Here is a 113,161-nt window from a genome sequence, read left to right as displayed (position 1 = left end):
GAGCAACTGTGAATCGTAGGGGGCGATCGGCATCCTAATTGTCTGATGGACCTGGCATCTGTGGGGGCACTGTTCGGAGCCGATCCTAGATCGCCGTCGGCGCGTTGTGTCGTTCACACCCGGCAGCATCTTCGCGTTCGTCCGCTGGACCTCAAATGACTTTGGCACGGTCATCTCGCGGATCGACATCTTGCGGGCAGTCGCGGCCGGTCAGCGTTGCACCACGGTGCCCTATGTGAAACCCGGCGGCGAGATTCTGTTGCGGCTGTCGGGCTGGCCCAAGGTCGAGCGGGTGCTGCAACTGATCGATGCGATCGAAGCGCTCAGCATCGATCCCGCGAACGCTGCACCTGATTATTGGCATCACGTCCATAACCGCTTGTCCGTCAACGAAGCTCCACGGACCTACACTAAATCGCGTCACCAGGCCTGGCTTCACCGGCAGAGGATCGCACCATGAATGGCCGGTTCTCGGTGCTCGCAGTCATGTTTGTTGGGATCACCGTTCTCGTTGCCCCGGTCGTCGCGGAGCCGGTTCCCCTCTATGTGTGGAATGCTTCCGAAAGTGTGCCGCTTGGCCTCTATCGCTTGCAGCCTGCAGACAGACTGTTTGTCACCGAACTCGTCGCCATCAAGCCGCCTGAGCCGCTGGCGACCTTTCTTGACCTGAACGGCTATCTGCCGGTCGGCATTCCCATGCTGAAGCGCGTGCTGGCACTCCCGGGGCAAACGGTTTGCAGAAGCGGGCACACTATCTCGATCGATAAGATCGACATGGGTGAGGTGCGCGAGCGAGACAGCCACGGCCGACCGCTGCCGGTCTGGCACGGCTGTCGTGTTGTCGGCGAGGACGAACTCTTTCTCATGAACCGGCAGTCCAAGGACTCGCTGGACGGTCGGTATTTCGGGCCGATCGCGGCATCTGCCGTCATCGGCCGTGCACTCCCGGTGTGGACTGGGGAGAAGTGAGCGTGCGTATCTTCCTTGCTCGATCTGCCATTCCTCTGTTCGACCAAACGCTGCACCATTCCTCCGTCCCGACCAGAATTCGCAACGCCGGCGCGCGCAGCGGCGGTCCAGGGCGGCCGCAAGCCGTTTGGGGACGGTAGCTTGTACCGCCGTGATGGCGTTGTCGTTTGCGATTGTGCCGCTGAATGCCGCACAAACTGGCAGCGCATCAGCCAAGCATTCGGCGAGCGCACGGTCTGTCGGCTCGTTTGCGAACCTGATCGAAGAGGCCTCACGCCGCTACGCCGTACCGGTGCATTGGATACGCGCCGTGATGACCGTCGAAAGTGCCGGTGACGCGCGGGCAAGATCGCCAAAAGGCGCGATGGGGTTGATGCAGATTATGCCCGAGACCTGGGCAGACCTGCGCATACGTCATCGCATTGGCGACAATCCATACGATCCGCGCGACAACATTCTGGCAGGCGCAGCGTATCTCCACGAACTACACGACCGCTATGGCTCGCCCGGTTTCCTTGCGGCGTATAACGCGGGACCGGGCCGCTACGAACAGTATCTCGCGGGCCGTCCATTGCCGGCCGAGACCCGCGCTTATGCGGCAACGCTTGCTCCCCTGTTCGGTGGCGCCGAACTCGCCAGTCCGCTCTCCGTCGCAGTCGTTCACGCGAAGTCATGGACCGAGGCGCCACTGTTCATCGGGCAATCCGAACGCGCAACCGCTGTCGATCGTGTGTCGGCTGAACGGCGATCGGACCGCGTTCCGCCGAGCGATCCGACGCGCAATATCTCTGCGCTCGTGCCGCAAGCGCGCAGCTTGTTTGTTGCTCGATCCAGCGCGGGAGACCTGCAATGACAGGATGTGCAGTCTGGCGTGCCATGGCGTGCTCCGGGATAGAATGGCTGGGAAGGCGAGAGCAGTGGGGAGGCACGACAGCGGGACGGCGAGATAAAAGCGGCTCGCCGGCCGAACCGCAAGCCATTGGAATGGCTTGGGTTCGGCCGTGCCGGTCGGTCGGGGCGCGTGCCGCGCCTGATGCTTTCGCTAATGAATTCAAAAGTGTTTTCGGCACTGCTCCCCATTCCTTGCCCGTGGAGCGATTGCTGTGAGCGTAGGCGACAGCGATTTACGCATCCGGCCTGGCCGCATCCGCGGCACGCGAGCGGCAAAGCCCAAGAGCTTCATCAACCAGGTGCTGCGCGCGGCGAAGAAGTCCGGTCCCACCTCCAGTCTTGCGGCTGCGGGGAAGCGCTCCTCAAGCTACGGGCGCTCGACCTTCGGGCGCGGCCGGATCAGTTTTGGCCGCAACCGCCTGTTTAGCCCGGCGCGGCGCGTGGTGGTGAAGGCGCGCGTCGTCCGCCATCAGGGCCGTTCGTTTCGTTCCGCGCCGCTGACCGCTCATCTGTCCTATCTGAAGCGCGACGGCGTCACCCGTAACAGCGAGAAGGCGGTGATGTTCGATGCCGGTCATGACCGCACTGACGACGCGGCCTTTGCAGATCGCTGCAAGGACGACCGGCATCATTTCCGTTTCATCGTCTCGCCCGAGGACGCCGCTGAGATGACCGATCTCAAAGCTTTCACGCGCGATCTCGCCCGGCAAATGGAAGTCGATCTCGGCACCCGGCTCGCGCTCGGCCGGCTCGACTTCTTAGAATCCGCGCTGGCCTTCATGGCAGGTTCCGACATCAAAAGCTTCCTGATCGCGCAGTCGCTGAACCAGATCGAGAAAGCCTACGGGCCCAACAACGCGATCCTCGACAACTGCCATGTCCGCGTCAGCTTTGCCACCAACGACGAGCGCACGGCGAAGCGTGTCTCCGATGCGCTGAGGACAGCAACCGAGATGCGCGCCATGAAGAACTATGCTGGTCACAGGCTGAATCCGTGGCTTGGTCACCTCATGGTCTCGCGGCAGGAGACGGCAAGGCCGCTGCTCACGCCGGGCGAGGTGATGCAGCTCCCGCCCACTGACGAGATCGTCATGGTTGCCGGCACGCCCCCGATCCGGGCGAAGAAAGCTCGCTATTACGAGGATCACCGTTTCACCGAACGGGTGCTGACGCCGCCAGATCCGGCGAAGTCTGGCCGGTCGTCACGGACGGATGGGTGGTCAGCTCTAACGCCGCAGGCACCGGACGCCGTGTTGCTTGGTGAGATTCAGAAGGCGGAACAGGATGCCGCCAATAGCGGCTTGCGTCGCGAACCCGAGCTTCCCGACCATGTCGCCATTGCCAAGGAGGCGACTGATCCGAGGCCTGCGGAAGAGTTCGCCGCTGTGCTCGACGACGAGTCGGACGATGCAGCCCGTCAGGCTCGCATCCTGCACCAGCAGATGCGTGGCATCGCTCGCCAGGTCTCGCTCGACCCGAATGACGGTATGGAGTTGTGAGACCATGCGGGACCGGATGAATGTGTATTTCCCGCCGGACCTTCTGAAGCAGATCGCCGATCTTGCCGACCGCAAGAAGCTTTCCCGATCGGCGATCGTGGAAGCGGCGGTCACCTCGTTTCTGTCTCCGGATGGGGAGGATCGGCGCGAGGCGGCGTTCGCGCGCCGTCTCGACCGGCTGTCGAGCCAAGTCCAACGTCTCGAACGCGATCTTGGGGTTACCGCGGAAACGCTGACCCTGTTCGTCCGCTTCTGGCTGACGATCACGCCGCCCTTGCCGAACGATGCGCAGGCTGCCGCCCAGATCAAGGGCCGCGAGCGGTTTGGCGGCACCTGCTTTTAAAGAGTCTTTTTGTAGTAACGTTGCACAGATAGCGGCTGCCACGCCGAGACGATCTGACCAAAATAGCGGTTCCGTCTTCCGGAGGCATTCGTAACGGGGGACAGACACCGAAAGAACTCACGGCCCGCTTATATCTCGTCAATCGGAGAATTACATACACTTGGCGGCCGCTTCTGGCGCAAAGCGGACGTCTATTGGTCCCGCCAATACCGCCAAGGCGGCGGATCGGGTAGTTTCGTCTTCAGGAAGTCTAAGAAGACCCTGACACGGTTACTTACCAGTCGGCGGCTCTGATACACCGCATAGATGGGATGTTCCTCTGGGCACTGATGTTCCGGAAAGAGCTCGACCAAGCGGCCTTGGGCGAGATCGTCGGCGATTTGGACTTCGACCAATCGCACGATGCCGAGGCCAGCGCGCGCGAACTCGATAAGGATCGAAGCCTGGTTCGAGCGTACACGGCTCTTGACGGCGAGCGGTGTGGACAAGCCATCGGCACCGCGAACGGTCCATGTGCTGGCGGCAATGGACGAATGAAAATTGAGACAGGCGTGGTCCGCTAACTCGTTGGGATGTGACGGCGTGCCGTACTCGGCCAGATAGCTCGGCGACGCACAAATGATCCATCGCGTGCTCGTAAATCGCGTGGCCACGAGCGAGGAGTCATTGAGGTGCCCAACATGAATCGCAACGTCGGTTCCCTCGTCAAGTAGCGGCCCGGGATCGATCCGCAGCTGAAGTTCAACCTGAAGGTCGGGATGCTGCCGGCAGAACTCCGGGAGCTTCTTGGCGAGGATGACCTGTCCGAAGATCGGCATCGAGCGAATGCGCAGGGTTTCGCGACCGAGCTTGCCGCTGAAGATCGTCGCGTCAGCGGCCTCGACGGCTTCGATGGCTGCAAGCGCCGCCCGATAGAAGACCTCTCCCTCCGGAGTCATGACGATGTTGCGGTGCGCACGGCGGAATAACAGCGCGCCCAACCGTTCTTCCATCCGCGCAATCAGCTTGCTGACTGCGGACGGCGTGATGGCAAGGTTCCGGGCCGCTGCAGAGAAGCTGCCGTCTTCCGCGGCCCTGACGAAAACCTGCATCTCTGTGTAGCGGTTCACGTTTTTCTCTTGTGACGGAAATTCACATCAGGTTTGAACGATAGAGTATGGAAAGCCATCCGGCAAATCTCTAGCCTTCGAGGCAATAGCGCGGCCATGCGAAGCCGCTCATAAACGAACGGGGAGACGACCGTTGGCGAGCAAGGAGAGCACTGCTTTTGCAGTGAACGAACGATCGAGCCATGCCTGTGACGCGATCATTATCGGCGCCGGATTTTCAGGCCTCTACCAGTTGCACAAATTACGGGACGAACTCGGCCTCGACGTCGTTGTGCTTGAAAAGGGCGATGGCATCGGCGGGACCTGGTTCTGGAACCGCTATCCGGGCGCGCGCTGCGATTCCGAGAGCTATTACTATTGCTACTCCTTTAACAAGGAGATCGAGCAGGAGTGGAGCTGGAGCGAGCGCTATCCCGAACATCCTGAAATCCGGAAATACCTGAATTTCGTCGCCGACAAGCTCGATCTCAAGCGCGATATCCGGCTGAACACCGAGGTCACCTCGGCCGCGTTCGATGACGATGCCAATCTCTGGACGGTGCAGACGAAGAACGGACAGTTCTTCTCCGCGCCATTCCTGATTACGGCAGTGGGGTGTCTCTCGACAGCCAATGTGCCTGATATCAAGGGCCTCGATAGCTTCAAGGGCCAATGGTACCATACCGGCCTGTGGCCGCATGAGGGCGTCGATTTCAGCGGCAAGCGTGTGGGCCAGATCGGAACCGGATCGACCGGGATTCAGACCGCACCTGTTATTGCCGAGCAGGCAAAACATCTCACGGTTTTCCAGCGTACGGCAAATTACAGCATTCCGGCGCGTAACGGCCCGGTGACGGCGGACGACATCAAGCATACAAGGGACAATTACGACGAGATCTGGCGGCTGGCACGCGCCGGTACCAACGGACATCCGTTCACGATCTCGACGCGTTCCGCGCTGTCGGTGTCCGATGCGGAGCGGGAGGAGATCTATGAAAAGGCGTGGGAGCGCGGCGGATTGCGCTTCCGTGCATCGTTTTCCGATGTCCTGCAGAACGTCGAGGCAAACCTCACGGCCTCAGACTTCCTCCGCGACAAGATTAAGACCGTCGTCAGGAATCCGGTGGTCGCAGAGATGTTGACGCCACGCGATCATGGATTCGCGACCAAGCGTCCGCCGATCGACAGCGGCTATTTCGAAACGTTCAATCGGGACAATGTGCTGCTGGTGGATCTCAAGGCAGAACCGATCGTCGAGGTGACGGCGAACGGCATCCGCACGACGAAGCAGGACTACGCGCTCGACATCATCGTGTTCGCGACAGGCTTCGACGCACTGACGGGACCACTCGTCAATCTAAACATCAGCGGCAGCCAGGGTATCAAGCTGAAGGATGCCTGGGCGGCCGGCCCGCGCACTTACCTTGGCCTGCAGTCGCCGAAATTCCCGAATCTGTTCACCATCACCGGTCCTGGCAGCCCGTCGGTGTTGTGCAATATGCCGATTGCCATCGAGCAGCATGTAGACTGGATCACCAATTGCATCCGCGACATGCGCGCGAACGGCCAAAAGCGGATCGAGGCCAATACCGACTCGACCGAAAAGTGGGTCGCGCATGTCAACGAAGCCGCGGATGCGACGCTGCTGCCCATGGCAAGTTCGTCCTGGTATCTTGGCGCCAATGTACCGGGCAAGCCGCGTGTCTTCATGCCCTACGCCGGTGGATTGGCGCGCTACACCTCGATCTGTGACGACGTTGCGCAAAGCGGTTATCGCGGCTTCGCGCTGAGCTAACTGCCCATGCCGCGGCCGACGGAGCGAAAGCCGCGGGCAAGAGGAGTCGGCGCCGCAGCATTGATCCCCGACCTCGCTGCGGCGAATTTACGCGAGGCATTCGGAAAGTCCGTTGGACAGCGCGCCGTTCCTGCTGCACGATCTTCGTATTGCGCTGATCGACCAAAGGACCGAGTGAGGAGAGTAAGCCACCAAGACGACGCTGATCTGGAAATAATAAAATCTGTACCGGCAAAGCCGGACATCAAAATCAGGGAGGGTTCAATGACCAAGACGACCAAGGGCATTTCACGCCGACGCGTCCTCAAGGGCGCTGGCGCCATGGCAGGCCTTGCCGCATTCGGCGCGCCGCATATCGCCGGTGCACAGGCGAAAGTCATCAAGATCGGCCTGCCGACGATCCTGTCGGGACGCGTTGCAATCCTCGGCACGTCCAGTCGGTTTGCAGTCCAGCTCGCTTTCAATCAGATAAACGAAGCCGGCGGCATCAATGGCCGCAAATTCGAAGTGGTCGACCGCGACTCCAAGGGGCGTCCCGACGAAGCCGCCAAGGTCACGCGCGATCTCATCAATAATGACGGTTGCGATATCATCGTCGATGGCGAGGCGTCGTCAGGCAGCTTCGCGGTGCATGAGGTCGTGCGCGATCTCGGCATCCTTTGCCTCCATACCTGCAGCGAAACCTCGTCGCTGACGGCAGACCCCAAGCAGTTCAGCAAGAATGTGTTCAGATGCGCCCGACAGGGCATCCATGATGCCGTCGCAGGTGGTAGCTACGCAGCGAAGATTGCCAAGGAGAAGGGGCTCAAGAAGTGGGCGACCTGTTCGCCCGATTACGCCTATGGCCGCGACAACACCGCGGAATTTCTGCAATACGCCAAGGTGTTCGAGCCGTCGATCGAAGTGGTCGATCAGCTCTGGCCGAAACTGTTTGCGCCCGATTACACCGAGAGCATCACCAAGCTGATGCAGGTGAAGCCGCAGGCGGTCTATTCGGCGCTGTGGGGCGGCGATCTCGTCGCGTTTATCGAGCAGTCGAACCTGTATCGCCTGTTCCAGAACACCGCCTATTTCTCCGGTGGTCTTGGCGATCCGCCGATCCTGACGGCCATCAAGAACCTGCCGCAGGGACTCAACACGGCCTATCGGTATAACAACGGATTTCCGAGTTCACCCGAGAACACCGCCTTCTGCGATGCCTATGTCAAGGTGGCGTCGCACGAGCCGACCAACTGGGCGTGGCAGAACTACGCGGCGTCGCAATTCATTATCGAGGCGCTGCGTCGCACGAACGGCAATACCGACAGTTCTGCGCTGGCGAAGGAAATCTCCGGCATGACGGTGAAGAAGCCGTTTGGCGGTGCCGGCATCACCATGCGTGACAGCGATCATACGATCATCAATTACCCCGTCGCATGGGGCAAGACGGTCAGCAAGTCACCCTGGGTGGTCGATTACGTCGATACGGAATGGTCGAAGATCGTCGAGCTCGAGAAGGAGTGGAAGAAGGAAAAGGGTTACGCCTGATCTGTCTGCGGGCATCGTCGCTAGATGACGTGGCCCGTCGCATGGCGACGGGCTCGGCCGCTCCGTCGCACATCCGGCCTGCCGTTCGCGTCGGCCGGAACAGGCTCGTTCAGACCATCGAAGGTCAGACCATCAAAGGACTGCGCTGTGAACCTCGAAGCCCTTGCCTCCTGCCTGTCATCGTCAGCCTGCGCCGTGACGCAGATATCGACGGCGCTCATCATCGGCATGCTGCTGTTCATGGTGGCGTCCGGCCTGTCGCTGATCTTCGGCGTGCTCGGCGTCATCAATTTCGCCCATGGCGCGTTCTATATGGCTGGCGCCTATATCGCCTTCTTCACCTATCAGGCGACATCGAGCTTTTTACTGGCATTCCTGGCCGGCGCGCTCGGGGCAGGCCTGATCGGGGTCATCTTTGAGCGGTTCATCATCAGCAAGGTGTATGGCAAGGACATCCTGATGCAGTTGCTGGTTTGCTACGCCATCATCCTGATCTTCGACGATCTGGTGAAGATCATTGCCGGCCCGGAATACAAGATGATGGGCATGCCCGACGTGTTCGCGCTTCCGCCGCTTGAATTCGCCGGCGGCTTCGTTCCGGCCTATTACGTCTTCATGATCGTCGCGAGCCTGTCGATCGGCGCGATGCTCTGGCTCGCAATCGAGAAGACCCGGATCGGCAAGATCATCCGCGCCCTCGCCATCAATCCGCAGATGGTCGGCGCACTCGGGATCAACACGACGCTGCTCTACGCGGCCGTGTTTGGCGTCGGCAGCATGTTGGCGGGTATCGCCGGCTCCCTCGCGGCGCCGACACGCACATTGACGCCGGGTATGGGTCTATCGATCCTGATCGAAAGCTTCATCGTCACCGTGATCGGCGGGATGGGATCGATTGTCGGCGCGCTGATCGCAGCGTTGCTCATCGGCTTCACGCGGGCCTTCGGAGCGATCGGCTTCCCGCTCTTCGTTGACGGGATCATGTTCGGCATGATGGCCGTCGTTCTGATCGTCAAGCCCAGCGGTCTGCTCGGCCGGGAGATCGCGCGATGATGAAAGCGGGGTTCCTGCGCGATCTGTTCTTTGCGGCTGCCGTGCTGATCGTTTTGATTGTCGTACCGTTCATCTTCACCAAGCCATCGCTGCGCGACTTCCTCATCTATGTGATGGCCTATGGCCTGCTGGCGATGTCGCTGAATCTCCTCGTGGGGCTCACGGGGCTGGTCTCGTTCGGGCATGCGGCCTTCTTCGTGTCCGGCGCCTATATGTTCGGTCTGCTGATGCAGTCCGGCCGCGTGTCGATCCCCGTTGCAATTCTCGTCACGGTGCTCGGCACTGCGGTGCTTGCGCTGGTGATCGGTGCGATCTGCGTGCGGCTCAAGGAAATCTATTTCTCCTTCATCACGCTGGCCTTCCAGATGTTCATCCACTCGATCATCCTGACATGGGTCAGCTTGACCGGCGGGGATCAGGGCTTGCGCGGCGGCATTCCGCGGCCCCCGTTCTTCGGCATCGATCTCAGCAGCGGTGTGTCGCTTTATATCTTCTCGGCTTGCGTCTTCGTCGTCTGTATCCTGATCATGCGTCAGGTCTGGCAGTCGCCGTTCGGCTACACGCTGCGCTTGATCCGCGACAATCCGAACCGGGCCAATTACCTCGGCGTCGATATCGTTCGCATGAAGCTCGGCGTGTTCATCCTGGCCGGTGCGATGGCCAGCGTTGCCGGCATCCTGCTGTCGCTGTTCGTCTCCGGCGCCTATCCGGAATTCGGCTTCTGGACGACCTCGGGCGAGGCCATCTTCATGATCATGCTCGGCGGCTCGCAACTGTTCGTCGGGCCGATCATCGGCGCCATCCTGCTGCGCCTGCTCGAGCATTTCGTATCCATCTACACAGAATATCACGGCCTGGTGCTGGGCATCGTCATTCTGGCCATCGTGCTCGGTCTGCGGCAGGGCATCGCCGATTACATCGTCGAATTTCTGCAGCGACGCAAAGAGGCCAGGGTGGCTCCTGCCCAGGACGCTTCCGCCAAGGATGCCGCCTTCGCCAAGGAGAGGATTGCCTGATGCTCTCGGTGCAGAACCTCGACAAACGCTTCGGCGGTGTTCACGCCACGCGCAATGTCTCGATCGATTTTCCCGACGGCTCGCTCACGGCGATCATCGGACCGAATGGCGCAGGCAAGACCACCTTCTTCAACCTGATCTCGGGCGCGTTCCGGCCGAATTCGGGGAAGGTCATTTTCGACGGTCAGGATATCGTTGGTAAATCGAGCCTCGAGGTCGTGCGGCTCGGCATGACGCGGGCGTTCCAGGTCGCCGAGATCTTCCCCAGCCTGACCGTCACCGAGGCGATCATGGCGACGGTGATCTCTCATTTGCGCAAGTCATGGACCTTTCTGCGGCGGTTTCCTGTCGCGGAAGCCAAGGCGCGGACGGAAGAGATCATCGAACTGCTCGGGCTCGCGGACAAGGCGGGGACGCTCTCGCGCAATCTCTCCCATGGCGACCAGAAGCTGCTCGATATCGGCCTTGCGCTCGCCATGGAGCCAAAGGTGCTGCTGCTCGACGAGCCGACCGCGGGCATGGGGCCGGACGAGCGCTGGCGCATGATCGGCAAGGTGCAGCATCTGTGGCAGGTCAAGAAGATGACGGTGCTGTTCATCGAGCATGACATGGATATCGTCTTCAAGATCGCCCAGAAAATCCATGTGCTGAAATACGGCGCCGTGCTCGCGCAGGGCACGGCCAACGAGATCCGGCGCAATCAGGATGTCATCGACGCCTATCTCGGTGCCGATCACCATCTCTCCGCAGCAGTGGGAGAGGCATGATGACCGACCCGTTCCTCCATGTCGAAGCGGCAGACGTCTATTACGGTGCCAGCCAGATCCTGTTCGGCGTCGATCTCGCGGTCGAGCAGGGGCAAACCATGGCGCTGCTCGGCCGTAACGGCGCCGGCAAGTCGACGACGTTCAAGATGATCGCCGGCCTCGCGCCGCCACGCCGCGGCAAGGTTGCTCTTGCAGGTCAAGGGCTGGCCGGTCGACCGTCCTACAGGATCGCGCGCGCGGGGATCGGCTATGTTCCGGAGAACCGGCAGGTGTTCCCCGACCATACGGTCGATGACAATCTCATCGTCGCCGCCAAGAAGGGGCCGCGCGGCGACCATCACTGGAATCGCGAGCGCATCTATGAGGTGTTTCCGATCCTCGCCTCGATGAAGGACCGCCTGGCCGGCCGGCTGTCGGGTGGCGAGCAGCAGATGCTGACCATCGCCCGCACGCTGATGGGCAATCCCGATGTGTTGTTGCTCGACGAGCCCAGTGAGGGCCTCGCGCCGATCATCGTCCAGGCCATCGGCGAACTTATCAAGACGCTGCGCGGCATGGGCGTCACCATTCTGCTGGCCGAACAGAACATGCATTTCTGCCTGGGTATCGCGACCCATGCCACGGTGATCGACAAGGGACAGATCGTGTATCGCGCGACCATAGATGAACTCAGGCACAACGAGGACATCAAGCAACGCTATCTTGCGGTCTAGCGCCGTCGCCATCGTCAAACGCGCAGCTTTGCTGCGTGCAACAAGAAACGGACAACGGGAGTGCAGGATGAAACGAGACGAGGGGCGCGGCCGCATCGCCGTGGTGACGGGCGGAGCAAGCGGAATCGGCCTAGCCACAGCCGGTATCTTGATCGAGCGCGGATGGCGCGTCGTCATTTCGGATATCAATGCGAAGGCCAATCAGGAATCTGCAGCGAAGATCGGCGCGGACTCCGTGCCGTTCGACGTGACTGATGAACACGCGACCGAAACGGCTTTCGCGGATATCGAGGCGCGGCTGGGGCCGATCGAGGCGCTGTTCGCCAATGCCGGCGTGATCCAGTCCGGCGGCCGTGCAGAGAACCTGCCGCTCGCCGAATTCGACAGGGTAATCGCCGCCAATTTGCGCGGCGTTTACGTGTCCTGCCTCGCGGCCGGCAAGCGCATGACCAAGCGCGGACGCGGCGGCATCGTGATCACCGGCTCGGTCACGGCATCGCGCACAGCGCCGTTACACGCCTATGCGCCCTCGAAGGCTGCGGCGGTTCATATGGCGGCGTGCCTCGCGGCCGATTGGGGCCGTTCGGGTGTGCGGGTCAATGCGGTGTCGCCGGGCTATGTGGGAACCCCACCGGTGCTCGCCAACATCGAACGTGGGACGCGAGATCCGAAACTGCTGATCGAAGGCTCCGCGCTGGGACGCATGGTCGATCCGGAAGAAATCGGACGCGGCGTCGCGTTTCTGCTGTCCGACGACGCGTCGGCGGTTACCGGGATCAATCTTCCGATTGATGCTGGGTGGCTCGCGAGTTCGCATCTGACGACCTATGGCGGCGTGCCGCCGGCGCGCTGACCGTCGTCACGTCAACCGAATTGAACACCGTACTCTGCGTGGGTTTACAGAGGTGTGGTAACACAAGCGGGAATTATCGTCATGACGTCTTCTGAAAAATCCCCATTCGATCTCACCGGACAGCGCATTGTGATCGCGGGCGCGGCCGGCGGCATCGGCAGCGCTACGGCGAAGCTATGCGCACAGCAAGGCGCGACGCTTGTGCTGGTCGATATCGCAGGCAAGGATCGTATCCGCGAACGCGTCGGTGCCGAGGTTGCGGACCGCTCTGAAATTTACGGCCTCGACACCGGCTCGCGGCCCGACGTGACGGCGCTCGCGAGGCAGACTGGACCGGTCTATGGACTGATCGATACGGCGGCGATCGCACCGCATGACGACTGGATGGCCGAGGACTGGGAAGAGTCGCTTGATCGCGTCATTCGCGCCAATGTGAAGGGGCCGATCAATCTGACCCGCGCCTTCCTGCCCGGCATGATGGAGGCCGGCGAAGGCCGCATCGTGCTGTGCGGATCGGTGGCCGGGTGGATGGGCGGTCTGCGCACCGGGCCGCATTATGCCTTTGCCAAAGGCGGCATCCATTCCTTCGTGCGCTGGCTGGCGAGTAAGGCCGCACCGCGCAACGTCCTCGTGAACGGCATTGCGCCGGGGCCGGTAGAGACCGCGATGACCGAGGGCAAAGGCTATGACACATCGCTCTATCCGTTGAAGCGCATGGCCAAGCCGGAAGAGATCGCCGCCACCGCGGTGTTCTTATGCGGCGCTGGCAGTGGTTACGCCTCCGGTGCGATTTTCGATATCAACGGGGCCACCCACTTCCATTGACTGCTGCGGGCGCTGATCGCCTGCAGGACGCGGCGGATCTGCGCGCTGCGCCACCCACGATAACGCTGGGCCTGGCGTGTCACCGAGAAGATAGGGCGGCACGCATTGTTCGCCGCAATAGGTGCGGTCACATCCGCCGATCCGTCGGCTTGCGAGACAAAGGGATGTCACTTATTCGCTTGCAAGGTCTATGTCCGCTCCTGGCACAAAGCGGACTCCTGTGAAAAAGGTGCCGCAGGTTTCGTGGCGAAGTTGCGCAGCGGCTTGCAACTAATACCGAACTGATTGCGGTTCCTGCATTCCCGATGGTCACCTAGCTGAGAGTTTGAGGCTCATGCCGGCCAGAGCTGGCCGCCGCCGTCGACGCGAATGACCTGCCCCGATACGAACGCTCCCATAGGTCCGGCAAATAACTCAATGACGCGCGCAACCTCGTCTATGGTGGCAATCCGGTCGAGCGACCCTTCCTGGATCAGCCGCGCCGGATCGACGGTACGTGTTGCCATAAACCGCTCCGTGCGTGTGTCGCCTGGGGCGATCGTGTTGACGGTGACATCATAGATTCGCATCTGGTCGGCGAGACACCGGGTAAAATGCATCGCGCCGGCTTTCGCCGTTGCGTAGATCGATGCATTTGTGCGTCCTTTGAATGCTGCAACTGAGCCGATGTTGATAATACGCCCCCGGCGTCGGTCCATCATGCCTCGCGCCACCTGCTGGCAGACGAAGATTGTGCTAAGAAGATTACGGTCGATGACGGCCCGCACATCTTCGGCCTTGATATTTACGACATCATTTGGGTTTGGCTTTCCGCCTGCAGCCGCGATGTCACCGCCGGCATTATGCACGAGGATGTCGATGGGGCCGAGATTGGTCTCGGTGACTTGAACGACCCGCTCGATGTCTTCCGATATCGTAAGATCGCCGAGAACCTTGAAAGTGCGGACGCTGTGTTTGTCGGCTATCGATCGAGCGACATCCGTAAGCGTTTCGGTACCACCAAATTCGGCAGGGCCGTGCTCGCGCATGCCGTGAATAGCGATATGGCAACCGAGGGCTGCGAGCCGTTCGGCAAAGGCGCGGCCAAGCCCGCGACCTGCACCTGTGATAAGTGCGACCTGGCCTTCCAGCATACGAGCGGACATGACTTCATCCTGTCAGTTAAATGAGAGTTATCTTCAGTCGAGTGTAAGCGTGAGACCGACGGCCAGTGTCTGGGCGAGACACATGGGGGCGACCATCGTACGAAGTGCGGCTTCCGGCATATCCGGAATTTCGAAGACGACGCTGGCACCCTCGACAATGGGGCTGAGCAAGCTGTCGGTGATCGAGATGACGGGCAGGCGGCGGGCTACGAGTTCCGGAAACAGTCGCGCTGTGTCGGGATTGTAGACCCTGAAGCTGATGGCAACGAGCGCATCGGCGGGCGTCGCCGAAGCGGCCTGGTCGCCAAGCGCGCTGCCAAGTCCATCAAGGATAACAACGCGGCGCCCGAGTTTGCGCAAAACATAGGTCAGATGAGCTGCGACCGGGAAAGAGCCGCCAAGGCCCAGGACGTAGATCGTCTCTGCGGCGCCAAGCAGTTCGATCGCGCGCGCAAGATCTGCCTGCCTTACGCGGTCCTGCAGGCTTTCGAGCGAGACCATGCCTTCTGACGCGAAGCGGGTCAGAACCGCCTGAGGATTGTTCGCATCCTGAAAGCGGCCGTCGCGTCGCAGCCCGGTGATGCGCTCCTTGTAGCTCGGTGGCACGCTGGCGACGAGCCTTGAACGGAACACCTGTTGCAATTCCGTGAAGCCGCCATAGCCCAGTGCACGCGCAAATCTCACAATGGCGGACGGCTGAACCTTCGCACGCCGTGCGACTTCCGCGACGGTCCCGAGCGCCATCTCGGTGGGATGCTCAAGTGCAAACTCAGCGATCACCCGGAGGCGATCTGAAAAATCCGGATGTTGGCGTGCGATCTCATGACGGAGGTTTTCATAAGTGCCGTGCTGGGGGGCTCTGGCTTTAGTGGGCATGCGGTTGGCTCGTATTTGCGGTCATCGATTTCTCTGACTTGTATATTCTACTTTACATACTTCGTGGAATGTTTATTCTAAATCCATACAATGCGCGGACATCAATAAAAGAGCCGCCGATTCCAGGAGGAAACAATGAAGCGACGTAGCGATACGTCCGGGCTGTCCCGGCGTGCCCTCGTGAAGGGCGGCTTGCTGTCTGCCACAGCGACATTTTTCGGTCCATGGCAACACACACGTGTTCTGGCGCAGGGAGAAAAGAAGCCAATCAAGTTGGGGCTCACCTGTGATGCCAGCGGCCAATACGGCAATAGCGGGCAGGACGATATGCGTGGCATTCGCCTCGCAATTGATGAATTCAACGCAAAAGGCGGCGTGCTCGGTCGCAAGATTGAATGGACGACGGCCGACACCGAAACCAATGCGGCGACAGGTACACGCATCGCGGAGCGTTTCATTACGCAGGAGCAGTGCGGCTTTCTGATCGGCGCCGTGCATTCGGGCGTCGCCAATGCCATCACGCAAGTCGCGAATAAATACGGCACCGTCTATTTCAACACCAACTCGTCGGCACCGAGTGAGGCAGGTGAGAACTGCTCGCGCATCAAATTTGTCTGGGATGGGAACGGCACCAATTTTTCCAAGGCCGCCGTCCAGAACGCGGTTCAGAAGATAGGCAAGAAGTGGCTGTTGCTGACCAACGACTATGTGTGGGGGCACACGACATCGGCCGCGACCAAAGCCGAGGTCGAGAAAGCCGGCGGACAGATCATCGATAATCTGCTGATCCCGCAGAATACCCGCGATTTCACCTCCTATCTCCTCAAGGTGCAGCAGGCCAAGCCTGATGTGGTCGCCATGGCCGTTGGCGGCGATGATATGAAGGCGCTACGTCAGCAGATCGGTGCGTTGAAGCTGGAAGAGAAAACAGCCTGGATTAACAATCAGCAGGATTGGCCCGATATCTGGGGTGCGGAGGATACGCTGTTCGGCGTCTTTGGCACCAACTGGTATCATCTTTTGCCGCTACCCGGCGTTGCTGACTTCGTCAAGCGGTGGCAAACAACCTATCCGCAGTCGCCCATTCCGGTGCCGGGGAATGTCTCCTACAACGGCTACATCGCGACACGCGAATTGCTGCGCGCCATCGAGCGCGCCGGTACGACCAGCAATCATGCTGTGATCAAGCAGTTGGAAGGGCACAAGATGCTCGCTGCCGACCGCATGCAGCATTTCGATGCGTATATCGATCCTGTGACGCATCAAGTGCAGCAGACGATCTATCTTGCCCGCCGCAACGCAAAACCCGCCGACAAGACGGATCTGTATGAGGTCATCAGCTGGACCAAGCCCGAAACGGCGGTGGACGAAGCCTCACTGGAGAAATGCAAGATGAAGGCGCTCGCCGACGTTCCAGTCTTCGACACATAAAGCTTACGCATGAGCGCCCGGAACGTTCTCCGGGCGCTCATGCTCGCTCATTGGAATAGATGAACGCTTATGTCGCTGCTCAATCTCCTTCCGCATTTGCTGAACGGTATAGCGCTCGGCTTGCTTTTCTCCCTGATTGCACTTGGCTTTATGCTGATCCTCGGATTGATGGAGCAGATCAACCTTGCCCATGGCTCGTTGTTCGCTCTCGGGGCGTACTTTGCCTACGCTATTTGTGGGGCGAAACTGCCGTTGCCGCCGGATGTCCTGATCGCGTGGGCGGGGGTGCCGCTTGGCTTGCGGTTTGCCACAGCAGTTGTCGTAGCCCCGATCCTGGTTGCGCCCTTTGGCCTTGTGCTTGAACGATTGATGCGCCGCACCTATGGGCGCGATCCGCTGTATGGGCTTCTGCTCACCTTTGGTGTTGCCATGGTGCTGGAGGAGTTGATCCGCGTGGTTTGGGGCACGCGCGACTACATGATGCCGGTACCGCGTGACATGTCCGGCGGCTTTATCATGCTCGATCTGATCTGGTCGACCTATCGCTTCTGGGCTGCCGGCATGGCGATCGTGGCCATGGGAGCCGTCTGGTTCATCGTCGAACGCACGCGTTTCGGTGCGATGGTCAAGGCAGGCGCCCATGACAGCGAAATCGTCCAGGCGCTCGGCATCGATCTGACGCGATTGCGGGTTTGGGTGTTCGTCCTTGGCACGATGCTCGCGGCGTTCGCCGGTGTGATCATGGCGCCGCTTTGGGGAATCCGGCCGCATATGGGAGTCGATGCCGTTGTCCCGGCATTTCTCATCATCGTGCTCGGTGGTGTCGGGAGCTTCTGGGGGGCGGCGTTGGGCGGGCTCCTGGTCGGCATGGTGGTCGGGCTGTCCGGTGCCTATGCCTCCGAATGGTCGATGCTGTCCATGTATCTGTTGTTAATTGTCGTCGTGACGTTCCGCGCACGGGGCCTGTTCGGCAAGAAAAGCGTGTTGGAGGCTTGATATGGCAGCAGCCCGTACGGTTCCCAGCTTCACGCTTGCGATGCTCGTTACATGGATCCTGTTTGCAACCGTTCCCTTCTGGATCGAGCGGGTCGGCCTCTATCAATATCTCGGGGTCGAGATCCTGATCTTTGCGCTCTATGCGCTGGCCTACAATCTGGTTCTGGGCCATGCGGGATTGCCGTCGTTCGGGCATGGCGCATTTTTCGGGATCGGTGCCTACGCATTCGGTCTGGCGCAATCAAACATCGCGTCGAACCTGTGGGTCTGTCTTGCGGTTGCTGCATTTGCGGCCGCAATAGCGGGCGCTTTTGTGGCGCTCTTCATCTCGCACAGGCGAGGCATCTATTACGCATTGATGACCATCGCTTTCGGGCAGATCTTCTGGTTCATCGCGATCAAGGCGCACCGGATAACCGGCGGCGAAGATGGCTTGCTCAAGATTGAGAGGCTACCCGCCTCGCTTGGCATCACCACGTTCAACCTTGGCAGCAACATCGCGCTGTACTACTTCGTGCTGGCAGTCTTTGCTGTTGTCTCGTTCCTGCTGTGGCGGCTCGTGCATTCCCCCTTTGGGCGGGTGGTGAAGGCCATAAAGCAGAACGAAACACGTGCTCGTTTCGTCGGCTACGACGTCTGGCGCTACAAGGCGGCGGTCCTGGTTGTATCCACGACCTTATCGGGACTCGCGGGCGGATTGTTCGCGATGGCACAGACGTCCGCCTTCCCGGACGTGATGAGTCTGCACTATTCCGGCTACGTCGTCATGATGACATTGGTGGGTGGCGGGCTTGTCTCGTTCTGGGGCCCCGTCATTGGTGCCGTGGCCTTCTTCCTTGCACGCGACGTCATCGGATCATTCACCACCGGATGGATGCTATGGTTCGGCCTGTCGTTTGTTGTCTTGGTGCTTTTCAAGCCGGAGGGGATCGCCGGCATGTTTGCCGGCGTCATGAACGGACGAGACAAAATCGTTCCGCGCCCTGCCGCCGCTCCGCAATCGCAGGCGAGGTGAGCCATGCCCCTGTTTGAAGCCAAAGACCTGCATCTGCGATTCGGCGATCGCGTCGTGCTCGAGAGCGTCTCGCTTGCATTTGAAGCCGGCCAATTGTCCGGCATCATGGGGCCGAACGGCGCCGGCAAGACGACCTGTTTCAATGTGCTGACTGGCCGCTACAAGCCCAATCGCGGGCAGGTATTGTGGCAGGGAGACGATATCACCGGGAAAAGTCCCCAGGATATCGCACGCCTCGGCATCGCACGGTCGTTCCAGCTGATGAACCTGTTCGACGAGTTCACGGTATTCGAGAACATAGCCATTGCGCTTCCGGGCACGCGCCGGCGTGGGCATGACATGATTGCTCAGGCATATGCCGACACCGCGCTGGTCGACGAAGCTCACAGCATTCTCGAAAAGGTGGGTCTTGCAGGACGCGCCAACGATGAAGCCAAGTCGCTCTCCTATGGCGCACGCCGCGCGCTCGAAATCGGCGTCGCGCTGGCCTGTCGTCCAAAGCTGCTTTTTCTCGATGAACCGACTGCGGGTCTGGGTAGCGACGGGCGCGCGCGACTTACCGATCTCATCCTTCAGCTCAAAGGCGACCTGACCATCGTTGTCATCGAACATGACATGGAATTCCTCTTCTCGCTGGCCGATGAGATATCCGTCATTCATTGGGGGCAGGTGATCGCGCGCGGCGCGCCGGCCGCACTCAAGACGAACCCATGGGCCGAGGCTTCCAACCTGGGGCGGCTCAACTGATGCTCGATGTATCCAGTATCGATTCTTTCTACGGCGAGACGCAGGCGCTGTTTTCGGTCTCGTTGTCCGTACGCGCAGGCGAGGTGCTTGCCCTGCTCGGCGCTAACGGCGCTGGCAAAACCACGGTGCTCCGCTCCATCCTCGGTCTCACGCGCGCGCGCCGGGGTGACATCCGTTTTCAGGGAAAGTCGATCGCAGCAAGCGCGACGCATCATATAGCATGCGCCGGAATTGGCTGGGTGCCGGACGACCGTCGCCTCTGTCCGACACTCACCGTCGCGAAAAATCTGTCGTTAGGCGAAAAGCGCACGAACTTTCGAGGATGGTCTCTCGGAGAAGTCACCGAGATTTTCACACCGCTCAAATATCTGATGACGCGCGAGGCCGAGACTTTGTCCGGCGGCGAGATGCAGATGGTGGCCATTGCCCGCGCGTTGCTCGGTTCACCCGGCCTCGTGCTGTTCGACGAGCCAAGCCAGGGCCTTGCACCGAAAATCGTCGATGACGTGATGGCTGTCATCCGGCGCCTCAGGCAGGCGGGCATTGCCAGTATCGTGGTCGAACAGAATGCCGATGTCGCATTGAGCGTTGCCGATCGGGTTGTTGTGCTTTCGCAGGGGCATGTTGCCTGGGCGGGGGACGCGGCGGCACTGACTGCAGATCTCAGCCTCAAGCGCAAGCTTCTGGGAGGGCTGTCATGAGCGATACGCCGCTACTTGCGCTGGAAGGCGTGATCAAGATCTATCGCCGCGGCTTGCTCGACCGGGATCCCGCATTTCAACTGCACGTGGATCGTGCTTTCATGCAGCCCGAGATCGTGGGCGTCATGGGGCCAAACGGCGCCGGCAAGACGACGCTATTCGAGATGATCGCGGGATCGAACGTGCCGTCGGAAGGGCGCGTGATGGTTGCCGGTCAGGACATGCAGAGGGTTCGCTATCTTCAGCGTGATCGTCTGGCCATTCATTACCATCAATCCTATCAAGTCCGTCAGTTCAGAAAGACGAGACCGTCCTTCACGATGGAGCAGGCTGCAAGCGCCTATCCGCTCGTTCATCTGTTCGATGAACCGCAGTTCAATACCCAGGATGGCTATATCGGATTCATGCTGGATTTTTTCCGCAAGCTGCGCACTGAGAAGCGGCTCGTTTTCATCTGCCTGCATCCGACGGCGACGTTTCAGCTGACGATCCTCAAGGAGATCTGCGAGCGTTTCCTGTTCGTCAGCGGCGGAGCGGTCACTAACTATGCTCATTTTGATGACCTCACCAGCCAGCCCGATGTCCGCCAATATCTTGGTGTGCTGGCCCCCTGAATAGACTCGCAACTCAATTCACGACAAACCGAAATCTGGAACAGGATTCAATCCATGCAGCGACAATATCTCGATACGCTCCCGCACTATATCAATGGCGCATGGGTCCAACCAACTTCGGGCGATTACCAGGACGTGATGAATCCATCCACGAATACGCCCATCGGCAAACTCGGGCATGCGTCAAAGGCCGATCTCGACAAGGCGATCGCGGCTGCTCAATCCGGCTTCAATACCTGGCGACGCGTCTCCGCCTTCGAGCGCAGCAAGATCCTGCGCAAGGCTGCCGATCTGGTGCGCGCGCGGGTCGAGCAGATCGCCACCATTCTCACCTTTGAGCAAGGCAAGCTCCTGGCCGAGGCGAAGCTCGAAGTCATGGGCTCGGCCGACGTCATCGAATGGTTCGCCGAGGAAGGTCGCCGCGCCTATGGCCGCATCATTCCGGCGCGCGCCGACGGCGTCCGCAACATGGTGCTGATGGAGCCTGTCGGTCCGGTGGCGGGCTTCTCGCCCTGGAATTTTCCGGTGTTACAGGCTGCTCGGAAAATCTCCGGTGCGCTTGCCGCCGGTTGCTCGATCATCATCAAATGCCCCGAGGAAACGCCGGGTTCGCCAATCGAGTTCGTAAAATGCTTCGAAGAGGCCGGTGTGCCCGCCGGTGTGATCAATCTGGTTTACGGCGTTCCGGCCGTGATCTCGGAATATCTCATCAGCTCACCGGCGATCCGCAAGATATCGTTCACGGGATCTGTCCCGGTCGGCAAGCATCTGGCCTCGCTTGCCGGACAGCATATGAAGCGCTCGACCATGGAGCTTGGCGGCCACGCGCCCGTGCTAGTTTTTGACGATGTCGAGACCGATGGCATTGCTACACTTCTGGCCGGCATGAAATATCGCAACGCGGGCCAGGTCTGTGTTTCGCCAACGCGGTTCTTTGTTCAGGAGAGGTCCTACGACAAGTTTGTTGCCAAATTCACGGACCTTGCGCGCGGTATCGCAGTCGGAGACGGGTTTGATCCCAACAGCAAAATGGGACCGCTTGCCAATCCGCGGCGGGTCAATGCGATGGAAACCACTCTGCTCGATGCCCAGGAGAAGGGTGCTAAAGTCGAAACGGGTGGCAAGCGCATTGGCAATGCGGGCAACTTCTTCGAGCCGACTGTACTGACGAATGTCCCCGCTCATGCGCGAATTATGCACGAGGAGCCATTTGGCCCGATCGCGGTGATGCTACGTTTCAAGGATGCCGATGAAGTGCTGGAGCGCGCCAATAGTCTGCCGTTCGGTCTTGCGAGCTATGCCTTTACCAAGGATGCGAAGACTGCAACCAAGGTGTCCGATGGACTCGACCACGGAATGGTATCTATCAATCATTTTGGTATCGCGCTTCCGGAAACGCCATTTGGTGGCGTAAAAGAGTCAGGTTACGGGCACGAGGGAGGTATTGAGGGGCTTAATGCTTACTTGAGTACAAAATTCGTGAGCCATCTCGGTTGAGTTTGGCAGCTAGTCTCTCATGAAACCGTGGACGCAATTCTTCGTTCTGGATGCGGGTGTAGGGGAAAGTATCGACGCGTCGACAGTTCCCTTTGTAGATCGCTTTTGACCGCTTATGGCGCAAAGCGGACATTGATACGAGCCTGGGATGGATAGCTTGCTTACGGCGCATTATGAACGGACGGTTGAAGTCATTCTTCTCAAGATGAGCGGACATTCTCAGAGCTCACGGGAGTGGGCCGACGCAATCTTTGATAGTATCCGTTTGTAAAGGCGGATTGCAGGCGATGCGTGATCGCGAGGTAAAGTCTTACGTCTTTTTCGCGATCATGAAATCGAAGTCGCAGCCCTTATCGGCTTGCGTTACTGTCTGCTGAAACAGGCGAGCGTAGCCACGTTCAGGCAGGACTGCATGAACCTTTGACTGTGCTGCGCGGCGCCCGTCGAGTTCGGATTCATCGACCAGGAGGTTGATGGACCGCCCATCGACGTCAAGCCTGATCTGATCACCGTTGCGGACCAGTCCGAGCGGGCCGCCCACCGCGGATTCGGGCGTGATATGCAGCACGATTGTGCCGAATGCAGTGCCACTCATGCGGGCATCTGAAATGCGCACCATGTCCTTCACGCCTTGTCGGCCGAGCTTTTTGGGGATCGGTAGATAGCCCGCTTCCGGCATGCCGGGAGCGCCTTTGGGGCCGGTGTTCAGCAATACCAGAACGTCGTCGGCCGTTACGTCGAGATCGGGATCGTCGATCCGTAGTGCCATGTCCTCGACAGAAGTAAACACCACGGCGCGGCCGGTGTGCTGCAGCAGCCGGGGCGTCGCGGCCGAGCGCTTGATGATCGCGCCGCCTGGTGCGAGGTTGCCGTACAGCACGGCCATGGAGCCTTCGGCCTTGATCGGATTGCTGCGCGGCCGGATGACGTCCTGACCGGGGACGATCTCAGCTTCGGCCGCAATCTCGCCCAGCGTCTTGTCTGCGATGGTCGGCGCGCTGCCATCAATAAGGTCGCCAAGTTCTGCAAGCAACCTGGGCATGCCACCAGCGTGATGGAAATGTTCCATGTAGTGAGCGCCCGAGGGTTTCAGATCGATCAGCACAGGCGCAATGCGACCGATCTCGTCGAGCATGTCGAGATCGTAACCATAGGGCGTTCGGTTGGCGATCGCGGTGAGATGAATGATGCCGTTGGTGGAGCCGCCGATCGCTTGCATGACAACGGTGGCATTACGGAAAGCTGCAGGTGTCAGCAATTCCGAGGGACGTGGTCCGCCGCTTACCGCCATTTTGGCGGCGCGCTTGCCGCTTGCTTCGGCGAGACGGAAACGTTCGGCGTGCGGGGCAGGGATGGTCGCGCTCATCGGCAGCGACAGGCCCAGTACTTCCGTGACGCAGGCCATCGTGCTGGCGGTACCCATCACCATGCAGGTCCCGACGGATGGCGCGAGGCGTTCGTTGACTATCTCGATTTCCTCTGCGTCGATCTCGCCGGCGCGGTGCGCGCTCCAGAGGCGGCGACAATCGGTACAGGCGCCGAGCACCTCACCCTTGTGATGACCGACGACCATGGGGCCGACAGGGATCACCACCGTCGGCAGATTGACGGATGCCGCGGCCATGATCTGGGCCGGCAGCGTCTTGTCACAGCCGCCGATGACCACGATGGCGTCCATCGGCTGCGCGCGGATCATCTCCTCGGTGTCCATGGCCATCAGGTTGCGCAGGAACATCGAGGTGGGGTGCGCAAAACTTTCGTGGATCGAGATGGTCGGGAACACCATGGGCATCGCGCCGGCCAGCATCACGCCGCGCTTCACAGCCTCGATGATGGCAGGGACGTTACCGTGGCACGGATTGTAGTCGCTGTAGGTGTTGGTGATTCCAACGATCGGGCGCTCCAGCGCATCGTCGGAATAGCCCATCGCCTTGATGAACGCCTTGCGCAGAAATAGCGCAAATCCCGCGTCGCCATAGTTTGTCAGCCCTTTGCGAAGCCCTTTGGACATGTCGTTTCCCCTGCGGCCACCAAAGCCGATTTTCTTCGTTACATCGCCGGCGTCGTTGGAATTGTCAATAATCCTATTCGATACAGCGGATATAATCGCTAATACCGCGGAATTGGATATTTATTATTGACAATATACCTGGACCTGTTCCAGGGTCCGGCCCAATAAAAAACAGACATCCGGAGGAGATCACCATGACGGCACGGAGAATTGGACTGGCTGCGGTTGTCGCGGCGGCCACCATCGCGAGCGCTGCTCCCGCTTTTGCGCAGGCCACGCAGATCACGATGTGGAGCAACTGGCCCGACGAGCCCGCCAAGAAGGATTGGGTGACGACGCGGGTGAAGGACTTTGAGGCTGCGAACAAGCAGTGTTCGGTCAAGCTCAGCTTCATCCCGAAAGCGGATCTCTACACCCAGGCCAAATCAGCGGTGCGGACCGGGCAGGCGCCCGACATCTTCTACATGGAGCCGGATCAGCCGGAATTTCTCGCCGGAGGCTTCCTCGAACCGCTGGATAGCTATGTCGATCTGGCGCAATACGAGGACTGGTCGAAACCAGCCTGGACATCGAAGGGCAAAGTCTACGGCCTGCCGGTCGAGGCCTATACGGTCGAGCTCTACTACAATAAGGACGCGGTCAAGAAGGTCGGCGTGGATGTACCGGCGTCGTTCCAGCTAACGCAGGAGCAGTTCACCGATCTGGTGAAGAAGGGCGTTGCCGCCGGCATCACCCCGGTGTCGCAGGGCGTCGGCGATCGTCCGTTCCCGGGTGGCTTGCTTCTGTTCGAGTCGCTGCTGCGTAAGCTCGGTATCGAGGACTATGGCAAGCTGCTCAATGGTGGGCTGTCGTTCAAGGATCCGCGCGTCGTTGAAGTCATGACCTGGATGAAGGGGCTGGTCGATGCCGGTGCCTATCCGAAGAGTTTTTCCACGCTGAAGCTCGGTGAGTCCCACTTCTATTTCTACAACACGCCGGGCGCGCTGACCTTCCCGGATCCGAGCTGGTTCACGGGTCGCGCCTTTGCGCCACCGGAAGGTGGTGGCATGCCGGCCAATTTCCCGCTCGGCATCATGCAATTCCCGGCAATGGACAAGGGCGCTTGTCAGGACTGCAAGACGCTCGCCGTCGCCGGCAGCTTCGTGATGTATTCAAAGAGCAAGAACAAGGATTGCGCCGGTGCGCTGATGAAATCCATGGCCACCGTCGAGAATGGCACCAAGTGGATGGAGCAGGTCTCGCTGCAGACCGGTCTGAAATCCGACCCGGCCAAGATCAACAGCCCGCGCAAGGACTACTTTGCGGAGCTCAACGCACGCAACAAGAACGTCAAATACTTCTTCGGCACGCCTCTGCTGTATTACCGCGCCAAGTGTGCGGAGACCTACACCCAGGTCATGAACAACGCTTTTCCGGCTGGCCTTCTGAGCGTTCAGGAAGCCGCGGAGAAGATGGACAGCGCCTGCTTCAAGAGCTGAGTACTAACAATGACATCGATCAGCATTCCATCCGCTGCCGAGGAGGGGGCTCAGCACGCAGCCCCCTCGCTGGCCGATCCGCGCCGGGCGAGCTGGTGGGTGCTGGCCGTCTTTCTGGCGCCGGCTTTGGCGGTGTATATCGGACTGACCGCCTATCCGGCGTTTCGAACCTTCTATGACAGCTTCTTCACCATTGAAGGTCTCGATGCGACCTTCGTCGGCCTGGATAACTATCGCGCGCTGATGTCCGACGAGACGTTCTGGGTGTCGGTGCGGAACACATTCATCTGGTCGTTCATCGCGCCCGTGCTCGATGTTGTGACAGGCCTGCTGCTCGCACTGGCGCTATATGCGGGCGTTCCTGCCGCGCGCTTCCTGCGGGTCGCGTGGTTCACTCCGGTCCTTCTATCCTACGTCGTCGTCGCGATCCTCTGGATGTGGATATTCAACTACGACTGGGGAATCCTCAACGCCATGCTGCGCGCCGTCGGGCTTGGGGCACTGGCGTCGTCCTGGCTCGGTGATCCAAATTTAGCGCTCGGCGCACTCATCGTGACCCATGCCTGGAAATGGGCAGGCTTCAACATGGTGGTCTGTCTCGCGGCGATTCATTCGTTGCCGCGCGAGGTACTAGAAGCCTCCGAACTCGACAATTGCGGCTGGGGCGCCAAGCTGCGCTACGTCATTGTGCCGATGCTGCGGCCGACCTTGCTGAACCTTTATATTCTTGCCTTCATCGGCAAGATGAAGATCTTCGATCTGGTCTGGATCATGACCCAGGGCGGCCCGCTATGGGCGACCGAAACCGTATCTACCTACGTCTACAAGCGTGCTTTCAACTGGAACACCTTTGATCTCGGATATCCTTCCGCCATCGCGTCGGTGTGGTTCGTGGTGGTCTGCGCCGCTGTCATCATCCTCAATCGCCTTCTGGCGACCCGCGAACGTCTGGAGTACTGATCGTGGCTGCCATGCTTGCGGAACGCGCACCTTTGCCGCGTTTCTTCAGCCGCGGAGCGCTTGCTCTCGTGCTGGGCCTCTACACTATCTACACGCTGGGACCGTTCCTGTGGCTCGCCACGATGTCGGTGCGCACCACCGCCGAGATCAGCGCCGACCACTATGCGTGGCCCAAAGTGTTCCACTGGGAGCAGTTCCGGATCGCCTGGGTCGATTCCGATTTTGCGACCTATTTCTGGAATTCCACGATTGTCGTGGTGGGCGCCGTCGCCGTCGTGACGCTGCTTGGCGCCGCAGCAGCGCATGCGTTGGCGCGCTATCGTTTCCGCGGCAATCGGCTGGTCTACGGCATCCTGTTCTCGTCGATCATTTTCCCGCCGCAGATTACGTTGATCTCGCTGTATCAGATCCTGGTCGACTACAATCTTTACAACAGCCTGCTCGGGCTGACGCTGGTCTATGTGTCGCTGCAGCTGCCGCTGACAATCTATCTTCTGGAAGGGTTCTTTGCGCGCATTCCGCAGGATCTGTTCGACGCCGCCAAGATCGATGGCTACGGCGATCTCGAAATTTTCCGGCGCATCGTGCTGCCCATCGGCATGCCGGCGATTGCCACTACGCTGATCCTGAACTTTATCCAGCTCTGGAACGAGTTTCTGTTTGCCGTCGTGCTGATCACCGATCCTGATAAGCGCACGCTGCCGGTCGGCATTCGCGCCTTCATGGGCGATCATTTCCAGGACATCGGCATGATCGCCACCGGCGTCATGATCTCCGTCATTCCGGTGATCATCGTCTACGTTTTCTTCTCAGAGAAACTCATTCGCGGCATGACTGCCGGCGCAATCAAATAAGAGGCAGCCATGGCCGTTGTCACCCTCGACAAACTCTCCAAACAATATGGGCCGACAGGTCCGGTAGTCGTTGACAAGGTCGATCTTCATATCGGCGACGGCGAATTCATGGTTCTGCTCGGGCCCTCAGGCTGCGGCAAGTCGACGACACTGCGCATGATCGCGGGCCTGGAAGAGATCAGCTCCGGCAAGCTCTCGATTGGCGATCGCGTAGTCAATCAGGTGCCGGCCAAGGATCGCGACATCGCGATGGTGTTTCAGTCCTATGCGCTCTATCCGCATATGAGCGTTGCGGACAATCTCGCCTTCGGCCTGCGCCGGCGCAATTTCGCCGCTGCCGAGATCGAACGCCGGGTGCAGGATGCGGCGAATATTCTTGGTCTGACGCCGCTGCTGACGCGCAAGCCCAGCGCGCTGTCCGGCGGCCAGCGCCAGCGTGTCGCACTCGGGCGCGCCATGGTGCGCGAGCCGATGGTGTTCCTATTCGACGAACCGCTGTCCAACCTCGACGCTGCGTTACGCGTCAACACCCGCAGCGAGATCATCAAGCAGCACAAGCGGCTGGGATCGACGATGATCTATGTGACCCACGACCAGGTCGAGGCCATGACCATGGGAACGCGGATCTGCGTCATGAATGCCGGTCGCGTTGCTCAGATCGGCGCGCCGCTCGACGTCTATTGGGAGCCGGCGGACACGTTCGTCGCCCGATTCTTGGGATCGCCACCGATGAATCTGGCGACGGCGGTTGTCGCTTCGGCCAATGAAAGCTCTGTGGCACGAAGCCAGAGCCTTGAGACGGCGCTGACGCGCTGGTCGCCTCAGTTATTGGGAAAGCTGGTAGACCAAAAAGTGACAATCGGCGTGCGCGCCGAGGATTTGCATATCAACAAGGCGGCGTTGGGCAGCGAGCCCGCGGGCCATGTGCGGGGGCGTACGATCGCGGTGGAGCCGTTGGGCGCGGAAACCTTGCTGTTGGTCGAAATCGAACCCGACGTGGAGTGGACGGCGCGATTGCCGCGTCATGTGCCTGTCGCCATCGACGAGACCGTCGATCTGTATTTCCCGGTCAATGCGGTCTTCGTGTTTGACGCAACGACGGGCCGGGCCGTCATCGGCGAGAAGCGTCGGGATATCGGGCAATGAGCAAGCCGTTGCGGATCGGATTGATTGGTGCGGGGTGGGTCACGCAATATCATCTGCTGGCATGGCAGAAGCTCGCGGGGCGTGCCGCGGTCGTCGCGATCGCCGATCCCTCGTCGGAGAATGCTGCTGCGCGCGCCCGGCAGTTCGGTATCGGGCAATGCTTTTCGCGCGCGGAAGACATGCTGGCGGCATGTGAACTCGATGCGGTCGATATTGCTGCGCCGCGTGCCTTCCATGCGCCTTTGGTACGCCTCGTCGCCGATCGTGGTCTGCCGGTGCTTTGCCAGAAGCCGCTCGCCCCGACACTCGCAGAAGCCGAGGCGTTGGCGCGTGATGTCGAGGGTCGCATCCGGTTGATGGTGCATGAGAACTGGCGCTTTCGTGCATACTATCGCGATGCCGCATCCTGGATCAGGGACGGTCGTATCGGGGCGGTGACAGCTGCCCGTCTGACGCTGCTGACATCGGGCACGATTCCCGATGCAAACGGCCAATATCCTGCGATCGAGCGCCAGCCGTTCATGCGCGGCGAGTCCCGCATGCTGGTGGCTGAAGTGCTAATTCACCATCTCGATACTTTGCGCATGCTGCTAGGCCCGCTGGATGTGATCGCGGCGGCGCTGACCCAAACATGTCCGGATATTGCGGGTGAAGACGGTGCCGTGATCCAGATGCGATCCCGCGGCGGCGCCGGTGTGTCGTTGTTCGCGAGCTTTGCAGCTCATGGCGCGCCGATATCGCAGGCCGATCAACTCGAAATCCTTGGCACGATTGGCTCAATTCGGCTCGAAGGTACGCAGCTGAAGCTGACGGGCGCGCAAAGCGAGATCCGCGCCTACGATCTAGCTGCGACCTATCAGGGTTCCTACGATGCGACCATCGCGCATTTCATCGATGCGCTGCAAAGCAGCGCGCCTTTCGAGACCTCTCCCGCGGACAATCTGCAAACCCTGCGCCTTGTCGAGGATTGCTACCGGTTGTCAGGGCGCGAAGCATCTCGAGGCAATGCCAGATGACCGTCACCAAAATTGCGTCACGCGCCGATGAACAGGCCGAGATCATCCGACGTGTCGAAGAGGATATCATCTTTGGCCGATTACCGCCCGGCGCGCGGCTGATCGAAGACAACCTGATGGAACGCTATGGCGCCTCGCGGCACTTCGTGCGCCAGGCGCTGGTGCATCTCGAGCATACCGGCATCGTCCAGAGGGAGAAGAATGTGGGCGCGACGGTGCGTTCCTATTCGACGGCCGAGGTGAAGCAGATCTATGAAGTGCGCGAGATGCTCACGCGCCAGGCCGCACTGATGATCCCGTTGCCAGCCAAGGCGTCGCTGATCATGGAGCTCGAAGCCATTCAAGCAGAATATGTGCGGTATGCCGAGCGCGGCGATTTGCGCGGCATTCACGACACCAATGACGCGTTCCACATCGCTCTGTTTGCGGCGTGCGGAAACCCGTATCTGGTGCGATCGCTGCAAGATTACATGGGCCTGACACTGCCCATGCGTGCCAAGAACCTTGCCGATCACAACGGGCTGCAGGTGTCGATCCAGCAGCACGATATGATGATTTCACTGCTGCGTGGCAACGACAATTGGGCGCTGTCGCAGCTCTGCGTCGAGCACATGCACTCCAGCAAGGCCGATTACCTGCAACGCGTGGCCGTGCCCGGCCCAAATCTAGGGCCGGACTGACAGGCCAACACGCATATCGATTCCGCATCTCGACAAAGGACAGGACATGGATCTCGGACTTCAGGGCAAGGTCGCGCTGGTGCTTGGCGCCGGCGGCGGCCTTGGAAGCGCTATCGCGAAGACGCTGGCGAGTGAAGGCGTGCGTGTCGCGCTTGCCGACATCGACGCGGCCGCGCTCGATCGTGTCGTCGCGGAGATCAAGCAGGGTGGAGGCGACGCGATGGCCGCCGCTTTCGATCTGGCTGATCGTGCCGCGATGGATGCGCGCGTCAGTGCCATCGAGGCAGCGTTCGGCCCCATCGACATCCTTGTCAACAATACCGGTGGGCCGCCGCCGACGCCTGCTGCCGGGCAGGACCCGGAACTGTGGAGCAGGAGCTTCGAGCAGATGGTGCTGTCGGTCATCACGCTGACCGATCGCGTATTACCCGGCATGCGCGCCCGCAAATGGGGACGTATCGTGACATCGACATCGTCTGGCGTGGTGTCGCCGATTCCCAATCTCGGCATTTCGAATGCACTGCGATTGTCGCTCGTGGGCTGGTCGAAGACGCTGGCCCGCGAAGTTGGGCGTGACGGCATCACAGCCAATATCGTGCTTCCAGGCCGGGTTGCCACCAGTCGCATCCGTTTCCTGGACGAGCAGAAGGCAAAGCGTGAAAGTCGCTCCGTCGAGGACGTGTCTGCGGAGAGCACCGCCAGTATTCCTGCCGGCCGTTATGGTGAGCCACAAGAATATGCTGATGTGGTCGCCTTTCTCGCCAGCACCCGCGCATCTTACGTCAACGGCTCGGTCATCCGCGTCGATGGTGGTCTCATTACTAGCATCTGAAGGATCAAATCATGGCTCTCGACGCAACCGCCTCTGGCGTCTTCCCAATCGCCCCCACCCCGTTTCATCCCGATGGTCGTCTTGATGAGGCCTCGCTCGGCACATTGATCGACGGATACCTCAAGGTTGGCTCAACCGGCGTCACGGTGCTTGGCATCATGGGTGAGGCGCCGAAGCTCGAGCCCGAGGAATCGATCGCGATTGCTAAGCATTTCGTGAAGGGCTTCGGAAAACTGCCGGTGATCGTCGGCGTTTCGGCGTCCGGTTTCGCAGCGATGCGCGCGCTGTCGCGAACCGTGATGGAGAATGGCGCGGCGGGTGTGATGATTGCTCCTGTGCCGAGCCTGCGTACCGACGATCAAATCACCGGCTATTACCGTCAGGCGATCGAAGCGATCGGATCCGACATTCCGTTCGTGATCCAGGACTATCCTTTGACACTGTCGGTACAGATGACGCCGAAAGTCATCCGTCAGATCGTGCAGGAGAATCCTTCCTGCATTATGCTCAAGCATGAAGACTGGCCCGGTCTTGAAAAGATATCGACGCTGCGTGCGTTCCAGGCCGAAGGGTCGTTGCGACCGATCTCGATTCTGACCGGTAATGGCGGACTGTTCCTCGACTTCGAAATGGAGCGTGGTGCAGACGGCGCAATGACTGGCTACGCCTTTCCGGACATGTTGGTCGAGCTGGTCAAGCTGCAGAAGGCCGGCAAGCGCGACGAGGCGCATGATCTGTTCGATGCGCACTTGCCGCTCTTGCGATACGAACAGCAGCAGGGCGTTGGCCTCGCCGTGCGGAAATATGTGATGATGAAGCGTGGGTTCCTGGCATCGGATGCCCAGCGCAAGCCCGGCTCGGTTCTCTCGGTGAAGGCGCGCGAGGAGGTCGACTACATGCTGTCGCGTTTGGAGCGGGCTGTGAGGTAGTCGGTGGCAAGCCTCAAAGGCGGAGTTTTTCAACACGGCGCAAAGCGGACAGAGGCAGTCGTCAGCCTTGCCCCTCTAGAAATTCCGCGATCTGCGCCTTCAGAAATGCCTTTCTGGAGATTGTTCTCCTGCCGGAAATAGTAGAGCAAATGAACGCCACTTTCGGATGGAGTAGCTACGCCCAAGAAACCTGTTGCGCTCATCCGCCGCGCAGTGCGCGGCGGAAAACCCCAAAATCGGCCCATTGCGTTTGAAGACTGGCGAGAAGCCCACTCTGGGCCGGCCATCCAGCGAAGATCGAACTAAGTCTCCGCGCGCAGTCTCCCGAAAACGGGAGTTTCTGCGGTGTTAGCCGGAGATTTTTGGGAATTGGGCGGGTTATGGGGCCGATTTTGCCACCCGGAGACTTTCCCGCTCGCCTGAAAAGCCGCCCAATACGGGCCTTTCTCGACAAATTGGGGCTATCGGCCGTTTGGCCGGACTGCTTGGCTGGGGCGGGAGTGCCGTTCGCACCTGTCTCCGTGTCAATTCCCTGCAAACAGGGTATTTTACAGGGAATTTGCGATTTTCGACACCGGTGTTCATTTTCGACCCATCCATTCAGCGGATTAAAGGGGGAAAATCGTCGAATTCCCTGTGCCATCGAACAGGGAATTCATTTCGAATTGCAGGCAATAATGAAAATGGATCAGGGAAGACAAAAGCTGCTCTTCATGCGAGGGCTAGCTACAGGACTTGCTAGAACCTTTTATTGGGAATGCCCGGACCAGGGCGACGCATACGACGATGAGATTGCATCGTTGCGGGACTACAGTCGAATCGATCGAACGTTGGCGTCGCCGTCTTGGATAGGCAGTCTGTTGCGTTTCGCGTGCGTGAACCCAGGACATAGTCGTTCCAGAATAGCCAAATGGCAGCTTTCGGCGCAAAGCGGACATCGGTCTAGTTGTTACGAGTTAGTTCCAGATTTGCATCCGCACGCGCGCGCCGCAGAGTTTCGGACGGAAGTTCGGTGAAGTGTCGCTTGTAGTCCTGCGAGAACTGGCTGAAGTGCCAGAAGCCCCACTTCACCGCGATATCATAGACGCCGATCCGCTCGTCTACACAGTGCTTGAGCTCGCGGCGCACGCGATTGAGGCGGACGGCGCGTAGATAGTGGATGGGGTTGCTGCCGAGTACGTCCTGGAAACAGTAGTTCAGCTTGCGACGGCTGGCGCCGACGCCCTTGCAGATGTCGAGGATGGTCATCGGCTGTTCGGGCGTGGACAGCATGAGGGAGCAGGCCCGATCAACGAGACGCTTGCGGGTGCCGCCACTACGGAGGTCATCGCATGGCTCGAGGTTCGGTAATAGATCGATCACCTCGGTCAGCAGGTTATCCTCGAGCTGCTGCCGTGCTGCGGGATTGTCGAGGATTGCCGGATTGTCGTCGGTGATCTCCTGGACGTATTCCAGCAATTGGCGAAGACGTTGCGCAGCGACGGGATCGGTGCGCAATTCCCGCAGCTGGTGCCAGATGCCCTCAGGCAGCTCGATCTGCATATCCTGCAGCGTGTCCTCAAGCAGCTGAGCATTCATCACAACCCCGCGCAGTTCGAATTCGGGCGGGGTGCACATATCGACTTCGGCATCAAAGCACGCGATCACATTGCCGGACGACATGCAGGCGCCATTGAAGTTGATGTCGCCAGCGCGCCAGGGCAGGGCAATGCCGAAACTATCGACCCCGAGGTGTCCATACTGGCGAACACGCTGGCTGGTGGTTTCGCGGAAGACCTGGATACCTGGCAGCCGCACCTCGACAAAACTGCCGCGAAACGCGCCGGCGCTGATCTGATCATAGTCAAGCCGCCAGCGCCCGAGATTGGCGCAATGTGCATCGACATCGTTGCTCGACGCAGCAAACAGCCAATGATCCGAGGCGTTTAGCGACATGCAGGCCCTCCGGACAGCCATTCAGGCGGTGCCAGACATAGATTGATCTTTCGAAAGACCGTTTTGCAAGCGACGTGCCATCTCGCTGTGAGCCGCGGGGCGCTCAAGAATTGCTGATTTTTGATAACGGTCAATTCGCATGCTCGCCGATGATCGCTCGTCCGGATCAATGCTGATGCCGGGCGACGGACATGTTCTGCGAGGATGCGATGAAGCCAAGCGATGTCATGAAAGGTGCTCCGCCCGCCGCTGAGGCGCTCGTGACCCGGTTCAACTGGCGCAAATATCCCTACAGCCAGTGGAGTTTTCGCAATGTCCGCCAGGTGTTGCCGACCGCCGATATACGGCGCGGTGCGGCGCCAAGGCCGCTCAAGACGGCATTTCGCGATCTCGGCGCCCTTGCATTCACCTATGGCGAGGGCGTCTCAACAACGCTCGCAGAGACGTTGGCCCAGACCTATGCCGATGGCCTCGTCGTGCTGCATCGCGGCGAGATCGTAACCGAGTGGTACGGCGAGGGCATGACCCCGCACACGCCGCATCTGGTCTGCTCGGTGAGCAAGTCGATCTGTGGCACGCTCGGCGGCGTGCTGGTCGAGCGCAGCCTGCTCGATCCCGACAAGCCGGTCACGCATTATGTCCCGGAAGTCGCGTCATCGGTCTATGGCGGCTGCACGGTCCGCGACCTGCTCGATATGACCGTGGCGATCAAGTTCGACGAGGACTACGACGATCCCGAAGGCGACGTGGTCAAGTATCGGCTATGCAATGGCTGGGACGTGCTGCCGGACGGAACGGCGCAAGGCGACCAGCGCAGCTTCCTCGCCACGCTGCGGCCGAATGGCGGGTCGCATGGCAAGGTCTTTCATTACGTCTCGACCAATACGGACGTACTCGGCTGGGTCTATGAAAAGGCCTGCGGCAAGCCCTATGCGCAGATTCTCTCGGACTATATCTGGGCGCCGATGGGGGCTGCGGACGATGCCTATATCACCCTCGACACCCATGGCGCGTCACGCTCGGCCGGGGGCATCTGCGCCACGTTGCGCGATCTCGCACGGTTCGGTGAAATGATCCGTCAGCGGGGTATCGCCAATGGCACGCAGGTGGTGCCGGGGGCGTGGATCGACGACATCCATGCCAACGGCGACAAGCAGGCCTGGAAAGACGGCGATCTGGCATTCGTGTTTCCAGACGGCCGCTACCGTGCCTGCTGGTACACGATTGATCCCGCGCGCAACGATCTCGCGGCGGTGGGTATTCACGGTCAGTGGATCCATGTCGATCCATCGACTGACGCCGTGATCGTGAAGGTCGCCGCCCAGCCCAGTCCGATGGATATCGCGATCGATCATCGCTGGCTTGCTGCCTTCCGAGCCATCGGTGCGCATCTGACCGCGTAGTTGTCCGACATCGTCCTTTCGATTTCAATTCCCATTGCCCCGGAGATCGTCATGTTCAATGATTTCAGCCGACGCTCGTTGCTCAAGGCAGGTGCCGCAGGGCTTGCTGCCGGGATGATGCCGCGCATCGCGCGTGCGCAGTCTGGCAAGGTTATCCGTGCAGTGATGCATGCGCCTTTGCGTGCCACCGATCCGGTCATCAACACGGCCTGGACCGGGCGCAATCACGGCCTGAACATCTATGACACGCTGTTCTCCACCGACTCCAAATTCCAGATCCGTCCGCAGATGGTCGATACCTATGAGGTGTCGGCCGACAAGCTGACCTATACATTCAAGCTGCGCTCCGGGCTGAAATTCCACGATGGCGCGCCGGTGACGTCCGCCGACGTCATCCCCTCGCTGCAACGTTGGGCCAAGCGCGACACCATGGGCGCGCGAATGATGACCTTCGTCGCCGAACTCAAGCCAGTGGACGAGCGCACGTTCCAGCTTGTGTTGAAATCGCCCTATGGCCAGGTGCTACAGACGCTCGCCAAGCCGTCGAGCATCATGCCTTTCATCATGCCGGCGCGCCTTGCCGCGCAGCCGCCGGAACAGCCGGTCACCGAATTTGTCGGCTCCGGCCCATTCCGCTTCGTTACCTCCGAATTCCGTCCGGGCAGCCGCGCGGTCTATGAGCGTAATGCGGACTATGTCTCGCGCGACGAGCCGTCGGACGGCCTCGCCGGCGGCAAGATTGTGAAGATCGACCGTTACGAGTGGATCAGCATGCCGGACTTCCAGACCGCGGCGAATGCGCTGATCAACAAGGAGATCGACTTCCTCGAAGCCGCGCCGCACGACATGCTGCCGTCGCTGATCGCGGCCAAGGACGTCACCGTGGCCGATTACAATCCGCTCGGCTTCATGTCGGTGGTGCGCATGAACTGGCTCAGCGAGCCGTTCAACAAGCAGGAAATCCGCCAGGCCGTCATGTATGCGAGCGACCAGGCCGACTGGCTCGACGCACAGGTAGGCAATCCCGACTACTATCAGGCCTCCGCAGCGATGTTCGGCGTCACCACGCCGCTGGCCAGCGAAGTCGGCTGGAACACCAAGCCTGATATCGCTCGCGCCAAGGATCTGCTCAAGAAGGGCGGCTACAAGGGCGAGAAGGTGGTGATGCTGCAGGGCACCGACTCGCCGCTGCTGTCTGGCTCCAGCACGGTCACTGCACAAAAACTGCGTGCCATCGGCATGAATGTCGAGGTGCAGACGATGGATTGGGGCTCGCTGCTGGCGCGCCGCGTCAAGCAGGATTCGACAGCGAATGGCGGCTGGTCGATGACCCACTGGGTCACCACGACCACCGAGTTGATGAATCCACTGGCCAGCACAGTGCTCGACACCCGCGGCAAGACCGGCGGCTTCTTTGGCTGGCCGGAGGATACGGAGATCGAAAGCCTGCGCAACAAGTTCGCGCTGGAGACAGATGCCGCTGCCCAGAAGACGGTAGCCGAAGCGATCCAGAAGCGGGCTTATGATGTGATGACCCATATTCCCGGTGGCCAGTTCAAGCAGCCGGTGTCGCACAGCAAGGCGCTCAAGAACATCGTCACCGCACCGGCGCCGCTGTTCTGGAACGTCGAGAAGACGGCCTGAGCATGGCAGTCGCCGGCGTCCTCCTGAAGCGATCGGTCTCCGTCATTCCCGTCCTGGGGGTGGTGGCGTTGATCGCATTCATGCTGCTGCGCTTCGCCTCGGGCGATCCGGTGGCGCAGCTCGCCGGCGATAATGCCGATCCCGCGGCCATCGCTGCCATCCGAGCGCGTCTCGGACTTGATCAGCCGCTGGCGATGCAGTTCCTGAACTGGCTATGGCGCATGTTGCATGGCGATCTCGGCACCTCGATCGTGTCCGGCCAGCCTGTCACGGCGCTGATCGCCCAACGCGTTGGCCCGACGGTGGCCGTGTCGATCACCACGATCGTGTTCTCGGTGGTGGTCGGTGTGCCAATCGGCGTGCTCGCCGCATGGCGGCGCGGCGGCTGGCTCGATCGCTTCGCCATGTGGACCTCGGTGACGGGCTTTGCGGTACCGACCTTCGCCATCGGTTATTTCTGGATCTATCTTCTCTCGATGCAGTTCGGGCTGTTTCCGGTGCAGGGTTATGTGCCGCTGAGTGATGGGCTCGGTCTGTTTCTCTGGCACCTTACATTGCCGACGCTGACGCTGAGCCTCGTCTATATCGCGCTGATCGCGCGCGTGGCGCGCACGAGCATGCTCGAAGTTCTGTCGGAGGATTTTGTCCGTACCGCGCGGGCCAAGGGCTTGCCGGAGCGGATCGTGGTGTTCAAGCATGCGCTGCGCAATGCGGCGGTGCCGATCGTCTCCATCGTCGGCATCGGCATCGCGTTGCTGATCGGTGGCGTCGTGGTGACCGAAAGCGTGTTCAATCTGCCGGGCCTCGGACGTCTCGTCGTGGATTCGGTGCTGGCGCGTGACTATCCGGTGATCCAGGGCGTGATCGTCGTTTTCGGCAGCGCCTATGTGGCGATCAATCTGCTGGTCGATCTCAGCTATTCCTTCTTCGACCCAAGGATCAGCCAGCAATGAGCGCGATCACGGTCTCTGCACCCACCTCATCGATCAATATTCGCGCTTTCGCCGGCCGACTGCTGCGCAACAGGACAGTGCTGTTCGGCCTCTGCATCCTCGTGCTGTTGGCGTTGATCTCGATCTTTGCCAGCTGGCTATGGACGGTGGATCCAGCGGCCATCAAGCCGCGCTTGCGGTTGCGTCCGCCCAGTGCGGTCAATTGGCTCGGTACCGATAATCTCGGTCGCGATATCTGGAGCCGGCTGGTCTATGGCAGCCGCGTCTCGCTGGTCGTCGGCGGCTCGGTGGCCTTCATCGCCGTCGCATTGGGTAGCTTGCTTGGCCTGATCGCCGGCATGGTGCGCTGGATCGACAATGTGCTGATGCGCATGATGGACGGGATGATGGCGATTCCGGCCATCCTGCTGGCGATCGCGCTGATCGGCGGTCTCGGACCGTCCATCACCACCATCTGCATTGCCATCGCGATCCCCGAAATCCCGCGCGTTGCCCGCATGGTGCGCAGTGTGGTGCTCACGGTGCGCGAGGAGGCCTATGTCGAGGCGGCAGTCAGCATGGGCACGCGGCTGCCGGTGCTGATGGCTCGGCATATCGTCCCGAACATCATGGCGCCGCTGATCGTGCAGGCGACTTATATCGCCTCATCCGCAATCCTGATCGAGGCGTCGCTGTCGTTCCTCGGCATCGGCATGCCCGACGAGATTCCAAGCTGGGGCAACATGATGTCCGATGCGCGGCTTTATTTTCAGGTGCGGCCGGGACTGATGTTGTTTCCCGGCATCTGCATCGCGCTGACGGTGCTTGGCATCAACCGGCTCGGCGACGGTTTGCGTGACATGCTCGATCCGCGGCTGGCCCGATCGGTGGGAGGCCCGAAATGAGCGAAGAATTGCTCGACATCCGCGGCTTGAAAGTCGGCCTGAGCGGCGAGGCCGATGGTCGTCGTATCGTCAAAGATATCGATATCACGGTGCCATCGGGCGGCATTGTCTGCGTCGTTGGCGAGTCCGGCTCCGGCAAATCGGTCACGGCCTTCAGCGTCATGGGGCTGTTGCCTGACGGGCTGAGACCGGTGGGAGGCTCGATTAAGCTGCTAGGCGAGGAATTGCTTGGCGCATCAACAGAGCGCATGCGCGCGCTGCGCGGCAGCCGCATCGGCATGATCTTCCAGGAGCCGATGACGGCGCTCAATCCGGTAATGACCGTCCGCGAGCAGCTCGCCGAGCTCATCGAATGGCACTCGGACGTTCGGCCGAGCAAAGCCGAGGTCAATAGACGCGTGCTGGCGGCGCTGGAAGACATGCTGCTGCCCAATGCACCGCAGATGATGCATGCCTATCCGCACCAGCTGTCAGGCGGCCAGCGCCAGCGTGTGATGATCGCCATGGCGATGCTGCTGGAGCCGGTGCTGCTGATCGCGGACGAGCCCACCACGGCACTCGACGTGACCACACAGAAGCAGATCCTTATGCTCATCAAGGATCTGGTGAAGCGCAAGAATATCGGTGTGCTCTTCATCACGCATGATTTTGGCGTGGTTGCCGACATCGCCGATCAGGTGGTGGTGATGCAAAAGGGCGCGGTGGTCGAGAGTGGCGGCGCCGACGCGGTGCTCGGGCATCCCGCCCAGGCCTATACGCGCTTGCTGATCGACTCCGTGCCGAAGGGCATCACTATCCCGACGTCCGCGCGCGAGCTGGCGCCCGATGTGCTCGCGGTGAAGGGTCTGAAGATGACCTATGGTCATCGTGGCTTATTCGGGCGTGGTCGTGTCACCCATGCGGTCCGCGATGCCGCCTTCACGCTCGGCCGCGGCGAGATTCTCGGGGTAGTCGGCGAGTCCGGTTCCGGCAAATCGACGCTGGCGCGCTGCGTAGCACGGCTGATGAAGCCGACATCCGGCGAGATCAATCTGCTCGGCACGGATATCGCCGCTGTCTCCAATGAGACGCTAAGGCCACACCGACGCTACATTCAAGTCGTCTTCCAAGACCCTTATCGCTCGCTCAATCCACGCCTGTCGGTCGGACAGTCGATGATCGAGGGCGTGGTGAATTTCGGTGCCTCTCCGCAGGTCGCACGCGAAAAGGTGTCGGCGCTGCTCGAACTGGTCGGGATGGATCCGCAGGTGATGCATCGCTTCCCACACGAATTCTCCGGCGGCCAGCGCCAGCGCATTTGCATTGCGCGTGCCCTGGCCTCGGAGCCGCAGATACTGATCGCCGACGAAGCGGTGTCGGCGCTCGACGTCACCGTTCAGGCGCAGGTGTTGAAGCTGTTTGCTGACCTGCGCAGCCGGCTTGGCCTGGCGATGCTGTTCATCACCCATGACCTGCGCGTTGCCGGCGAACTTTGCGATCGCATCATGGTGATGAAATCCGGCGAGATCGTCGAGAGCGGTCCGACCGCGGAGATCTTTGCCAATCCGCAACATACCTATACCCGCGCGCTGTTCGCTGCTGCGCCCGGCCGCGAGCGTCTTCAATAATCTTCCAACCTACCGGCGCGATGCGCCTTCAGGAGTGTCGTCATGACGGTGATGCAGAAAATCCAGAACGATGCCGTGGTCGCCGCCATCCATCCGCTCGATCCGTTGACGCTGGAGGAGATCGGCGCCGCCTGCGATCTCGTCAAGGCGAATGGTAAGGTCACGCCGCGGTGCCGCTTCCCGATCGTACGGCTGGAAGAGCCAAGCAAGGCCGAGTTACGCAGTCATGCGACAGGTGCGCCGTTGCCGCGACTGGCTTTTGTGGTGGCGCTGGAATCCGAGACTGGCGCTGCGACGGAGTTCATCGTCGATTTGACGGCGGCTCGCATCGTTGACACCAAGCTGCTGCCCAATGCCGATGCGCCCTATGGCCAGCCGCCGGTGATGATCGCCGAATTCATGCTGTGCGAGCAGATCGTCAAGGCAGATGAGGGCTGGCGCACTGCCATGCGCCGCCGCGGAATGTCTGACAAGGACATGGAAATGGCGCAGGTCGATCCGTTTTCGTCGGGGTTCTTCGATAGGGACTTCGAACGGGGGCGCCGCATCCTGCGCGCGGTGACATTCTTCCGCGACGATCTCAAGGATAACGCCTATGCACATCCAGTGGAAGGTGTCGTCGCTGTCGTCGATCTCGTCCATCAGAAGGTGGTCGATCTGCTGGATGACGACAAGGTCATTCCGATCCCGAAGAAAAAGCGCAACTACGGCGCTCATGAAAACACTAATCCGCGTACCGACATCAAGCCTTTGAACATTGAGCAGCCGGAAGGGCCGAGCTTCAAGGTCGACGGCTGGAAGGTAGACTGGCAGAAGTGGAGCTTTCGCGTCGGCTTCACGCCGCGCGAAGGATTGGTGCTGCATCAGCTGTCTTATCAGGACGGAGATCGCAAGCGTTCTATCATCCATCGCGCGAGCGTCACCGAAATGGTGGTGCCTTACGCCGACCCGACCGCCAATCACTATTGGAAGTCGGCCTTCGATGCCGGCGAATATGGCCTCGGCATGCTCGCCAATGCGCTGGAGCTTGGCTGCGACTGCCTCGGCAACATCCACTATTTCAATATCCCGGCGGCCGACGAGCAGGGCCAGCCATTTGAGATGAAGAATGCGGTCTGCATGCACGAAGAGGATTACGGCATCCTCTGGAAGCACTACGAATTCCGCAACGGGTTGTTCGAGGTGCGTCGCTCGCGGCGCCTAGTGATCAGCTTCTTCGCCACCGTCGGAAATTATGACTACGGCTTTTACTGGTATCTCTACCAGGACGGCACCATTCAGCTTGAGGCCAAGCTCACCGGTATCATCCAGACTGCGGCGGTGATGCCCGGCGAGAAATATGCGTGGGGCGGCATGGTCGATGACAATCTCGGCGGCCCCACGCATCAGCATTTTTTCAATGTGCGCATACATATGGATCTCGATGGCGGCGGCAACACCGTCACTGAACATGAATTCGCGCAGCGCCCATGGGGCACGGACAACCCTTATGGCAATGCTTTCGATCTCAAGAGCAAGACGCTGTCGCGCGAACGCGATGCAGCGGCCATCGCCGACGGGCAAAGCGGGCGTTACTGGAAGGTCACCAATCCGAACAGCAAGAACAGCGTCGGCAATCCCGTCGGCTACAAGCTGATCGTAACGCCGAGCCCGGTGATGCTGGCGCAAGAAGGCAGCTTCGTACGCAAGCGCGGCGGCTTCGCCACCAAGCATGTCTGGGTCACGCCCTACGATCCCGCGGAGAAATATGCCAGCGGCGACTATCCGAACGTGCATGCTGGCGGGGACGGCCTGCCGCATTACATCGAGCAGAACCGTAATATCGAGAACACTGACATCGTGCTGTGGCACTCGTTTGGCCACACCCATGTCTGCAAGCCCGAGGACTTTCCCGTGATGCCAGTGGAATATGCGGGCTTCATGCTGAAGCCGAACGGTTTCTTTGCTGCAAATCCGGCCAATGACATTGCTCCGGAGCGCAACGGACGCAGCGTGCTGAGTGCGGACACTGCAGGTGCTGCGACGGCTTCGTCATGCTGCGGCAAATCCTGATCGTCATGATCGAGAGGCCGGGGCGATGATCTGCTGTTTGCTGGCGCTGCTTGCAGCGCTTCCCGGCTTGTCGATGCTCCGCCGAAATCATCTCGGTCGCGGTCACTGCACGGTGCATCGCAGTCATATTACAACAGGTCATGCCGCGGCCAGGCAGATCACAATCGCCGGCGGCTTGGCGTTCGCGGTTACGTTGGGCCTGTTGACGGTCGGCATCTCAGGCATCGTGAGCCATCCGCTTGGGCCGATCTGCTCGGCCATCGATCGCGCCACGTTGGTTCGCTGATCCGAGCCATCTATTGATGAGGAAACATCATGCGTGACTTCATGGCTGTCGCCCGTTCCGTAGCCGTCGCCGAACGCGGCATGGCAGCAACCTCGCATCCGCAGGCGACGCTTGCGGCGGTCGAAATGCTGAAGGCCGGCGGCAATGCCATTGACGCGGCGCTGGCGGCCGTTGCGGTTCAAGGCGTTGTCGAGCCGCAGATGACCGGAATTGGCGGCGACTGCTTCGCACTGTATTCGCCGAAGGGTGGCGCTCCCGTTGCGCTCAATGGCTCTGGCCGCACACCGGCCAAGACCGATGCCAGCCGATATGCTGACGCGGGCGGCCGCGATATTCCGCCAACCTCACCCGAGGCGGTGACCGTCCCCGGCTCGATCGACGCCTGGTGCAGGCTGAGCGCCGACTACGGCAGCAGGCCGCTTTCCGAGGTTTTTGCGGCGGCCATTGACGCAGCCGAGAACGGTTTTCGCATTACGCCGCGTGTTGCCGCCGACTGGGCAGCGTTCCGTAGCCGGGTCGAGAGCCTTCCGGACACCGCAGCACAGTTTCTGCCGCACGGTGAGGCGCCGACAGTCGGCGACAAGCGGGCCCAACCTGCGCTGGCAACCACATTCCGGCGCATAGCGCGCGAAGGCCGTGCCGGCTTCTACGAGGGCGAGGTTGCCGACGACATCGTCGCGACGTTGCGTTCGCTCGGCGGTGTGCATGAAGCCGGAGATTTTGCCGCCCAGCGCAGCGAATATGTCACGCCGATCTCGGCGTCGTACCGTGATCACGACGTGATGGAGTGTCCGCCGAACGGGCAGGGTCTTGCCGCGCTGATGATCCTGCGCACCTTGGCCGGCTACAGCATGGGTGATCTGTCCGAGGCAGATCGCATTCATCTGCTGGCCGAGGCAACCAAGGCGGCGTATCGTGCCCGCGATGCATATTTCTGCGATCCGGTAAGGGATGCGGTCGATGCATCGCACTTTCTGTCCGATGATTACATCGCCGCCATCCGCGCAAAAATCGACATGGCGAAAGCTTCCACGGTGGAAAGCTGGGACGACATTGAGCATCGCGACACGGTTTATGTCACGGTCGTGGACCGCGACCTCAACGCGGTATCGCTGATCAACTCGCTATTCTATCCGTTCGGCAGCGGAATTTATGCGCGGAAGTCGGGTGTGCTGCTACACAATCGCGGCTGGAGTTTTCGCGCCACGCCTGGCCACCCGAATTCGCTGGGACCGCGCAAGCGTCCGATGCATACAATCATCCCGGGGATGTTGATGAAGAGCGGCCGTGCGGTGATGCCGTTCGGCGTGATGGGCGGCCATTATCAGGCCTGTGGTCACGCAAACTTCCTCTGCAATATGCTCGATCATGGAATGGATATCCAGGCAGCGGCGGAAGCGCCGCGCTCATTTGCTTTCGACGGCATGCTGGAGCTGGAAACCACAATTCCGGAGGCGATGAAAAACGAGCTTTCCGCACGCGGGCATCGCATCAGGTGGGCGGATGCCGGAATTGGAGGTTGTCAGGCGATCCAGATCGACCGCGACCGCGGCGTCCTGCTTGGCGCATCGGACCATCGGAAGGACGGCCTTGCGCTCGGATTTTAGTCCCGTGACAGACCGCTTTTGGCGCAAAGCGGACGTTGCTCAACACTGGATTCCGAACCTCCGGATAGGGGCGGTGACGAACTACGCCCAATCCGCGAAAGCACCTTATAGGGATGCAAAAATGGCATTCTGAACAGCAGGTTGATTGCGCTTGTAACAGAATGATCGTCCCCACATTGGAGTAGTCTAATCTCACTTGACTCTGGAGACGATTTCTCCCGTGGTCGCGTGCCAAATTTCAGTGTGGCTGGCGATATGCTCAACAATCTCACTTAGATGGCGAAACCGCGCCGGCTGGGCTGATATCCACGGATGGATGTGGAGACCGAAGAACTTGGTCGATGCGGCGCCTTCAGCATAAAGGCCGTCGAACGCATCCATCACCGAAAGCGCATAGTCTTCACTGGTCACCTTGCGATGGACGAGCATCTCCACGTCGTTCCATTCCGACTGGTTAGGAACGGAGATAAGCGGAGGCGTTGTCGTGGTCGCGTAGGGTTGTTCGTCATTTCCATAGTCGCAAAGATAATCAAAGCCCGTCTCTGCCAGAATCGACGGAAGTTCGCGGGATTGCCCGTAGTCTTGCGATAGCCAGCCTTTAGGCCGCTGCCCTGTCGCTCTCTCAAGTGTGTCCTGTGATCGCGCCACGATCTGCCGCTGTTGCGCCAATGGCATTGCGGACGTGATCATCCGCGACGCATAGTCGCCGTGTGCCAGGAATTCGAAGCCGCGCTGTAGGAATTGATCGACCAGATAAGGATAGGCAGTGACCGCCGCGTTGTTGGCCGCCACGCTCGCGCGCAGGCCGTGCCGGTCAAGAAGATCAAGGACCCGGAAGATCCCGACCCTGTTGCCATACTCGAAGGCTGCGTTGGCGCGCAAATGCGGAGCATGCCGTGCAAAGCCCTGAATATAGCGCCGGTCGAAGATCGCCTCTTGCGGCGGCATCGCCTCGAATTGCTCGAAGTACAAATAAATGACGAAGGCAATGCGAGCCGCGCCATGCGGCTTCCATGGCTTGCGCCCCGGCAGCGGCGAGTGTGGGTAAATGTCTTGGTCCAGGACGTTCGGTTTGCAGGGAATCATTGACGGCTCTCCTCGAAGAACCCGGCCTCGCGCAACAGCGGTTCGATCAGCGGATGGTGATGTTCGTAATACCAGTCTGCAATCTGGCTCCCCGTTGCGAACCAAACATCGTCATGCGGGCTAACATGGGCCAGAATCTCGTCGAGATATTTGGCGCGGTGCGGCTGTCCGAGGAAAAATGGATGGATCGGAATGCAGGCGACCCGCCCGCCGCCATGGGCGCTGTCGCTGTAGAGCTGGTCGAAATAAGCGATCGTATTCCGGGCGAAGGCCTTTGCCTCCACATTGCCGCGGAAGTTCATGCCGTCATTGACATCAAACGAATAAGGGATGGCGAGCAGTTTCCCGTTCGGAACACGCAGTGGCGTCGGCTGATCGTCGAAGCCGTAGTCGACGTAGTAGCTCAGGCCGAGTTCCGCGCAGAGGTCCTCGGTATGTTCGGTCGATGCGGCAAAAGGCGCGAAGAAGCCGCGCATGTCGCGTCTGGTCAGGGCCTTGTGCCGGTCGATCGAGTTCTGGATCACCGCTCTCTCATCGTCGCGGCTTAGGCCCCAGTGGTGACGGCTGTTGTAGATGCCATGGCTCATGACTTCCCATCCGCGGGCCTCGCCGGCCTCGCGGATTTCAGGAAACATCTCGTACACAGCAAGATTTAGCGAGCAGGTGATCGGCAGTTGGTAGCGATCGAACACGTCCAGCATGCGCCAGAAGCCGATCCGGTTGCCGTAGTCGACGTCCGTGTAGACCATCATGTCGGGATGTGGCAGGCGCGGATACGGATCAACTTTTTGGCCGACGTCCCCTAGATATTGGTAGTGCTCGACATTCGGGACGATCCAGCACGCCATCCGTTTGCCGCCGGGCCAGCGCAGGTCTGGACGCTTGGTGATGGGGATATAGGCAATACGTGCGTTCATCAGCGGACTTCCTTGGCGAGGGGCGATGTGTTCAGCCATTGTATTGATCGCACAATCATTGTGTGCCGAGGAAGGCTGGCTATGCGGTCTTGCTCTGCCGGTCGGCGCATTGGGCGCCAAGCTGGATGGAGGCGCCATCGCGCGGAAACGGAGCGCCTTAAACTTCGGCAAGTCGCTCAATTGGATAGCATGGTCGCCGTCTGGGCCGGGATATCACAACGGTCTCGGTAGGCCAGCCGGTCGCTGATTGGGTTCCTGGGGGAGCACGCGGCCGGCAAGAACTCGCGATCTTTGGTCAGCCATCTCATCAGGTGGAATAAGATCGTCGTGAATACAGGGCGATCCGATTGTGGTGTCAGTCTTGCTTTGTGGTGATTACCGCCTTTGCAAGGAGCTGCCATGGCCACTTTCACCAACGGGTTGTCGACAACCTCTGCGCGCATGAGCGCATCCACCGGCCTGACTGTTTTGCGCCCTCGCGTTTTCGCCGGGCAGATCGCCGCCGAGAAGGTCGAATTCCACCTGCGTGGCAATATCAATTCGATTGTCGGAACTTGGGACAACTAAGGAACGGACATGAGAAGAATCATACTTCTGGCCACTCTGCTTGCGGCGACCGGCTTTGCAGCGCCCTCCTTCGCGGCGGACAAGGTCATCGTTGGATATGGAACTGGCACCACGGCGCTTCCATATTTCGTCGGCGTCGAGACCGGTATTTTCGCCAAACGCGGCATCGACATCGAAGGCGCTAAGATTCCGCTCAATTCGAATCTGCAAAGCTCGCTGATTGCGAACCAGATCGACGCCGCTGCAGTCATGCTGGCGGTTGAGGGCATGGCAGGCAACTTCGTCAAGCCGGGATCGATCACCTATATTTCGTTGAACGCACAAAGCGACGACTACCGCATGGAGCAGTTCGTTGCCCGCAAGGGTGTGGACATCAAGTCGCTTGCGGATTTCAAGGGCAAGAAGCTGGTCGCGGCGCCGGGCATCGGCAATGTGACAATCGCCAAGGCGGCTCTGCAGGCGGCAGGTCTGAAAGAGGGCGACTACAAGCTCGATCAGCTCGACACCTCCCAGCACATCAACGTGCTGACCTCCGGCCAGTATGATGGCGCCTTCACCCTCGAGCCCAATGCCACCATGATGAGGGCCAAGGATGTCGCCTACACGGTCGAGGCGGGCGTCGTTGCCGATATCGTGCTCGGTAACCGCAAGGCCAAGGCCTATATGGCGGGCGGTGCACTATCGCAGAAGTTCCTGGCGGATCGGCCGGAGGTCGCAAAGCGCTATGTCGCTGCGTGGGACGAGGCGCTCGATTTCATCAAGCAGAAGCCGACCGAGGCGCGCCAGACTCTTCTGAAGTACACGCCGACTGCACCCGAGATCGTCAACGACGTGCCGTTGGTGTTGTTCTCGAAAATTTCGGATGTCAGTCAGGCGGATATCGAGAATTTCCAGAAGTATATCGATTTCTCGGTAAAAATCGGTGTGATCCCCGGCGCCGTCGATGTCCGGCGTTACATCGTGAAGTTCTGATGAGCGCGGACGCTCGCACTTCCATTTTGAAACCGATGTCCGTCGCGGGCAATCCCGATGCGCCGGTCGATACCCGCCCGTCAAAGTTCCGGCGCCCGCACGTGACCGTGCGGGGGCTTACCAAGCGTTTCGATGACCGCACGATCTATGAGAAGTTCGATCTCGATCTGCCGCGCGGGCAGTTCGTTTCGATCTTCGGCCCAAACGGTTGCGGAAAATCAACATTGATGAACATGATTGCCGGCCTGATCCCGGTGGACGAAGGACAGATTCTGTTCGACGGCCAGACCATCGATGAGATCCGGTTCGGCTATGTCTTCCAGAACTACCGTGACGCCCTGTTCCCGTGGATCAGCGCGTGGGACAACATCGCCTATCCCCTGCGCTTCATGAAAGTACCGAAGGCGGAGCGCAACAGACGCGTCGATGCGCTAGTGAAGAAATTCGATGTTCGCATCAATCTGAAACAGTACCCGTATCAGATGTCCGGCGGACAGCAACAGCTTGTCTCGATTTTGCGCGCGCTCGTGGTCGATCCAGAGATTCTCTTTCTCGACGAGCCATTCTCCGCCCTCGACTATGAGATGACTTTGTTCATGCGCGACCAGATGCAGCGCATGTTCCAGGAAACCGGAACGACGACGATTATCGTTTCCCATGATCTCGACGAGGCCGTCTATCTCGCCGACCGCATCCTGCTGCTGTCTCGCGCGCCGGCCAAGGTCGTCGATTTTCCGATAGTGGATGTGCCGCGCCCGCGCAATGCGCTGACACTGGCGGATCCAGAGTTCAACCGCGTTAAGGGGCATTGCCTCGAAATCTTCCAGCAGCAGGTCAGAAAATGAAGAGCAAGACCCTTGATCGGCTGCGTCCGTTTATTGGAGTCGTGATCCTCATTGGCATATGGCAGGCCATCGTCGCGCTCAAGATCGTCGACCCTGTGCTGCTTCCGTCGCCGGCCAAGACGTTCTCGGCTGTTTACACCGGACTGTTCGAACAGGGCCGGCTGGCCTTCGATTTCGGCAAGACGGTCGAGCGCGCTTGTATGGGCATTGCGCTGGCGACGGTGATAGGCGTTCCGGTCGGCGTCATTCTTGGGGCGTCGGAAAACGTCTACCGCTCCGTCGAGTTCATTATCGATTTTTTTCGTTCGACGCCGGCATCGGCCGTCTTTCCGCTGTTTCTCCTGTTGTTCGGCGTCGGTGAGATCACAAAAGTCTATATCTCCGCTTTCGGCGCATCGCTCGCGATCATTTTTAATGTTGCTTATGGCGTCATGAACGCGCGCAAGACACGCGTGCTTGCTGCGAAGATCATGGGTGCGCCGCCGTTGCAGCGGATGCTGGTAGTGCTGCTTGAATCGTTGCCGCAAACTTTCATCGGCCTGCGCATGGGAGCGACCCTCGCGCTCGTGCTGATGATCACGTCGGAGATGCTGCTCGGTGCGATCGATGGACTTGGTTTGCGGATCTTCGAGGAGCAGCAGCTGTTCAATATGCCGGGGATGTATGCGGCGATTTTCTGTTCCGGGCTGCTGGGTTATACGCTGAATCTATTTTTCTTCATAACAGAACGCCGGTTCGTCCATTGGGCTGGTCGATAATGCGTCAATCTCGCGACCGCGGCGCCTTGGAGTTTCTATGAATAAATATGTGAAAGACGATAGGTTTACGTCGCCGCAGCATTCGGAGGCCGTCGACGTAGCTGGCTGGATGCCCGAGGTGCCGTATGCCGACGAAAGCGCCTTTGCGGACGGCAAGGTGCAACTGCCAAAGACGATAAGTGAGCTGGCCGCCCATGCGCGCCGCGAAATGAATATTGCCCGCTATCCATCCAAGCATTGGTGTCTGCCGCGCACCAGCCCGGATGGCACGCAGGCACTGGACGTGCTGGTGGTCGGCGGCGGGCAGGCTGGTTTTGGCGTTGCTCATGTGCTCAAGCGCTCGCACATCGATAACATCCTCATCGTCGAGGCCGAGCAGAAGGGCAGGGAAGGCCCGTGGGGTACATATGCCCGCATGCCGACGCTGCGAACCCACAAGGACAATGGTGGTCTTGAGGCCGGCATTCCCTCGCTGTCATTTCGGGCCTGGTATGAAGTGCAGCACGGCTACGGCAGCTGGCAGGCGCTCTATAAGGTGCCGACCGCTGCGTGGCATGCGTATCTTTCGTGGTTTCGTGAGGTCGCTGAACTTCCGGTACGCAACGAGACGCGCTTCGAAGGTTTCAGCCGCGACGGGTCTGGACTTATCGCCGCGCAGGTTACGGGACCGGCGGGGAGCTATACTTTGTTCACCCGCGCGCTGGTGCTGGCCACGGGTATCGAGGGAAATGGAATTCGCAATCTGCCCAGTTTGATCGGCGACGACATTCCGCGCGCGCTCTATGCGCATACCCAGGACGACATCGACTTTGCCGCTCTGAAAGGGAAGAAAGTTCTGGCGCTCGGCGGCGGCGCCTCTGCATACGACAATGCCATCATGGCCGCGGAGGCCGGCGCCGACGTGCACGTGTTCCATCGCGTGAAAGAGCTGGTGTCGGTCAATCCGGGTACCTGGGGTGAATTCAACGGCTATCTGGCACATTATGTCGAATTGCCGCCGGCGGCGAAATGGCGGTTCGCCAAGACGTTCGGCACGATCAAGAGCGGACCGCCAATCGCCACGCTGAAGCGGGCGCAGTCGATGGACAACCTTGCCATTCATCCCGGTGAAAGCTGGACCAGCATTGCTCACGAGGGCAATCGTCTAACGGTTGCGGCGACCAGCGGCACCTACGAGGCGGATTTCCTGATCCTCGGCACAGGCTACCGTCTTGATCTGTCCGCCGTCCCGGCGCTGAAAGATCAACTCGACGATATAGCGCTGTGGCGCGATATGTACACGCCGCCAGCAGACCTGCCTGGCAATGGCCTCGAACTCGCGCCCTGGCTGAACCCGGATTTCACGTTCTGCCCGAAGCCGGGCGGTATGCGGAGCTGGCATGACCAAGTGTTCAATTTCTCACGTGGCGCGCAGTTGTCGATGGGCACGCAGACGATCGGCCTGTCCGGTATTCGCTTCGGGATGGCCCGGCTGGCCGGCTGTGTGGAGAGCTATTTCTTCAAGCAGGACAGTGCGCTCTATCTCGAAGGCCTGCAGAGCTGGCAGACGCGCGACCTGGCCGCATTGGATACCTGAGGACTTATCGTGCAGGCTTGACTTCTGGTATGGTAGCGTCGGCGCGTAAACGCCGGACATCAACCGGAGAGACCCGTGGCGCAAGACCCCGAAACTGGACAGACATCAGGCGTTCGCTCGGTCGATCGTGCACTGGCGATCCTGCAAGCGGTTGCGGGCAGCCATGATGGTGCGACGCTTGCTGACGTCGCTCGGCAGCTATCGCTATCGCCCTCGACGGGGCATCGTCTTCTGACAACGTTACAGGAACGTGGTTTCGTTCGTTTTGAACGGCGAACGGGCCGTTGGATGATTGGGCGTTCGGCGCTCAATGTAGGCGCCAACTACGCCGCGTCACGCGATATTGTCGCACTAGCGCAGCCTTTCATGCAGCAGGCGTCGGTCCTGTGCGGCGAGACCATCAATCTCGGATTGCTGGAAGACGGTCACGTGACCTTTCTCTATCGAGTCGAGCCGCGAACGCGCCGTAGCTACGTTCCAGAGGCGCGCGTTAGGATCCCGGCTCATGGATCCAGTATCGGCAAGGCGCTGCTCTCCATGATGCCCGAGCGCGAGGTTCAGTCGTGCCTGGAGCAGAATACGCTCGTCCCGCTCACGCCGCATACGCTGCTCTCGCAGAATGCTCTGCGGCAGGAATTCGAGTCGATCCGGCGCGACGGTTATGCCGTCGACAACCAGGAAAACACGTTAGGGCTACGATGCCTGGCTGCGGCGATTTCCGATGAGTATCGCCGGCCCGTTGCGGCGCTGTCGATGGCGGCCCCTATCGAACGCCTCAAACTTCAGCAAGTTGCTCAACTGGGAAGCATGATCGCCTCCCTGGCTGGAGATATCACGACGGCCTGGAGCGGTCGGCCGGCGGTACGCTAGGCCCGTAGCGGGCCGAGGCCTTGGAGAAGGCTGGCGATCTTCGGTCGGCCATCTCACCACGTGGAATAGGATTGCATTGACGATCGCGCGGGCCAGTTGTGGTGCCAGTCTTGCTTGGTGAGGTCATGTACCGCCTGTGCAAGGAGCTGCCATGAGTGTTCTGACCAAGGATTCGCCGACAAGCCGTTCGCGCACTGCGTTTGTTGGCCTGTTTGGATTGTGTGCCGCCATTTTTGCCGGACCGGCTGGTGCGGCCGAAAAGGCTGCTTTCCTGCTGCCTGGCAGCATCAACGACCAGAGCTGGAACGCGCAGGGCTACCAGGGTGCCGAGAAGCTCAAGGCTGTCGGCTGGGACGTAGCCTATACCGAAAACGTGCAGGTCGCCGACATGGTCGAGGCGCTGCGCGATTATGCGCGCAAGGATTACAAGGTTGTGGTCGGTCACACCGGCCGGTTCCTATCGGCGATGGAGCGTATCGGTCCCGATTTCCCGAAGACGCTGTTCATTGTCGGTTCGGGCTCAGCCGGCGCCGGGACTAACGTGACCTCAATAGACTACGACAACACGCAGTTCGGCTTCATGATGGGCGTGCTGGCCGCGCGCATGAGCAAGACCGGCAAGATCGGTTCGGTGAACAGCCTCGAAGGGTTGCCGAACGTGGTCGCGCAAGTCGGCGGTTTCCGCAAGGGTGCCAAGAGCGTGCGCCCCGACATCGAGGTTAAGGTCATCTACATCAAAAGCATGGAAGACGCGGCCGAAGCCAAAGAGGCTGCATTGTCGCTGATCGCAGGCGGAGCCGACTTCATCAGCGGAAAGTTGAATGCGGGCCAGACCGGCATCATTCAGGCCGCCAAGGAAAAGGGAGTTTACGCCAACGGACGTTCGTTCGGTCACAGCGAGATCGCACCAGATGCCGTGCTGACCAACATCGTCGAAAAATGGTCCGACATGTATTCGCAGACGGCGCAGGAGCAGGCTAAGTCCGGCGGAGTCGGTGGAAAATACGTGCTCTACGGCCTGAACACGCCCGGCAGCACTGGTGCCGAGCTTGCCTACAATGCGACACAGCCGTTGAATCCCGCCGTGCCTGCGAGCGTGGCTAACGAACTGGACGCGTTGAAAGGAAAGTTCAAGGACGGGTCGCTCAAGATCGCTGTCAACCGCGAAGACGCGCACGGAGGAATCTGACCCTTGGCTATGGATTGATGCCCATGCTTGAGATGCGCGGCATCAAGAAAGCCTATGGCACTGTGCAGGCCAACCGCGGCATTGATCTCGATGTCGCGGCGGGCCAGATCGTTGGGCTACTCGGCGAGAACGGCTCCGGCAAAAGTACATTGATGAAGCTGCTGTTCGGTGTCGTCAGCGCAGATGCCGGGACGATCCGCTTCAAGGACAAGCCGCTCTCTGGGCATGGCCCCGCGCAGGCGATGGCTGCTGGCCTCGGCATGATCCATCAGCACTTCACGCTGGTGGAAGCGATGAGCGTGACTGAAAACGTCATGCTCGGTGCTCCTGGCTCGAGTCCATGGCTGTCGCCGCGCGAGACGGCCAGCCGTATCAGGCAGGAGAGTGCGACTTACGGGCTCGACATCGACCCCGACGCGATGATCGGCGACCTGCCGCACGGCCGGCGGCAACGCGTCGAGATCGTCAAGGCGATTCTGCGCGGCGCGGATCTGCTGATCCTGGATGAGCCGACGTCCAACCTCAGCCCGCCGGAAGTCGAAGGACTATTGGGCATCATGGCTCGGTTGCGTGACCAGGGTCGGGCCATCGTCTTCATCTCGCACAAGCTCGACGAAGTGATCGCGATCTGCAGTGAAGTCGTAGTGCTGCGCGATGGTGCAGTTGCTGGAACATGCCGGGTGGAAGGTGCAACACGCGCCGGTCTGGCACGGATGATGGTGGGTCGGGACATGCCGCCACCCATCGCGCGCGAAGCTACCGCCGCGGGCCGCAACGTTTTGCATGTCGGACAGATGGCGCTAACCGAGCGTGGAGTGGAACGTCTGGCTCCGATTTCATTCTCGTTGCGTGCCGGAGAAATTCTCGCGATCGCAGGGATCGACGGCAACGGACAGACTGAACTGGCTGAATGTCTGGCGGGCCTGCGGCTTCCGACGGCAGGCGGTATCGACCTCGACGGTCACGATATCACGCTGGCAAGCGTCGGCGAGCGGACAGAATTGGGGATGGCCTATATTCCCGTCGATCGAGCCACGATGTCGCTGGTCACCGGAATGAGCGTCTCCGACAATCTGGCGTTGCGCGATTTCGACAAGCCGCCGCTGTCCCGGGGTGGATACCTGGCACGTAGCTACTTTGCGGAACGCGCCCGGGAGATGTCACAGCGTTTCGCGATCAAGGCCTCGGGCCCTGACATCGCCGCGCGGACGTTGTCGGGCGGCAATCAGCAGAAGATCGTGCTGGCGCGGGAGATCGGCCGACATCCTGCAGTCATGATCGCGCACCAGCCGGTCTGGGGGCTGGATCCCGGCGCCACACATTTCGTTATCGAGCAGATCTTGGCGCTGCGGGCCGCTGGCGGCGCAATCATCTATATCTCATCGTCTCTGGAAGAAGTGATGACGCTCGGCGACCGCATCGCGGTGATGCAGGGGGGGCGGCTGTCAATCCCGATCGACCGCGACACTGTAGACCTGACGCAGATCGGACTGATGATGGCAGGGGACGACAGCTTGATCCATGGCGCCGCGGCATGACCATCCTCTCTAATATCGACACGGTGAACAATGAGCCTCCACCGCGGAAGGTCACGTTCATGAAAGCTGCCAGCGTACTGCGGCGTTTGCTGGCAGGTACGGCGACACGCGCGACCCTGGCGGTGGCGCTGGCGCTGCTCGTAACTGCGGTGCTGATCCTGATCTCCGGCAAAAATCCGCTGCTTGCCTATGCCGCGCTATTAAAGGGAGCATTCGGCTCGATCGACCGCATCGCATTCGGCTTCAACAAGAGTACGCCGTATATTCTCGCCGGTCTTGGCGTTGCACTGTGCTTTCGCGCCAATGTCATCAATATCGGCGCCGAAGGGCAGATCGCGGTCGGCGGTATCGGCGCTACGGCGGTCGCGCTGAGCGGCCTGGCGTTGCCCGGCCTATTGCTGATGCCGCTTGCGCTGCTTGCGGGTGTTGTATGCGGCGCTGCGTGGTCTGGGCTTGCCGCCTTCGTCAGCCTCAAGCGCGGCGTTCATGAGGTTCTATGCACGCTGTTGCTGAATTTCGTCGGCGTCCTTCTTGTCAGCGAAATGTTGCATGGGAAACTGGGCGAACCGGGAGCCGGATTTCCGCAGTCACCGTTGCTGCCGCGGGCCATCTGGTTGCCGAAGCTGGTGGCCGGTACTGATCTGCATATCGGCATCGTTTTGGCAGTGATCGCGACCGTTGCTTGTCATATCCTGTTCTGGCGCACGACATTTGGTTTTCGCCTGCGGATCATGGGAGCCAGCCGGGATGCCGCACGTTATGTCGGTATTTCCAGTATCAGGCAGACCATGCGCGTGATGCTGACCGCCGGCGGCTTGGCGGGATTGGCCGGCGGTGTCGAAGTGCTCGGTGTGCATTATCGATTGATCGAGGGATTCTCGGCAGGATTCGGTTTCAACGCCGTGGGCGTAGCATTGCTGGCCTCGCTCAATCCCCTGGCCGTTCTGCCCGCCGGATTGTTCATTGGATTTCTGGAAGCGGGTGCGCTCGCCATGCAGCGTGAGGTCGGCGTGCCGTCATCGCTTGTCTTCGTCATTCAGGGACTGACGATGGTGTTCGTGCTGTGCGCGCTCGGATTGCGCGGCGAGCGAAGCAAGGTGTGACCATGGATCTCATGATGATTGCGGATCTCGCCGCTGCCACCATCCGGATTTCGACACCGCTATTGTTTGCCGCTCTGGGCGGGTTGTTGAGCGAAAAGGCCGGCACATTCGCCGTCGGCATCGAGGGCATGATGCTTGCCGGAGCATTCACAGGCGCGATCTCGGCATTTGTGTTCGGCAACGGCGCCCTCGGTTTTGCCCTTGCCGCACTGGGCGGTGCAGCGACGGGAAGCCTGCTCGCTTTCGCAACGGCGCGCTGCCGCGCCGACCAGATGGTGACAGGCCTCGCTGTAAACGTGCTGGTTCTGGGCTTGTCCAGTTTCTTGCTGCGCGGACTGTTCGGCGGACGTGCTCCCGTAATCCGACTGACGCCCCCGGGCACATGGCCGTTGCCCTGGCTCTCGGAGATTCCAGTCATGGGACCTGTCCTGTTTCGACAGTCTGCGATTGTCTATCTGGCGTTCCTACTCGTTGTTCCGTTGACACTGTTTCTGACCAAGACGCGGGCAGGGCTGACATTGCGGGCGGTTGGTGAAAATCCGGAAGCCGCATTCGCGGCCGGTTATGATCCGATCCGCATCCGCATGATCGCTATCGTCGCGGGGGGCGCTTTGGCAGGGCTGGGCGGGGCCGTGCTTGCTCTTCAGGAGGTCGGCAGCTTCACGGACGGCATGACGAACGGTCGCGGTTTCATAGCGCTTGCTGCCATCATGGTCGGCCGCTGGACACCGGTCGGTGCCATCGCTGGATGTCTGATCTTCGGCTTCGTGTCCGCGCTGGAACTGCGCGCCCAAAGCTGGGGCTTGCCGGTCAGTTCCTACGTGATGCAGATGATGCCTTATTGCCTCGCGCTCGCATTGCTCGCTGGCGTGAGTCGATCCGCCCGCCTACCGGCGGCGATCGGTGTTCCCTTCATCCGACATTAATACACACGCTGATCCGATGGAGTCCCTATGCATATCAACGTTCACAAGGTCGATATGGCTTCCCCGAGTGACGTTTCGGGGCTAGCTGCGCTGATCGATGCCGGCACGATCGATCCTGCGACGATCGTCGCATTGATCGGAAAAACAGAAGGCAATGGCGGCGCCAATGATTTTACCCGCGGTTTCGCCACGCTGTCCTATCAATTGCTGCTCGCCAAGAACCTTGCTATTTCGCCTGAGGACGTAGGCAAGCGCATCGCATTCGTTTGGTCCGGTGGCACCGAGGGCGTGCTGTCGCCTCACGCGACCATCCTGACAAGAACGCCGGCACAGGGCACGCCGGACGGCACCAAGCGGTTGGCGATCGGCATCACCATGACAGGTACGATCGCGCCGGAGGAGATCGGGACCAAGCGGCATGCATCTGCTGTCGCCGATGCCGTTCGGGAGGCTTTGGTGGAGGCCGGCATTAACAACCTTGATGATGTGCACTACGTCCAGGTGAAGGGGCCGCTTTTGACTCCGGCCGGCATCGCGGATGCGGACCGGCGCGGCGTCGCCACCGCGACGCGCGATCCGAACGGCTCGAAGGCATTTGCGCGCGGTGCGATGGCGCTGGGGGTAGCCCTGGGTCTCGGCGAGATCACGCAGGAGACGTTCGACACAACACGGATCGCTGGCGATCTCGATGTTTATTCGGCAGTTGCTTCCACATCGGCAGGCGGCGAGCTCATCAGCTGCGAGATTCTGCTGTTTGGCAATTCAAGTCAGGCAACCAGCCCGTGCCGCATGGGCCATGCAATCCTGAAAGACGCGATCGACGCCAGCGGCGTTCGCCGCGCGCTGGCCAGTGCGGGGCTGTCGCTGTCGGCAGAGCCGACGGAGGATGAGACATCCCGGATTGCGGCGATCTTCGCGAAAGCAGAGGCCAGCCCGACGGGCAAGATCAGGGGCCATCGCAACACCATGCTGTCGGATGCCGACATCAACTATGAGCGGCACGCGCGCGCCGCCTTGGGCGCTGTCATCGCATCAGTGACATCTGATACCGCAATCTTCGTGTCGGGCGGAACAGAGCATCAATGCGCACCGGGCGAAGCGCCGATCGCGGCGATCGTCCGGATATGAGCAGCACCGCTCCGCTCTGGACACTGACCGCAGCTCAGCTGAATCAGGCTTTTGCGGCGCGGATCGCAACACCGAGTGACGCAGTGGAGTCTATCCTCGCCCGCCACGACGAGGTCAATCCGCGCATCAACGCCGTCGTGACGCTGGATCGCGACGGTGCCAGGATCGCGGCGGCACAAAGCACGGCGCGGTGGCGCGCCGGTGCATCCAAAAGTGCCCTCGATGGTGTTCCGATTACCATCAAGGACAACATCCATGTCGCCGGGCTACGGACGACCTGGGGCAGCCGGCTCTTTGCCGATCACGTCCCGACGCGCGACGAAACACCTGTCGCAAGACTGCGCGACGCCGGCGCAATTATTCTCGGGAAAACAAACGTGCCGGAATTCACCGTGCAGGGGATCACTGACAACGCGCTGTTCGGCGCGACGCGCAATCCGTGGAATCCCGACCTGACACCAGGTGGTTCGAGTGGTGGTGCAGTTGGAGCTGTCGCTGCGGGTATTGGGCCGCTGGCTCTGTGCACCGATGGCGGCGGTTCGATCCGGCGTCCTGCAGGTCACACCGGGCTCGTCGGCTTCAAGCCGTCACGCGGGTTGGTGCCACGCGCGCATGGGTTGCCTGCGATCCTGCACGATTTCGAAGTTGCCGGACCGATCGGCCGGAGCCTCCGCGATGTAAAGATCATGCTTGATATCATCGCGGGTACTGAGTCGATCGCTCCGGAAGCCACTTCGAGACCGTTGCGCATTGCTTACATCCCGACATTCTCCGATGCGCCGGTCGATCCGACTATCGCCCGTAGTGTCGCAGCGGCTGCTAAAGCTTTTGCCGAACAAGGTCATCACGTGGAGCGACTTGACCATTTCGTTCTGGCTGAACCAATCGGCGCGATCTGGCCGACGCTCAGCGAAACCGGCGTCGCTTGGCTACTAGATCGGTATCCTGATCGGGATGGCGACGTCGGTGCCGGTGTCGCCGCGATGTCGGAGCGCGGTCGTCTGCATACGGCGCGGGATTACTTGAACCTGCTTCAGACGGTCGCCGATGTGGAGCATGAATTCATCGCATTGTTCGCGCGCTTTGATGTTCTGTTGTTGCCGACGGCAGCTGCACAGCCCTGGCCGATCGGCTTGTCGCATCCTGCTATGATTGACGGGCGACCGGTGGGACCTCGCGGGCATGCCGTTTTCACGGCGTTCGCCAATGCCCTGGGCCTTCCGGCCATCTCTATCCCCGGCGATCCAGCAGATGACGGGATGCCGATCGGCATACAGCTCTGCGGTGCGTGTGGCGCTGACGCACTCGTGTTTCGTGTCGCGGCGATCTTATCATCCGATATAGTGGCGGATATCCAGAACATAAGCTGAGCTGCGATCCGCAAATTTGAAGCTATGGACGCGATGCGTCGACAGTCACGCACCGGCGTGCGCGGGTTGATTCATCATGTTGTTGGAGTGAACAAAAAACGGCACGGCAGTCAAGCGTCGAACTCTTTGATGACACCCTCCGGCGCGTGCGTTCGTTGGCGCAAGTAACGCTTGTCTGCTTTTGGCGCAAAGCGGACACACGCGTAAAAGCTTTTGCGTGAGCTAAGCTCATCATTGGATCAAATGTGCAGTTATGCAGACCATACTGGCGGATAAGGGTTGCATGCGGATGTAGCACTCTGCGGATCTCTACCGCCGTCCCGCGTATTCCACCCCAAGTATACTTTCGAGTTCTGCGATGAACATGCGGACCTTCGGCAGCACGAGTTTTGCGCTCGGGTAGACGACCCAGATGGTGTGATCGCCCGCGCTGGCGTCGTCGAGTTCGAGGCGAACGAGCGTGCCGTCCCGCAAGTTCTCGCGGACGTTCCAATGAGAAAGAAGCGTGATCCCTGCGCCGTGCACACAGGCATCGTGCAGGGCGTCGGCGGTGGCGGTCAGGCGCACGTTGAGGGCCACCTGCCGCTCGCGGCCATCGATCCGGAGCGGCCAGCGGTTCATCGCGGACAGCGACAGGCATGCGTGGTGCTTCAAATCCGCGGCGGTGCGAGGCCGTCCGAATGCTTCGATGTAGCTGGGCGCCGCCACCAACACGCGGGGGCTGATTCCGATTGGGCGGGCCACCAGGCTATTCTCTCTGGGCTCCGTAAATCGGATCGCCAGGTCCATTCCTGTCCCCGTGATGTCCACGACGTCGTCGGTCAGCTCCAGATCGATCCGAAGTGAAGGGTGGGTCTTTAGCAAGCGCGGAACGATGGGGGCGATGAGCTTTCGTCCGAAGGCCGTCGAGGTGTTTACCCGCAGCGTTCCGGAGACGCCTTCCCTGGCGGCCCGAAGATTGGCGCGTGCAGCGAGTTCGCCTTCGACGAGCGCCTGCGCGTAGGGCAGGAACGCTTCGCCCTCCGGTGTTAGCGACATCGAACGCGTCGTCCGGTGAAACAGCCGGACGCCGAGATCCTTTTCGAGAGCGGCCAGCCGGCGTGTCGCCACCATGGGAGAGATTTGCAGTCGGCGAGCGGCCCCCGCAAGACTTCCCGCCAAGGCTGCATCGACCAGTACGGCGACGGCGTCGGTGTCCATTGTATCTTAATCCGATATGACGGCTTATCGATTGGGGACACTACCGCGGAAATCGATGCAACGCTAGTTGTGGCTCAGCAACGCATTCAAAAGGGTTTCCGATGTCCGAACTTGCAACGCCCTCCGTCGAGACCGTCGCTCGACCGTTCGGGCGCCCTCTGGCCTTCGTCATGGCCACCGCGACCGGCATCGCGGTGGCCAACATCTACTACAATCAGCCGATGCTCGGGGTGATTCAGGCCGCATTCCCCGGCCAGAGCGCTGCGGAGCTAATCCCGACGGCCACCCAGATCGGCTATGCCGCCGGGCTGTTTCTCCTCGTGCCGCTGGGCGACATGATGGATCGGCGACGACTCATCATCGTGCAATTTGGTTTGCTGGCCGTTGCGCTCGCACTCGCCGCCCTGGCGCCGACCGCCTGGGCCCTGGTCGCGGCGTCCCTGGTGGTCGGAATGACGTCGACCGTCGCGCAGCAGATAATTCCGTTTGCGGCCTCTCTGGCGTCGCCGGAGCGGCGCGGCCAGACCGTCGGCACGATCATGTCAGGATTGTTGTGCGGGTTGTTGTTCAGCCGCACATTGGCAGGCTTCGTCGCAAGCCATGCAGGATGGCGCGACATGTTCTGGTTGGGGGCTCCTCTGGCCATCGTTGCCGGAACTACGATGGCGACCGCTCTTCCTCGTAACAATCCCTACGTGGCGATGCCGTATGGCGACGCCATGAAGTCCATGGTCAAGCTGTGGAGTTCCGAGCCAACGCTTCGTTCGGCGACCATTGTGCAAGCCGCTCTGTTCGCGTCGTTCACGGTCTTCTGGACCATCCTCGCCCTGCACCTGCGCGAGCCACATCTCGCGCTCGGCGCGGATGTCGCGGGTCTCTTCGGGATTGTCGGTGCCGTCGGCGTCTTTGCGGCCCCGATGGCCGGCCGGCTTGCAGATCGTCGCGGTCCGCACGTGGTCGCCGGTGTCGGAATCGCGATCACGGTCGCCTCGTGGTTCATCTTCGGCTTCTGGAGCAGCCTGTTTGGGCTGATCGTCGGCGTCGTCGTTCTCGATTTCGGCGTGACGAGTGCATTGATCTCCAATCAGCACGTGGTCTTCGGGCTTCATCCTCAGGCGCGCGGAAGAATCAACACGATTTTCATGACTGGCATGTTTCTCGGCGGATCGCTGGGATCGGCCGGTGCGACGATCGCCTGGAACGAGGGAGGCTGGATTGCCGTGAGCATGTTCGGTGCTGCGCTCGCGCTATTTGCGGCCGGTGTCCACGTCTATGTCCGCACGCGACAAATGCGACCGCGGCAAACGGGATGAATGGCGCAGCCTTGAAAACGGCTCCCGACCTGTCGCATCAGGTCGGGATTTAACATGTCTGACCTGCGCATTGTTATGCCATCGCTGAGATACCGCAGTGACTCCCGCCAGGGTGCCAAGATCCTTGAAAACCGAGCGAGGGCAGTTCATGGCGCAAAGCGGACATCGTTGACCCACGAAATCTCCCTCGTAGCATGGTTGCCGCTCGGATGGCCGCACAGCATCAACACGTTGGTTTCAACTAGCGATAGCCTGCCGTGCGATTAATTCTTGGCGATTGTAAGCTGGACCCATACTTCATTGCTCGCGACGTCGGTCGCGGCTCTGGTGTAGGTCTACATCGTCGCACATCCTCGGTATCAGTGTCGAACTCGCGGTGGTGTACAGTTAGATGTGGAAGAGCGGTGAACAGGTGAACGAAAAGTGGTCGGCGTCAAATGACGTAGTGCACGCCGTGCCAGTTATGAGCGTCGTCGAGTTTTGCGGTCTCGACGTGAATATACGTGCAGACCTTGCATAGGTAGACCCTCACCTCGACCCCGTCGTCGTATTTGCAGTGTCGATCCAAAGACATCTGGAAACGGCATCTAAGGCAACGCGTATTGTCTGCCATCTGCGCTCACCGAAACACCGCTGGACGCTTTTCGACGAATGCTCTGACGGCTTCGCGATGCTCCTCGGTCCGCGCGGAGCGGACCAGCCGCTCGGCCTCCTTGTCTAAAGATGCGGCGAAGCCGAGGTGTTGCACCTCGTCCAGGTTATCTTTCATGGCGCTATAGGCTTCCGTGGGTCCATTTGCCAATCTCAACGCGATCATGAACGCTTCTTCGGCAAGCCTGTCGGCGGCCACGATCCGATTGAATAATCCCATAGTTTCGCAGCGTTGTGCATCGACTCTGTCGGACAACAACATCAGTTCTCTTGCGCGGGCGGCTCCCACCGTTCGCGTGAGTAGCCAGGCGATGCCGTAGTCGCCGCTCAGCCCGATTCTGGCATAGGCCGTACTGACGAATGCTTGCTCCGCTGCGATGCGGATATCGCAGGCCAATGCGAGCGAGAGGCCTGCGCCTGCAGCCGCACCGGGAAGGGCCGCGACGGTCGGCTTCCGCATCTCGAACAGCGCGCCGGTCAAAGTGCGTTGACGTTCGATCAGACGCGTTACTTTCTGACCAAAGGTTAGTTCGTCTGTGCTGCCGCGGTCGCCCATGCCTTTCACATCGCCACCCGCGCAGAAAGCCTCGCCGGCGCCGGTGATCAGCACCGCGCGTACGCCATTGTCGGTCGAGCAGTATGCGATCATCCGGCGCAGGGCGGGTGTGAGTTTGTCCGACAGCGCATTGCGGGCCGCCGGGCGATTGAGCGTGATCACGGCGACCCGACGGTCGATATGACAAAGCAATTCGTCCGTTCCCGTTTCGACCGAAACCGGCGTCAAGGTCGTCATGAAGAGTCTCCCCGTCGTGCACTGTTTGAAAATTGACAGTTCTAAAATAGAACTATAGTCTTCGAGCAAGAGGCTGCAAGGCAGGATCGTCTCCGCTTGAGCCGATTGTCAAAGACGGTCAGCTGAATGACCGTCGGGAGGAAATAGATGCGCGGTCTGTCCGTGAAGTCCGATGGACTTCCGACGGAGCGATGTTGTGCCCGGTCGCGTGGAAACAGCATCCTCATCTCGAGCCATCCAGGCGTTGCGGTTGCCGAGCGAGTTGTGCATCGACGCGCAGGGGAGATAGTCGCATGAGCAATGTATCCGAGAATGGAGAATTCATCAGGATCGTCGGCGGTCGCGTGCTGTCTAACACCGTCGTCCGCACGCCCGTAATCCGGATTGAAAGCTTCCGCAGGGACGTGTCGAAGCAGGTTCAATGGCATTTCAAGCAGCCAGAACTAGCGCTCTTCTTCTATAGGAGGGGTGCGCGGAAGCTGCGCGGCAAGATGGATGGTAAGTCGTTCGACCAGCAACTTGCTGGCAACTTGGCCGTCTATCCGGCTGGCTTGGAGATCGATGGCGAATTCACCGTCACATCGGCAAGGTCGGATTATACAGTCGTGTTCTTCGACCAGACGTTCATATCGGAACGACTTCCGAGCTTTGCGGCAGCGCCGAGACTGGGCTTCGATAACCCGGCAATCGCCTTCGGACTGGAAGAACTGTGCAGCGAGCCGCATCATGACGACGATGTCTATGCGATGATGGCAGAGGGGTGGGCAACCCAGACACTCGCTGTTCTAAAGCGGATGAGCGGCACCAAGACGCCGCTTGGTAACCGAGGCGGTCTCACCCAGTGCAATCTTAAAAGGATCTCCGAGTTCGTCGAGGAAAACCTCGGTCGGTCGATCGGATTGATGGAGATGGCTTCGCTGGTCGGATTGAGCACTCGACATTTCATTAGGGCATTTTCCGAAAGTACCGGCGATACCCCGCATCAGTATGTCATCGGTCGGCGCATTGAGCGCGCCAAATACCTTCTTATTAGTGAGAAGTGTTCGCTGACGGAAATTGGCCTTGCAGTTGGCTTCAGCCATTCGCAACATTTCACGACGAAATTCAAACAGCACACTGGTCTTTGTCCGTCGGGCTTTCGCGCCGCGGTGCGGCATTAGCAAAGTCGGAAAGCAATGTCGCTTTCACGTAGATCCGGCACTATCTGGCAAGCCTGGTCGCCCGCGTTCTTCTAACAGATCCGCTCAACGGTGCGTCGTGCGCCGAATGCAGTGGGAATGGAACGCATGCCAGGGCCTCTTTTGGGAGTTCGCGTACTTGATCTGACCAGCGTCGTGTCGGGTCCATTTGCAACCATGTTCTTGGCGGACCAAGGCGCTGAGGTCATCAAGATCGAGCCGCTGGGCGGTGACATCACGCGCCGCAGCCGGGCTGCCATCGACAAGGCCGGGCAGTTCTCGGCGCTGTTCATCTCGTCCAACCGCGGCAAGCGCTCGATCTCGCTCGATATTAAAAGCGAAGCCGGTGCGCGGATCGTCAAGAAGCTCGTCGCCCAGTCCGATGTCCTCGTGCAGAACTTTCGCCCGGGGACGATGGAGCGTCTCGGGTTGGGAGCCGACGAACTCCGGGCCCAATTTCCGCGCCTCATCTACGTATCGATCAGCGGGGTCGGTGAAACCGGGCCATACGCCAAGAAACGCGTCTACGATCCGATCGTCCAGGGGCTGTCGGGTTTCGCCGACATCCAGTCGCAGGCCGGCACCAACCGACCCCAGATGATACGGACCATCGTCGCAGACAAGACGACGGCTGTGCTGACGGCACAGGCCGTGTCCTCGGCGCTCTATGCGCGCGAGAAGACTGGACGCGGCGATCACATTCGGGTCGCGATGCTGGACGCCATGCTGTCGTTCTTGTGGCCCGAAGGCATGATGCAACACACCGTCGTCGGCGCGGAGGCCTCGTCGCCGGATCCTAATGATCGCCCCGATCTGATCTTCAAGACCGTGGACGGCTATATCACCGCAGGCACGATCTCGGATTCCGAGTGGCAGGGCTTCTGCCGCGCCACCGACGACCCTGAGCTCGTCAAGGACGAGAGGTTCGCGACGCCTGCGGGGCGCTCGGTCAATGCCACCGCGCGCATCAACAAGATGCAGGAATACATCGCCACCCGGACCACGGCCGAATGGCTTGCCAGGCTGGACGCCGCGGACGTGCCATGTGCACCGGTGCTGCGCCGTAGCGAGATCGTCGCCAACGAGCAGGTGGTGGCGCGCGGCATCATCCAAGAGTTGGAGCAGCCGTCCGTCGGCCGCGTCCGTCAGCCGAAACCGGCGGCCCGGTTCGAAGAGCGCCCGGCGGCCATCGGCGGGCCGGCACCACGCATTGGCGAGCATAGTCGGGAGATCCTGCGTGATCTTGGCTTCGACGATGCGGCAATCACCGAGATGACCCTGTCGAAGGTCGTCCGAATTGAAGGCGAGGGACGTTGACATGACTGACAAGAAGCAGGTGGCGCTCCTGGTGGGAGCGGGGGATGCAATTGGTGCGGCCGTCGCGCGGCGATTTGCACAGGGGGGATACGCGATCTGTATCGCGCGGCGCGATGCTGAAAAGTCTGCGGGCCTGGTCGAGGAGCTGCGCGCGCAGGGCCACGATGTCCACGCCAGATCGATCGACGCCCGAAACGAGGAGGAGGTGCAGCGGCTGTTCCAGACGGTGGAAGATGAGATGGGCCCCATCGCGGTGTGCCTGTTCAATGCCGGATCCAATGTGCAGAAGCCACTGCTCGAAACGACCGGGAAGCTGTTCTTCAAGGCCTGGGAACTAGCCTGCTATGCCGGCTTCCTGGTGGGACGTGAGGCAGCGAAGCATATGGTGCCGCGCGGCGCCGGCACGATGCTGTTCACCGGCGCGACGGCCAGCATGCGCGGCGGCAGCGGCTTTGCCGCTTTCTCGGCAGCGAAATTCGGTCTGCGGGCCGTTGCGCAGGCCATGGCGCGAGAGCTCGGACCGAAGAACATCCACGTCGTGCACCTGCTGATCGATGCCGGCGTCGACAGTGAGGCGATCCATGAGCGGATGAGGAGCCGTGGCTTGGATCCTGCCGCCCGTCAGCCCGACAGCCTCACCACGACGGCGTCGATTGCGGAAGCCTATTGGTTCGCCCATGCGCAGAAGCGAGACGGATGGACGCATGAGCTCGATCTTCGGCCGGCTGCGGAGAAATGGTGATGAACCCGGAACTCGTGTTGTGGGGCGTTGGCACCAGCCGGACCATCCGACCTCACTGGGCGCTTCATGAATTGAAGCTTCCCTATACCCGAAAGCCGATCCTGCCGCGGACGGGGGAGACCGAAACGCCGGAATATACGGCCCTCAATCCCCGGCAAAAGGTGCCGCTGTTGCAGGACCACACGCTCGTCATCGGCGAGAGCGCTGCGATCATCGCCTATCTAGCCAAGACCTATCCCGACCAGGCCGCCTCCCTCATTCCGAAAGACTCCGAGACTTACGCGAAGTGGCTCGAATGGTGTTTCTTCATCGTCACCGAGCTGGATTCCACGAGCCTGTACGTCATGAGGCGGCATGGGCAGATCAAGGGACTGTCTCACATCTATGGTGATGCACCGGGCGTTGTCGCCCAGGCTGCGGAGTATTTCAGGAAGCAGTTGAAGCACGTCGATGCGGCGCTGTCCGACGGGCGGGAATATCTCCTGGGTGAACAGTTCACCACCGCAGACATCCTGCTGACCACGTGTCTGACCTGGGCCATCGATTATCAGGTAGCGATCTGCGACAGCGCGACGCCCTATCTCGACCGTGTGCTGAATCGCCCCGCCTATCGGGATGCCTCGGCGGCCAACAAGCCGGGCTGATCGCTCCGACAAGACCGGGCGGCGTTGCAGCCGTAACACCGGCGACGCTGGCCGCGCGTAAGCGAAATTGCGCCGGTCTCAAGACGACGATCCGCAGCCAAACAGGCCTCAATGACGCGGACGGAAAATGACGACGCCTATCAGAGGGAGGATGAAGAATGAAAATAACGCGCCGGTCTTTCTTGGCCGCAACGGCGTCCACCGTTGCAGTCCCGTCGATCGCACGATCGGCGGCGGACACCTGGCCGCAGCGGCCGATCAGGATCGTCGTCGGCTTCGCCCCGGGCGGACAGACCGACGTCTATGCGCGGATGTATGCCGAGTTCATCGGAAGCCAGACCGGCGTGCCAGTGATCGTCGAGAACAAGACCGGCGCGCTCGGTTCGATTGCCGGGGCCGAGGTCAAGCGGGCAGCGCCGGACGGCTATACCATCCTGTTCAATACGTCTGGCGCGATGACCGTGAACCGCGTGCTGGTCAAAGATCTTGCCTACGACACGGATAAGGATTTTCAGCTGGTTTCGGCGATGCCGACGGGTGGACTGCCGCTCATCATGCGCAAGCAGCTGGGCATCACCGACCTCGACGGCGTCGTTCGTCATGCACGCGCGACGGGGCGCATGACGCTCGGAACGTTCGGGGTCGGCTCACCTCCGCACCTCACGATCCTCGCGCTCAACAAGCAATATGGCCTGAACATCGAGCCGATCCACTACCGTGGTGAGGCACTGATGTTCACCGATATGCTGGCACAGACGGTCGACGGCGGTGTCGGTACGATCGTCGGCGCGCAGCCGGTCCTGCAGAGCGGGTCGGGTGCAGTCGTCGCTGTGCCGCGCAAGCGGCTCACGACCTTTCCGGAAGTCAGGACGTTTGCCGAGCAGGGGGCGGATTCGCCGCTGTTCGGTCTGCTGACCTATCAATGCTGCGCGGTGCCCACCGGTACGCCAACGGCCATTGTCGAACGCCTGTCGGATCTCATCATGCGGGCGGCGCAGACCGAAAGGGTCAGGACGATGTTCCAGACGTTTGGAATCGATGAAGGACCGATGTCGATGCAGGCGACGCGCGAGCTCTATGCGCGGGAAGCGCCAGTCTGGATCGAGCTTGCAATGCAAGCGATTGCAGATCGAAAAACCTAGCGGCGACGTCGCGTCAGCTCGCCACTTGCGCGGCGGTCATTTTGCGATTGACAAGTTCTTTAAAAGAACTGACCTTGATCACCAAGGTCGCTGACCAATAATTGCGATCAAATGATTGCATGCCGCCGCTAAAATCGCGGTGAGCAAGGGGAGGGTATGATGCGTCGGATCACGACAGCGTTGACGGTCTGGATTGCTCGCAAGGCTGCGAAGGTCGGCTGTGATGCCGATGGCGGCGCGTGCCGCGCGCGGCGCGGCGTGGCGCGATGATCGGACCCGATGGGATCGTGCGTCAACGGCCCATCGGATAGATCGATTCAGCCAAATTCATTTCGAGGGCCGCCCGGTTTGAACGACGCAGCGGCGCCGGGGTTGGCCGGTCTCTGCCCTGACGAGCTACGGCGCGGCGGAGATGGCCGTCGATCGGGACGTCAGCTCGCGGTCATCGACAGATTCCTGCGCAGCAGTGCTGTTTCTCGTGCAGCAGCGCCGGGGGAACTCCTCATTCGAGAATTTCAAATGGCAGGCAGTCAAGCTTGCGGTACAGGAGGGAGCAGACGATGATGAGAAGAATGTTTGTTGGCGTTGCAATGGCAGTGATGCTGTTCGGACTGCAGGCGCGAGCCGAGACTGTCGGTGTCACGGATACCGAAATCAAGATCGGTGCAACCTTTCCGTTCAGCGGCCCGGCGTCGCCGCTGAGCAATACCGGCAAGGGGCTCATTGCCTATGTCAACTCGATCAACGATCGCGGTGGCATTGGCGGCAAGAAGATCAATCTCATTACCTATGATGACGCCTATAGTCCGCCAAAAACGGTCGAGCAGACGCGTAAGCTGGTGGAAAGCGATGAAGTTGCCTTCATGTTCAGTCCGCTGGGCACTCCGGGAATCGCGGCCACCATCAAATACGTAAACTTGAAGAAAGTGCCCCATTTGTTTGTGGTGAGCGGTGTCAACAAGTTCACGAATTTCAAAGAATTCCCGATGACGACGACCGGCCTGCCGAGCTACGACACCGAGGGGAAGATTTACGCGAAATACATCACGAAGACGCTGCCGGATGCGAAGATCGCGCTGCTCTACCAGAATGACGATTTGGGGAAGGACTTCCTCGCTGCGTTCAAGGGATATTTGAAGGACAGCTTCGACAAGAAAGTCGTGGCGTCCGCCTACGAACTGAGCGAGCCGACCGTCGATACGCATGTCGTGAATCTGAAAGCATCAGGCGCCGGAGCATTCCTTGTTGCCGGCACGCCGAAATTCGCCGCGCAGGCTATCAAGAAAGCGTTCGACATTGGCTGGAAGCCGCTGTTCCTGATCAACTATGTTTCGAGCTCGGTCGCTTCGACAATCGTGCCGGCGGGGCCCGAAAAGGCAATCGGCATTGTCGCGGCGACCATCGCAAAGGACCCAAGCGACAAGAAATGGGAGAATGATGCCGGCATCCAATGGTACAAGTCTCACTTCGCGCAATATCTGCCCGGCGCCGACATCGGTGATGCAAATTATGTGTACGGCACGGAGCAGGGCCAGATATTGGAGCAGATTCTCAAACAGTGCGCTGGCGATTATTCCCGCGAGAATATTGTAAAGCAGGCGCGCAATATTCGAGATCTATCCCTGCCGACCTTGATGCCGGGAATTACCATCAATACCGGACCACAGAACAGCATGGCCTATACCCAGCTTCAGCTGCAGCGCTGGAGTGGAACTTCCTGGGAGCAGTTCGGCGGTCTTCTTGATGCGACTTCGGAATGATGAGGTCGCCACCAGGTCCGCGCCGACTTCGGCACGGACCTGGCACTTTACGCGCGACTGGCCTTGCTCGTATTGGCTTTGGTTGTGCGGGCCTTTGAAATGTGGGGCTTGGGGGCTACAGCTTCGCGAGCGCCAGGTCCTGGATGGACGTGGACCTCCTTGGCAAGCACCGGCTCGCCGCATTCGGAACAGATCATGAGCGGATCGAAGTGCTTGCCGCACAACTTGTGCTCATGAAGCATCGGCCGGCCGCGGGAGTCGACCATGTGCACATTACCCCAATGAACGACCGACATGATGATCGGATAGAGGTCCAGTCCCTTTTGCGTCAGGATATATTCGTACCGCTTGGGTGCATCCATGTAGGGAATACGCCGGAGCACGCCAAAGCGTACGAGTTTCTTGAGCCTGTCGGCCAGAAGGTGCCGTGTAATTCCCAGCGAAGTCTGGAAGGCGTCAAACCGGCGCTTGCGCAGGAAGCATTCGCGCAAAATCATAAGCGTCCAGCGGTCGCCAATCACCGCGACGGTGCGGGCCAGCGAGCACGGCTCCTCCTCAAGTGCATCCCATTTCATTCAGCGTCTCCGGACCTGGGTATTCATCCCATTCTATTTTGGTACGTACCTCAAAACAATACGCATCTCGGGATTCCAGTTTCCAAAGCCTGTTTCTGCGTTGACAGTTCTAAAATAGAACCTTAGCGTCCACGTCGCGGCGGAAGTTTGATCCCGCCCGCCAAGATCAAAGAGGAGGCGCCGTTGACCGATCGACCACAGCCGGAATTCCATTTCGATTTCGGCAGCCCGAACGCATATCTCGCGGAAGCTGCCCTTTCGGGAATCGAGCAGCGCACCGGCGTCAAATTCGAATATATCCCGGTGTTGTTGGGCGGGATCTACAAAGCCACCGGCAACATGTCGCCAGCCGAGTCGTTGCGCGGGATCAAGAACAAACCTGAATATCAGAGGCTCGAATCCGAGCGCTTCATCCGGCGGCACGGCATTACGAAGTTCAAGAACAATCCGTTCTTCCCGGTCAACACGCTCATGCTCATGCGCGGCGCCGTTGCGGCAAAGTTCGAAGGTCTGTTCGATCCGTATTTCAGGGCTGCCTATCGTCACATGTGGGAAGAGCCGAAGAAGATGGACGATCCGGCGGTATTCGTGGCGGCTTTCAAGGAGTCGGGCATCGACATCGACAGGCTCATCGCGCGTGCGCAGCAGGACGACGTCAAGCAGAAACTGATCAAGGACACGAATGACGCGGTAGCGCGCGGATCGTTCGGGTCGCCGACCTTCTTCGTCGGCAACGAGATGTTCTTTGGCAAGGACAGTCTCAGGGATGTGGAAGAGGCGATCGTGGAGCAGGCTTCTGTCCTGAAAACGAGGACGGCCTAGGTTACCCGACCATACGATCTAGAAGCTGCGATGAAGCAGCTCATTTCCGGGAGGACGAAGATGTTGAAGACGGTGGAAACCGATGAGGCAGCGCGGATACTTTCCGCGTTGCCGCGCCGCATCGATCACGTCATAGACCGACATGCCGCCGAAACGCCCGATCGCATGGCGCTGATCGAGGACAGTGGCAGCCTGACCTATGGTCAGTTGCATAAGGCCGTCGCGGATATTGCCTTTGACCTCACCAAGCTCGGCATCAGGCCCGGCGACCGCTTGATGATCGTCAGCGAAAACAGCATTCCGCTCGCAGGTCTGCTGCTCGCGGCAAGTCGCCTCGATGTCTGGGCGATCGTCGTCAATCCACGGCTGTCCGCTCGTGAGCTGGATCAGATCAGGGATCACAGCGGCGCACGCCGTGTGCTTCTGACGGTCGGCGTGTCCAAGGAAGCTGCGAGCCATGCCGCGCGGTATGAAGCCCAAACGCATCGGATCGGCCCGCTATCGGAGGTGGCCGTTACCGCTCTCAACGAGGGCACGTCACCCGAGCGAGTGGAGGACAGCCCGAAAGATCAGGTGGCCGTTCTCATTTATACGTCGGGTACGACCGGCACGCCCAAAGGCGTGATGCTGACGCACGAGAATCTGCTGTTCAGCGCCAAGACCACGGCCGACATCCGTCGCATGACGCCAGACGACAAGCAGTACATCGTTCTCCCGATCTCGCACATCGTCGGCATTTCGTTGCTGGTGATGACCTTGATGACGGGTGCGCCCGTCCGGTTGGCAAGCAAGTATGATCCGGCCGCACTGGCAAAGGCGATCTCGGACGAAGGCATCACGATCCTGAATGGCGTGCCGGCGACCTATCAGCGATTGCTGGAATACAAATCGGTTACCGGTTTGAGCAAGCTCGATCGAGGCTCCTTGCGTCTTATTGCGGTCGCAGGTGCGCCGCTCGACCTGGACCTGAAGTCGCGCGTCGAGCGCGAACTCGGGCTCTCACTGTTGAACGGCTATGGCATCACCGAGTGCTCACCCGGATTATCCGGCGTGCGTATTGATGCGCCGCGCGACGATCAGGCGGTTGGCCCGCTGCTGCCTGGTGTCGAGGCCAGGATTGTGGGTCTCGACGGAACGCACAAGACTGCCGGCGAGGTCGGCGAGCTCCATGTCCGCGGGCGGAATGTGATGCGCGGCTATTATCGGGCGCCGGATCTGACCGCGAAGGCGATCGATCCGGATGGCTGGTTCAACACCGGCGATCTGGCCCGCTTCGAGGGGGATTGTCTCTTCATTGTCGGCCGCACCAAGGAAATGATCATTCGCTCGGGCTTCAACGTCTACCCCGCCGAGATCGAAGCGGTGTTGAGTACGCATGCCTCGGTCGTGCAGTGTGCGGTCGTGGGGCGCCCGGTGGACGGTAACGAAGAGGTCGTCGCCTTTGTGCAGCTTCTTCAGGGGACCGAGACAACGGCCTCCGATCTGATGGCGCATGTCAGCCCTCAGCTCACATCCTACAAGCGCCCGTCGGAGATCATCGTGCTGCCGGCGCTGCCGGCCACATCCACGGGCAAGATTCTGAAGCACAAGCTGGCGGAATCGCTGCGCAGCTAAGCAGATTGCGGTGGCGTTCGCCGCCGCGTACTCGCATCCGGGAGAACTCAGTTGAAAAGACGCAATGCAACAGTAGCCGTCGTTGGCGCAGGTGACTTCATCGGCGGCGAGATCGCCAAGAAATTCGCTGCGGAAGGTTTCACGGTCTTCGTGGGGCGCCGCCAGGGTGAGAAGCTGGGGCCGCTGATCAAGGAGATTGAGGCTGCCGGTGGGACCGTGTTCGGACGCGCTCTCGATGCGCGCAAGGAAGACGAGATGGTGAAATTCATCTCCGATGCCGACGCTCATGCCCCTTTGGAGGTGTGCGTTTTCAATATCGGCGCCAATGTCAATTTTCCGATCGTCGAGACCACGGAGCGCGTGTTTCGCAAAGTCTGGGAGATGGCGTGCTATTCGGGATTCCTCGCTGGACGCGAGGCAGCGCGGGCAATGCTGGCACGCGGCAAGGGGAACATCTTCTTCACCGGAGCGACGGCAAGCCTGCGCGGCGGCAACGGTTTCGCAGCCTTCGCGAGCGCTAAGTTCGGTCTCCGAGCCGTCGCGCAATCAATGGCCCGGGAACTCGGGCCAAAGAACATTCATGTCGCGCACCTGATCATCGACTCCAGCGTGGACACGGAATGGGTGCGGCAGCTGATCACCAGCCGCGAAGGGCCGCAGGCAATGGAAAACCTCGATCCGAACCGGCTCATGCGGCCGGCGGCGGTCGCCGAGGCATATTGGTCCCTCTACCAGCAACCGCGCGACGCATGGACCTTCGAGCATGAGATTCGTCCATTCGGCGAGAAATGGTAGCTCGCCATGGAGCTCAACCTTTCGGCCGAAGATGCGGCATTCCGTAGCGAGGCTCGGTCCTTCATCTCGGAAAACTACCCGAAGGAAATGCGTGTCGCGAATCCCGAGACGGATCTCACAAAAGAGCAATCGCTCCTTTGGCACAGGATCCTCCATCAGAAGGGCTGGATCGCGCCGCTCTGGCCGAAGGAATATGGCGGCCCCGGTTGGTCGCTGACCCAGCGCTTCATCTGGGAGCAGGAGACCTCGCGTGCGGGAACGCTTCCGCCGCTCGCCTTCAGCGTGACCATGGTCGGCCCGGTCATCTACACCTTCGGGACGGAGGCGCAGAAGGCGAGGTTCCTGCCGCGCATATTGTCGGGCGAGGACTGGTGGTGCCAGGGTTACTCGGAGCCGGGTTCGGGGTCGGATCTAGCCTCCGTCAGGACCAAGGCGGTTCGCGACGGCGATCACTACGTCGTCAACGGGCACAAGACATGGACCACTCTCGCGCAGCACGCGGACTGGATCTTCTGTCTCGTCCGCACCGATCCGTCCGCCAAGCCCCAAGCAGGAATCTCGTTCCTGCTGATCGACATGAAAACGCCGGGTGTGACGGTTCGGCCGATCATCACCATCGACGGCTCACATGAGGTCAACGACGTCTTCTTTGAGGACGTGCGGGTGCCGATCGAGAATCTGATCGGCGAGGAGAACAAGGGCTGGACCTACGCAAAATTCCTCCTCGGCAACGAGCGCACCAGCATGGCGGGTATCGGTCGTTCGACGCGGTACCTGCGGCGACTCAAGGACATCGTCAGGGCCGAAATTCCCGAGGACGATCCGAGTTTCGCGGAATTCATCCGCGAGATCGCCCGTGTCGAATTGGATGTGCTGGCCCTCGAAGCGACGGAATTGAGGGTTGTCGCGCAGATGTCACGCGGTATCGATCCCGGCCCGGCCGCATCGCTCTTCAAGATCAGAGGCACCGAGATCTTCCAGCGCATTACCGACCTCACGCACCGCGCGATGGGCAATTACGGCGTTGCTCTTCGAGAGCATCCCGACAGCGGGAACCGGTTCATGCCCGGGCCTGACTATGGGCATACGTCGGCGGAAAAATACCTCAACTCGCGCAAGCTCAGCATTTACGGCGGATCCAACGAGATTCAACGCAACATCATCGCGAAAGCCGTGCTCGGTCTTTGACCCGCACCAGGAGAGGCGTCCATGGACATCGAACTGACCGAAGACCAGGAATTGCTCCGCAACAGCGTGCAACGTTTCCTGAAGGATGAATACGGCTTCGATGACCGAGCGAAGATCGTCGCGGGCGAAGATGGTTGGAGTCGCGCAGTGTGGGCAAAGTTCGCCGACCTCGGTCTTCTGGCGGCACCGTTCGCGGAGGAATATGGCGGCCTCGGGAACGGCCCGCTGACGACCATGATCGTCATGCAGGAGTTCGGCCGCAGCCTCGTCGTCGAGCCATATTTCGAGACGGTCGTGCTGGCGGGAGGGCTAATCGAGGCATTGGGGACCGACGACCAACGCGGGGAATTGCTCGCCGAGATCGCAGCGGGCGAGGCGACGTGGGCGTTGGCCTGGGCCGAACCGGGATCTCGGTACAACCTCAACAAGGTATCGGTGTCTGCGGACCGAAGTGGTGATGACTACGTCCTGTCGGGAACGAAAGCCGCCGTGATCGGTGCTCCGTGGGCCGACCGGCTGATCGTCTCCGCGAGAACGTCCGGCCGAGATGGCGATCGTGACGGCGTGTCCCTGTTCATCGTCGACAGCCGGGCGGCCGGTCTACACATGCAAAGCTACCGGACGGTCGACGGCAGGCGCGCCGCCGAGGTCACGCTGAAGGATGTTCGCATCCCGGCGGTCAACCTGCTCGGACGCGAAGGCCAGGGAGTCGTCGCGCTCGAGAGCTGTCGCGACCGCGGCATCGGCGGACTGTGTGCCGAGGCTATAGGCGCAATGACCGAGCTGAATGCGGCGACGCTAGACTACAGCAAGACCCGCAAGCAATTCGGCGTGACCCTCGGATCGTTTCAGGTGCTGCAGCACAGAATGGTCGACATGTTTATCGCGCTGCAGGAAGCCGTCTCACTCATGCAGCATCTGACCCTGACGCTGGCGTCCAACGACGCCCATGTCACGAAGCTCGCCTCCGGTGCGAAGACAAAGGTCGGATATGCTGCGCGCTTCATCGGCGAACAGGCGATCCAACTGCACGGTGGCATGGGCATGAGCGACGAGCTCAAGGTCGGTCACTATTTCAAGCGTATCGGCGCCATCGACATCCAGTTCGGCGACCCCGCTTTCCATCTGATGCGATTCGCCCGCGCCGCATGACGCGCGGTCACGCCCGTCCCATCCAGCCAAGGAAATAATAAATGACCGAAGCCGTAATCGTATCGACCGCCCGCACCCCGATCGGAAAGGCCTATAAGGGCGCGCTCAACAATACCGAAGGTGCGACCATGATGGGACACGCCATTTCGGCTGCGCTCGCACGTGCGAACATCGTTGGCGGAGAAGTCGAGGACGTCGTGATGGGATGCGCCATGCAGCAGGGTACGACGGGGTCGAACATCGCGCGTAAGGCTCTGCTTCGCGCCGGTCTTCCCGTCACGGTCGCCGGCACCACCATCGACAGACAGTGCGCGTCGGGGCTTCAGGCGATCGCGCTTGCCGCTCGGTCGGTGATCTTCGATGGCGTGGAGGTCGCGGTCGGCGGAGGCGGTGAATCCATCAGCCTGGTCCAGAACGAGCACATGAACCAGTGGCACGCGGTCGATCCGGAGCTTCTGGCGATCAAAGGCGACGCTTACATCGCCATGCTGGATACGGCCGAAAACGTCGCAAAACGCTACGACATCTCTCGGGACGCGCAGGACGAATACAGTCTCGAAAGTCAGCGCCGCACCGCGGCCGCGCAGCAGGCGGGCCGCTTCAATGATGAACTGGCGCCGATCAAGACGACGATGGCCGTGACTAACAAGGAGACCGGCGCCATCTCCTACAACGAGATCACGCTCTTGGCGGACGAGGGCCCGCGTCCCGACACCACCGCCGAGGGGTTGGCCAAGGTCAAGCCCGCGAAGGGCCCCGGTTACACGATCACCGGCGGCAACGCGAGCCAGCTATCGGACGGTGCCAGCGCCACCGTGGTCATGAGCGACAAGCTCGCCGCCAAAAAGGGCCTAAAGCCGCTCGGAATCTTCCGTGGATTCGTCTCGGCGGGTTGCGAGCCCGACGAGATGGGCATAGGGCCGATCTTCGCCGTTCCGCGTCTCCTCAAACGTCATGGTCTCACGATCGACGACATCGACCTTTGGGAATTGAACGAGGCATTCGCGGTCCAGGTCATCTACTGCCGCGACAAGCTCGGCATTGATCCCGAGAAGCTCAACGTCAACGGCGGCTCCATCGCGGTCGGTCACCCCTATGGCATGACCGGCGCGCGACTGACGGGGCATGCATTGATCGAGGGGCGTCGTCGCAAGGCGAAGTACGCGGTGGTCACGATGTGCGTCGGTGGCGGGATGGGCGCAGCGGGTTTGCTCGAAATCGTTCACTGATAATAAGAAACCTAAACAGCGAGATTCGGAGACGATCATGAGAACCGCGATCACAGACCTGTTCGGGATCGAACATCCCATCATTCAGGGCGGCATGCACTATGTAGGCTTTGCCGAACTCGCCGCGGCCGTCTCGAATGCCGGTGGCCTGGGCATCATCACCGGATTGACGCAGAGAACGCCCGAGAACCTCGCGAAGGAAATCGCGCGCTGTCACGACATGACCGACAAACCGTTCGGCGTGAACCTGACATTTCTTCCGACGTTCGACGCGCCGCCCTATCCAGAATACATCGCCGCCATTAAGGAAGGCGGCATCAAGGCGGTGGAGACCGCAGGTCGAAGCCCTGAGCAATATATGCCAGCCCTGAAAGAGGCGGGGATCAAGGTCATCCACAAGTGCACTTCCGTTCGCCATTCGTTGAAGGCGGAGAAGATCGGTTGCGATGCCGTCAGCGTCGACGGCTTCGAATGCGGCGGCCATCCCGGCGAAGACGACATGCCAAACATGATTCTGCTGCCGCGCGCTGCCGAAGAGCTGAAGATCCCGTTCGTTGCATCGGGAGGGATGGCCGACGCGCGTAGTCTGGTTGCGGTGCTCGCGATGGGCGCTGCGGGCATGAACATGGGCACCCGGTTCGTGGCGACCAAAGAGGCGCCCGTTCATCAGAACGTCAAGGATGCGATTGTGAAGGCGTCAGAACTCGACACCCGTCTGGTGATGCGCTCGCTCAGGAATACCGAGCGCGTTCTCAATAACGCCGGAGTCGAGCGGCTGCTCGCAACCGAACGAGCTAAGGGTGACTCATTGGTCATCGGCGACATCATCAATGAAGTGGCGGGCGTGTATCCGAAAGTCATGGTCGACGGTGACATGGACGCCGGCGCCTGGAGCTGCGGCATGGTTGCGGGCCTCATCAACGACATCCCGACCGTCAAGGAACTGATCGATCGCATCATGGCGGACGCCGAAAGCATCATCCGCCAGCGCTTGACCGGTTTTCTCGACGCCTCTGCCCGCGAACCCCTGCGCGCCGCAAGCTGAGGACGATGGCATGACGGATCATTTGAAGACGGATGTCGTCGATGGCGTGATGACGCTCACGATCTCGCGTCCCGAAAAGAAGAACGCGCTGACTGGCGCGATGTACGACGCGATGTCGGAAGGCCTCGAACGATCCGAAAGGGATCCCGCCATCAAGGTCGTTCTGTTTCAGGGCGACGGCGACAGCTTCACCTCCGGCAACGACTTGGCGGACTTTGCCGCCCAGTCCACGGCAAACGAAACCACTGACAGTCCCGCGTTTCGCTTTATCGGCAATTTAGCAAAGGCGACCAAGCCGCTCGTCGCGGCCGTCCAGGGAAACGCCGTTGGTGTCGGAACCACGATGCTCCTGCATTGCGATCTGGTCTACTTGGCGGAGAATGCGCGCCTGATCACGCCTTTCGTCAATCTGGCGCTTGTGCCCGAAGCCGCCTCGAGTTGGTTACTCCCTTCGCGGATCGGGCACGTGAGGGCGTATGCCATGTTCGCGTTGGGAGAGCCGATGGATGCAGCAACCGCACTTCAATGCGGACTTGCCAATGCCGTTGTCCCTATCGGCGACGTTCGTGCGAGGGCGGCGACCGCCGCCCTGACTTTGACGCAGCGTCCGACAGGCGCACTTCGCCATACAAAGCTTTTGATGCGGGAGCAGCAGGAAATGGTTGAAAGGATCGCTGAAGAGAGCGCTCTTTTCAAAGAGCGGCTTCAGAGCGCGGAAGCTCGCGAGGTCTTCTCTGCCTTTGCAGAGAAGCGAAAGCCCGATTTCACGAAAGTCTAACTTGGCGGCTAGAGAGCTGCGCCGGCCAATCCATGACGATGATCAAGCGCCGAAACGAGTGTGCCCCTGCTGTGCCCCAGCTTTTCCGGGGCACACTTCGAGGGAATAAGGCCGCTAAGTACTTGAATATGCTGGAATAATGGTGGGCGCACAAGGGATCGAACCTTGGACCTCTCCCGTGTGAAGGGAACGCTCTCCCGCTGAGCTATGCGCCCGGGATGCCGTACAGACCAAAAGGCCGGGCGGTAATGGCCCGGCGGGGACTGACGTCAATGGCGCGATTTAGGGAATAGGGGGCGGGGGTGTCAAGCAAACCCTGCCGCAAGTCAGCACAATAAGTCTCCCCGTCCGGCCGGACGGCCAATCCGGGTTCTAGGCCCGCGATTTAGCCCGGCTGTGGGGCGCGGGAGGCGTGGGACTGCAGCGCCCGGATCCGGTCGGCGAGGGTGCTGTTGGGGGCGAAACCTGCGTCATTGGCGGGGCGCGGCTGAGCTGTTGGGGCCGGTTCAGCGGCCAGAATTGCCTCGATGGGCGAATTCGGCCCTTCCAGTGTCATCGCCATTTTGGCCACTTCGGCGGCGATGTCGTTGATGCGCTCGCGCAGCAGCGCGTTTTCCATCCGCTCGGTGGCCCATGCGCTCTCGGCCTGCTGATGGACGCCGTTGAGGTCGCGCTGCAGCTTGGCGCGCTCCTCGCGGGCGGCGGCGAGCTCGGTCTCCACCGCGGCCTTCTCGGCGCGCAGCTTCTCGATGACGGGCGATCCCTTGGCGCCGTTCATGGCGGCGAGCTCGACGCGCAGGTCGCGCGCGATCTGTTCGGCGGCTTCATTGGCTTGGCGCAACTGGCTGTTCTCGAAATCGCGCTCGGCGAGGATCTTGGTCTGGGTCGAGAGCTGGCTCTCGAGATCGGTGACGCGGGCGCCGAGCTGTTCGGCTTCGCGGACCTGAATAGTGAGCTGCTGATCGAGATCAGTCACGCGCTGGCTGAGATTCTCGACGCGCGCGCGCGCCTCAGTGAGTTCACGCGTTGCGGTGTCGGACTCGCCGCGCTGCAGCTCCAGCCGGTGCTGCGTATTGGCGAATTCCTTTTCGGCATCGCCGACACGGCCCTTCAATTCCTCGACCTGCGCACGCACGGCGATGAGCTCGACCTGGCGGGTGTCGGCCACCATGGAGCGATCCGAGAGGTCGTGGTTCAGCTTGGCGAGTTCGCTCTGCTTGTCGCTCAGGGCCTTTTCGGCGGCGCGCAACGCTTCCGTCTTGCTGGTGAAGTCGGCCTCGGTGAGGCCGAGCTTTTCCTTCACGGCGGCTTCACGGGCTTCCAGCGCGAAGATCGTGGCGTTCTTTTCGCCGAGTTCAAGCTTCATGCGGTTGATGGCGTCGGACTTCTTGCCGAGTTCGGCGAGCTGGCTGGTGGTCTTGTTCTTGAGCTGGTCGACGCTCATTTCCAGCCGGCGTGCCGCCATCGCGAATTCCGCGCGCAGCTGGTCCTTGTCGGCCTGGATTTCCGCCATCGACAGCGGCGTCGCGGCTTCGAGCCGGCGGGTGGTGAGGCGGACGGCGCGGTTATGCACCAGCGGCATGATCATCAGGCCGCAGAGCATCGAGATCAGAAAACCGATCGCCAGATACATGATCGGTTCAACCATGACGAATGCTCCCACGCTCTCAAAATGCAGCGGTTAGCATGCCATGGCACCGCCGGCAAAGACAGCGTAACGCCTCGTTAACCTTTATTCGCCCGTTCAGAAGCGCTTGATCGCAGAACCGCGCGATCGAGGGCTTAGAACGGGTTCCAGGTCGCGCTGGGGGTATATTTGAGATAGCCGATATTGGCGCCGAGCCGCAGGCCGAGACCCGAACGGATCGGCACCAGCACGACGTTGTTGGCAGTCAGTGCCGTCATGCCGAAGCCGCCGATGATGTAGGCGGAGCCGTCGATACCGGCGAAGCGCTGATAGATCGCCTGGGTGGCGGGCAGGTTATAGACCAGCGTCATGGTGCGGGCGCCGTCGCCGCCCCAGTCGAAGCCGACCGAGGGACCTTGCCAGTAGACGCGCAGATCGCCGGCATTCTTCGTATAGAGCGTGCCTTCGCCGTAACGCAGGCCTGCCACGATCGCGCCGCTGCCTTCCTCGCCCAGAATATAACCGTTCGGCAGCCCCCACTGGCTGACGGCCTTTTCGATCACCGAGGCGAGGCCGCGCGAGACATTGCCAAAGAAGCGATGGCCGGCCGTCATGAGTTCTTCGGACCGGTAGGTGTCCGGTGCGGCCTGGCCGCGCGGTGGTTGCTGCGCAGAAGCCGGCGAGAAGGCGAGCGTGAACGTGGCTAGCGCGACCGCTGCCAGGCGTGATGCGAAGGTCATGAAAAGAACCCCTGGTATTTCAAATTTGCGACCGCGGCTTTAACCGGATGCTGAGAAGCACGGTTTAACTCTGCAGTCATTGTCCCCGACTCCCTATACTATCGGTATCAACTATGACGGCACAACGGCGGGAATTGTCAGGCTGGAGCCGTGGAATTGCCTTGATTCTGCTGCTGGCGGCCACTCTGGTCCCGGCGGGCGCGCAGGCTGCGACCAGTGAACGCGTGGTCACTGACCGATATACGGGTCTCGCAATCAGCGGTTTCGATCCGGTGGCCTATTTCACCGAAGGCCGCCCGACGCTGGGGCAGCCGGACTTCGAAATGTCGGAAGAGGGCACCGTCTGGCGCTTCCGCAACGAGGGTAACCGCGCCTCTTTCGCCGCCCATCCGGACATCTACGGTCCGCAATTCGGTGGCTATGATCCCGTTGATGTCGCCCGCGGGGTCGCCTTCGCCGGCAATCCGCGTTTGTGGCTCATTACGGGCGAACGGCTTTACCTGTTCGGCCGGGAGGAAACCCGCGACGCCTTTGCTGCGGCACCGGCCAAATATCTGCCCGGCGCGCGCAAGCGCTGGCCGGGCGTGCAGGATATCCTGGCGAAATAGTGCGGGTTCAGCCGCGCGTGCTCGCGGTGGGGTCACCCCAGGCGATGAATTCCGGCACGATGAAGTCTTCCCGGTCGCCGCCGAAGCGAACCGCCTTGCCAAAGGTGTCCGTCACCTTGCCGCCTGCGGCCACCACGACGGCATGGCCCGCAGCCACATCCCATTCGCAGGTCGGCGCCAGCCGTGGATAGATGTCGGCTTGGCCCTCGGCCACGCGGCAGAATTTCAGCGCCGAGCCGAACTCCTGTCTGACAGCACCGGGGCGGCTGGCGATGAAAGCCTCGGTTCGCTGGTCGCCATGGGAACGGCTGACCGCAGCAGTCCATGCTGCGCCCGGGGCAGGCGCAGCGCGGGTCCGGATCGGTGTGACCTTGCGGATGGACAGGTCTGGCGCGAGTTCGACACGCTCGGCGCCGCGGCCGACCAGCCCGCGCCAGATCAGCCCGAGGGCGGGGGCGCCGACGATGCCGAGCAATGGTGCGCCATCGACGATCAGGGCGATGTTGACGGTGAACTCCTGACGGCCGGCGACGAATTCCTTGGTGCCGTCGAGCGGGTCGATCAGGAACAGTGTGCCGGCATAGGGGGGCGTGGCGAGATGCAGGCGCTCTTCGGACAGCGACGGGATCCCCGGAAACAGCCGGGCCAGTCCTTCGCCGATGACATGGTCGGCCGCGAGATCGGCTTCGGTCACGGGCGAGCCGTCCGCCTTGCCATCCACGGTCATGACAGTGCGGTTGACCTTGAGGATAGCAGCGCCGGCCTGTGCGGCGAGCTCGGTCAGCGGCGCCATCAGGGTGGCAGCCCGCGCGGCATCCATGCGAGGTCGCGAATCATCCGTCATCGACTAGCCTTCATCCCCTGCATGTCATCCCCGTTCATTTTTACACGCGCCTGTTGCACCGGTGGACTGTGCCAGCCTTGTTGTGGTCGCGCCACCATCTGCGGTGTATCTAACCGTAAAGCAAATGCTTGATTCGCCGTTCATTCTGTGTGGCCCCAGGAGCGCATTTCATGTCCGACACCCCCACGCCAGGTCCGGCCCCCGATGCCCTCGAACTCGCGGCATTGCTCTGCTCGCGCGTCTGCCACGACCTGATCAGCCCCGTGGGCGCCATCGTCAACGGGCTCGAAGTGCTCGACGACAATCCCAAGCCGGAAGACAAGGAATTCGCGCTCGATCTGATCCGGAAGAGCGCCAAGACCGCATCGGCACGCCTGCAGTTCTGCCGGCTCGCCTTCGGCGCCGCCGGTTCCGCTGGCGCGCAGATCGATCTCGGCGATGCGCAGACCATGTCGCGCGGCCATCTTGAAGATGCCAAGACCAAGATCGAATGGAATCTGCCGCGGCTTCTGCTGCCGAAGAACAAGGTCAAGCTGCTGCTCAACATGCTGGTAATCGCGCAGCAGACGATTCCGCGCGGCGGCGTGCTCAAGATCGATGGCATCGGCGAAGGTGAGCCGCAGGGTTTCAAGATCACCGCTGCAGGCCTCAACGCGCGCCTGCCGCAGGCCATCGTCGATATGCTGGCCTCGGAACAAGTTGGCAGCATCGATGCCCATGCCGTACAGCCTTACTACACGCGGCTCCTGGCGCAGGCTTGCGGCCTCAAGGTGACCTTGGTGCCCGAAGGCGACGCCATCGTCGTCACCGCGATCTGATCGCAAACTCATTCAACTCTTAATGAACTCTTTACGAGTCCGCCGTTTGGCGGGCTCGTACGTGTGCGAGCATATAGCTAAATGTCGCATTCATTGTTTTTGGGAATGCTCAACTAATATTAAACGCTTTGCGGGGAAAGTAGCCAGACTTCGAAAGGCGTAGCGAAAGTCGCGAGCCTGGAGTGTGAAGGCCTATTTTCATGGATGATCTTCTCCGCGAGTTTTTGACGGAAACCAACGAGAGCCTGGATACGGTTGACAATCAGCTGGTCCGCTTCGAACAGGACCCGAATAACGCGAAAATTCTCGATAATATTTTTCGCCTGGTTCACACCATCAAGGGCACGTGCGGATTTCTCGGACTGCCCCGTCTCGAAGCCCTGGCCCACGCCGCCGAGACATTGATGGGCAAATTCCGCGATGGAATGCCGGTCACCGGAGAAGCGGTTACGCTCATCCTGACCACGATCGATCGCATCAAGGAAATCCTCGGTCAGCTCGAAGCCACGGAAGCGGAGCCGGAAGGCGTCGACGAGGATCTGATCGGCGAACTGCATCACATGGTCGAAAAAGGCATGGAATCGATGACTGAGTCCGCACCTCCGATCGCACCGGAAGCGCCTGTCGCGGCCGAGACGGCCCCGCTGATCGTTCCGACCCTCGAGCGTGAGCTGCGTCCCGGTGAAGTCTCGCTCGAAGAGCTTGAGCGCGCCTTCCAGGAAACCGCCATCGAAGTCGCACCGCCGGCAGCTGCAGCGCCTGTCGCGCCGCCGGCTCCGGTTGCTGAAAAGCCCGCCGCGCCGAAGGCTGTCGCTCCGAAGCCCGCTGCCAAGAAGACTGCAGTCGAGGTCGACCAGCCAGAAGCCGACAAGGTCGCAAACCAGTCGATCCGCGTGAACGTCGACACGCTCGAACATCTGATGACCATGGTCTCCGAGCTGGTGCTGACCCGCAACCAGTTGCTGGAAATCAGCCGTCGTCATGAAGACACCGAATTCAAGGTGCCGCTGCAGCGCCTGTCCACCGTGACCGCCGAACTGCAGGACGGTGTCATGAAGACCCGCATGCAGCCAATCGGCAACGCCTGGCAGAAGTTGCCGCGTATCGTGCGCGATCTGGCCGGCGAACTCGGCAAGCAGATCGAACTCGAGATGCACGGCGCCGATACCGAACTCGATCGCCAGGTGCTCGACCTGATCAAGGATCCGCTCACCCACATGGTGCGCAACTCGGCGGATCACGGCCTCGAAACGCCGGCTGAGCGCGCTGCCGAAGGCAAGCCGGAGCAGGGCACGATCCGTCTGTCCGCCTATCATGAAGGCGGCCACATCCTGATCTGCATCGCCGACAACGGCCGTGGCCTCAACACCGAGCGGATCAAGGCGAAGGCGATCTCGAACGGTCTGGCCACCGAAGCCGATATCGAGAAGATGTCGGAAGCCCAGATCCACAAGTTCATCTTCGCACCGGGCTTCTCGACTGCAGCTGCAATTACCAGCGTCTCCGGCCGCGGCGTCGGCATGGACGTGGTGCGCACCAATATCGATCAGATCGGCGGCACCATCGACATCAAGTCGGTCGCCGGCGAGGGCTCCAGCGTCACCATCAAGATCCCGCTCACGCTGGCCATCGTGTCGGCGCTGATCGTCGAGGCCGGTGGTGATCGCTTCGCGATCCCGCAGCTCGCGGTCGTCGAACTGGTGCGTGCGCGCGCCAACTCCGAACATCGCATCGAGCGCATCAAGGACACCCCGGTGCTCCGTCTGCGCAACAAGTTGCTGCCGCTGATGCATCTGAAGAAGCTGCTGCAGATCGATGACGGCTCGTCGGCCGATCCGGAGAACGGCTTCATCGTCGTGACCCAGGTGGGCAACCAGACCTTCGGCATCGTCGTCGATGGCGTCTTCCACACCGAAGAAATCGTCGTCAAGCCGATGTCCACCAAGCTCCGTCACATCGGCATGTTCTCCGGCAACACTATCCTGGGCGATGGCGCGGTGATCATGATTGTCGATCCGAACGGCATCGCACAGGAGCTTGGTGCTCTGGCATCCAACGCTCACGAGATCGCCGACGAGAACGCCGCAATGCGCGCGATGAATGCAGAACAGCTGACGTCACTGCTGGTGTTCCGCGCCGGCTCCGCACAGCCCAAGGCGGTGCCGCTCGGTCTCGTCACGCGTCTCGAAGAAGTGGGCGTTGACAAGGTCGAGCTGTCGAACGGCCGCTACATGGTCCAATACCGCGATCAGCTGATGCCGCTGGTGCAGATGGAAGGCGTGACCGTCCGTACGTCGGGTACCCAGCCAATCCTCGTTTTCGCAGACGACGGTCGCTCGATGGGTCTCGTCGTCGACGAAATCGTCGATATCGTCGAAGAGCGCCTGCATATCGAAGTGGCCAGCGGTCGCGAGGGGATCCTGGGCTCCGCTGTCATCAAGGGTCTCGCGACCGAAGTAATCGACGTCGGTCACTTCCTGCCGATGGCTTTCGCCGATTGGTTCTCGCGTAAGGAAATGCGTGTCTCGGCAACCGCCCAATCGGTGCTGCTGGTCGACGACTCCGCGTTCTTCCGCAACATGCTCTCGCCCGTGCTCAAGGCTGCCGGCTACAAGGTACGCGTCGCCACCAACGCCCAGGAAGGTTTGTCATTCCTGCGCTCGGGTCAGGAGGTCGACGTAATCCTCACCGACATCGAAATGCCGGATATGAACGGCTTCGAATTCGCCGAGACCATCCGTGCGGATCAGAAACTCAGCCACACGCCGATCATTGCTCTCTCGGCGATGATCTCGCCGGCTGCCATCGAGCGCGGTCGCCTCGCAGGTTTCCATGACTACGTCGCCAAGTTCGATCGCCCCGGCCTGATTGCGGCGCTCAAAGAACAGACCACCGAAGTTCGCCAGGCTGCGTGAGGGAAATCGCAATGACCACCGCCACTACGACCACCACCACCACCAAGGCTCCGAGCGCTGACGGCGCGATCACCGAATACGTGACCACCATGATCGGTGGACAGCTGTTCGGCATGCCGATCTCGCGCGTGCAGGACGTGTTCATGCCCGAGCGTCTGACCCGCGTGCCGCTGTCCTCCAGCGACGTCGCCGGCGTGCTCAATCTGCGCGGTCGAATTGTGACCGCGATCGACATGCGTTCGCGCCTTGGCCTGCCGAAGAACGATGACGGCAAGCCGCCGATGGCTGTGGGCGTCGATCTCCGCGGTGAATCCTACGGCTTGCTGATCGATTCGATCGGCGAAGTCCTGAAGCTTGCCGATGAGAGCCGTGAGGTGAATCCGGTCAATCTGGATCCGCGCATGGCCAAGATGGCCGATGGCGTCCATCGTCTCGATGGGCAACTGATGGTCGTACTCGACGTTGATCGCATCCTTGAAATCTCGCCTGACAAGCTGGCCGCCTAAGACCAGCACTTGGACAATTTTGTCCGCGGTGAAAATGAGGCTCACATGAAGACATGTCTGGTTGTCGATGACTCCAGTGTCATCCGTAAGGTCGCCCGTCGGATTCTCGAAGGTCTCGATTTCGAGATCACCGAAGCTGAAGACGGCGAGAAAGCGCTCGAAATCTGCAAGCAGAACCTGCCGGACGCTGTTCTGCTTGATTGGAACATGCCGGTGATGGATGGCTACGAGTTCCTCCGTAACCTGCGCCGCATGCCTGGCGGTGACGTTCCAAAGGTCGTGTTCTGCACGACCGAAAACGATGTGGCCCACATCGCGCGCGCGCTGCATGCCGGCGCGAACGAATACATCATGAAACCGTTCGACAAGGAAATCGTGTCGGCGAAGTTTCAGGAAGTCGGCCTGATCTAAGTTCTACGCCGGAATTGCGTATTCCACTTCCGGCGCCCGCCTTTTTGTTTGTGCATTTGTTTTGTCAGTGCATTTGTCGCGTTGTGTTGCGTCCGGTGAGTTCATGAGTGTTGATGTGATAAGTCCTCCTGTTGTCGATTCGCGGTATGAGCCACTGCGAGTCATGGTGGTGGACGACTCCGTCGTCATTCGCGGCCTGATCTCGCGCTGGATCGAGGCCGAGCCTGATATGGCCGTCGCGGCGTCGCTTCGTACTGGTCTCGATGCCGTCAACCAGATCGAGCGCATCAATCCCGACGTTGCCATTCTCGATATTGAAATGCCGGAGCTCGATGGCATTTCGGCGCTGCCGCAGCTGCTGGCGAAGAAGCGGAATCTCATTATCATCATGGCGTCGACGCTGACCCGCCGCAACGCGGAGATCAGCTTCAAGGCGATGTCGCTCGGCGCCGCCGACTACATTCCGAAACCGGAGAGCACCCGGGAGATTTCCGCAGCCGACATCTTCAAGCACGACCTGTTGCAGAAGATCCGTCATCTTGGCGCGAAGGTTCGCCGCCTGAAGTCGGCGACGACGCCGTCGATCGTGCCAGCTCCCGCGGCGCGTGAGGCTGCACCGTCTTTCAAGTCCGTGACATCAGTCGCCGCGCAGGCGCAGCTCGTGAAGCGTCCTTTCAGCGCCACGATGCCACGCGCGCTGCTGATCGGTTCGTCCACTGGTGGTCCGCAAGCCCTGATGACGCTGGTTGCCGAAATCGGCGCCGTGATCGACAAGGTGCCTGTGCTGATCACGCAGCATATGCCGCCGACCTTTACGACCATTCTTGCCGAACATCTCGCCCGGGCCAGCAAGCGTCCGGCTCGCGAAGGTGTCGATGGCGAAATCGTCAAGGCCGGTCAGATCTACCTCGCGCCCGGCGGCAAGCATATGCGCGCCGTCAAGCAGGGTGCCAACATCGCCATCGCGCTCGATGACGGTCCGCCGGTGAATTTCTGCAAGCCTGCTGTCGATCCGCTGTTCACGTCTGCCATCGACGTCTGGCACGGCGCCATTCTCGCCGTCGTGTTGACAGGCATGGGTTCGGACGGCATGCGCGGCGGCAAGGATATCGTCGCGGCTGGCGGCAATGTCATCGCGCAGGACGAAGCATCGAGCGTGGTGTGGGGTATGCCCGGCGCTGCCGCCAATGCGGGCATCTGCTCGGCTATCCTGCCGCTCAATCAAATCGGTTCGAAAGTGGTTCGTCTTTTCTCGGGAGATCGGTCATGACACCGGCAGACTATGATTTCCTGCGCAAGTTCCTGAAGGAGCGCTCGGGTCTCGATCTGTCTGCTGACAAGCAGTATCTGGTCGAAAGCCGGCTGATGCCGCTCGCGCGCAAGGCCAACCTGTCGGGCATTGAAGAGCTGGTCCAGAAGATCAAGAACGGCTCGTCCACGGTTGCGTCCGACGTGGTCGAGGCGATGACCACCAACGAGACCTTCTTCTTCCGCGACAAGCTTCCATTCGACCATCTGCGCGACGTCGTGCTGCCGGAGATGATCCAGGCACGTGCCGCCCGCAAGAGCCTGCGGATCTGGTGTGCGGCTGCGTCCACCGGTCAGGAGCCGTATTCGATCGCGATGACCATCAAGGAAATGAGCGCCCAGCTCGCCGGATGGCGGATCGAGATCATCGGCACAGATATCTCGCAGCAGGTGCTCGAGAAGTCGAAGTCGGGCATCTACACCCAGTTCGAAGTCCAGCGCGGATTGCCGATCCAGCTGCTGGTGAAATACTTCAAGCAGACCGGCGAGATGTGGCAGATCAATCCGGAGATCCGGTCGATGATCCAGTACAAGCCGCTCAATCTGCTGCAGGACTTCTCCAGCATGGGCAAGTTCGACATCGTCTTCTGCCGCAACGTGCTGATCTATTTCGATCAGGAGATGAAGACGCAGATCTTTGGCCGCCTTGCCAAGTGCACGGAGCCTGATGGCTTCCTGGCGCTGGGCGCCGCAGAGACCGTTGTCGGTCTGACCGACGCGTTCAAGCCGCATGCCGACAAGCGTGGTCTGTACCGTCCGAACGTTTTGCGTGCCGCACCGTCGATCGTGCCGAGCATGACACCTGTGGGTCTCAAGGCCGCTGCTTCGCCGGCGCGCTGAGCGCCGTCATAGGATCGCGTGCGGAATAAAGCGTGACATGTTGCCGGTGATCGGATTCTCATCCTCGCGGATCGAGAGCCCGCATGGCACCTCATCGACCAGCCAGCTGCCCAGCACCGGATACTGATCCGCAAAGTTCGGCAGCGGCATCAGCATCTGCCGGATGAAGCCTTCTTCGCCATAGGGACCGGGCTGCGCATCGATGGCGCTGCCGTCGCTCACCAGCGTGACATTGGCGCCTTCGCGCGAATAGAGCGGCTTGCGCACATAGGATGTGCCAAGCTCAGCGGCTGCAGCATCATCGTCGAAATAGGCCGGCAGCAGGTTCGGGTGGTTCGGAAACATTGCCCATAGCAGCGGCAGGATGCCCTTGTTGGACAGAATGGCTTTCCACGGTGGCTCGATCCAGCGCGTCGATGCGCCTTTCAGACGGCCGCCGAATGCCTCGCGGAACATCCACTCCCACGGATAAAGCTTGAACATCAGGTCGATCGGCTGGTCCTCGAGATCGACGAAGTGCCCGCTGTCGGCATAACCGATGTCCTTGATGTCGATCAGCGCGGGTGTGAGCCCGCCTTGCTGCGCGACATCGGCGAGATACTGCACTGTGCCGCGGTCCTCGGCATTGTCCATGGCGGCTGCGAGATGAATGGCTTTGTCGGCGCCGATCTTGCGCCAGGCCTCGATGAGCCGCTCATGCAGCGAGTTGTATTGATCGGCCCGCTTCGGGATGATCTGGCGCTCGATCGCCTGTTCGAGCCAGGTCCATTGAAACACCGCGGCCTCGAACAGTGAGGTTGGCGTGTCCGCGTTGTATTCGAGCAGCTTTGCCGGACCTTTGCCGTCGAACTGGAAATCGAAGCGGCCGTAGAGGCTGGGATCGCTCCGTTGCCAGCTTGCGGCGATGAAGGTCCAGTAGGCCTGCGGAATCTTCAGCAGCCGCAGATAGCGCTCATCCTTGACCGCACGGCTCACCAGCTCGCGGCACATCGCGTTGAGTTCGGCGGTCGGGGCTTCGATCTGACGCTCGATCTCATCCAGCGTGAAGGCGTAGTAGGCGCGCTCGTCCCAATAGCGGTCGCCGGCCTCGGTATGAAATACGAAGCCCGTCGCGGCCGCTGTGGCCTGCCAATCGTCACGCTCGGAACATGCGATGCGTTGCATGAAAAACTAGCCGCCGCCGGAGAAATGCGAGGCGAAGGAGCCGAAGCCACCGTGGGTTACGTGGCTGCTGCTGGATGATGAGCCGTCATATCCGCTGCTGGATGACGATCCGGTGCTGGCGAAGTTGCTGCGTCCCGAAGAACTGCTGCTGCCCCCTGAATAGCCATGGCCGCCGGAGGATGACGACGAACTGCGCTGCTGACACTCCTGCTGCTGGCCGGCGATGGCCGCGCGGTTCGGGTCGCAATGTTCGCTCGGCATCAGTGCATAGGCGCCGCCGCCCAGGGCCATGGTGCCCATGAGCAAGAGCGCCACGTGGTTGGAGCGTTTGCGCGATGGGGCTTCCTCAGGCATCGGCTGCACTGGTCGGCGCTTGCCGAAGTTCTTTGCGGGCCCGCTTGTCATGGCGAATACACCATGGAGGCAGCATTCAGCACGCCGGCGGCAAGGGAGGCGAGGCCGAGCCAGAGGGCCGGGGCCATCTCGCCATTGGCGATGCGATCCGACAATTGCGGCACCGGAATGCGGAGAATGAAATAGACGGCGATCTGCACGATCAGCGCGATGATCGCCCAGATCAGACAATCGATGACATTGGCGGAGTGGACGATCGCGCTAGCCACCGGCAGCACGAAGCCGAGCAGGCTGAGCCCGAGTGCGATCGCGGCTGGCGCGCAATCCTTGCGGATCAGTGCGAACTCGTCATGTGCGGTGACGCGCAGATAGACGAACAGGTAGAGCATCACGGTGACAATGCCGGTGCAGAAATAGACCAGAAAGGCCGGCAGCCCGACCAGAGATTGCAGAACCATTCCGCCCCCGAAATGTGCGCCAAACATGATCGCTTGGTATTCGCCTATGGCATTCGTCGCTGTAAGCAAAGAGTGGGTTCATCCACGCAAACAAAAACCCCGCCTTTCGGCGGGGTTTCGTGAGAACTTTCGGGGAGTGACGCTTAAGTCGGCTTGAAACTCACGCCGGGATGCGGATCTCTTCTTCGTGCGGTTCGCGGAGCACATAGCCACGGCCCCAGACGGTTTCGATGAAGTTGCGGCCTTCGGAAGCATTCGCCAGCTTCTTGCGCAGCTTGCAGATGAAAACGTCGATGATCTTCAGTTCGGGCTCGTCCATGCCACCATAGAGGTGGTTGAGGAACATTTCCTTGGTGAGGGTGGTGCCCTTGCGGAGCGAGAGCAGCTCCAGCATCTGGTATTCCTTGCCCGTCAGATGGACGCGCTGACCGCCGACTTCCACCGTCTTGGTATCGAGATTGACCACCAGGTCGCCGGTCTGGATGACCGACTGGGCGTGGCCCTTGGAGCGGCGCACGATCGCATGAATGCGGGCAACCAGCTCGTCCTTGTGGAAGGGCTTGGTCATGTAGTCGTCGGCGCCGACGCCGAGACCCTTGACCTTGTCCTCGATGCCGGCGAGGCCCGAGAGAATGAGGATCGGGGTCTTGATCTTGGACACCCGCAGCTGCTTGAGCACATCGTAACCGGACATGTCCGGCAGATTGAGATCGAGCAGGATAATATCGTAGTCGTAGAGCTTGCCGAGATCGACGCCCTCTTCTCCGAGATCCGTCGTATAGACGTTGAAACTCTCGGATTTGAGCATCAGCTCAATCGACTGCGCAACGGCGCTATCATCTTCAATTAGCAAAACGCGCATGCCAGTCCCCTTTAGTCGCCGCTCCGGGCGTCAGGTCGGCCGCCATACTTGCGGCACCAAAAAACGCCTACGAACAACTGATTCGGATCCTGACTGGATATGGTTAACAAAACCTGATTCTTCAGCGCAAGCTCTAATCGTGCAATTTTTGTCGAATCGCCATAAGATGTTGCAGCAAAGACTCTTTTTGTACCCGTACCCGTTCAAGCTCCACATTAAGAGCCGGACCTAACCGACTCCATCGACTCGCCCCTTCATTCTGATGGCGCGAATGCTCTCAGTCATCCAAGACAGTGACGTAATGATTAACGATGCGGGTAAACACGGGGTTAAGGCCGAGCCGGCAATGAAGCGAAACTTAAGGGTTTTGCAATGAAAGCCCTTGCGGAACAGATTACTGACCTCGATGGCGTCAATATTTACGGCCGGGTGGTCGGTGTTCGCGGGTTAATGGTTGAGGTGGCCGGGCCGATCCACGCGATGTCGGTCGGTGCCCGCATTACCATCGAGACCGGCACCAGCCGTTCCATCCCTGCCGAGGTGATTGGTTTCAGTGGCGACAACGCCGTGGTGATGCCCTTTGCCGGACTGGAAGGCGTACGTCGCGGCTGCCGGGCGGTGATCGCCAATGCCGCCAGCCAGGTGCGGCCCTCGATTGCCTGGCTCGGCCGCGTCGTGAATGCGATGGGCGAGCCGATCGACGGCAAGGGGCCGTTGCTGCAGGGCCCGGCGCCGATGCCATATCGCGCGTCTCCGCCGCCCGCCCATTCTCGCAAACGCGTCGGCGCGCCGCTCGATCTCGGGGTGCGCTCGCTCAATACCTTTCTGACCTGCTGCCGCGGCCAACGCATGGGCATCTTTGCGGGCTCCGGCGTCGGCAAGTCGGTCTTGTTGTCGATGCTGGCACGCAATGTCGATGCCGACGTGTCCGTCATCGGCCTGATCGGCGAACGTGGTCGTGAGGTGCAGGAGTTCTTGCAGGAGGACTTGGGCGAAGAAGGTCTCGCACGCGCTGTGGTCGTAGTCGCGACCTCGGACGAGCCTGCACTGATGCGGCGCCAGGCGGCCTATCTGACGCTGTCGATCTCGGAGTTCTTCCGCGATGAGGGCAAGGACGTCATGTGCATGATGGACTCCGTCACGCGTTTCGCCATGGCGCAGCGTGAGATCGGCCTGTCCGTCGGCGAGCCGCCGACCGCTAAAGGCTATACGCCGACGGTGTTCACCGAACTGCCGAAGCTGCTGGAGCGGGCAGGGCCGGGCACTGATGAAGGCTCCATCACGGGCATCTTCACGGTGCTGGTCGACGGCGACGATCACAACGAACCCGTTGCTGACGCCGTGCGCGGCATTCTCGATGGCCATATCGTGATGCAACGCGGTATCGCCGAGCGTGGCCGCTATCCTGCTATCAATATCCTGAAGTCGGTGTCGCGAACCATGCCGCGGTCCTGCGATCCTGCCTATTTGCCGACGATCACGCGGGCCCGGCAGATCATGGCGACCTATTCGGATATGGAAGAGCTGATCCGGCTGGGTGCCTATCGCGCCGGTTCCAGTCCGGAAGTGGACGAGGCGATCCGGCTCCATGAGCCGCTTGAGGCATTCCTGCGGCAACGGAAGGACGAAGTCTGCGGACTGGCCCAAGGCTATCAGCAACTGCAACAAATCGTTGGTGGTTTGGAAACGGAACGCTAACTTTGTCAGGCCATCATGACCCTCAGAGAAGAATTTCGGCCGGTCAGCCCCTTGCGGTTGTCCGGTTGTGTCCCGCGTTGAGACTGGGACTTCTGGGGAGTATGAGTCGATGAAGTCACGTGACACCCTGATCCGCCTGAAGAAGTTCCAGGTCGATGAGAAGCGCCGCCGGGTCAATCAGATCGAAGGCATGATCGCGGATTTCCAGCGCATGTCGGTCGATCTCGAGCGCGAGATCCAGACCGAACAGGATCGCGCCGGTATTCAGGATCCCACTCACTTTGCCTATCCCACCTACGCGAAGGCTGCGATTCAACGTCGCGAGAACCTGACACGTTCGGCCGATGAGCTGCGCGTGCAGCTCGAAGACGCGAAGGCATTGCTGAGTGAAGCTTTTGAAGAACTCAAGAAGGTCGAACTGCTCGACGAGCGCGACCAGGCCCGTGCACGCGACGAAGAGAACGCACGCGAACAGGCCGACCTCGACAGCATTGGCCTGATGCGTGCCCGCATCGGCGCAGTGGCCTGATCCGCAGAAGCGGCGAGCCAACGAGCCTCAAAGATTGAAGTCATCAAGCCCGGGCCGCGAGGTCCGGGTTTGCTGTTTGTGGTCTATCCACAGCATAAACAGCGACATGGCCCGCTTGCTATAATCTATGTTACGACAGGTGATACCGCCGGGCGGCACCTCCGTAAGGCGAAAGGTATATTGAGGTTGGGGAGACGTAATGCTGACGCCGGCTGAACTGGTCTGGCTTCTTGCCGCAGTTGCCAAAGGGGATGAAGCCGCCTTCGAGCGACTCTATGCAGCGACGCGCGCGAAACTCTTTGGCGTCGTGATCCGTATCTTGCGCAGACAGGATCTCGCCGAGGAAGTCATCCAGGAGGCCTATGTCAAGATCTGGAACAGCGCCGGGCAATTCAATCCCGGTGTTGCCTCGCCGATCACGTGGATGGCGTCGATCGCTCGTAACCGGGCTATTGATGTCGTTCGCAAGAGAAGCGAAACGTCTATCGAGGAAGAGCCGGCTGCAATGGAAGTGGCAGCCGATACACCTGACCCGCTCGCGCGACAGGAAATGACCGAAGAATTGAAGCGCTTGTTGGAGTGCGTGGGCCGGCTTGAGCCGGACCGGCAGAAACTGGTGCTGCTTGCTTACTACAATGGTTGGAGCCGCGAACAACTCGCGACGAAGTTCGAAGCGCCGGTCAATACAGTGAAGACGTGGCTGCGCCGCAGTATGATGGACATCCGGGAGTGTCTGGGACTGACATGATGGCCTATAGCGAAGACCATATCGCGCTTGCCGCGGAATATGCGCTTGGCACGCTCAGTGCCGAAGAGCGCGTGCAGGTTGAGACCATGATGTCCGTTGACAAGGATTTTGCCGCTGTGGTCGAGGCGTGGGAGCGCAAGCTCGGCGTTTTGAATCAGATGGTCGGCCTTGTCGAGCCGCGTCCTGAAGTCTGGGAGAAAATCCGCGTTGCGATCGGTCTGGCCGGTACGCAAGAAGCGATCGTGCATCCGGAAGCGCCGCAGCCGGTCGCTGCAGCGGCGGTCGTTGCTGAGCAGCCTGCGATCGATCGCTCGACGCTCGATCGTTCGAACGTGATTGATTTCTCGGTCCAGGCAAAACGCTGGCGCGGTGTGGCCACCGGCATGACCGCGATTGCCGCCATGCTTGTTGCGCTGATTGCCGTGCAGGCCTATCGCCCCGAATTGCTGCCGGCAGGTTTACGCCCGAAGGCAGCGCAGCAGGTGGTGCAGGCGCCAGCGCCGGTCGCGCCGCCCGCAGCAGCTCAGTCGCAATACGTCGCCTTGCTGCAGACCGACGCTGCGTCACCCGCATTCATCCTCACTGTCGATGCGGCGACCAAAAACTTTACAGTGCGCAAGGTTGGCGCCGAACCGCAGGCCGGCAAAAGCTACGAGCTCTGGATTGTGTCCGACAAGCTGCAACGCCCGCGTTCGCTCGGCGTGATCGGCAGCAACGACTTCACATCGCGCGCTGCACTCGCTGCCTATGATCCCGATGTCGTCAATCAGGCCACCTATGCCGTGACCGTCGAGCCGGAAGGCGGTTCGCCGACCGGTGCAGCCACCGGCCCGATCGTGTTCACCGGCAAGCTGATCGAAACGGTGCCGCCGGCACGGTGATCGTTTGGCTCTCTTGTCATCCGGCATTGGTCCTATGTTCGTCATTCCGGGGTGCATGAAAGCGGCAAAGCCGCTGAAGTGCGAACCTCTCAATTGTCATTCCGGGACGCGCTCTTGCGCGGGCCCGGAATCCATAAACTCCACGTCAGCCGGAAAGCACCGGATACAAATCCATCCAGTTTGGATTTTGCTCTTCGATCAATCGGATCTTCCAGTCGCGGCGCCATTTCTTGAGTTCTTTCTCACGCGCAATGGCCGACAGGACGTCATCGTAGACCTCAAACCAAACGAGCTTGTCGACGTCATAACGTCGCGTGAAGCCGTCAACCACCTTGCTACGATGCTCGTAGACTCGCCGTATAAGGTCGTTCGTCACGCCAATGTATAGCGTGCCGTATTTTCGGCTGGCCAGCAGATAGACGTAATACGTCATTGCGATCACCGCGATTATCGGTGTTGGACTTTGGTGAGGAAAGTGTAGTTCGCGCAAAGCTAGGTGCAACGCGATTTTGAGCTCACTGGCTGTCATTCCGGGACGCGCCCAACAGGCGTAGCCGGCTGGGGTAGGTCCGGAATCCATACGCGCGATCGTGGTTATGGATTCCGGGCTCGCGCAAGAGCGCGCCCCGGAATGACAATCGAGAGAATAGGGCTTAAACATTTTTTCCTATTGTTCTTGACAATATCCCCAACAGGATTATCCTCCGCTCATCCGGTTCGCGAGGGGCGCTTCATGAGGCGTCTTGAAGTGGAACAGGGATGCGGCGCCTGCGGGTGTGGGGTGACGTACCCCGCGCACTCGGGAGGCCTTGGGTCACCGTCCGGCCCCACTACGGGGGTCTGCCACTCATGCTGGCTGGACGTGGCATTGGTGAACGGCGGGAAACCGTCGGGATCAGCGGAGTGCGGAGCTCTGCGCCTTTGCCCGGAAGAACGGTCCCGGGGACAGAAATCGCCGCGGTGGCGCGCCGTGAGGCGTTGCGCGGTTGCAGCTTGCCGGCGTTCCGGTGGAGCGGACCGCGATAAAAAACCACCCTTTGCGCCTCACGGCGCGCTGCCACCCCTCATCTATCTGAGGGGGACTGCTCACACCTCGGACGCGCAAGCGCCGCGAGACTGCGAGAGCGTGGCTGTTTGAAATTTGAATCTGTGATGTGGCGCGCTGGCGCGCAGAGTATCCCTCCCACCGCGCAGCTGCGCTGCTTGAGGGAGGGAGAAGCAAGAAAGCACCCCACAAAAGAAAAACGCCCGTGGGGAGCGGGCGTTTTCCATTCAGAAGTCCACTCGGGGGGAAGTGGAGCTTCTATGTATTCACCTGACGACCTTGGGGGACATCGCCACGCGAATTCCTGAATTTCTTAGCGGACCATGCTGGCGTTCGAAGTGGTGACAGCAACCGGCTGGCCTGCTTTGATCACACGAGCGCTGGCGGTCTGGCTGTAGCCTTCGTCAGCATTCATGCGGGCCGAGATTCCGAAGCCTGCCACGAAGATACCGGCGACCAGAGCAACGATCACCACCTTGAGGTGGGTCATGCGATCCGCGCTGTAAATCGAGTGGTTCATTGGAAACGCTCCCTGCCGTCTTACTCTGCCTACGACCGTTTGTGTCGTGTCCGCGTCGGCAGGTTCAACTCATCACGCATAGGAAACGTGGTGTTGGGTCGTTCCGTTCCAAATAGTCGATCACAAGGCAGTGATAAGACGTGATCCGGCGCGATTGAAGCACCCGGCTTGGCCCTGAAATTCATAAATTATTATTTATTATCAGAGCGTTGAGAGTGATTCGTGCCGTCGCCCCGAAATGGCCTCGGGATGCGACATTCTGGCAAATCTCTTGTCTGTGACGAATTTACATCGGTTTCGGGCAAGGTTGCTAGCCTCTTGCCGCCGAATCAGACGCTTCCGACGGTCTTCAGGCGCGCACGGGGGTGGATTTCCGCCTGGGACAGCACGGTGGTTTGTGCGCGGAACCGTTCCACCAGCGAGCGCACGAACGGCCGGATCGAGGCCGAGGTGACCAGCACCGGCGCTTCGCCTTCGCGCGCAGCCTGTTCGAAACGATCGCGCACGGTGGTCATGAACTCTGACAGCTTCGACGGCTGCATCGCGAGACTGCGTTCTTCGCCGGTGCCGATGATCGATTCCGCGAAGGCCTGCTCCCACTGCGCCGACAGTGCGATGAGCGGCAGGTAGCCGTTGTAGGACGTGTTCTGCGCGCAGATCTGTCGCGCGAGGCGCGCACGTACATGCTCGACGATGGTCGATGGGTTGCGCGAGAAGGCGAGGGCGTCGGCAATGCCTTCGAGGATGGTCGAGAGATCGCGCACCGAAATACGTTCGGTGAGCAGCAATTGCAGCACGCGCTGGATGCCCGACACGGTGATGAGCGACGGGACGATATCCTTGACCAGTTCGCCTTGTTCCTTCGGCAGGTCCTTCAGCAGCTTCTGCACTTCGCCGTAGGACAAGAGGTCCGACATATTGCCCTTCAGCAGCTCTGTCAGATGCGTCGACAAGACCGTGGCGGCGTCGACCACGGTGTAGCCCTTGAGCGAGGCTTCTTCCTTCAGGCCGGCATCGACCCAGGTCGCGGGCAGGCCGAAGGTCGGCTCGGTGGTGTGAATGCCCGGCACGTTGACCTGGTTGCCGCCGGGATCCATGACCATGAACTGGTTCGGCCAGATGCGGCCGGTGCCGGCGTCTACTTCCTTGATCTTGATGATGTAGGTGTTGGCTTCGAGCTGCACGTTGTCCAGAATTCGGACCGACGGCATCACGAAACCCATTTCGACAGCGAGCGACTTGCGCAGCGCCTTGATCTGCTCGGTGAGGCGATCGGTGCCGTCCGGGCCATTGACCAGTGGCAGCAGCGCGTAGCCCAGCTCGATCTTGAGGTCGTCGATCTTCAGCGATGCGGAGATCGGCTCGTCCGCGGCGGCAGCTTGTGCTGCTGCGGCGGCGGCGGGCGCTGCAGCCTGATGCGCGACTTCGGCACGCGCAACCTTGTTGCGCTTGTTGGCGGTGACGGCGAGGTAGGCTGCGCCGCCGCCGAGTGCGAGGAACGGCAGCATCGGAATGCCCGGCAGCAGCGCCAGCGTCAGCATGACGCCGGCCGACATGCCGAGCGCCTGCGGATAGCCGGAGAATTGCTTGATCAGCGTCTTGTCGGCGGCGCCGGTAATGCCCGCCTTCGAGACGAGCAGGCCTGCGGCGGTCGAGACAATCAGCGCCGGAACCTGGGTGACCAAGCCGTCGCCGACAGTCAGCAGCGTATAAGTGCGGCCGGCTTCCGAGAACGACAGGCCCTGCTGCGCGACACCGATGATGATCCCGCCGATGACGTTGATGGCGGTGATGAGCAGGCCGGCAATGGCATCGCCGCGGACGAACTTGGAAGCACCGTCCATGGCGCCGAAGAAGCCACTTTCGTCTTCGAGATCCTTGCGGCGCGCCTTGGCGGTGGCCTCGTCGATCAGGCCAGCCGACAGATCGGCGTCGATCGCCATCTGCTTGCCGGGCATCGAGTCCAGCTGGAAGCGTGCCGCGACTTCGGCGATACGGCCCGAACCCTTGGTGATGACGATGAAGTTCACGATCACCAGGATCGCGAACACGACGATGCCGATGACGAAATTGCCACCCATCACGAAATTGCCGAACGCCTCGATGACGTGGCCGGCGGCGGCGGTGCCTTCGTGGCCATGTGACAGGATCAGGCGGGTCGACGCGAGGTTCAGCGACAACCGCAACATGGTCGAGATCAGCAGCACGGTCGGGAACGACGAGAATTCCAGCGGCGTCTGGGTGAACAGCGCCGTCATCAGGATCAGCACCGACATGGTGATGGAGATCGCGAGGAACAGATCCATCACGATGGCTGGCAGCGGCATGATCAGCACGACAAGGATGATCAGAACGCCAAAGGCCAGGCCGATATCGCCGCGCAAGACGTTCGTCCTGATGCTGGCGAAGTCGAAACCGCCGCTCTTGGGTGCGCCCAGACCCTGACCCGCGATCAAATCCGTCATCGATGCCGCTTCCCCGCGCGAATGTCGCTCGCGACTGCCGAACGTCTGCGCGGCGGCCGAAGGGCCGCCGATCCGCAAGTGAGGCACCGCACTGGCATCCACGGGCATTCCCCCGGTCAGCTGACGAGACGCGACTCCACTCGGCAATTTTTGCCGTGTGTATGGTTAGCAAAGGGTTAACGAGGCGTTACTGCGCGGCTTTGCCACAAGCCCGGAGCCAGTTTTGGCCGAAACGGTCTGTTGCGCTGCTTCTGCATGCCTAATCCTTCGGCAGATCGCTTGACCTGCGGGCACACGCCGAGGATGTTGCCGCCGTGACCATCGCGACCCCCATTTCAGATTCGACGCCGTTCCTGCCTGACTCCCGTCAGGCCTGGATCAGGCTGTCGCTTGCCTTGATCATCGGCTCGCTCGGGTCAGTCGGCATGTGGTCGGTGGTGGTGGCGCTCCCGGCCGTGCAGGCCGATTTTGCGGCCAGCCGCGGCGCGGCGTCGCTGGCCTTTACCCTGACCATGGTCGGCTTCGGTCTCGGCGGCGTGGTGGCCGGCAGGCTCACGGACCGGTTTGGCATCGTGGCCACGATTGCGCTTGCGACCGTCCTGATGGGGGCCGGTTATCTTCTCGCGTCGCAGTCCACGGCGCTCTGGCAGTTCAATCTTATTCACGTGGTGATCGGGGCAGGATCGTCGGCAACCTTCGGGCCGCTGATGGCGGAGGCGTCGCACTGGTTCGAACGCCGGCGCGGCATCGCGGTGACTGTCGCTGCAACCGGCAGCTATATCGGCGGCACGCTCTGGCCGCCGATTGTCAGCTGGGGCATTCTGACTTTTGGTTGGCGCTCGACGCATATCAGTGTCGGGGTCGTCACAACCGTCCTGATGCTCCTGATGCTTGTGGTTCTGCGCGCGCAGATGGGCACGGTCACACGACGTAGTCACGTCAATGCGCCGCCGCCCAAGGTCGATCTCCAGCTCAGCAACAACACGCTGACGACGCTTCTCTTTGTGGCCGGCATTGGTTGCTGTGTCGCCATGGCGATGCCGCAGGTGCATATCGTCGCTTATTGCGGAGATCTCGGCTACGGCGTGACGCGCGGCGCCGAGATGTTGTCGCTGATGCTGGCCTGCGGGATTGTCAGCCGTGTTGGCTCGGGTTTTCTGGCCGATCGTATTGGTGGCATTCGCACACTGCTGATTGGCTCATTGCTGCAGGGATTCGCACTGCTGTTCTATTTGTTCTTCGACAGCCTGGCCTCGCTTTACATCATCTCGGCGATGTTCGGCCTGTTCCAGGGCGGTCTGGTGCCGGCCTATGCCATCATCATCCGCGAGGCGATGCCCGCATCGCAGGCGGCTACGCGTGTCGGCATTGTCATATTGGGCACGGTAGGAGGCATGTCACTTGGCGGTTGGATGTCGGGCGTCATCTTCGACGCTACGGGCTCCTACGCGGCAGCGTTCATGAACGGCCTCGCCTGGAATGCACTCAACGTCACGATCATCACGGCGCTGATGCTGCGGGCGCGCCGCAGGTTGATTTTCTCGTCGGGGACGTCAGTCGCCTAAGGCGTCAGATCCTGCACCGGCGGCATCGCCGGAAATCCATCGATCGGCACGTTTTCGAGCGCGCGTTTGGCCGGGCCGCTACCGAACATGCAATCAAGCGTCGGCTCCGCAATCGCCGTCATGGTCCGCGGGATCAAGCTTCGTTTGTCCGGCGGCAGCCAGTTCTCGTTCAGCGTGGGGACGCCGCGCTCGGTGACTCCGTAGAGGATAGCGTCGAGGATATCGCGATCGCCGATCTCGCTGATCAGCGCGGTGCGGACGCAGTCACAGATCGCTTCGGGATGCGCATAGCGCGACACCATGAAGGGCGCGCAGAGTCGGATGAACTCGCCGCGCGGATCGGGCATCAGGGACAGGCGACGCGTGTCAGTCATCGCGATGGTCGACACCCCGCACGCCAACAGGCTGCCCAGGACAATGGGAGACAGTGTGCTGAGGGACAGGTACCGCAACAAATTCACCCGGGAAGCAACCGTAGGACGAGAGAGGTGCAGGACCTATTATAGATGATGTGAGGTGCGAATGTGAATGCCGCTGTGAGGTGTCACACAGCCTGGCCGACTTTCAGCAACATGCAGCCGCTGATCTTCAGGCTGCCATCCGGCTGCGGCTCCAGCGTGTAGAGCGCATCCCACGGCACACCATCGGCATCGACGATATGGACTTTCTGCTCAATTGTACCGTCAGATGTGTTGCTCTCGGTGAATTCGAAGCTGCGATGGCGATAGATGGGCGCATAGGCGTTGCGCACCATGTCCATGAAGCTGTCGGGATCGGTGAAAATGCTCTGGATGCCGGGGGCCGCGAACCCATAGGCAGTCACAGCATCGTCGCGCGCCAGCGCATCGGCTTGGGAGCTGATGATCTTCTGCGCCGCCGCTACATCGTCCGCAGCATGGAGAGGCGATGCGAGGCCGATCATTATGACGACAAGAAAGAGGAGGCTGCGCATAGACTCACTTGCTCAAAATGTTCTTGTAGATGACGCCGTCCTTCATGATGATTTTGAAATTATTCGCGGGATCGGCAATCAGGTTGATGTTGTCCAGCGGATTGCCGTCGACAAGTAGCAAATCCGCGAGCGCGCCCTGTTCCACGACGCCGAGCTTGCCGGGATAGGGATTGCGCTTGCCGGACAGCGCCAGCAGTTCGGCGTTTGTCGATGTCGCCATGACCAGCGCTTCGGCGGGCGTGTACCAGCGCGTGAGCGAGGCCAGAATTGCGCCCTGTTGCTGCGCCAGCGCGTGCGAGAACAGCACGTCGGTGCCCCACGCGGTCTTGATCTTGTACTTCCTGGCAAACTCGTAGGACCTGGCTATGCCGGGCCAGACTTCATCCGCCTTGGCCCGCTGGACGGACCCCTCCGGAAAGCCAAGCCTCAAGCCCTCGGGGAGGGGCTGCAAGCTCAACCAGATGTCCTTCTCGGCAAGCAGCCTGGCGGTCGCCTCATCCATCAGCATGCCATGTTCGATGCACTTCACGCCAGCGGCGACGGCTCTCTGGATCGCCGCCGGAGTAAAGGCGTGCGCGGCGACATATGTGCCCCAATTCTCGGCCGCTTCAACGGCGGCGCGTAGTTCGGCCTCGGTGAAAGTGGTCACGTCGACCGGACTGAAGGGTGACGACACGCCGCCGCCCGCCGTCAACTTGACCTGGGAGGCGCCCTGCATCAGTTGTTCGCGCGCGCGCACGCGCACCTCGTCAGGGCTGTCCGCGACCATCGCGCCACCGACCTGCTCCATGCGGGTGAGCATGCCGCCAATCGTGCGTGGCAGATCGGTCAGCTGACGGAAATCCCCATGCCCGCTCGTGATAGTGATCATGGCGCCGGACGGATAGATGCGCGGGCCCTTGACGATGCCCTCGTCAATGGCATGCTTGAGGCCGAACACCGGCCCGCCAACATCGCGAACAGTTGTGAAGCCGCGCATCAGAGTGTCAGTCGCTTCGTTGCCGGCCAGCAGATTGTTGTAGCCGACGTCACCGAAAGCTTGTGCCGGCGTCACTCGTATCAACATCGCATGCCAATGATTGTCGATCAGGCCAGGCATCAGCGTATGCCCGTTTCCTGCAACACGCTGAGCGTCTGCGGCTGCTATCGGTGCCGTGGAAATACGCTCGATGAGGTTGCCCTTGACCAGCACATGTGACGGAGCGGAAAGAGTGGCGCTTCTCCCGTCAAAGATTCGAACATTTTCGAAGAGCACATCGCCGGCGTTCGCGCTGGTGCAAAATGTCAGCGCGAGAATCGCTGCGAGCAATCGACTACCGACAGGGAACAACATAAGCGTTCTCCGAGCAGTAAAGCCTGCACTATGACAGATACCGGCGTCCACTTGAAGGTGGCGCCGCTACCTGTGGACCCCGGCTGATGTTACGGGGAATCCGCTCGGCCGGACGTGAATATATCTGGTAGCTCAAGCTCGTCCGGCATCGCCCATCCCTCAGCCATCAAAGCGACATGGAGCGCGGTTCGAACCTCGGGCGGCTCAATTTTCCCGACAGTCGCCTCATCAAGAACAGCGATCAGCTTCGTCCACCGCGGCGTTGTCTTGGCTTCGCTGTCAACGTAACGCTGGACCCATCTAACCGCCGCCAGGAGAGAAAAGATCGTGCGGTTCTTCGCCAGGGTTTGCCCCGGCGCCTCTGGCATCAATCGAATTGGTTCAAAGATCATTTGCACACAAACCGACTGCTGAAATTCGCTTTATCGTGCCACAGAGCCGGCAATACGCAATGGGTGCCGGCATGACCCGCAGCAACTGCACGCCGCCTTGAACGCCGTGATGAGCGCGCGATCATCGTTCTGGATGTGCTGGCCGACTCTGAGATGCGATTTCAGAACCAGGGACAGTTCTGGAACCGGGCAAATGTCATGCAACAGAGAGCGATCGCGTAAAGGGACGAGCGCCGAGCGTCTTCGACGGATGTTCTCCGAAAAGAGTGTGGTAGTAGTAGGCGAAACGTCCCAATTCGATAAATCCATGTTCGAAGCCCGGATCCGCTGCCGGACGGGCGTCAGTTTGTCTTACCCGTAGATTTTGTAGCCCGACGCCTAGCTTTCCCAGCCCCATATCGCCTACTGTCTCATCATGATCGACGACATCAAAATTCGCGACATCGCGCGAAAAGTTGCCACTGCGAATCTAAGCAGTTCGACCGCCGTTTCGGACATCAAAACTAGATCGTTCATTGATTCGGAGGGGCATGATGCACTCCGTATCACGATTATCGTTAGCCCTGATGGCGCAAGCAGAATTCAAGGGGATGCGACGCTAAATACTTTAGTAGAGATTCAAGCGAAGCTACGAGCAGCGGGAGAAGGTCGATCGCCGCTTGTGGAGTTTGCGACCGAAGGGGAACCAGACGACGGTGGCGATTCTTAACCCCGAGCATTTATTCGAACAGGCGGACGGATTGATCGTCCCACCAGCTGCCGGCCCGCCTAGGCAGGTTAACGTCAGGCGCGCAATTTCCGCAGCTTATTACGGGCTGTTCCATGCGACGCTTGCGGCTGCTGCCGACCAGTTTATTGGAGTGACCAAGCGAACTGCCAGTCAGTATGGACTGGTTTATCGCTCTGTGGATCACCGAACCTTGCGCAATTTATGCGACGAGGTAACAAAACAGACGTTATCTGCGAAATACCAGCCGCACCAACCACCTAATGGATTTGGAACTAACATTGTAGCCTTCGCAACAGCCGTTTCTCAACTGCAAGAGAAACGACATGAAGCTGACTACAATCCAATGGTTCGGATGAAGAGCCTCGATGCGGCGTTAGCAATTAAAACGGCGCGCGCTGCGCTTGCCTCATTTCAAAAAGCAAGTGCAAGGCGGCGGAGGGCCTTTCTCACGCTGCTGCTTTTTCCTCCTCGCTCAATCTAGTCTATTGGGCTTGTTGCGTTGCGGCATCGTTTCGGGATCAAGTTTGCCGATGGCTTCGTAATAGTCCGCGTCCTGCCCAAGAGAGAAGAAACAGCCGTGAGGACGAGGGAATCGCGTGGGTAGGTCAGGCCGCCGTTGTTCTACAGCCATGTTAAACTGGCCAATTTTGACGCTGCGGATATCGTGCTTTACGTCCTTGCTATCGAAGTAGGTCAGGACGTAAAGGGTATTGAACTCGAACCAGTCCTCCCAATTGTCGGTCCAAAGATAGCCAATATCACGCCTTCGTTCGGCGTTCGGCTCTTGTTTGGTATGACGCTGAAAGCGCATCCGTCTTTCCTTCATCTCCCATTGCGCATGGCGATTTTTGATCCCTGAACGGGGTCGGGAGATTTGTTCCCTGGCTACAATTGGATTGCACGTCCTTAGCCGCGTGACCGCGAGGGTATCGCCTTCAGATCATTTTCCGTCCGATCAACTTTGGCGCCTTACCAATAATCTGCTCAAGTTCCTCGCCCTTAATGTGATTGACGATATCTATGCATCCGTCGACGGCATATCGTTGCACATAGAGTGTCTCGGCCTTTGTGTCGATCAGCACGACAGTCCCGTCGAGCAACTTGATTTCTATCTTACCGGTTGTCGGATTATCTGAGACGTCCACGTCAAAGTCTCGCTCCTCAATTGCATCAACGATCTCTTCGAATTGGCCTTTGATCCCGGACAACGGAAGAACAAGTTCGTTCGCAGACTCCCGGAATATCGATTCAAAATCAGCCGGCAACTCCGAATGAGGCGCCCTGAGATGCACCTCACGCAAAATGAACACCTCTTTAGGATTATCCGGATTCTGACCGGCTTCTATTGAGAAGCGAAAGAACTCAGTATCAACGGTTCCGGCCCCCACATCGCTCTGCTTAGCAACGTCCCGGGATTTCAGCCCGAGTGTCTTTTTTGCGCCGTGATAGACTTCCTGTAGTTCTTGGGCGATGTCGTCGGCCAACAACTTTCGAGCCCAATTATCCGCGTAGTCGTTGTGCGTCTCAGGGGTGGTGTGATGGTATCGTGAGAAGCTTGCGGCATGACTAAATGGCATTGTCTTTAATTTGCGGAAGTACGCACCCTTAAAGTCCGGTTTTAAACTGAGAGCCCTGCCGTCGACATCAGGGCGCCCAACGTACGAAAGAGCGAATGTGCCGCTTGCTCCAATTAAAGCGTATGGTTGCTGCTTCCCTCTTATTTTGGTCTGTGTGCGAATGTAGCGAGGAACAACATCTTGAAGATAGTCTCTAAGACTTTCTCCTGTCACCCATTCGTCGCGAATGATTGCCTGAGGTTCGCTTCCTCGAAGCGCTTCGATCAGATGGTATGTCCAGATACCGTGACCGAGTGCTGGCGTCGAATAAGACCTCTCCTTCGCAGAACATGCGAAAAACGCAGCTAGGTACTCGTTGCTCTCTATAAATTTCTCGAACTCTCTTCGATGCATCTCGGAGACTATGTCTCTCGCATCGGCCACTGTCTTAAATTCAGTCGCACAAGCGTCAATGAAAATTGCGCTCTGCTTGCAGCGACTTTTTCGAAGAGGCGTCAGTAGCATCTCTTCGATATTCACAGTCGTTCCGTCTAGATTGACCGGTTGCGTATCCCAAGTCGTTAGACGATTTGTCCCGCCGGCCCACAATCCGTGCCCCGCATAAAAGAAATAGAATTTATCCGATTCATCAAGGCCGCCGATAATATACTTTAGCTGATCTTCTATTTCAGCTTTATGGGCCGCTTCATTAAGAAGCAACGTGATGCTCGATTTAGGAACAACTAGATTTTTCTCTAGAATATCAGCAAACGCGACGGCGTCGGCCTGAGCATACGGCACGCCTTCGATGGCTTTACTGAAATACTTCTCGATCCCAATCACTACGGCATAAGCTTTAGACACTGAACCGGCCCTTTTTTCTCAAATAGCCGAAACCACGCGTAAGGAGGTCACGGAAGCGGCCGTTCACAAGAACCAACCTAGCCCCATTTCGGCTTCGAGTTTCTGCATGATCTTGCTGGGAGTTGTATTGAGGGCCTTCGCGAGCTTGAGAAGCATGACAATTGTCGGTGACTTCAGCCCGCGTTCAATCTGACTGACGTACGTCCGATGGATCGCAGCGCGCTCCGCCAGCTCCTCCTGTGAGATTTGAGCAGACTGTCTTAGACCAGCAATGATTTTTCCAAAGGCGATGTTGGGGCTCTTCACCCCGCGATGATCCTGATTTGAACACTAAAGTACCACAGACTATAGTATTCGGACCGCGCTAACGCAGGCTACAGGCGCGCTCGTCGCGAGCTGGGGAGATTTCATGGACGAGAAGACAACAGACGTTACCGATGACACGCCATTGAGATTTGAGATGGCCTTGAAGCTGGCCTCTCTAGCCGGGGGCATAACCATCGTAGGCCTTAGAAAGGAGATCACTCGTGGGCGCCTTGAGGTCGAACTGATTGCCGGGAAGTACTTCACGACCCTCACTGCCATCTCCCGCATGCACGAAACATGCAGGGGCGCTCCTAGACTGGCGCGGCGCAGCGAAGACGGCGGACGAAATGCTTCCGTCTACTGGCACAGTCAACGCGTCGTTTCGGGTGATGAAAGCGAATTGTCGTTGGGGAGTGCGGAGTCAGCGCGGCAGGCACTGTTCAGGGAAAGCCGCGGAAGAAGTGACTGATATGCAACGCTTTGGTGGCCTCAACTGCCGTTCTCAGAGCTTCGTGAAACGGTCCACCAAAGGATAGGAAAATTGTTCTACTATCTAAGTGATTGATTTCTTGGTGGGCCTGGCAGGACTCGAACCTGCAACCAGACCGTTATGAGCGGTCGGCTCTAACCATTGAGCTACAGGCCCCGCCGGCGTCCAGCGGGCGTGAGAACCGGGGACGGCGGTGCAGGCATTCCTTATATCGGCCATCGCCTGCGGGCAATGCCGCGTTCCCGGGGGCGGAACTTTGGCCGGGCGGTGGCGTTGGCCCGCGCAATTTCAACGTAGGGAGGCGCGGGTGTTTCGCTGGGCTGTCATCTGTCTGATCATTTCCCTGATTGCCGGCGGCCTCGGCCTCACCAACATCTCGGCTTTCGCCAAAAAACTCTCGATCATCTTCTTTGCGCTGTTCTTCCTCGGCTTCCTGGCTTTGCTGGGCTTCGCCTATCTCGTCGCCGGGGCGGTCAGCAGTTCTGGGCTGCTGCCCGCCATGGTCGCGGTGAGCGTCTAGCTCAGTTGCCCCCGGATCAATCGCCCCTGGCTCAGTCGACCGAGACGCCGGCGAATTCCACCACCTTGCGCCATTTCTCGGTTTCGGCGGCAACCAGTTTGCCGAATTCCTCGGGCGTCATGGGCTTCGGCACGCCGCCGGTCTCGGCGAGGCGTGCGATCAGCTTCGGATCCTTCAGCGCTTCGCCCACAGCCTTGTTGAGGGTGGCGATGACCTCCGGCGGCGTGCCCTTCGGCGCGGAGATGCCGTAGAAGCCGATGGACTCGAAGCCTGGCACCGTCTCGGCAATGGCCGGGACATCTGGCACGATGGGCCAGCGTTGCGGTGAGGTGACGCCGAGCGCGCGGACGGTGCCGCCCCGCGACTGTTCGAGCGCCGTGGGCAGGTTGTCGAAGATCAACTGCACCTTGTTGGAGATGATGTCAGGAAAGGCGATCGCCGAGCCGCGATAGGGCACGTGGATCATGTCGCATTTGGTCATCGCCTTGAACAATTCGGCTGACATATGCACCGAGGTGCCATTGCCCGACGACGCATAGGAGATCTTGCCGGGATTGGCCTTGCAGTAGTCGATGAACTCCTGGACCGTTTTCACGGGCATGCCATTCGACACCACCAGCATATTGGTGAGCTGCATGATGCTGGCGACCGGCACGGTGTCGCGGATGAAATCGTAAGGCAGCTTCTTGTAGAGCGAGGCCGAGATTGCGTTGTTCGGTGCGACGAACAGCAGCGTATAGCCGTCCGGCGCCGAGGTCACGGCCGCGGCGGCGGCGAGATTGCCGCCCGATCCAGCGCGGTTTTCCACGACGAATTGCTGGCCGAAATGATCCGACAGCCACTGTGCCATGATGCGCGCCACGATATCGACGGGGCCGCCGGCAGCGAAGCCGATCAGCCAGCGCACGGGGCGATCAGGATAGCCTGCGGCGGAGGCGGGGAGGGTTGTCGTGGCGAGGCTGGCGAAGCCGACGAGACACAGCACAGCAGCACGCAGAAAAGCGATCATAGTTCCTCCCAGGCATGGAAATCGCAGCGCTGATGCGCGACGTCGTTCGATCGGGCTTGCCGCCCGTTACCTCCATGCTTTCATAGAATTCGGATTTTGCCTACAAGCTTGGTCGAACGATGCAGGCTGATCGACGTCGAGGTGCCCCATGAAGATGATGCCGCTTGTTTGCGCAGCATTCCTGACTGTCACGACGGCCATTGCGCAGGAGGGAGCCAAACCGATGTCGACCACCACGCCTCTCAGCTTGAGTCTCGGCACGGCGACGCCTGGCGGCGGCTTCCCGCTCTATGGCGACGCCTTTGCCGAGGTGATGAACAAGGCCGATCCGTCACTGACGCTGGCGACGCGCAACACCAAAGGCTCGACCGAGAACATCCCGTTGCTCCAGGCCGGTCAGCTCGATCTCGCGCTGGTAGCCGGCGAGCCCGCTTATGAGGCGTTCAAGGGCATCGGCCGGGCGCCGACGAAGCTGAAGATCATCACCGCGCTCTATTCCAATCCCGGCATGTTCGTGGTCCGCGCCGACAGTCCCTACAGGACGATTCGCGATCTCGTCGGCAAGCCGATCGCCTTCGGTGCAAAAGGCTCCGGCCTCGTGTTCCTGTCGCGCTATGTGCTGGACGGGATCGGCCTCGATCAGGACAAGGATTTTCAGGCGGTCTATCTCGACCGCGCCGGTGACGGTCCGGCGATGGTGCAGGACGGCCGCGTCGCCGCATTATGGGGCGCAGGCCTCGGCTGGCCCGGCTTCAAGGCCATGAGCGAAAGCCCCGGCGGCGCGCGCTTCATTGCGCCCGATGCGGCGGAGATCGCGCAGATCCGTGCCAAGCACGCCTTCCTCAAGCCGATGCTGGTGGGCGCCAACAGCTATCCGAACCAGCCGGTGCCGATCGCGTCGGTGGGCTCGTGGAGCTACATCCTCGCGCGCGAAACGCTGCCGGATGAGGTCGCCTATCGTCTCGCGAAAACGCTGCACGGCGCAGAAGCCACGCTCGGCGCGCGGCTGGCTCAGGCGAAGGAGACGACAGCATCGAATACGGTGGCGTCAGCGCCCGATGTGGCGCTGATCCATCCCGGGGTGCTGAAGTATTTCAGAGAGATTGGGGTGGTGAAGTAGGGGGCTTTCTTCCCCTCTCCCCCAGCGGAGCAAAGCTCCGCGCCGCGGGAGAGGGTGGATGCGCGCCGAAGGCGCGCAGACGGGAGAGGGCGCCGCAACTCCGCGCTTTGTCGCTATCCCTCTCCCGCCTTCGCTACGCTCAGGCACCCTCTCCCGCGGCGCGCGGCGTTGCCGCGCTGGGGGAGAGGGGAAGGGGAGCGTCGCTTTCCTACTTCTTTCCCAACACACAAGCCGGGTCCGGCGGCCCGAATGCTTCCTCGCCGGAAATCTTCGCGAGGATCTTGTAGTAGTCCCACGGGTACTTGGACTCTTCGGGCGACTTGACCTGTACCAGCATCAGGTCGTGCACCATCAAGCCGTCCTCGCGCAGTCTGCCGTTGCGGGCGAAGAAATCCTCGATGGGCTTCTCGCGCATCTTGGCGGCGACTTTCAGCGGCTCGTCGGTGCCGGCTTCCTTGATGGCATTGAGATAGACCATGGTGGAGGAATAGACACCAGCCTGCCACATGGTGGGCATCCGCTTGGTCTTCTCGAAGAAGCGCTTCGACCAGGCGCGAGTTTTGTCGTCCATGTCCCAGTAGAAGGCGGTGGTCAGCAGCAGACCCTGTGCGGTCTGTAGCCCCAGCGAGTCGATATCGGTGATCAGCGCCAGCAGCGCCGCCATCTGCTGGCCGCCCTTGAACACGCCGAATTCGCCGGCAGTCTTGATCTCGTTGATGTTGTTCGGCGGCCCACCGGCGATGCCGATGATCTTGGCTTTCGAGGCCTGCGCCTGCAATACGAAGGACGACAGGTCCGACGCGCCGAATGGCGGGCGCACTGAGCCGATCACCTTTCCGCCGGTCTTGGTGACGACGGCCGATGCATCGCGCTCCAGCGCATGGCCGAAGGCAAAGTCATCGGTGATGAAGAACCAGCTGTCGCCGCCGCGCTTCACCACTTCCTGCGCGGTGCCGACCGCAAGTGCGCGGGTGTCGAACACCCATTGCATCGTATAGGGCGAGCAGAACTTGCCATGGAAATCCGCGGCGCCGGTCGAATGGGTGATGAACAGGCGCTTGCGATCGTTGGCGACGTTCTGCACGGCGAGGCCGACGGCTGAGACCGGCACGTCGACGATGAGATCGACCTGATCGACATCGTACCAGCGCCGCGCCAGTGACGCGCCGACATCGGGCTTCAACTGATGATCGCCGATGATGATGCTGATCGGCTTGCCGAGCACGCTGCCGCCGAAATCGTCCACGGCCATTTGCGCGGCCGTCACCGAACCCTGGCCGGAGGGCGTCGAGGCCGGACCGTTCATGTCGGTGAGCACGCCGATCTTGACGACGTCGTCGGAGACCTGCGCGTTTGCGGATGTGGCGAGCAGCGCAAGCGCAAAGGCGCCGGCGAGTGAAAGTTGTGTGACGGTCAGTCTTTTCAAGCGCATGAATATTGCCTCCGCGGTGCTTTAGCTGTGTGACGCGTGACATGCACGTCCCAGCTTTGGGCCGATCATGCAGCAGGTGTGAGGGCGCAACAAGTACGATAGCGCATGAAATCCAATGCTTGATATAGCA

General features: G+C 60.4%; 107 protein-coding genes, 2 tRNA genes and 2 pseudogenes. 79 read left to right on the top strand and 32 right to left on the bottom strand.

Features of this window, described 5'->3' with window-relative positions:
- Positions 1-58: 58 nt before the first annotated feature.
- From LPB73_RS17955 to LPB73_RS17935, 5 genes and pseudogenes are all read left to right on the top strand, one after another.
- A complete protein-coding gene (locus tag LPB73_RS17955; RefSeq protein WP_231081177.1) occupies positions 59-460 on the top strand; it encodes a DUF2840 domain-containing protein in 402 nt (133 codons plus the stop codon).
- On the top strand, positions 457-969 hold the full coding sequence (locus LPB73_RS17950; protein WP_199712040.1) for a S26 family signal peptidase: 513 nt from the start codon (positions 457-459) through the stop codon (positions 967-969). Before LPB73_RS17955 ends, LPB73_RS17950 begins: the two co-directional genes overlap by 4 nt.
- A 154-nt stretch (positions 970-1,123) precedes the next feature.
- On the top strand, positions 1,124-1,822 hold the full coding sequence (locus tag LPB73_RS17945) for a lytic transglycosylase domain-containing protein (protein WP_231077727.1): 699 nt from the start codon (positions 1,124-1,126) through the stop codon (positions 1,820-1,822).
- A gap of 772 nt (positions 1,823-2,594) precedes the next feature.
- Positions 2,595-3,359: pseudogene (locus LPB73_RS17940) on the top strand (type IV secretory system conjugative DNA transfer family protein); the annotation flags it as partial.
- 4 nt (positions 3,360-3,363) lie between these two features.
- A pseudogene (locus LPB73_RS17935) lies at positions 3,364-3,690 on the top strand (CopG family transcriptional regulator); the annotation flags it as partial.
- 203 nt (positions 3,691-3,893) lie between these two features.
- On the opposite strand, the gene LPB73_RS17930 reads toward LPB73_RS17935, so the two are convergent.
- Positions 3,894-4,811 carry a LysR family transcriptional regulator gene (locus tag LPB73_RS17930; RefSeq protein ID WP_089263791.1) on the bottom strand — a complete coding sequence of 306 codons (918 nt, stop codon included), beginning with the start codon at positions 4,809-4,811 and terminating at the stop codon, positions 3,894-3,896.
- A 163-nt stretch (positions 4,812-4,974) separates the two neighbouring features.
- On the opposite strand from LPB73_RS17930, the gene LPB73_RS17925 reads away from it, so the two are divergent.
- The 8 genes from LPB73_RS17925 (at position 4,975) to LPB73_RS17890 (ending at position 13,339) form a co-directional block, all read left to right on the top strand.
- Complete coding sequence (locus tag LPB73_RS17925; RefSeq protein ID WP_231077726.1) at positions 4,975-6,585, top strand: flavin-containing monooxygenase; 1,611 nt, start codon at positions 4,975-4,977, stop codon at positions 6,583-6,585.
- Positions 6,586-6,849: 264 nt separating this feature from the next.
- Positions 6,850-8,112, top strand: a complete 1,263-nt coding sequence (locus LPB73_RS17920; protein WP_231077725.1) for an ABC transporter substrate-binding protein — start codon at positions 6,850-6,852, stop codon at positions 8,110-8,112.
- Between the two features lie 147 nt (positions 8,113-8,259).
- On the top strand, positions 8,260-9,165 hold the full coding sequence (locus LPB73_RS17915; RefSeq protein ID WP_089263793.1) for a branched-chain amino acid ABC transporter permease: 906 nt from the start codon (positions 8,260-8,262) through the stop codon (positions 9,163-9,165).
- Positions 9,162-10,181 (top strand): branched-chain amino acid ABC transporter permease, encoded by a 1,020-nt coding sequence (locus LPB73_RS17910; RefSeq protein WP_231077724.1) that lies wholly within the window; start codon positions 9,162-9,164, stop codon positions 10,179-10,181. Before LPB73_RS17915 ends, LPB73_RS17910 begins: the two co-directional genes overlap by 4 nt.
- On the top strand, positions 10,181-10,948 hold the full coding sequence (locus LPB73_RS17905; protein ID WP_120288862.1) for an ABC transporter ATP-binding protein: 768 nt from the start codon (positions 10,181-10,183) through the stop codon (positions 10,946-10,948). The genes LPB73_RS17910 and LPB73_RS17905 overlap by 1 nt, the downstream gene beginning before the upstream one ends.
- Positions 10,948-11,661 (top strand): ABC transporter ATP-binding protein, encoded by a 714-nt coding sequence (locus tag LPB73_RS17900; protein WP_374725681.1) that lies wholly within the window; start codon positions 10,948-10,950, stop codon positions 11,659-11,661. Before LPB73_RS17905 ends, LPB73_RS17900 begins: the two co-directional genes overlap by 1 nt.
- Positions 11,662-11,728: 67 nt before the next feature.
- Entirely contained in the window at positions 11,729-12,514 is a 786-nt protein-coding gene (locus LPB73_RS17895) for an SDR family NAD(P)-dependent oxidoreductase (protein ID WP_231077722.1), read from the top strand.
- Between the two features lie 81 nt (positions 12,515-12,595).
- Positions 12,596-13,339, top strand: a complete 744-nt coding sequence (locus LPB73_RS17890) for an SDR family NAD(P)-dependent oxidoreductase (RefSeq protein ID WP_231077721.1) — start codon at positions 12,596-12,598, stop codon at positions 13,337-13,339.
- A gap of 332 nt (positions 13,340-13,671) precedes the next feature.
- Here the strand turns inward: LPB73_RS17890 and LPB73_RS17885 are convergent, their stop codons facing one another.
- On the bottom strand, positions 13,672-14,484 hold the full coding sequence (locus tag LPB73_RS17885; RefSeq protein WP_231077720.1) for an SDR family NAD(P)-dependent oxidoreductase: 813 nt from the start codon (positions 14,482-14,484) through the stop codon (positions 13,672-13,674).
- A 33-nt stretch (positions 14,485-14,517) separates the two neighbouring features.
- Complete coding sequence (locus tag LPB73_RS17880) at positions 14,518-15,360, bottom strand: MurR/RpiR family transcriptional regulator (protein WP_256461201.1); 843 nt, start codon at positions 15,358-15,360, stop codon at positions 14,518-14,520.
- Between the two features lie 135 nt (positions 15,361-15,495).
- Between LPB73_RS17880 and LPB73_RS17875 the strand changes: the two genes are divergently transcribed.
- From LPB73_RS17875 to LPB73_RS17845, 7 genes are all read left to right on the top strand, one after another.
- A complete protein-coding gene (locus LPB73_RS17875; RefSeq protein WP_231077718.1) occupies positions 15,496-16,791 on the top strand; it encodes an ABC transporter substrate-binding protein in 1,296 nt (431 codons plus the stop codon).
- A gap of 69 nt (positions 16,792-16,860) precedes the next feature.
- On the top strand, positions 16,861-17,787 hold the full coding sequence (locus tag LPB73_RS17870) for a branched-chain amino acid ABC transporter permease (protein WP_175368212.1): 927 nt from the start codon (positions 16,861-16,863) through the stop codon (positions 17,785-17,787).
- Between the two features lies 1 nt (position 17,788).
- Positions 17,789-18,802 (top strand): branched-chain amino acid ABC transporter permease, encoded by a 1,014-nt coding sequence (locus LPB73_RS17865; RefSeq protein WP_231077717.1) that lies wholly within the window; start codon positions 17,789-17,791, stop codon positions 18,800-18,802.
- 3 nt (positions 18,803-18,805) lie between these two features.
- Positions 18,806-19,549, top strand: a complete 744-nt coding sequence (locus LPB73_RS17860) for an ABC transporter ATP-binding protein (RefSeq protein ID WP_231077716.1) — start codon at positions 18,806-18,808, stop codon at positions 19,547-19,549.
- The gene (locus tag LPB73_RS17855) at positions 19,549-20,250 is read left to right on the top strand and encodes an ABC transporter ATP-binding protein (RefSeq protein ID WP_231077715.1); all 702 of its coding nucleotides are present in this window, start codon (positions 19,549-19,551) and stop codon (positions 20,248-20,250) included. Before LPB73_RS17860 ends, LPB73_RS17855 begins: the two co-directional genes overlap by 1 nt.
- Positions 20,247-20,864: an ATP-binding cassette domain-containing protein gene (locus LPB73_RS17850; protein WP_231077714.1), complete on the top strand. Its 618-nt coding sequence runs from the start codon at positions 20,247-20,249 to the stop codon at positions 20,862-20,864. Before LPB73_RS17855 ends, LPB73_RS17850 begins: the two co-directional genes overlap by 4 nt.
- A gap of 54 nt (positions 20,865-20,918) precedes the next feature.
- On the top strand, positions 20,919-22,361 hold the full coding sequence (locus tag LPB73_RS17845; RefSeq protein ID WP_231077713.1) for an NAD-dependent succinate-semialdehyde dehydrogenase: 1,443 nt from the start codon (positions 20,919-20,921) through the stop codon (positions 22,359-22,361).
- 310 nt (positions 22,362-22,671) lie between these two features.
- Here LPB73_RS17845 and LPB73_RS17840 read toward each other — a convergent pair whose 3' ends face one another.
- Positions 22,672-24,372 (bottom strand): IlvD/Edd family dehydratase, encoded by a 1,701-nt coding sequence (locus LPB73_RS17840; RefSeq protein ID WP_231077712.1) that lies wholly within the window; start codon positions 24,370-24,372, stop codon positions 22,672-22,674.
- Between the two features lie 194 nt (positions 24,373-24,566).
- Between LPB73_RS17840 and LPB73_RS17835 the strand changes: the two genes are divergently transcribed.
- From LPB73_RS17835 to LPB73_RS17800, 8 genes are read left to right on the top strand one after another with little or no spacing between them, the layout of a single operon-like run.
- Positions 24,567-25,850: an ABC transporter substrate-binding protein gene (locus LPB73_RS17835; protein ID WP_093760902.1), complete on the top strand. Its 1,284-nt coding sequence runs from the start codon at positions 24,567-24,569 to the stop codon at positions 25,848-25,850.
- 9 nt (positions 25,851-25,859) lie between these two features.
- Complete coding sequence (locus LPB73_RS17830) at positions 25,860-26,810, top strand: carbohydrate ABC transporter permease (RefSeq protein ID WP_093760900.1); 951 nt, start codon at positions 25,860-25,862, stop codon at positions 26,808-26,810.
- An 11-nt stretch (positions 26,811-26,821) separates the two neighbouring features.
- The gene (locus tag LPB73_RS17825) at positions 26,822-27,664 is read left to right on the top strand and encodes a carbohydrate ABC transporter permease (RefSeq protein ID WP_175368247.1); all 843 of its coding nucleotides are present in this window, start codon (positions 26,822-26,824) and stop codon (positions 27,662-27,664) included.
- 9 nt (positions 27,665-27,673) lie between these two features.
- The gene (locus LPB73_RS17820) at positions 27,674-28,810 is read left to right on the top strand and encodes an ABC transporter ATP-binding protein (protein ID WP_175368218.1); all 1,137 of its coding nucleotides are present in this window, start codon (positions 27,674-27,676) and stop codon (positions 28,808-28,810) included.
- Positions 28,807-29,826: a Gfo/Idh/MocA family protein gene (locus LPB73_RS17815; RefSeq protein WP_120288875.1), complete on the top strand. Its 1,020-nt coding sequence runs from the start codon at positions 28,807-28,809 to the stop codon at positions 29,824-29,826. The genes LPB73_RS17820 and LPB73_RS17815 overlap by 4 nt, the downstream gene beginning before the upstream one ends.
- Positions 29,823-30,506, top strand: a complete 684-nt coding sequence (locus LPB73_RS17810; protein WP_093760894.1) for a GntR family transcriptional regulator — start codon at positions 29,823-29,825, stop codon at positions 30,504-30,506. Before LPB73_RS17815 ends, LPB73_RS17810 begins: the two co-directional genes overlap by 4 nt.
- Positions 30,507-30,552: 46 nt before the next feature.
- Positions 30,553-31,338, top strand: coding sequence for an SDR family oxidoreductase (locus LPB73_RS17805; RefSeq protein WP_120288876.1), 786 nt, complete (start codon positions 30,553-30,555; stop codon positions 31,336-31,338).
- 11 nt (positions 31,339-31,349) lie between these two features.
- Complete coding sequence (locus LPB73_RS17800) at positions 31,350-32,267, top strand: dihydrodipicolinate synthase family protein (protein WP_231077711.1); 918 nt, start codon at positions 31,350-31,352, stop codon at positions 32,265-32,267.
- Between the two features lie 942 nt (positions 32,268-33,209).
- Here LPB73_RS17800 and LPB73_RS17795 read toward each other — a convergent pair.
- Complete coding sequence (locus LPB73_RS17795; RefSeq protein ID WP_120288878.1) at positions 33,210-34,202, bottom strand: helix-turn-helix domain-containing protein; 993 nt, start codon at positions 34,200-34,202, stop codon at positions 33,210-33,212.
- Positions 34,203-34,411: 209 nt separating this feature from the next.
- Between LPB73_RS17795 and LPB73_RS17790 the strand changes: the two genes are divergently transcribed.
- The 6 genes from LPB73_RS17790 to LPB73_RS17765 are packed head-to-tail and all read left to right on the top strand — an operon-like array spanning position 34,412 to position 42,745.
- Positions 34,412-35,605: a serine hydrolase domain-containing protein gene (locus LPB73_RS17790; RefSeq protein ID WP_120289247.1), complete on the top strand. Its 1,194-nt coding sequence runs from the start codon at positions 34,412-34,414 to the stop codon at positions 35,603-35,605.
- Positions 35,606-35,656: 51 nt separating this feature from the next.
- Positions 35,657-37,249, top strand: coding sequence for an ABC transporter substrate-binding protein (locus LPB73_RS17785; RefSeq protein WP_231077710.1), 1,593 nt, complete (start codon positions 35,657-35,659; stop codon positions 37,247-37,249).
- Positions 37,250-37,251: 2 nt separating this feature from the next.
- Complete coding sequence (locus tag LPB73_RS17780) at positions 37,252-38,202, top strand: ABC transporter permease (protein ID WP_175368222.1); 951 nt, start codon at positions 37,252-37,254, stop codon at positions 38,200-38,202.
- Positions 38,199-39,086, top strand: a complete 888-nt coding sequence (locus tag LPB73_RS17775; protein ID WP_175368223.1) for an ABC transporter permease — start codon at positions 38,199-38,201, stop codon at positions 39,084-39,086. The genes LPB73_RS17780 and LPB73_RS17775 overlap by 4 nt, the downstream gene beginning before the upstream one ends.
- The gene (locus tag LPB73_RS17770) at positions 39,083-40,693 is read left to right on the top strand and encodes an ABC transporter ATP-binding protein (RefSeq protein ID WP_120288881.1); all 1,611 of its coding nucleotides are present in this window, start codon (positions 39,083-39,085) and stop codon (positions 40,691-40,693) included. Before LPB73_RS17775 ends, LPB73_RS17770 begins: the two co-directional genes overlap by 4 nt.
- A gap of 42 nt (positions 40,694-40,735) precedes the next feature.
- Entirely contained in the window at positions 40,736-42,745 is a 2,010-nt protein-coding gene (locus tag LPB73_RS17765) for a primary-amine oxidase (RefSeq protein ID WP_175368224.1), read from the top strand.
- Between the two features lie 138 nt (positions 42,746-42,883).
- Here LPB73_RS17765 and LPB73_RS29130 read toward each other — a convergent pair whose 3' ends face one another.
- Positions 42,884-43,006 (bottom strand): hypothetical protein, encoded by a 123-nt coding sequence (locus tag LPB73_RS29130; protein WP_256461200.1) that lies wholly within the window; start codon positions 43,004-43,006, stop codon positions 42,884-42,886.
- A gap of 54 nt (positions 43,007-43,060) precedes the next feature.
- On the opposite strand from LPB73_RS29130, the gene ggt reads away from it, so the two are divergent.
- On the top strand, positions 43,061-44,638 hold the full coding sequence (ggt, locus tag LPB73_RS17760; protein ID WP_231077709.1) for a gamma-glutamyltransferase: 1,578 nt from the start codon (positions 43,061-43,063) through the stop codon (positions 44,636-44,638).
- Positions 44,639-44,830: 192 nt separating this feature from the next.
- Here the strand turns inward: ggt and LPB73_RS17755 are convergent, their stop codons facing one another.
- Together LPB73_RS17755 and LPB73_RS17750 are read right to left on the bottom strand one after the other, a co-directional pair.
- Positions 44,831-45,724, bottom strand: coding sequence for a polysaccharide deacetylase family protein (locus LPB73_RS17755; RefSeq protein WP_120288883.1), 894 nt, complete (start codon positions 45,722-45,724; stop codon positions 44,831-44,833).
- The gene (locus tag LPB73_RS17750; protein ID WP_231077708.1) at positions 45,721-46,680 is read right to left on the bottom strand and encodes a polysaccharide deacetylase family protein; all 960 of its coding nucleotides are present in this window, start codon (positions 46,678-46,680) and stop codon (positions 45,721-45,723) included. Before LPB73_RS17750 ends, LPB73_RS17755 begins: the two co-directional genes overlap by 4 nt.
- A 360-nt stretch (positions 46,681-47,040) precedes the next feature.
- Between LPB73_RS17750 and LPB73_RS17745 the strand changes: the two genes are divergently transcribed.
- The 12 genes from LPB73_RS17745 to LPB73_RS17690 all read left to right on the top strand — a co-directional run bounded on the left by LPB73_RS17745 (position 47,041) and on the right by LPB73_RS17690 (position 59,483).
- Positions 47,041-47,208 carry a hypothetical protein gene (locus LPB73_RS17745; RefSeq protein ID WP_158596778.1) on the top strand — a complete coding sequence of 56 codons (168 nt, stop codon included), beginning with the start codon at positions 47,041-47,043 and terminating at the stop codon, positions 47,206-47,208.
- Between the two features lie 9 nt (positions 47,209-47,217).
- Positions 47,218-48,180, top strand: coding sequence for an ABC transporter substrate-binding protein (locus LPB73_RS17740; RefSeq protein ID WP_231077707.1), 963 nt, complete (start codon positions 47,218-47,220; stop codon positions 48,178-48,180).
- Positions 48,180-49,025 carry an ABC transporter ATP-binding protein gene (locus LPB73_RS17735; protein ID WP_210269251.1) on the top strand — a complete coding sequence of 282 codons (846 nt, stop codon included), beginning with the start codon at positions 48,180-48,182 and terminating at the stop codon, positions 49,023-49,025. The genes LPB73_RS17740 and LPB73_RS17735 overlap by 1 nt, the downstream gene beginning before the upstream one ends.
- A 200-nt stretch (positions 49,026-49,225) precedes the next feature.
- Positions 49,226-49,783 (top strand): ABC transporter permease, encoded by a 558-nt coding sequence (locus LPB73_RS17730; RefSeq protein WP_199712054.1) that lies wholly within the window; start codon positions 49,226-49,228, stop codon positions 49,781-49,783.
- Positions 49,784-49,832: 49 nt separating this feature from the next.
- Positions 49,833-51,359: an NAD(P)-binding domain-containing protein gene (locus tag LPB73_RS17725; protein ID WP_158596779.1), complete on the top strand. Its 1,527-nt coding sequence runs from the start codon at positions 49,833-49,835 to the stop codon at positions 51,357-51,359.
- A 75-nt stretch (positions 51,360-51,434) separates the two neighbouring features.
- Entirely contained in the window at positions 51,435-52,229 is a 795-nt protein-coding gene (locus LPB73_RS17720; RefSeq protein WP_120288889.1) for an IclR family transcriptional regulator, read from the top strand.
- 151 nt (positions 52,230-52,380) lie between these two features.
- Positions 52,381-53,418 (top strand): BMP family protein, encoded by a 1,038-nt coding sequence (locus LPB73_RS17715; RefSeq protein ID WP_231077706.1) that lies wholly within the window; start codon positions 52,381-52,383, stop codon positions 53,416-53,418.
- Positions 53,419-53,441: 23 nt separating this feature from the next.
- Positions 53,442-54,956, top strand: a complete 1,515-nt coding sequence (locus LPB73_RS17710; protein WP_175368232.1) for an ABC transporter ATP-binding protein — start codon at positions 53,442-53,444, stop codon at positions 54,954-54,956.
- Positions 54,953-56,059: an ABC transporter permease gene (locus LPB73_RS17705; RefSeq protein WP_175368233.1), complete on the top strand. Its 1,107-nt coding sequence runs from the start codon at positions 54,953-54,955 to the stop codon at positions 56,057-56,059. Before LPB73_RS17710 ends, LPB73_RS17705 begins: the two co-directional genes overlap by 4 nt.
- 2 nt (positions 56,060-56,061) lie before the next feature.
- Positions 56,062-56,985, top strand: a complete 924-nt coding sequence (locus tag LPB73_RS17700) for an ABC transporter permease (RefSeq protein WP_231077705.1) — start codon at positions 56,062-56,064, stop codon at positions 56,983-56,985.
- 27 nt (positions 56,986-57,012) lie between these two features.
- Positions 57,013-58,113, top strand: a complete 1,101-nt coding sequence (locus LPB73_RS17695) for a ring-opening amidohydrolase (protein WP_120288894.1) — start codon at positions 57,013-57,015, stop codon at positions 58,111-58,113.
- Positions 58,110-59,483 carry an amidase gene (locus LPB73_RS17690; protein ID WP_120289253.1) on the top strand — a complete coding sequence of 458 codons (1,374 nt, stop codon included), beginning with the start codon at positions 58,110-58,112 and terminating at the stop codon, positions 59,481-59,483. The genes LPB73_RS17695 and LPB73_RS17690 overlap by 4 nt, the downstream gene beginning before the upstream one ends.
- A 309-nt stretch (positions 59,484-59,792) precedes the next feature.
- Here the strand turns inward: LPB73_RS17690 and LPB73_RS17685 are convergent, their stop codons facing one another.
- Positions 59,793-60,683 (bottom strand): LysR family transcriptional regulator, encoded by an 891-nt coding sequence (locus tag LPB73_RS17685; protein WP_120288895.1) that lies wholly within the window; start codon positions 60,681-60,683, stop codon positions 59,793-59,795.
- Positions 60,684-60,784: 101 nt separating this feature from the next.
- Between LPB73_RS17685 and LPB73_RS17680 the strand changes: the two genes are divergently transcribed.
- Positions 60,785-61,996 carry an MFS transporter gene (locus tag LPB73_RS17680; RefSeq protein WP_120288896.1) on the top strand — a complete coding sequence of 404 codons (1,212 nt, stop codon included), beginning with the start codon at positions 60,785-60,787 and terminating at the stop codon, positions 61,994-61,996.
- A 619-nt stretch (positions 61,997-62,615) separates the two neighbouring features.
- On the opposite strand, the gene LPB73_RS17675 is transcribed toward LPB73_RS17680, so the two are convergent.
- Positions 62,616-63,440, bottom strand: a complete 825-nt coding sequence (locus LPB73_RS17675; RefSeq protein ID WP_231077704.1) for an enoyl-CoA hydratase-related protein — start codon at positions 63,438-63,440, stop codon at positions 62,616-62,618.
- A gap of 293 nt (positions 63,441-63,733) precedes the next feature.
- Between LPB73_RS17675 and LPB73_RS17670 the strand changes: the two genes are divergently transcribed.
- The 6 genes from LPB73_RS17670 (at position 63,734) to LPB73_RS17645 (ending at position 70,223) form a co-directional block, all read left to right on the top strand.
- The gene (locus LPB73_RS17670; RefSeq protein ID WP_231077703.1) at positions 63,734-64,600 is read left to right on the top strand and encodes a helix-turn-helix domain-containing protein; all 867 of its coding nucleotides are present in this window, start codon (positions 63,734-63,736) and stop codon (positions 64,598-64,600) included.
- 126 nt (positions 64,601-64,726) lie between these two features.
- A complete protein-coding gene (locus tag LPB73_RS17665; RefSeq protein ID WP_089267593.1) occupies positions 64,727-65,935 on the top strand; it encodes a CaiB/BaiF CoA transferase family protein in 1,209 nt (402 codons plus the stop codon).
- Between the two features lies 1 nt (position 65,936).
- Positions 65,937-66,677 (top strand): SDR family NAD(P)-dependent oxidoreductase, encoded by a 741-nt coding sequence (locus LPB73_RS17660; protein ID WP_089267535.1) that lies wholly within the window; start codon positions 65,937-65,939, stop codon positions 66,675-66,677.
- Positions 66,677-67,321 (top strand): glutathione S-transferase family protein, encoded by a 645-nt coding sequence (locus tag LPB73_RS17655; protein ID WP_176454722.1) that lies wholly within the window; start codon positions 66,677-66,679, stop codon positions 67,319-67,321. The genes LPB73_RS17660 and LPB73_RS17655 overlap by 1 nt, the downstream gene beginning before the upstream one ends.
- A gap of 158 nt (positions 67,322-67,479) precedes the next feature.
- Positions 67,480-68,463 carry a Bug family tripartite tricarboxylate transporter substrate binding protein gene (locus LPB73_RS17650; protein ID WP_231077702.1) on the top strand — a complete coding sequence of 328 codons (984 nt, stop codon included), beginning with the start codon at positions 67,480-67,482 and terminating at the stop codon, positions 68,461-68,463.
- A gap of 560 nt (positions 68,464-69,023) precedes the next feature.
- Positions 69,024-70,223: an ABC transporter substrate-binding protein gene (locus tag LPB73_RS17645; protein ID WP_231077701.1), complete on the top strand. Its 1,200-nt coding sequence runs from the start codon at positions 69,024-69,026 to the stop codon at positions 70,221-70,223.
- A gap of 47 nt (positions 70,224-70,270) precedes the next feature.
- Here the strand turns inward: LPB73_RS17645 and LPB73_RS17640 are convergent, their stop codons facing one another.
- Entirely contained in the window at positions 70,271-70,798 is a 528-nt protein-coding gene (locus LPB73_RS17640; protein ID WP_231077700.1) for a winged helix-turn-helix transcriptional regulator, read from the bottom strand.
- Positions 70,799-70,981: 183 nt separating this feature from the next.
- Here LPB73_RS17640 and LPB73_RS17635 point away from each other — a divergent pair, with 183 nt between their 5' ends.
- From LPB73_RS17635 to LPB73_RS17600, 8 genes are read left to right on the top strand one after another with little or no spacing between them, the layout of a single operon-like run.
- A complete protein-coding gene (locus tag LPB73_RS17635; RefSeq protein WP_089267591.1) occupies positions 70,982-71,620 on the top strand; it encodes a 2-hydroxychromene-2-carboxylate isomerase in 639 nt (212 codons plus the stop codon).
- Positions 71,621-71,680: 60 nt separating this feature from the next.
- Positions 71,681-73,234 (top strand): class I adenylate-forming enzyme family protein, encoded by a 1,554-nt coding sequence (locus tag LPB73_RS17630; RefSeq protein WP_231077699.1) that lies wholly within the window; start codon positions 71,681-71,683, stop codon positions 73,232-73,234.
- A 51-nt stretch (positions 73,235-73,285) separates the two neighbouring features.
- On the top strand, positions 73,286-74,029 hold the full coding sequence (locus tag LPB73_RS17625) for an SDR family NAD(P)-dependent oxidoreductase (RefSeq protein WP_231077698.1): 744 nt from the start codon (positions 73,286-73,288) through the stop codon (positions 74,027-74,029).
- Between the two features lie 6 nt (positions 74,030-74,035).
- Positions 74,036-75,217, top strand: a complete 1,182-nt coding sequence (locus LPB73_RS17620; RefSeq protein ID WP_231077697.1) for an acyl-CoA dehydrogenase family protein — start codon at positions 74,036-74,038, stop codon at positions 75,215-75,217.
- A 21-nt stretch (positions 75,218-75,238) separates the two neighbouring features.
- Positions 75,239-76,369: an acyl-CoA dehydrogenase family protein gene (locus tag LPB73_RS17615; protein WP_116660943.1), complete on the top strand. Its 1,131-nt coding sequence runs from the start codon at positions 75,239-75,241 to the stop codon at positions 76,367-76,369.
- A 41-nt stretch (positions 76,370-76,410) separates the two neighbouring features.
- Entirely contained in the window at positions 76,411-77,598 is a 1,188-nt protein-coding gene (locus LPB73_RS17610; RefSeq protein WP_175365715.1) for an acetyl-CoA C-acyltransferase, read from the top strand.
- 37 nt (positions 77,599-77,635) lie between these two features.
- Complete coding sequence (locus tag LPB73_RS17605) at positions 77,636-78,643, top strand: NAD(P)H-dependent flavin oxidoreductase (RefSeq protein WP_231081176.1); 1,008 nt, start codon at positions 77,636-77,638, stop codon at positions 78,641-78,643.
- A gap of 10 nt (positions 78,644-78,653) precedes the next feature.
- Complete coding sequence (locus LPB73_RS17600) at positions 78,654-79,421, top strand: enoyl-CoA hydratase (RefSeq protein WP_231077696.1); 768 nt, start codon at positions 78,654-78,656, stop codon at positions 79,419-79,421.
- Positions 79,422-79,561: 140 nt separating this feature from the next.
- Here LPB73_RS17600 and LPB73_RS17595 read toward each other — a convergent pair.
- The 3 genes from LPB73_RS17595 to LPB73_RS17585 form a co-directional block, all read right to left on the bottom strand.
- Positions 79,562-79,636: transfer RNA gene (locus LPB73_RS17595), tRNA-Val, on the bottom strand.
- A gap of 170 nt (positions 79,637-79,806) precedes the next feature.
- A complete protein-coding gene (locus tag LPB73_RS17590) occupies positions 79,807-81,069 on the bottom strand; it encodes a hypothetical protein (protein WP_231077695.1) in 1,263 nt (420 codons plus the stop codon).
- Positions 81,070-81,203: 134 nt separating this feature from the next.
- Positions 81,204-81,788, bottom strand: coding sequence for a DUF1134 domain-containing protein (locus LPB73_RS17585; protein ID WP_089267524.1), 585 nt, complete (start codon positions 81,786-81,788; stop codon positions 81,204-81,206).
- A gap of 113 nt (positions 81,789-81,901) precedes the next feature.
- Between LPB73_RS17585 and LPB73_RS17580 the strand changes: the two genes are divergently transcribed.
- Positions 81,902-82,396: a YHS domain-containing (seleno)protein gene (locus tag LPB73_RS17580; RefSeq protein ID WP_175365864.1), complete on the top strand. Its 495-nt coding sequence runs from the start codon at positions 81,902-81,904 to the stop codon at positions 82,394-82,396.
- A 7-nt stretch (positions 82,397-82,403) separates the two neighbouring features.
- On the opposite strand, the gene cysQ is transcribed toward LPB73_RS17580, so the two are convergent.
- Positions 82,404-83,240, bottom strand: a complete 837-nt coding sequence (cysQ, locus tag LPB73_RS17575; protein ID WP_231077694.1) for a 3'(2'),5'-bisphosphate nucleotidase CysQ — start codon at positions 83,238-83,240, stop codon at positions 82,404-82,406.
- A gap of 170 nt (positions 83,241-83,410) precedes the next feature.
- Here cysQ and chpT point away from each other — a divergent pair, with 170 nt between their 5' ends.
- The 6 genes from chpT to LPB73_RS17545 all read left to right on the top strand — a co-directional run bounded on the left by chpT (position 83,411) and on the right by LPB73_RS17545 (position 90,038).
- Positions 83,411-84,058, top strand: a complete 648-nt coding sequence (gene chpT / locus LPB73_RS17570) for a histidine phosphotransferase ChpT (protein ID WP_068737134.1) — start codon at positions 83,411-83,413, stop codon at positions 84,056-84,058.
- A gap of 200 nt (positions 84,059-84,258) precedes the next feature.
- The gene (locus LPB73_RS17565) at positions 84,259-86,973 is read left to right on the top strand and encodes a hybrid sensor histidine kinase/response regulator (RefSeq protein WP_175365866.1); all 2,715 of its coding nucleotides are present in this window, start codon (positions 84,259-84,261) and stop codon (positions 86,971-86,973) included.
- A gap of 11 nt (positions 86,974-86,984) precedes the next feature.
- On the top strand, positions 86,985-87,479 hold the full coding sequence (locus LPB73_RS17560) for a chemotaxis protein CheW (RefSeq protein ID WP_120288931.1): 495 nt from the start codon (positions 86,985-86,987) through the stop codon (positions 87,477-87,479).
- A gap of 45 nt (positions 87,480-87,524) precedes the next feature.
- Entirely contained in the window at positions 87,525-87,890 is a 366-nt protein-coding gene (locus LPB73_RS17555; RefSeq protein WP_068737128.1) for a response regulator, read from the top strand.
- Positions 87,891-87,993: 103 nt separating this feature from the next.
- Positions 87,994-89,160: a protein-glutamate methylesterase/protein-glutamine glutaminase gene (locus tag LPB73_RS17550; protein ID WP_093760980.1), complete on the top strand. Its 1,167-nt coding sequence runs from the start codon at positions 87,994-87,996 to the stop codon at positions 89,158-89,160.
- Positions 89,157-90,038 carry a CheR family methyltransferase gene (locus LPB73_RS17545; RefSeq protein WP_231077693.1) on the top strand — a complete coding sequence of 294 codons (882 nt, stop codon included), beginning with the start codon at positions 89,157-89,159 and terminating at the stop codon, positions 90,036-90,038. The genes LPB73_RS17550 and LPB73_RS17545 overlap by 4 nt, the downstream gene beginning before the upstream one ends.
- Positions 90,039-90,044: 6 nt before the next feature.
- Here the strand turns inward: LPB73_RS17545 and LPB73_RS17540 are convergent, their stop codons facing one another.
- From LPB73_RS17540 to ctrA, 4 genes are all read right to left on the bottom strand, one after another.
- A complete protein-coding gene (locus LPB73_RS17540; protein ID WP_231077692.1) occupies positions 90,045-91,202 on the bottom strand; it encodes a glutathionylspermidine synthase family protein in 1,158 nt (385 codons plus the stop codon).
- A 6-nt stretch (positions 91,203-91,208) separates the two neighbouring features.
- Positions 91,209-91,607 carry a hypothetical protein gene (locus LPB73_RS17535; RefSeq protein ID WP_231077691.1) on the bottom strand — a complete coding sequence of 133 codons (399 nt, stop codon included), beginning with the start codon at positions 91,605-91,607 and terminating at the stop codon, positions 91,209-91,211.
- Positions 91,604-92,014 (bottom strand): DUF350 domain-containing protein, encoded by a 411-nt coding sequence (locus LPB73_RS17530; RefSeq protein WP_231077690.1) that lies wholly within the window; start codon positions 92,012-92,014, stop codon positions 91,604-91,606. The genes LPB73_RS17535 and LPB73_RS17530 overlap by 4 nt, the downstream gene beginning before the upstream one ends.
- 160 nt (positions 92,015-92,174) lie before the next feature.
- A complete protein-coding gene (ctrA, locus tag LPB73_RS17525; protein WP_068737116.1) occupies positions 92,175-92,876 on the bottom strand; it encodes a response regulator transcription factor CtrA in 702 nt (233 codons plus the stop codon).
- 372 nt (positions 92,877-93,248) lie between these two features.
- Between ctrA and fliI the strand changes: the two genes are divergently transcribed.
- From fliI to LPB73_RS17505, 4 genes are all read left to right on the top strand, one after another.
- Positions 93,249-94,574, top strand: a complete 1,326-nt coding sequence (gene fliI / locus LPB73_RS17520) for a flagellar protein export ATPase FliI (RefSeq protein ID WP_089267515.1) — start codon at positions 93,249-93,251, stop codon at positions 94,572-94,574.
- A 109-nt stretch (positions 94,575-94,683) separates the two neighbouring features.
- Entirely contained in the window at positions 94,684-95,103 is a 420-nt protein-coding gene (gene fliJ / locus LPB73_RS17515; protein WP_068737112.1) for a flagellar export protein FliJ, read from the top strand.
- Between the two features lie 199 nt (positions 95,104-95,302).
- Positions 95,303-95,851: a sigma-70 family RNA polymerase sigma factor gene (locus LPB73_RS17510; RefSeq protein ID WP_089267514.1), complete on the top strand. Its 549-nt coding sequence runs from the start codon at positions 95,303-95,305 to the stop codon at positions 95,849-95,851.
- Positions 95,851-96,732 carry an anti-sigma factor gene (locus tag LPB73_RS17505; RefSeq protein WP_231081175.1) on the top strand — a complete coding sequence of 294 codons (882 nt, stop codon included), beginning with the start codon at positions 95,851-95,853 and terminating at the stop codon, positions 96,730-96,732. The genes LPB73_RS17510 and LPB73_RS17505 overlap by 1 nt, the downstream gene beginning before the upstream one ends.
- A 145-nt stretch (positions 96,733-96,877) precedes the next feature.
- Here LPB73_RS17505 and LPB73_RS17500 read toward each other — a convergent pair whose 3' ends face one another.
- The 3 genes from LPB73_RS17500 to flhA all read right to left on the bottom strand — a co-directional run bounded on the left by LPB73_RS17500 (position 96,878) and on the right by flhA (position 100,864).
- Positions 96,878-97,165: a GIY-YIG nuclease family protein gene (locus LPB73_RS17500; protein WP_068737108.1), complete on the bottom strand. Its 288-nt coding sequence runs from the start codon at positions 97,163-97,165 to the stop codon at positions 96,878-96,880.
- Positions 97,166-98,090: 925 nt separating this feature from the next.
- Positions 98,091-98,297 carry a hypothetical protein gene (locus LPB73_RS17495; protein ID WP_068737106.1) on the bottom strand — a complete coding sequence of 69 codons (207 nt, stop codon included), beginning with the start codon at positions 98,295-98,297 and terminating at the stop codon, positions 98,091-98,093.
- A gap of 329 nt (positions 98,298-98,626) precedes the next feature.
- Complete coding sequence (gene flhA, locus LPB73_RS17490; RefSeq protein WP_089267512.1) at positions 98,627-100,864, bottom strand: flagellar biosynthesis protein FlhA; 2,238 nt, start codon at positions 100,862-100,864, stop codon at positions 98,627-98,629.
- 218 nt (positions 100,865-101,082) lie between these two features.
- On the opposite strand from flhA, the gene LPB73_RS17485 reads away from it, so the two are divergent.
- The gene (locus LPB73_RS17485; RefSeq protein WP_231081174.1) at positions 101,083-102,327 is read left to right on the top strand and encodes an MFS transporter; all 1,245 of its coding nucleotides are present in this window, start codon (positions 101,083-101,085) and stop codon (positions 102,325-102,327) included.
- Here the strand turns inward: LPB73_RS17485 and LPB73_RS17480 are convergent.
- From LPB73_RS17480 to LPB73_RS17465, 4 genes are all read right to left on the bottom strand, one after another.
- Positions 102,324-102,701 (bottom strand): hypothetical protein, encoded by a 378-nt coding sequence (locus LPB73_RS17480; RefSeq protein ID WP_139285952.1) that lies wholly within the window; start codon positions 102,699-102,701, stop codon positions 102,324-102,326. The genes LPB73_RS17485 and LPB73_RS17480 overlap by 4 nt on opposite strands.
- A gap of 170 nt (positions 102,702-102,871) precedes the next feature.
- Positions 102,872-103,279, bottom strand: coding sequence for a DUF4864 domain-containing protein (locus tag LPB73_RS17475; RefSeq protein ID WP_231077689.1), 408 nt, complete (start codon positions 103,277-103,279; stop codon positions 102,872-102,874).
- Positions 103,280-103,283: 4 nt separating this feature from the next.
- Complete coding sequence (locus LPB73_RS17470; protein WP_231081173.1) at positions 103,284-104,588, bottom strand: metal-dependent hydrolase family protein; 1,305 nt, start codon at positions 104,586-104,588, stop codon at positions 103,284-103,286.
- Between the two features lie 113 nt (positions 104,589-104,701).
- On the bottom strand, positions 104,702-105,004 hold the full coding sequence (locus LPB73_RS17465; RefSeq protein ID WP_231077688.1) for a hypothetical protein: 303 nt from the start codon (positions 105,002-105,004) through the stop codon (positions 104,702-104,704).
- A gap of 415 nt (positions 105,005-105,419) precedes the next feature.
- On the opposite strand from LPB73_RS17465, the gene LPB73_RS17460 reads away from it, so the two are divergent.
- Complete coding sequence (locus tag LPB73_RS17460) at positions 105,420-105,713, top strand: hypothetical protein (RefSeq protein ID WP_231077687.1); 294 nt, start codon at positions 105,420-105,422, stop codon at positions 105,711-105,713.
- A complete protein-coding gene (locus LPB73_RS17455) occupies positions 105,700-106,215 on the top strand; it encodes a hypothetical protein (protein WP_231077686.1) in 516 nt (171 codons plus the stop codon). The genes LPB73_RS17460 and LPB73_RS17455 overlap by 14 nt, the downstream gene beginning before the upstream one ends.
- On the opposite strand, the gene LPB73_RS17450 is transcribed toward LPB73_RS17455, so the two are convergent.
- From LPB73_RS17450 to LPB73_RS17440, 3 genes are all read right to left on the bottom strand, one after another.
- A complete protein-coding gene (locus LPB73_RS17450; protein ID WP_231077685.1) occupies positions 106,207-106,545 on the bottom strand; it encodes a hypothetical protein in 339 nt (112 codons plus the stop codon). The genes LPB73_RS17455 and LPB73_RS17450 overlap by 9 nt on opposite strands.
- 124 nt (positions 106,546-106,669) lie before the next feature.
- Positions 106,670-108,154 carry a caspase family protein gene (locus LPB73_RS17445; protein WP_231077684.1) on the bottom strand — a complete coding sequence of 495 codons (1,485 nt, stop codon included), beginning with the start codon at positions 108,152-108,154 and terminating at the stop codon, positions 106,670-106,672.
- A 63-nt stretch (positions 108,155-108,217) separates the two neighbouring features.
- A complete protein-coding gene (locus LPB73_RS17440) occupies positions 108,218-108,460 on the bottom strand; it encodes a helix-turn-helix domain-containing protein (RefSeq protein ID WP_231077683.1) in 243 nt (80 codons plus the stop codon).
- 103 nt (positions 108,461-108,563) lie between these two features.
- On the opposite strand from LPB73_RS17440, the gene LPB73_RS17435 reads away from it, so the two are divergent.
- The gene (locus tag LPB73_RS17435; protein ID WP_231077682.1) at positions 108,564-108,929 is read left to right on the top strand and encodes a hypothetical protein; all 366 of its coding nucleotides are present in this window, start codon (positions 108,564-108,566) and stop codon (positions 108,927-108,929) included.
- 101 nt (positions 108,930-109,030) lie between these two features.
- Here the strand turns inward: LPB73_RS17435 and LPB73_RS17430 are convergent.
- Positions 109,031-109,106 (bottom strand) — tRNA-Ile (locus tag LPB73_RS17430).
- A 151-nt stretch (positions 109,107-109,257) separates the two neighbouring features.
- Between LPB73_RS17430 and LPB73_RS17425 the strand changes: the two genes are divergently transcribed.
- Positions 109,258-109,470, top strand: coding sequence for a DUF1328 domain-containing protein (locus LPB73_RS17425; RefSeq protein ID WP_231077681.1), 213 nt, complete (start codon positions 109,258-109,260; stop codon positions 109,468-109,470).
- Between the two features lie 31 nt (positions 109,471-109,501).
- Here LPB73_RS17425 and LPB73_RS17420 read toward each other — a convergent pair whose 3' ends face one another.
- On the bottom strand, positions 109,502-110,479 hold the full coding sequence (locus LPB73_RS17420; RefSeq protein WP_170849793.1) for a Bug family tripartite tricarboxylate transporter substrate binding protein: 978 nt from the start codon (positions 110,477-110,479) through the stop codon (positions 109,502-109,504).
- Positions 110,480-110,627: 148 nt separating this feature from the next.
- Between LPB73_RS17420 and LPB73_RS17415 the strand changes: the two genes are divergently transcribed.
- Positions 110,628-111,599 carry a TAXI family TRAP transporter solute-binding subunit gene (locus LPB73_RS17415; protein WP_231077680.1) on the top strand — a complete coding sequence of 324 codons (972 nt, stop codon included), beginning with the start codon at positions 110,628-110,630 and terminating at the stop codon, positions 111,597-111,599.
- A gap of 208 nt (positions 111,600-111,807) precedes the next feature.
- On the opposite strand, the gene LPB73_RS17410 is transcribed toward LPB73_RS17415, so the two are convergent.
- Positions 111,808-113,031, bottom strand: a complete 1,224-nt coding sequence (locus LPB73_RS17410; RefSeq protein ID WP_231077679.1) for an ABC transporter substrate-binding protein — start codon at positions 113,029-113,031, stop codon at positions 111,808-111,810.
- Positions 113,032-113,161: the final 130 nt, after the last annotated feature.

It is taken from the genome of Tardiphaga sp. 37S4 (assembly GCF_021044645.1).
In the GTDB taxonomy this organism is placed as follows: domain Bacteria; phylum Pseudomonadota; class Alphaproteobacteria; order Rhizobiales; family Xanthobacteraceae; genus Tardiphaga; species Tardiphaga robiniae.
The sequence above is the reverse complement of the archived record's forward strand: the minus strand, read 5'-3'. Positions and strand labels throughout refer to the sequence as shown.

What these genes read in the sequence shown, in the direction of transcription:
- LPB73_RS17705 (WP_175368233.1), top strand. Translation starts at nt 54,953, where the DNA reads ATGACCATCCTCTCTAATATCGACACGGTGAACAATGAGCCTCCACCG.
- LPB73_RS17755 (WP_120288883.1), bottom strand. Translation starts at nt 45,724, where the DNA reads ATGATTCCCTGCAAACCGAACGTCCTGGACCAAGACATTTACCCACAC.
- LPB73_RS17910 (WP_231077724.1), top strand. Translation starts at nt 9,162, where the DNA reads ATGATGAAAGCGGGGTTCCTGCGCGATCTGTTCTTTGCGGCTGCCGTG.
- LPB73_RS17540 (WP_231077692.1), bottom strand. Translation starts at nt 91,202, where the DNA reads ATGCAACGCATCGCATGTTCCGAGCGTGACGATTGGCAGGCCACAGCG.
- LPB73_RS17450 (WP_231077685.1), bottom strand. Translation starts at nt 106,545, where the DNA reads ATGCGCTTTCAGCGTCATACCAAACAAGAGCCGAACGCCGAACGAAGG.
- LPB73_RS17900 (WP_374725681.1), top strand. Translation starts at nt 10,948, where the DNA reads ATGACCGACCCGTTCCTCCATGTCGAAGCGGCAGACGTCTATTACGGT.
- LPB73_RS17765 (WP_175368224.1), top strand. Translation starts at nt 40,736, where the DNA reads ATGACGGTGATGCAGAAAATCCAGAACGATGCCGTGGTCGCCGCCATC.
- LPB73_RS17800 (WP_231077711.1), top strand. Translation starts at nt 31,350, where the DNA reads ATGGCTCTCGACGCAACCGCCTCTGGCGTCTTCCCAATCGCCCCCACC.
- LPB73_RS17665 (WP_089267593.1), top strand. Translation starts at nt 64,727, where the DNA reads ATGCCAGGGCCTCTTTTGGGAGTTCGCGTACTTGATCTGACCAGCGTC.
- LPB73_RS17675 (WP_231077704.1), bottom strand. Translation starts at nt 63,440, where the DNA reads ATGACGACCTTGACGCCGGTTTCGGTCGAAACGGGAACGGACGAATTG.
- LPB73_RS17875 (WP_231077718.1), top strand. Translation starts at nt 15,496, where the DNA reads ATGAAGCGACGTAGCGATACGTCCGGGCTGTCCCGGCGTGCCCTCGTG.
- LPB73_RS17785 (WP_231077710.1), top strand. Translation starts at nt 35,657, where the DNA reads ATGTTCAATGATTTCAGCCGACGCTCGTTGCTCAAGGCAGGTGCCGCA.
- LPB73_RS17415 (WP_231077680.1), top strand. Translation starts at nt 110,628, where the DNA reads ATGAAGATGATGCCGCTTGTTTGCGCAGCATTCCTGACTGTCACGACG.
- LPB73_RS29130 (WP_256461200.1), bottom strand. Translation starts at nt 43,006, where the DNA reads ATGGCCGAGCAGATCGGCCCAAGCGGATGGCTCACGATGCCTGAGATG.
- LPB73_RS17895 (WP_231077722.1), top strand. Translation starts at nt 11,729, where the DNA reads ATGAAACGAGACGAGGGGCGCGGCCGCATCGCCGTGGTGACGGGCGGA.
- LPB73_RS17840 (WP_231077712.1), bottom strand. Translation starts at nt 24,372, where the DNA reads ATGTCCAAAGGGCTTCGCAAAGGGCTGACAAACTATGGCGACGCGGGA.
- LPB73_RS17815 (WP_120288875.1), top strand. Translation starts at nt 28,807, where the DNA reads ATGAGCAAGCCGTTGCGGATCGGATTGATTGGTGCGGGGTGGGTCACG.
- LPB73_RS17700 (WP_231077705.1), top strand. Translation starts at nt 56,062, where the DNA reads ATGGATCTCATGATGATTGCGGATCTCGCCGCTGCCACCATCCGGATT.
- LPB73_RS17480 (WP_139285952.1), bottom strand. Translation starts at nt 102,701, where the DNA reads ATGACTGACACGCGTCGCCTGTCCCTGATGCCCGATCCGCGCGGCGAG.
- LPB73_RS17530 (WP_231077690.1), bottom strand. Translation starts at nt 92,014, where the DNA reads ATGGTTCTGCAATCTCTGGTCGGGCTGCCGGCCTTTCTGGTCTATTTC.
- LPB73_RS17535 (WP_231077691.1), bottom strand. Translation starts at nt 91,607, where the DNA reads ATGACAAGCGGGCCCGCAAAGAACTTCGGCAAGCGCCGACCAGTGCAG.
- LPB73_RS17465 (WP_231077688.1), bottom strand. Translation starts at nt 105,004, where the DNA reads ATGATCTTTGAACCAATTCGATTGATGCCAGAGGCGCCGGGGCAAACC.
- LPB73_RS17410 (WP_231077679.1), bottom strand. Translation starts at nt 113,031, where the DNA reads ATGCGCTTGAAAAGACTGACCGTCACACAACTTTCACTCGCCGGCGCC.
- chpT (WP_068737134.1), top strand. Translation starts at nt 83,411, where the DNA reads ATGTCCGACACCCCCACGCCAGGTCCGGCCCCCGATGCCCTCGAACTC.
- LPB73_RS17775 (WP_175368223.1), top strand. Translation starts at nt 38,199, where the DNA reads ATGAGCGCGATCACGGTCTCTGCACCCACCTCATCGATCAATATTCGC.
- LPB73_RS17735 (WP_210269251.1), top strand. Translation starts at nt 48,180, where the DNA reads ATGAGCGCGGACGCTCGCACTTCCATTTTGAAACCGATGTCCGTCGCG.
- LPB73_RS17945 (WP_231077727.1), top strand. Translation starts at nt 1,124, where the DNA reads ATGGCGTTGTCGTTTGCGATTGTGCCGCTGAATGCCGCACAAACTGGC.
- LPB73_RS17640 (WP_231077700.1), bottom strand. Translation starts at nt 70,798, where the DNA reads ATGAAATGGGATGCACTTGAGGAGGAGCCGTGCTCGCTGGCCCGCACC.
- LPB73_RS17620 (WP_231077697.1), top strand. Translation starts at nt 74,036, where the DNA reads ATGGAGCTCAACCTTTCGGCCGAAGATGCGGCATTCCGTAGCGAGGCT.
- LPB73_RS17585 (WP_089267524.1), bottom strand. Translation starts at nt 81,788, where the DNA reads ATGACCTTCGCATCACGCCTGGCAGCGGTCGCGCTAGCCACGTTCACG.
- LPB73_RS17845 (WP_231077713.1), top strand. Translation starts at nt 20,919, where the DNA reads ATGCAGCGACAATATCTCGATACGCTCCCGCACTATATCAATGGCGCA.
- LPB73_RS17550 (WP_093760980.1), top strand. Translation starts at nt 87,994, where the DNA reads ATGAGTGTTGATGTGATAAGTCCTCCTGTTGTCGATTCGCGGTATGAG.
- LPB73_RS17650 (WP_231077702.1), top strand. Translation starts at nt 67,480, where the DNA reads ATGAAAATAACGCGCCGGTCTTTCTTGGCCGCAACGGCGTCCACCGTT.
- LPB73_RS17825 (WP_175368247.1), top strand. Translation starts at nt 26,822, where the DNA reads ATGCTTGCGGAACGCGCACCTTTGCCGCGTTTCTTCAGCCGCGGAGCG.
- LPB73_RS17680 (WP_120288896.1), top strand. Translation starts at nt 60,785, where the DNA reads ATGTCCGAACTTGCAACGCCCTCCGTCGAGACCGTCGCTCGACCGTTC.
- LPB73_RS17580 (WP_175365864.1), top strand. Translation starts at nt 81,902, where the DNA reads ATGACGGCACAACGGCGGGAATTGTCAGGCTGGAGCCGTGGAATTGCC.
- LPB73_RS17950 (WP_199712040.1), top strand. Translation starts at nt 457, where the DNA reads ATGAATGGCCGGTTCTCGGTGCTCGCAGTCATGTTTGTTGGGATCACC.
- LPB73_RS17590 (WP_231077695.1), bottom strand. Translation starts at nt 81,069, where the DNA reads ATGGTTGAACCGATCATGTATCTGGCGATCGGTTTTCTGATCTCGATG.
- LPB73_RS17510 (WP_089267514.1), top strand. Translation starts at nt 95,303, where the DNA reads ATGCTGACGCCGGCTGAACTGGTCTGGCTTCTTGCCGCAGTTGCCAAA.
- LPB73_RS17870 (WP_175368212.1), top strand. Translation starts at nt 16,861, where the DNA reads ATGTCGCTGCTCAATCTCCTTCCGCATTTGCTGAACGGTATAGCGCTC.
- LPB73_RS17600 (WP_231077696.1), top strand. Translation starts at nt 78,654, where the DNA reads ATGACGGATCATTTGAAGACGGATGTCGTCGATGGCGTGATGACGCTC.
- LPB73_RS17890 (WP_231077721.1), top strand. Translation starts at nt 12,596, where the DNA reads ATGACGTCTTCTGAAAAATCCCCATTCGATCTCACCGGACAGCGCATT.
- LPB73_RS17865 (WP_231077717.1), top strand. Translation starts at nt 17,789, where the DNA reads ATGGCAGCAGCCCGTACGGTTCCCAGCTTCACGCTTGCGATGCTCGTT.
- cysQ (WP_231077694.1), bottom strand. Translation starts at nt 83,240, where the DNA reads ATGACGGATGATTCGCGACCTCGCATGGATGCCGCGCGGGCTGCCACC.
- ctrA (WP_068737116.1), bottom strand. Translation starts at nt 92,876, where the DNA reads ATGCGCGTTTTGCTAATTGAAGATGATAGCGCCGTTGCGCAGTCGATT.
- LPB73_RS17670 (WP_231077703.1), top strand. Translation starts at nt 63,734, where the DNA reads ATGAGCAATGTATCCGAGAATGGAGAATTCATCAGGATCGTCGGCGGT.
- LPB73_RS17830 (WP_093760900.1), top strand. Translation starts at nt 25,860, where the DNA reads ATGACATCGATCAGCATTCCATCCGCTGCCGAGGAGGGGGCTCAGCAC.
- LPB73_RS17730 (WP_199712054.1), top strand. Translation starts at nt 49,226, where the DNA reads ATGGGCATTGCGCTGGCGACGGTGATAGGCGTTCCGGTCGGCGTCATT.
- LPB73_RS17500 (WP_068737108.1), bottom strand. Translation starts at nt 97,165, where the DNA reads ATGACGTATTACGTCTATCTGCTGGCCAGCCGAAAATACGGCACGCTA.
- LPB73_RS17855 (WP_231077715.1), top strand. Translation starts at nt 19,549, where the DNA reads ATGCTCGATGTATCCAGTATCGATTCTTTCTACGGCGAGACGCAGGCG.
- LPB73_RS17695 (WP_120288894.1), top strand. Translation starts at nt 57,013, where the DNA reads ATGCATATCAACGTTCACAAGGTCGATATGGCTTCCCCGAGTGACGTT.
- LPB73_RS17605 (WP_231081176.1), top strand. Translation starts at nt 77,636, where the DNA reads ATGAGAACCGCGATCACAGACCTGTTCGGGATCGAACATCCCATCATT.
- LPB73_RS17805 (WP_120288876.1), top strand. Translation starts at nt 30,553, where the DNA reads ATGGATCTCGGACTTCAGGGCAAGGTCGCGCTGGTGCTTGGCGCCGGC.
- LPB73_RS17495 (WP_068737106.1), bottom strand. Translation starts at nt 98,297, where the DNA reads ATGAACCACTCGATTTACAGCGCGGATCGCATGACCCACCTCAAGGTG.
- LPB73_RS17690 (WP_120289253.1), top strand. Translation starts at nt 58,110, where the DNA reads ATGAGCAGCACCGCTCCGCTCTGGACACTGACCGCAGCTCAGCTGAAT.
- LPB73_RS17610 (WP_175365715.1), top strand. Translation starts at nt 76,411, where the DNA reads ATGACCGAAGCCGTAATCGTATCGACCGCCCGCACCCCGATCGGAAAG.
- LPB73_RS17435 (WP_231077682.1), top strand. Translation starts at nt 108,564, where the DNA reads ATGGACGAGAAGACAACAGACGTTACCGATGACACGCCATTGAGATTT.
- LPB73_RS17790 (WP_120289247.1), top strand. Translation starts at nt 34,412, where the DNA reads ATGAAGCCAAGCGATGTCATGAAAGGTGCTCCGCCCGCCGCTGAGGCG.
- LPB73_RS17810 (WP_093760894.1), top strand. Translation starts at nt 29,823, where the DNA reads ATGACCGTCACCAAAATTGCGTCACGCGCCGATGAACAGGCCGAGATC.
- LPB73_RS17745 (WP_158596778.1), top strand. Translation starts at nt 47,041, where the DNA reads ATGGCCACTTTCACCAACGGGTTGTCGACAACCTCTGCGCGCATGAGC.
- LPB73_RS17860 (WP_231077716.1), top strand. Translation starts at nt 18,806, where the DNA reads ATGCCCCTGTTTGAAGCCAAAGACCTGCATCTGCGATTCGGCGATCGC.
- fliI (WP_089267515.1), top strand. Translation starts at nt 93,249, where the DNA reads ATGAAAGCCCTTGCGGAACAGATTACTGACCTCGATGGCGTCAATATT.
- LPB73_RS17795 (WP_120288878.1), bottom strand. Translation starts at nt 34,202, where the DNA reads ATGTCGCTAAACGCCTCGGATCATTGGCTGTTTGCTGCGTCGAGCAAC.
- LPB73_RS17750 (WP_231077708.1), bottom strand. Translation starts at nt 46,680, where the DNA reads ATGGCTGAACACATCGCCCCTCGCCAAGGAAGTCCGCTGATGAACGCA.
- ggt (WP_231077709.1), top strand. Translation starts at nt 43,061, where the DNA reads ATGCGTGACTTCATGGCTGTCGCCCGTTCCGTAGCCGTCGCCGAACGC.
- LPB73_RS17770 (WP_120288881.1), top strand. Translation starts at nt 39,083, where the DNA reads ATGAGCGAAGAATTGCTCGACATCCGCGGCTTGAAAGTCGGCCTGAGC.
- LPB73_RS17615 (WP_116660943.1), top strand. Translation starts at nt 75,239, where the DNA reads ATGGACATCGAACTGACCGAAGACCAGGAATTGCTCCGCAACAGCGTG.
- LPB73_RS17660 (WP_089267535.1), top strand. Translation starts at nt 65,937, where the DNA reads ATGACTGACAAGAAGCAGGTGGCGCTCCTGGTGGGAGCGGGGGATGCA.
- LPB73_RS17820 (WP_175368218.1), top strand. Translation starts at nt 27,674, where the DNA reads ATGGCCGTTGTCACCCTCGACAAACTCTCCAAACAATATGGGCCGACA.
- LPB73_RS17460 (WP_231077687.1), top strand. Translation starts at nt 105,420, where the DNA reads ATGATCGACGACATCAAAATTCGCGACATCGCGCGAAAAGTTGCCACT.
- LPB73_RS17420 (WP_170849793.1), bottom strand. Translation starts at nt 110,479, where the DNA reads ATGATCGCTTTTCTGCGTGCTGCTGTGCTGTGTCTCGTCGGCTTCGCC.
- LPB73_RS17835 (WP_093760902.1), top strand. Translation starts at nt 24,567, where the DNA reads ATGACGGCACGGAGAATTGGACTGGCTGCGGTTGTCGCGGCGGCCACC.
- LPB73_RS17645 (WP_231077701.1), top strand. Translation starts at nt 69,024, where the DNA reads ATGATGAGAAGAATGTTTGTTGGCGTTGCAATGGCAGTGATGCTGTTC.
- LPB73_RS17710 (WP_175368232.1), top strand. Translation starts at nt 53,442, where the DNA reads ATGCTTGAGATGCGCGGCATCAAGAAAGCCTATGGCACTGTGCAGGCC.
- LPB73_RS17920 (WP_231077725.1), top strand. Translation starts at nt 6,850, where the DNA reads ATGACCAAGACGACCAAGGGCATTTCACGCCGACGCGTCCTCAAGGGC.
- LPB73_RS17780 (WP_175368222.1), top strand. Translation starts at nt 37,252, where the DNA reads ATGGCAGTCGCCGGCGTCCTCCTGAAGCGATCGGTCTCCGTCATTCCC.
- fliJ (WP_068737112.1), top strand. Translation starts at nt 94,684, where the DNA reads ATGAAGTCACGTGACACCCTGATCCGCCTGAAGAAGTTCCAGGTCGAT.
- LPB73_RS17885 (WP_231077720.1), bottom strand. Translation starts at nt 14,484, where the DNA reads ATGTCCGCTCGTATGCTGGAAGGCCAGGTCGCACTTATCACAGGTGCA.
- LPB73_RS17880 (WP_256461201.1), bottom strand. Translation starts at nt 15,360, where the DNA reads ATGCCCACTAAAGCCAGAGCCCCCCAGCACGGCACTTATGAAAACCTC.
- LPB73_RS17905 (WP_120288862.1), top strand. Translation starts at nt 10,181, where the DNA reads ATGCTCTCGGTGCAGAACCTCGACAAACGCTTCGGCGGTGTTCACGCC.
- LPB73_RS17555 (WP_068737128.1), top strand. Translation starts at nt 87,525, where the DNA reads ATGAAGACATGTCTGGTTGTCGATGACTCCAGTGTCATCCGTAAGGTC.
- LPB73_RS17715 (WP_231077706.1), top strand. Translation starts at nt 52,381, where the DNA reads ATGAGTGTTCTGACCAAGGATTCGCCGACAAGCCGTTCGCGCACTGCG.
- LPB73_RS17740 (WP_231077707.1), top strand. Translation starts at nt 47,218, where the DNA reads ATGAGAAGAATCATACTTCTGGCCACTCTGCTTGCGGCGACCGGCTTT.
- LPB73_RS17565 (WP_175365866.1), top strand. Translation starts at nt 84,259, where the DNA reads ATGGATGATCTTCTCCGCGAGTTTTTGACGGAAACCAACGAGAGCCTG.
- LPB73_RS17630 (WP_231077699.1), top strand. Translation starts at nt 71,681, where the DNA reads ATGTTGAAGACGGTGGAAACCGATGAGGCAGCGCGGATACTTTCCGCG.
- LPB73_RS17850 (WP_231077714.1), top strand. Translation starts at nt 20,247, where the DNA reads ATGAGCGATACGCCGCTACTTGCGCTGGAAGGCGTGATCAAGATCTAT.
- LPB73_RS17505 (WP_231081175.1), top strand. Translation starts at nt 95,851, where the DNA reads ATGGCCTATAGCGAAGACCATATCGCGCTTGCCGCGGAATATGCGCTT.
- LPB73_RS17560 (WP_120288931.1), top strand. Translation starts at nt 86,985, where the DNA reads ATGACCACCGCCACTACGACCACCACCACCACCAAGGCTCCGAGCGCT.
- LPB73_RS17475 (WP_231077689.1), bottom strand. Translation starts at nt 103,279, where the DNA reads ATGCGCAGCCTCCTCTTTCTTGTCGTCATAATGATCGGCCTCGCATCG.
- LPB73_RS17545 (WP_231077693.1), top strand. Translation starts at nt 89,157, where the DNA reads ATGACACCGGCAGACTATGATTTCCTGCGCAAGTTCCTGAAGGAGCGC.
- LPB73_RS17655 (WP_176454722.1), top strand. Translation starts at nt 66,677, where the DNA reads ATGAACCCGGAACTCGTGTTGTGGGGCGTTGGCACCAGCCGGACCATC.
- LPB73_RS17685 (WP_120288895.1), bottom strand. Translation starts at nt 60,683, where the DNA reads ATGGACACCGACGCCGTCGCCGTACTGGTCGATGCAGCCTTGGCGGGA.